The sequence below is a fragment of the Bordetella genomosp. 4 genome (genome assembly GCF_002261185.1).
GTDB lineage: Bacteria > Pseudomonadota > Gammaproteobacteria > Burkholderiales > Burkholderiaceae_B > Bordetella_A.
The window spans coordinates 518,070-633,412 of sequence record NZ_NEVQ01000022.1; the positions used below are offsets into that span (position 1 = coordinate 518,070).

Genomic DNA, 115,343 nt, shown 5'->3' on the forward strand with positions numbered 1-115,343 from the left:
GTAGCAATGAGCCCTCACTCCGCTACCGGCGGATCAAATAGATTTTTCTGGATCTGCACCAGATGCGCAACCAGCGCCTCGCGTGCGGTTTCCGCGTCGCGGTCTTCCAACGCGGCAACGATGGCGCGATGTTGACGCTCATATTCCGCCCGGCGTTCCGGCGTGAGCGAATTGCGCTTTAGTCTGCCCCAATCATCCTGCTGACGCACGCGGTTGCTGAGCGCCAGCACTTGCAAAAAGAAGCGATTGTGTGTGGCGAGCGCGAATGCCTGGTGCAGCTCGCCGTCCCACCGCTCAAATTCTTCCACCGTTTGAGCCCGCTCTCCGTTTATCAGGCATTCATGCATGCGGGAAAAATCGCTGCGCGAAGCATGGCGCACGATCAGGGTCGGCATGAGCGGCTCGATCAGCAGACGGGCCTCCATGAGTTCGGCGGGACTGGTTTGATCCAGCACAAGGTCATCACCGCCCGCACCTATCGATTCCTCTAGTGCAGGACGCGCGGCAAATGTGCCGCTGCCGACCGTTTGCGTAATCCAGCCGCGATCTCTCAATGCTGACAACACGCGTCGTACAGAACCTCTCGATGTATTGAAGCGCTGACTCAGCTCTCGTTCAGCGGGTAGTTTCACGCCGACGGGGATGTTGCCCGAGCGAATCTCTGCCTGCAGATAGGCCGCCAAGGCTTGTGCCCCAGCACTACGCAAGCCCGATACAAGTACGTCTGATGTCATGGGGATGGGTACAAAAAACAATGCTGGCAGCATAGCATTTTTATACCAATTGGTACTCAAAATACGATAGCGCGGGTTGTCAAAATTTACACGAACTCACAGTTATTGCGTGACCTACTGCAGAACCATATACTCAGATTTCCATACCAATATGCTGCATTGGTACAAAAATGGTCCATATTCATTTATATGAGGCCACCGGCGTCACCCATCGAAGGAAATCTATGCGTATAGCCACCTACACGAAAGACCAACAACGCTATGTCGGTGTCGTCAGCGACGACGCACTGACGGTGCAGGCATTATTGGACATCCCTCCCGGAACGACCGAGCAAGGCGTCCTTGGCTTGATACAGGCATTCGCAGATCCGGCCCGTCTCGCTACATTGAACCGAGCCGCCCCAGTGCCATTCGATTCGGTAAAGCTGCTTGCTCCTGTGCCGCGTCCCCGGCGCAATATTTTCTGCGTCGGCCGCAACTACCATGCACATGCCAAGGAGCTCTCTGGCTCGGTATTCAAGGCCAACAATGCCGATCCCGCAGCATGGCCCATCGTTTTCACCAAGGTGCCCGAAACGGTCATCGCCCATGGTGAAGATGTCATCCTGCCCGTTGGCATCACCGAGCAAATCGACTACGAGGCCGAGTTGGCGATCGTGATCGGCAAGGGCGGCAAGAACATCAGCAAAGCCGATGCGATGAGCCATGTCTGGGGATACACCATCGTCAACGATGTGACCGCACGCGATGTGCAGATGCGCCATCAACAATGGGACCTGGGCAAGTCGTTCGACACCTTTTGCCCCATGGGACCATGGTTGATCACGGCTGACGCATTCGATGCCACCGATACGCGTGTGCGTTGCTGGGTCAATGACGAATTGCGGCAGGACGGTCAGACCCGCGACCTGATTTTCGACTTGCCTACGTTGATCGAGACCTGCTCGCGCGGGATAACGCTTTACCCGGGCGACATCATCGCCACCGGCACACCTGCTGGCGTGGGCATGGGATTCAACCCGCCTCGCTACTTGAAGTCCGGTGACCGCGTTCGCATTCAGATCGATGGCATAGGCACACTCGAAAACACCTTTAGATAGGCCGTGCGAGCGGCAACGTACGAAAAAAAAGCCCGCAGTAGGCTTCGGTGAAGGAGACAACATTGAATACGACGACATTAAAAACACTCGCAGTCGGCATGGCCCTGATAGCCTCAAGCACGGCCTGGGCCGATTATCCAACCCGTCCGATCACCATGATCGTGCCCTTCCCTCCAGGCGGCGTGACCGATACGGTCGCACGCCCCATCGCCGATGCGCTTGGCAAAGCGCTAGGGCAACAGGTCGTTGTCGAGAACAAGGCAGGAGCAGGCGGCGCCATTGGCACCGGCGAGGCGGCACGCGCCAAGCCGGATGGCTACACCATTTTGCTGATGCTTTCGTCTATCTCGATTTTGCCCGAGGCCGACAAAATACTGGGACGTAAAGCGGCATACAACACCACGGACTTCAAGCCCATCGCACGCATCACTGCGGACCCCACCGTGCTGGTAGTGTCTGCAAAATCCCCTTGGAAAACAGTCGATGAATTTGTCGCAGCGGCCCGACAGGCGCCGGGCAAAGTCGACTACGGCAGCTCGGGAATCTATGGATCCATGCACGTGCCCATGGCCATGCTGGAGAAAAACGCGGACATCAAGATGACCCATGTCCCCTACACAGGCGCGGGCCCGGCCGTAGCGGCATTGCTGGGCGGCCAGGTCGATGCGATATCGACGGGCCCCTCCAGCGTTCTGCAGCATGTCAAGGCAGGCACGGTACGGCCCCTGGCGCATTGGGGCGACAAGCCGCTGGACGCACTGCCCGATACGCCGAGTTTGGCCGACAAGGGATATGACGTGAAGTTTGTGCAGTGGTCAGGCATCTTTGTGCCGAAAGACGTACCCGCTGACGTGATCAAACGATTGCGTGATGCAGCCAAGACCGTGGCAAACGATCCGGACGTGCAAGCAAAAATCCTGACGGCAGGCAGTCCTATCGACTATCTGGACGCCGATGCGTTCCAGGCGTATTGGGATGAGGACGATGCGTTATTGAGAAAAGCGGTGCAGGATATCGGGAAAGTGGAATAACGCACCAACGCATCCCAGCGGTCATTGACCGCTGACTGCCCCGAACCTCTCCTCATACAGTTCGCGAACCCAGTCAATAAATACACGCACCCTCGGCGACAGCTGACGGTGAAACGGATAAAGGGCGGAGATCGGCAAATCGGGGCAACGCCATTCCGGCAGGACTTGGACCAGCCTGCCGGTCTTCAGGTGTTCTTCCAATCGAAACCGTGGCACCTGGATCAATCCGCAGCCGGCCAGCGCGGCGGTGGTATAGCATTCGGCATCACTGACCGAGATCCAGCCGCTGGCTTCGAATTCTTGTACCTCTCCGTCCATGATCACGGAGAACGGGTAACGGTAGTTATTTCCGCGAGAGAAAAAACCTATCCCTTGATGCTGTTCCAGATCGCTGGGATGCTTCGGTGTGCCATATCGATTCAGATATTCCGGACTGGCGCAGATGATCTCTGGCAGGTCCGCCAATTTTCTGGCGACCAGCGTAGAGTCGCGCGGCTGGCCCGCTCGCACTACGCAGTCGATACCCTCCTTGACCAAGTCGACGAGGCGATCGCCGCTGCTGAGCACCACGTCGATATTCGGATAGCGCTCTCGAAACTCGGTGATGTGGGGTAATAGAATCATCGTCGCATGCACGCCATGCACGTCCAGCCGCAGCGTCCCGCGTGGATTGGCGACGTGCGTACTGAGAGACGCTTCGGCATCCTCGAGCTCGGCCAAGACACGCTTGCTGCGCTCATAGAAGGCTTGCCCATCCAAGGTCGGCTTGACGTGACGGGTCGTGCGATCCAGCAGTCGTGCCCCCAATCGGCTCTCCATCTGCTTGATGGCGTGTGTCGCGGTCGCACGAGGCAGATTCAGCATTTCTGCGGCTTCTGTAAAGCTGCCGAGTTCGACGATTCGATTGAACAGTTGCAGGGTGAGAAATCGATCCATGGCGCGTCAGTCGTTACGTTAGTAGAAGCACGCTAATCCAGCGCCGTGCGCGCCGATGGGCGAGGCAGGGCCAACTCTTCGGAGGACTCGTCCAGCACTTGGGCCATGATCTGATTCTGCCAATCGAAATAAGGATTGAAGGTAAGCCGTGCGTGAATCTTTCCCGGCTCAATATAGCCCCAGTCAGAGAACCAGACAGGCGCCCCTTGCTCGCATTCGGTGCGCGCCGCTTCGGCCTGCCCATTCCAACACATACGCAGGCTACCGCTGGCGCCATACAAATCATTGCGCGGGGAAAACAGTACACCCATATGGGAAAACTGGCTGATCTGCAGTTCCGGCAGATAATCCGACCGCACCAAGACTCGTTGATCCTGCTGGAACAGGTCGCGATCTTTTCCATACCAGATTAACCGACTCGCCGGATGGGTGAACTGCGTGCCGAACACGTTCGACAAATAACTGCTATCGAGCACCGAATCATTTTCGGCCACGACCATCAGGACGGGCTTGCCATAAGGCGCGCCGCGCATTGCCAGCCGCACCGAGCGGCTGCTGCGGTAAAACTGTGCAAAGCCATTCGTTGGCACGTTCATATACCGTACAACAGTCTGCATCGGCCGGCCGTTATCCGCCGCCAGCAGCCAAGGTCGGGCCCAACTGACCAGAGGCGCCAACCAGTCAAAGGAACTGTTCGACATAAAGGCGGGCGAAAAGAGCAGCAGCCCTTGGATGTCGGGATGCGCGTAGGCATAATCCAGGACCAGATTAGCGCCGGTCGAAAATCCACCCAGATAGACCTGATCGACGTCACGGCTCAAGGCCTGCGCTTGTTCTGCCACCACTCGGCGCCAGTCCTCCAGTGTCACATCCAACATGTCCTCTGGACGCGTACCATGTCCTGGCAGCAATACCGTACGAACCAGAAAGCCCTGATCAGCCAGCTGTTGGCCTATATCGTGAAAGGACCAGGGCGAGTCGCCCAACCCGTGAACGAGCAATATGCCTTTATGAGGCTGCCCTGCTGGCCGCCATTCATGGGGCGCATTCCATTCGATCTCCGCAACCTGGTCCGCGCCCTGAAAGGCGCGCCGCTGCTGCAGCAGCTGGACAGTATCCTGCCGATATGTGTCAAAGGAAATCTGACGCAGGGGAGCATCTGGACGCTCTGTCACAGCACATGCGGCAGTGATCAGCAAAGCGGCAATACCGAGCGCTGCACGGCCTGGCATGTATATCCGACGACGGGTTGTTTTCACAATGACATTCCCTATGCTTGCAGGGCGCTACAGTGGGGGCAGCCGCAAGCCGAATGTCACACGATTCAAATGGAAACTTTGAGCTTGCGATCCACGGCAAAACTACCGCTGCCACGCACTGCAATATACAGCGCTAGAAACAACATCAGCATGGGAAACTCTATGCCACGGTCAATCCACGGCCAGGTGGGCCCCAGTGCATAACAAATTCCCGCCATCTGCACGGTGATGGCTAACGCAACGGGACGAGCCCATAACCCGATCGCCAGCATTACCGCACCGACGGTCTCAAGCAACATGACGAGAAACCCTAATTGCGGCGCAAACGGCAGCCCCATTACGTTCTGGATGAGGTTGATGGAGCCTGCCATCGGATCGGCCATGGATCCATGAGAAATGCCCAGGGCCTTGGGCAGGCCGTGCGTGAACATGACGATGCCAAAGACCACCCGCAATACGGCGTACAGCACAGGTTCTGCACGGCTGTAGAACGAACCCAGTGCAGGAAACAACAGTCGCTCGGCAGACGGCGATGGATTTTCGGCAACAACGGGGGCAGTGGAATGAGAGATTTGCATGTCGCCGCCCTAAGAAACGAATTTCGCTTGACCTGCATTCTGGTGAATGCGCTTTTGCAGTGCATGCGCGAGAAACGCTGCTGTCGCCCCCAGCGTGGCTGCCACGGTCAGCATGGTGAATGCCGACATCGAAGGCGGCTGATGCGAGGCGAAATAGGCGACCAAACCGAGAAAGAAACCCAGCAGGTTGTTGAACACGGGCACTTTTGCCAACGAGAGGGCAATGCCGGTGACCGCAAAAACAACGGCACTGATTGCGTAGCCGCCAAGCAGTGGAGTGAGTACGGCCATTGCATGTGCGGCGCCAATACCTAAGGCCAGGCCGATCAACACGCAAGCCAGATTGATCGCGCCTTGTTTCAGGTTCACGCCGCGCGTGAAAAAAGAAATCCAGCCTACGAACATGGCCCATACCGGCACTTCCAGCGCTGCCGTGCTGAGCGTCGCCGCAGACGACGCGATGACCGCCTCGCCAATCACGACTTTCAAATGGGTAGATGTCGCGCTATTTGCCATTGGAGCCTCCCTGAGACGCGCTCAGTCCTGTAGTAAACGATTGAGAGCTCAAACGGGCGGGGCCGTTTGCACCATGGGGAGCATGATGTCATTTGGCCAAAAATGAATAAATAGCGTGAAATTGCCTTGTTAATTCGAAAATAATCAACAATTAGGCGGATATGCGTATGTGCCTGCTGGGCTCGTCGAACTGCGAGCACGACGGAGGGCCAGGCACGCAGATCACTCCACCCGCGCGCCCGAGGCTTTTACAACCTCTGCCCAGCGCTCCAGTGCCGCATCGACCTGCCGGCCAAAATCCTCAGGTGTAGAGACATAGGTGACAGCACCTTGCGCGGCAAATTTTTGCTGGATCTCCGGGGTATTCAACAACGCACTGATATCGCGATTCATGAACTGAATCTTGTCCGCACTGACCCCGGACGCCGTGAACAATCCAAACCAAGGGTTCACATCGAATGAGGGATAGCCCTGTTCCGCAATCGTGGGAATATCAGGAGCGTTGGCGGATCGCTTGGCACTGGTCACGGCCAACGGCACCAGCGTTTTCGAATCGATGTAGCCCTTCACTGAAGGCAGACTGGTGAACACCACATCGATCTGGCCGCCCAGCAAGTCCTGAATCGCAGGGGCCGCGCCTCGATACGGTACGTGCGCCATTTTGACGTCGGCAGCGGAATTGAACATTTCTCCGAGCAGATGATTGACCGACCCATTGCCGGCGGAGCCATAGGTCACGCGGCCTTTTTTAGCGGCCTCGACCAGATCAGGCAGACTCTTGATGCCGGACTTGGGGCTGGTCACGGCAACAAATGGCAAGGTTGCCAGGGTCGCAACGGGCGTGAAGTCTTTCTTCACATCAAACGGCAAGTTCTTGTACAGCGCCGGATTGATCGCGTGCGAGCCCTCATAGCTCATCAACAAGGTGTACCCGTCATCGCCAGCGTTCACCACATATTCCATACCGATATTGCCGCCAGCGCCCGCCCGGTTTTCCACGACCACCGGTTGTTTCCATTTCTGCCCCAACGCCTGCGCCATGATGCGGGCCAGCGTATCCGATGCACCGCCGGGCGCTTGCGGCACGACCAGATGGACAGGCTTGTCGGGAAAGGTCTCTGCGGCGATGGCCGCCCCCAGCATACAGGCGGCAGCCAGAGCCGAACTCGCCATTTTCAGGATCATTCGCATCTTGTCTCCGTATGATTTATCGTTGTGTCTGTCAATCATACACATGACGACCGGCCATTCGGGACCGGCACGTCAAATACGGAGACACTATGGAAACCCGGAAAATTGCAGGCGCGTTGGGAGCAGAGATCAGCGGCATCGACTTGCGCCAGAAGCTCGACGCCTCGCAAGCCCGCGCTGTGCGGCAGGCGTTGCTTGAGCATCAAGTCATTTTTCTGCGGGATCAAGACCTGACTAAACAGCAGTTTCTGGATTTCGCCAATGCCATGGGGACACCGATCGAATACCCGTTCGTCAACGGGCTGGAAGGGTTTCCCCAAATCATCGAAGTCAAAAAGCTGGAAAACGAGCGCTCGAACTTCGGTGGAATCTGGCATTCGGACACCACCTACCTGGAAGAGCCCCCGATGGGCTCCATGCTGCTGTCGCGCGAGATCCCGCCCTATGGCGGCGATACGCTGTTTGCCAATCAATACCTGGCCTACGAGACGCTATCCGACACGATGAAACGTCTATTGGACGGTTTGCAAGGCATCAGTACCTCTGCCAAGGCAGACGTGTCCCGCACCCGCGAAGACCGTATCAAGTCCGATGGCAAGAAAGAAGCCCCCCAAAACTACATTGCCGAGCACCCCATTGTGCGCACGCACCCGGAAACGGGCCGTAAATCGCTATATGTAAACGTGGCACACACCGCGGGCATCAAAGGCATGAGCGACCAGGAAAGCGCGTCGCTGCTGTCGTTCCTGTTCGAACACCAGGTCAAACCGGAGTTCACCTGTCGATTTGTCTGGTCGCCGAACGCGATTGCGTTCTGGGACAATCGCTGCACCATGCATAACCCTATTAATGACTATCACGGGTTTCGCCGCGTCATGCACCGCATCACGCTAAAAGGCGATCGGCCCAGCTGAACATGTAACGGCCCGGGCATCCGATTAAAAAAAAAGACGCTCGCCCTGTAACCCAATCTCCCATTGCAGCGAATTAGCTGATGTATCCGCTATGGATACCGCTGATCCAACCAATGGAGAGATTCACATGTCCGCAAAAACCACCGTCACGTCCGCGCTGCTTGCCAGCGCCGTCGCCACCGTCTTTGCCTCGCTCGCCCACGCCGCCCCTTTGACAAAGGCCGAGGCCGACGCGGCAGTCGCTGCAAAAAAAGAAAAATGCTACGGCGTCGCGCTGAAGGGGCAGAACGATTGCGCCGCAGGCCCCGGTACGACCTGCCAAGGCACCTCGACCATGGATTTCCAGGGCAATGCGTGGAAATTCGTCAAGGGCGGCACGTGCACCAGCATCATGACCCCGGGCGGGGGCCACGGCTCGCTGACCCCGATCAAATCCTGATATCGGTCCGGCTAGGCAAACGGGGATGGCCATGGATGCTCCGATCGAGCTCGCGACGATGCGCGCCCGTGGCCACCCCTGGCCGTCGGCCGCTGCAGGACAACAACTGGCTGGCGTGAGCTTCAAACACGCACATCTGCCGGACATTCTGGCAAATGCGCTGGTGGAGGGTTTTTTTGAGGTCCACGCCGAGAACTATATGGGCATGGGCGGCCCACCGCATCGCATGCTGACGGCCATACGGCAAGACTATCCACTGTCCCTGCACGGCGTCTGCATGTCGATCGGCGGCCCGGATGAATTGGATAGCGGTCATCTGGCGCGCTTTCGGGATCTGGTGCGCCGCTATGAACCCATGCTGGTGTCGGAGCACCTCGCTTGGTCCTCGCATGCGGGCACGTTTTTCAATGACTTGTTGCCGCTGCCCTATAACCACGACACGCTGGCACACGTATGCTCGCACATCGCACAAGTACAGGATGCCATTGGACGGCCGCTGTTGCTGGAAAATCCGGCGACGTATGTCGCCTTTGCCTCCTCGACGATGAGCGAGCTCGACTTCCTCAAGATGATGGTGCAACGTACCGGTTGCGGGTTACTGCTCGACATCAACAATGTGTTCGTCTGCGCCACCAACCACGGGTTCTCGGCGAGCGCCTATCTCGCAGATTTTCCGCTTGACCAGGTGGGCGAGATACATCTGGCGGGACATGGCTCGCAGGTCGACGATGAGGGCGATGCGCTGCTGATAGACGGGCATGATCGAGCCGTCGCCGATGTCGTCTGGGATCTCTATGACAGCGTCATCGCGCGTGGCGGACCAAGGCCTACCTTGATCGAATGGGACAGTGATTTGCCTGACTGGCCGATCCTGCGCGACCAGGCATCCCGGGCCCGCCAAATCATGGCGGCACACCGTGTCTCGCCACTGCGAGCCCATCATGTCGCATGAATTCCTGACCTGCCATCCGCGCTACGCCACCTCATTCTCAATGGGGTTGATGGACCCGGCACTCGAGCCCTCGGACGATGTGATCGCCCACGCCGACAAGGGCGTGACGCGGCGATATAACGTGTACCGCAACAACGTGACCGTCAGCCTCATCGACGCGCTGGCCGCGATTTATCCCGCCGTGCAACGCATCACAGGGGTTGAGTTCTTTCGTGCGATGGCGCGATTTCATGTGAGGGCAACGCCGCCCACGTCCGTGCTGCTGTTCGAATACGGCCGGGATTTCCCCGACTTTATCGAATCCTATACGTATGCGCGCGACATGCCCTGGCTAGCCGACATCGCGCGTATCGAACGCGCGTGGCTGGATGCGTATCATGCCGCGGACGCCGCCATTCTCGATATCGAGGCGCTGAGCGCTGTCGATCAAGCCATGCTGACGAACCTGCATTTCACCCCTCATCCCGCTACCCGGGTACTGAGGTCGATATATCCCGCAGTGACGATTTTCACCATGAACAAGACTGATGGGCCTGTATCGCCGCTGGACCTCAATGAAGCGGAAGACGCACTCATCACGAGACCCGATGCGGATGTCATCGTGTCTCGCTTGCCCGCAGGCGGTGCGGCTTTTCTGCTGTCCTTGATACAGGGCGCCACGCTGGAGGCAGCGGTCACAGCTGCCTTGGCAGAGGCGCCCTCTTTTGACCTCGCCTCCAATCTGGGCGGAATGATATCGGCGGGAGTGTTCTCCACTATCCAGAATGGAGATTGAGCGATATGTCAGCGTTACAAGAAAATCTATCGTCCAAGGGCAAGGGCGTGATGACGGTCATTGCCGCAACCAACCACTATGTGCAAAGGCTCGCCCGGCCGTGGTTCGTGCAGCTACTGCTGCGCGTCGCACTGGCCGTTCCGTTCTGGAGATCGGGCATACTAAAATGGCAAGGCTTCCTGCAGTTGAACGACATCGCCGTCACGTTGTTTACCGAGGAATTCCGGGTGCATCTGCCTGGTGGCCCTTATCCCTTTCCTGCACCGGCTGTGTTCGCCTTTCTGTCGGGATGCGCTGAGATCCTTTTCCCCGTGTTGCTAGTGCTGGGACTGGGAACACGGTTTGCGGCGATGGGGCTGTTTCTGATGACATGCGTCATTCAGCTGACCGTGCCGGACGGTTGGCCTGTCCACCTCACATGGGCCGCGATGGCCTGGGCCATTGCCGCCTGGGGACCGGGCAGAATATCCATTGATCATTTCCTGGCAGACTGTTCCCCCAGGGCGTTGAGAAAACCATGGCGTATACGTACCTAGCATGACTCACGCAACGCAGCAGCAACAGGCCACCGAGTTTAGGCTCAGGACCCTGCTTTTAGCTGGCCTGGAAGGCGAGACGCAGTCCTATCATGCGTTTTTGCAGGCATTGGGTTCGCATCTGCGCGCCTTCCTGCGCAAGCGGCTGCACAACCAGCCGGCCGATGTCGAGGACCTCGTCCAGGAAATACTGATCGCTGTCCACAACGGCCGCCATACTTATCTACCCAGCCAACCGCTGACGGCTTGGGTTCATGCGATTGCGCGGTACAAGATTGCCGACTATCTGCGCGGCCAGTCGCGTCACGAAAGGCGCAACGAACCCTTGGATGAGCAACACGAGATCTTTGCCGACACTGACGAACACGCCACCCAGGCCAAGCGCGATGTCGAAAAATTACTGGCTCAATTGCCCGACCGGCATAGGCTGCCCATTTTGCATGTGAAGCTACAAGGATTGTCAGTGGCCGAGACCGCTCAACTAACCGGCCTGTCGGAATCCGCAGTCAAGGTAGGAATACACCGCGGGCTGAAAGCCCTGGCCGCAATGATACGAGGTGCACTATGAAAACCAACGACATGATCTCCATGCTGGCCGCCAACGTCGAGCCTGTAGACTACGGCGTGCTGGCTCGCCGCTATCGCTGGGCGCTCCTGGCGGGCGGGCTTGGCTCTGTGCTGGTGCTGCTGGCGACGTTCGGCATACGGCCCGATATCGGCACGATGCTGGTGACGCCGCTGTTCTGGGCGAAAGTCGCGTTTCCCGTCTGCGTGGCGGCGGCGGCATTATTGGGCGCCGCCCGTCTCTCTCGGCCTGGCATGCTGATGGGGCGCACATGGCTGCTGCTGGCCACACCCATCGCGCTGGTATGGCTGGGTGCCGTGTACACCTTGGTCGTTGCACCGTCGCCCGAACGCCTGCCCATGGTCTTCGGCAGCTCGTGGCGCAGTTGCCCGTTCAACATCACCGTGTTGTCGGTGCCCACGTTCATTGCGGTGTTCTGGGCCATGAAAGGCCTGGCCCCGACGCACCTGCGAAAAGCCGGGGCCATTGCGGGTTTGCTGGCCAGCTCGGTCGCCTCGATTGCCTATTGTCTGCATTGCCCCGAGATGGAGGTTCCATTCTGGGCGGTGTGGTATCTGATCGGCATGCTGATTCCCGCCGCATTGGGTGCGCTGCTGGGACCGCGCTTGCTGCGTTGGTAAACGGGTTTGCGGCCAACGCAGCACCGGCCAGTTTTGGAAAGCGTCACAAAGGTCAGGCAGCGTTGCGGGAGCTGGCTGCTTCTCGTTGACGCTTGGCCTCCTCCAGCAAATAAACCTGGTAATCATCCAGATCACCGTCAAAGTCCGTCACACCGCCACGCGACACCATCCAGAATTCGTCACAAACGGAACGCAGCAACGCGCGATCATGGCTGACCAGCATCACCGAGCCTTCGAACTCATTCAAGGCGACGCCCAGTGCCTCGCGAGTCGCCAGATCCAGGTGGTTGGTCGGCTCGTCGAGCAGCAGCAGATTGGGCCGCTGCCAGACGATCATGCATAAGACCAGACGGGCTTTTTCACCGCCACTCATGCTGCCGACAGGCTGCTTGACCATATCGCCGCTGAAATTGAAGGTCCCGAGAAAATTTCGTAGCCCTTGCTCGCGGCAATCCATGGCGCTGGGGCGCACGCTGGCTGGGGTGTCCCGCACCAGACGGATCATGTGCTCCAGCGGGTTGTCGGCAGGCCGCAAGACATCCAGCTCTTGTTGCGAGAAATAGCCGATATTCAGACCCTTTCCGGTAATGATCTCGCCCGCGATCGGCTGCAATGCGCCGGCGATGGTTTTCACCAGTGTGGATTTGCCCTGCCCGTTGGCGCCCAGAATACCGATGCGCTGTCCCGCCAACACAGAACGATTGATATTCTGCACGATGACGATGGGCTTTGCGCCGTCCGGCGCGTCTGGCGGTGGCGGGTAGCCACAGCTCGTCGCGGACATAGCCAGCATAGGATTGGGCCGGCTAAAGGGCTCTTTGAACTCGAACTGAAATTCGGCATCCGCCAGGACGGGTGCGATCTTTTCCATGCGCTCGAGCGCCTTGACACGGCTCTGTGCTTGCTTGGCCTTGCTGGCCTTTGCCTTGAATCGATCGATGAATTTTTGCAGATGCGCGGCTTTTTCAAGTTGTTTGGCATGCGCGGCCTGTTGCAGCAACATTTGCTCGGCCCGCATATCCTCGAACTTGCTGTAATTGCCGCCGTAGCGCACCAGTTTGCCATGGTCGATATGCAGGGTGACACCGGTGACGGCATCGAGGAACTCACGATCATGGCTGATCACCACCATCGTCCCCGCATAATTCTTGAGCCAGGCTTCGAGCCACACCAAGGCGTCCAAATCCAGGTGGTTGGTGGGCTCGTCAAGTAGCAGCAAATCCGACGGACACATCAACGCGCGCGCCAATTGCAGGCGCATACGCCATCCGCCCGAAAAGCTGTTTACCGGCCGGTCGAGCTCTGCCACGCTGAAACCCAAGCCCAGAATGAGCGCCTGCGCGCGAGCCGGCGCATCGTGCGCCCCGGCGTCGTGCAACGCCGTGTAGGCATATGCCATGCGCATGCCATCCTCGCTGGCCTCGGAGGCGGCGACTTCGGCTTGCGCCGCCATCAGGAGGGTGTCGCCCTCCACGACGAAGTCCGTCGCACTCTGTTCGGTTTCCGGCATGTCTTGCGCGACCTGCGACATGCGCCATTGCGCGGGAATGGAAAACTCGCCGCTATCTTCGTGCAAAGTGCCATTGAGCACTGCAAATAACGAGGATTTTCCTGCGCCGTTACGACCAACCAAACCCACTTTCTCCCCGGGATTGAGCGTAACTGAGGTCTTGTCGAGCAATACTTTGCTGCCGCGACGCAAGGTCACGTTCTTGAGGATGATCATTGAGGCTGGGTCTTTTCTTACACGCGTGGCACGCGAATCTTTCTTGATTTTAAACGGTGCTGCGTGACAAAAGAGACGCGACCAATCGCCTGCGGACGAGTTCGGTGGCCGCTTGGCTCAATCCCTGCGCTTTCGCATAGATTTTCCTGTCCCGAGAACCTGGCGCGCCACATCCAGCCAGGCACGCGCGGCATACGACAGATATCGCTGCTGTACCCAGATATGCCCGATTTCCCATTGCACGCCTGACCGCGCCAGGCGCGCTGTACTCACACCCCGAACGTTCAGTTTCCGCATCAGCGGTTCCGGCAGCAGAGCCACCCCCAGATCGGCCGAGGCCATGGACGCCAGAAAATCCCAATGCGCACTCTGCGCGGCAATCGTCGGCGTGAATCCATGCTGCAGACAGGCAGCACGCAGCCGCCTCGTCAACGCAAAATCATCGGTCGGAATCAGCAACGGAATATCCCGCAAGGCAGCCAGAGGGACGGCTGTCTTGCCGTGCCAACTGGCCTTGGGCGGGCCTACTGCCCACAGCGCATAACTGCCAAAGCGCTCGCTCTGTAATGGCCCCTGGTCAGACACGGGCAGCACCGTTGCGCCAACCTCCAGTTCACCGGCGGCGACCAGCCGCTCTACGCCCTGCCCGGTGTCTTCGCGCAGGGTGAGACGGATCTCTGGGTGCTGTTCGCGAAAGCGCTTGACCACCGGCGTAAACAGTACATTGATCATGGGCGGAATACCCACGACCAACTCGCCCCGACGCAGCTCCACGGCCTCGCGGACCTCGGCGTTCAACTGCTGCATCGCGCCCAGGATGTGCAGCCCACGCTCATAGACGATGCGACCGGTATCTGTGGGACGCGCCGTGTGGCCTTCGCGTATCAACAACGGTGTGCCGACTTCGTCTTCCAGTTGGCGGATCATCTTGCTGACGGTGGATTGCGTCACGAACAAAGCTTGCGCTGCCCGCGTAAAGCTGGCTGTGCGCACCGTCTCCACGAAATAGCGCAGGGCGCGAACGTCCATGGCAAAGCTTCCTCAGGCCCAAATCATGAAAAAAACGACTTATTTCCATGATTTTAAGTCGTTATTCATTTTTTGTGATGCTTTCTATACTGCGGAAAACTTCGTGCCCCCGTCACAACTGGGGACACAGCTCAACTCAAAACGCCGCGATAGACGGTGTCCTGGATCTGGGGCCACGAGCCCATCCCGACACCCCCGGCCGCACCCTGTGCCTGGAGACAAGCATGCATTCCGATCGAATTCGTCATCCTGCCCTGCAACAACGCATCGTCAGCGCCCAAGCGGCTGCGCGACTCGTGCACGACGGCATGACGGTGGGCATGAGCGGATTTACGCGCGCCGGCGACTGTAAATCCGTGCCAGCCGCGATCGCTGAACGCGCCTCGCGCGAATCGCTGCAAATCACCCTGATCACCGGTGCATCGCTCGGCCACGATACCGACAAGCAATTGGCGCAGGCTGGCGCGCTGGCACGCCGTATGCCCTTTCAGGTGGATACCACGCTGCGCCGCAAGATCAACAACGGCGAAATCGCATTCATTGACCAGCACCTGTCCGAAACAGCGGAACAATTGCGCGCCGGTCATCTGGCGCCTGTAGATGTTGCCATCATTGAGGCCGCGGCGATCACCGAAGACGGCGGTATCGTGCCCACGATGTCGGTCGGCAACTCAGCATCGTTCGTGCAGCAGGCCAAGCACATTATCGTCGAGCTGAACGTCGCCGTACCTGCGGCCATCGAAGGATTGCACGACATCTATGTACCCGGACTGCGCCCCGGCCGTGCGCCCTTGTCGTTGACCCAGGTTCAAGATCGCATGGGTCAGACATATATCAAGGTCGATCCCGAGCGCATTGCCGCCATCGTCATTACCCACGAGCCGGACAGTCCGTCCAATGCATTGCCTCCCGATGAGGAAACCGATGCGATCTCGGCGCATATCGTGAATTTCCTGCGCCGCGAAGTCGAACAGGGCCGTTTGGGCAAATCATTGCTGCCTTTGCAGGCGGGCATAGGCACGATTGCCAATGCTGTACTGCACGGTTTTGGCGAGTCCGATTTCGAGCAGCTGACCATGTATTCCGAGGTCCTGCAAGACAGTGCCATAGAACTGCTTGATTCTGGAAAACTGGCTTTCGCTTCAGCGTCCTCGATTACCGTGTCGACCCCGGTATATGAACGTATTCTAAATAATCTGGAACACTATCGCGAACGTTTGGTATTGCGTCCGCAAGAAATCAGCAACGCACCTGAATTGGTGCGGCGCCTGGGGGTTATTGCCATCAATACCGCGCTGGAATGCGATATCTATGGCAATGTGAATTCCACACATGTGGGGGGCACCCACATGATGAACGGCGTGGGCGGGTCCGGCGACTTTGCCCGCAATGCCAGCCTGGCCATTTTCGTGACGAAATCCACGGCCAAGCAAGGCGACATTTCCAGCATCGTACCCATGGTGGCCCACGTAGACCACAACGAGCATGATGTGGACGTCATCGTGACCGAATGCGGCCTGGCCGATCTGCGCGGTCTCTCCCCGCGCGAGCGTGCCCGATCCATCATCGCCAACTGCGTGCATCCTTCGTATCGCGACGAGATCCAGCGGTATTTCGACAGTGCCTGCGCGCGAGGCGGCCAGACACCGCATCTGTTGTCCGAGGCCTTTGCCTGGCATACCCGTTTCGAGCGCACGGGATCGATGCATCCAGCGCCGGAGTATGTGCCGGTTACCATGGCCGAAACGGCATAAGAAGCGGAATGCGACTGGAGCCGAGAGATGATTCACTCGGCTCCGGTCGCCGACAATGCCCGCTGCAACACACAGGCCACGTGCTCAGCCCGCAAACGGCCTTCCTTTTGAGTGCCATCGGCAATCTGATGACGGCAACTGGTGCCATCAGCAACCAGCAAAGTGTCAGCGCCTGCCTTACGCACCGCAGGCAATAACGAAAGCTCGGCCATTTTCATCGAAGTCTCGTAGTGCGACGCCTCGTAGCCGAAGCTGCCCGCCATGCCGCAGCAGCTCGACTCGATCAATTCCACCTTTAGCTCGGGAATCAATGCCAGTATCTGCTGAACAGGTTTGACGGCGTCGAAGGCCTTTTGGTGACAATGGCCATGCAGCAATGCACGCTTTTGCGGCAATGGATTCAGCTTCAGGTCGAGACGGCCGGCCTTGAGTTCGCTGGCCAGGAATTCTTCGAACAGATAAGCTTGCTGAGACAGCGCCTGGGCATTATCGCCCAACCCCATTACCAGAAACTCATCGCGCAACGACAGCAGACAGGAGGGTTCCAGGCCCACGATGGGTACGCTTCGGGCGACGAACGGTTGCAGGGCATTCACGACACGTTGTGCTTCGGCTTTCGCGTGATCGACCATGCCTGCCGACAGGTAGGTACGGCCGCAACATAACGGACGATTGGGCTCGGCATCATCTGCCGCTGGACGTGCGACGTGAACTCGATAGCCGGCTGCTTGCAGGACGGCAAGCGCGGCACGGGCGTTCTCGGATTCAAAGTAGTTGTTGAACGTATCGGCAAACAGCACGACGTCGGCCGTCTCTGCATCAACCGACGCAGCCCGATCGGTAAAAACGTCATTGCGCCAGGTCGGCAGCGTCCGCTTCGAGGAAAAACCCAACAGGCGCTCGGATAGCCAGGCCGCCCCCGGCAAGGTGTTGCGCAGATTAAACAGGAAAGAAAAGCGGGCAGCCCAGGGCGCCCAACGCGGCAGCGTGGCGATGAGCTTGTCTTTCAGCGCCAGCCCTCTTTTCTGCCGCCATTGGCTCATGAACTCGATTTTCATGCGCGCCATGTCGATGCCGGTGGGACAGTCGCGCTTGCAGCCTTTGCAACTGACGCACAAATCCATGGTGGCGCGCATCTCGTCAGAGGTGAACGCATCCTGTCCGAGTTGGCCCGACAAAGCCAGTCGCAACGTGTTGGCACGGCCGCGGGTCAGATGCTGTTCATCGCGCGTGACGCGATAGCTGGGGCACATGGTGCCCGCATCGAATTTGCGGCAGTGTCCATTGTTGTTGCACATCTCCACTGCTTTGGCCAGGCCCTCAGCGGGATCACCGCCAGTGCCCGCATCGCTGACCGTATCCGAGGCAGGATCGTTGTTCACGTTCCAGGCGGACCAATCCAGTACGGGCGTAAGCGGGATGACACGATAATCGGGTTTGAAACGAAACAGGGTTCGATCGTCCATCTTGGTACTGCGCACGATCTTGCCCGGATTCATCAATCTGTCCGGATCAAAGGCATCCTTGATGGCTTCGAATGCGCGCGTGAGCTGCGGTCCGAACTGCCATGCCACCCATTCGCTGCGCACCAGACCATCGCCATGCTCGCCGGAAAAAGCGCCCTTGTATCGCCGCACCAGTTCACCGGCCTCTTCGGCAATCGCGCGCATCTTTGCTGCACCGTCCCGCCGCATGTCCAGGATAGGCCTGACGTGCAGCGTGCCGACTGAGGCGTGCGCATACCATGTCCCTTTCGTACCGTGCTTGGAAAACACATCGGTCAACTGACTGGTGTATTCGGCCAGGTGCTCCAGCGGTACTGCGCAGTCTTCGATGAAGGAAACCGGTTTGCCGTCTCCGCGCATGCTCATCATGATGTTGAGCCCTGCCTTGCGGACGTCCCATAGGGCCTTCTGCGCTGCTGCCTCCGGCATTTCCACCACTGAACCCGGCAATCCCAGGTCGCCCATCAACTCGACCAATTTTGCCAAGCTGGCCAATTGCTCATCCTGCGATTCACCTGCAAATTCGACCAGCAGAATGGCTTCGGGCTCGCCGATCAGTGCTTTCTCGATAACAGGACGAAACGCGGGGTTGCTGCGGGCAAGGTCGATCATGGTTTTGTCGACCAACTCCACCGCGCACGGTCCCAGCCCCACAATGTGGCGGGCCGAATCCATGGCCTGATAAAAGGTGGGGAAATTCACCACGCCCAGCGCTTTGGCAGCGGGCAACGGCGACAACTTGAGCGTGATGCTGCGGGTATAGGCCAGTGTGCCTTCGCTGCCCACCAGCATATGAGCGAGATTGACCTGGCCGTCGGCCGTATAGGGGCGCGAGCTTTGCGGATGAAAGATGTCCAGGTTGTAGCCGCCCACGCGGCGCAACACTTTCGGCACCATGCGCTCGATCTCTGCGCGCTCGCGTGCCGCAATATCCTGCAGCGTTGCCATCAGGGCCCGTATGCGGGGCGGCGCATTGCCCATGCGGCTGGTTTCAGCAAACGTCGCTGCCGTGCCGTCCAACAACAATGCATCGATGCTCAGCACGTTATGCACCATATTGCCGTAGGCGATCGATCGCGAACCACAGGAATTGTTGCCTGCCATGCCACCCAGCGTGCACTGCGCCGACGTGCTGACGTCTACCGGAAACCATACGCCATGCGGCTTCAACCATGCATTGAGATGATCCAGCACGATACCCGGCTCTACCGTGACAGTCATGGCAGCCAGATCGAAATCGAGAACGCGATTGAGATATTTGCTGTTGTCGATGACCAGCGCTGCCCCGACAGTCTGGCCACATTGCGAGGTGCCGCCACCGCGCGCCAGCACCGGTACAGACAGCTCACGGCATACGTTCAACGCCGTCGCGGCATCAGCGCTCGTTCTGGGGATCAGCACCCCAACGGGTTCGATCTGATAAATGGATGCATCGGTGGAATAACGTCCACGTGCGCCGCGCTCGAACAACACTTCGCCTTGCGTTTCACGACGCAGGCGAGCGGCCAGTTCTAGATGCAATGGATTCAATTCGGCTTGTGCTTGTGAGGATAACGGCGCGTTCATGGTTGTCCTGCATCAGATCGATTGAGAGATATCAGGATTCGCCTGGGTCGTCAGGGATATCCGCGTTATGGGTAGTGCTCAAGGTATCGGCGTGCAGCCTCAGACTTTCGAGGACGGCCTCGCCCTTGCGTCGCAAATGGTCGCGCATGATCTGTGCGAGCCGGGGACCATCGCGTGACGCCAGCGCATCGACCATTTCCAGGTGCTCGCGCATGGCCCTGTCCCATTTTTCGTGGTTCAGGTTGGAGCGAAACCTCAGGTTCTGCAGGCGCAGGTTGATGTTCTGATAGACCTGCGACAGCAGATGATTCTGACCCGCGGCATTGATGCGATCATGAATCGCGCGATTGACGTGGTAGTACGACGAGAGGTTCTGCCTGGCATGGCAGGCCTGCATTTCAAAGGTCAGCGCCCGGATCTCTGCAATTTCCTGCTCGGTGATATGTTGGCAGGCCAATTCACCAGACAAGGCCTCGAGCGCGCCCATGACTTCAAAGCTTTCCCGGATGTCTTTCTCGGACAAGGCCACCACATGCGCGCCGCGATTAGGCTGAATACGGACCAGCCCCTCTGCCGATAGCAAGCGAAACGCTTCGCGTAACGGCGTACGCGACACCTGCAGCCGATCACATAGTTCTCGTTCATTCAGACGCGCGCCTGCGGCCAGTTCACCTTCGATGATCATCTCGCGCAGCCGGTCGGCGATGGTCGCTGGCAGCGTCCGCCGGTCCACGGCCTCAGTTGCCTGCGCGGGCTCCGCCGTCGGCGCGGATGAATGATGAGGTAGGCTCACAGAGTCGATTTTCATTTGTATACAAATTCAAGAGGCATGCACGTCACCGGCGTCGCTCGTTGCCATGCCTGGCCGATCGGATGGGGTCCCTATTTTACTGGCCCAGATGTCTCCTGAATTGTTGTGGTGCCGCATAAGTTTTGCTTGCGGAATTGCAGTCTTGATGCGTATTCTTCACCAAGATTTGTATTTTGTATACAAGTTCCTGAGGAGCCCTACACATGCTGCCATTGCATTCACACCCCTCCGGTCGTCATTTTTTGCAGATCCCGGGCCCGACGAATGTGCCTGATCGTGTGCTGCGCGCCATCGACAATCCCACGATCGACCATCGAGGCCCGGAATTCGGCGAGCTGGGCAAAGCCGTGTTGGCTGGCATGAAAAAAGTATTCCAGACCGAATCGGATGTGATCATCTATCCGGCGTCGGGCACCGGCAGTTGGGAAGCCGCGCTGGTCAATACGATGTCGCCTGGCGACAAAGTCTTGATGGCAGAAACCGGCCATTTTGCGACGCTCTGGAAAAAGGTCGCAGAACGGCTGAAGCTGCGCGTGGAGTTCCAGGAAGGCGATTGGCGGCACGGCGCGGACGCCGAACAGATCGGCAAGCGGCTGGCTGCCGACAGCGGTCATGAGATCAAAGCGGTATGCGTGGTGCACAACGAAACCGCCACCGGCGTCGTCAGCGATGTCGCCGCCGTACGCAAGGCTATCGACGACGCCAACCATCCTGCGCTATTGATGGTGGACACGATATCGTCCTTGGCATCGATCGACTACCGGCACGACGAATGGGGTGTCGACGTCACTGTAGCGGGCTCGCAAAAAGGCCTGATGTTGCCTGCGGGGCTGTCGTTCAACGCGATCAGCGCCAAGGCCTTGAAGGCCTCCGAGACCGCCGCGCTGCTGCGATCCTACTGGGATTGGAAGGAAATGCTGGCGATCAATCCCAGCGGATATTTTCCCTACACCCCTGCGACGAACTTGCTTTATGGCTTGTACGAAGCATTGCAGATGCTGTTCGCCGAGGGACTGGAGAATGTGTTTGCGCGGCACAAGCGGCATGGAGAGGCTACCCGCCGCGCCGTGCAAGCGTGGGGGCTGGAGATCCTGTGCCGCAAGCCCGAAGAATACAGCCCGGCGCTGACGGCCGTCATGATGCCGGCTGGGCATAGCGCGGACGCATTCCGCAAGACGGTGCTGACGCACTTCAACATGTCGTTGGGTCAGGGCCTTAGCAAAGTGTCGGACAAGATTTTCCGTATCGGCCATTTGGGCGATTTCAATGATTTGACGCTGTGCGGCACGCTGTCGGGTGTGGAAATGGGATTGAGCAAAGCCGGCGTGCCGCACAAACCAGGCGGTGTGCAGGCAGCGCTGGACTATCTGTCCCAAACCAGTAAACCGTATCCGGCGTAGGCCGAGACCGCCATGCGAGGCGGCAGATAAAGCAGCACCACCGTATTCAAAGTCCGACACAGGGGAATAAAAACAGGACTCGCTGTACAGACAGGAAGGCTCACAAACAAAGCGTACCGATACAGGACGCTCCCGCGGTATGACCCGGAGGAGACATCATGAAGCACCTGACTCACAGACCATCTACGCCCTATTCTCGCACCGTACCGGCCGCTGACGCGGCGCGGAGCCGGCTGGCAAAAAAAACGCTTTTCATCGCCTCGCTGAGCGCGCTGGCCAGCCTGTCTGCGATACCCGCTCACGCATGGGAGCCCACGCGCCCCGTGGAAATCATCGTGCCTGCAGGCGCGGGCGGTGCGTCCGATCAAATGGCGCGCACGATTCAGAGCATCATCCTGAAGCACAATCTGATGAAGCAGACCACGCTGGTGCTGAACAAGGGCGGTGCCAGCGGAGCCGAAGGCATCATGGATACCAAGGCTTCGCCCAAGAATCCACACAAGCTCATGGTGGCATTTTCCGCTATCTACACACTGCCCCTCGCGGTGAATCTGCCGTTCAATTGGCGCGACTTGACCCCCGTCGCCATGATTGCGCAAGATGAGTTCCTATTGTGGACCAATGCCGAAGCGCCCTACAAAACCGCTGCCGATTACCTGAAAGCCGTCAAAGCCGCGCCGCCCGGACAGTTCAAAATGGGCGGCACAGGCGCCAAGCGCGAAGACCAGATCATCACCGTGGCGCTGGAAAAGGCGGCTGGTGTGAAATTCACCTACGTGCCCTATAAAAGCGGCGGCGAAGCCGCCACGCAGCTCGTGGGAAAGCATACCGAGTCCAACGTAAACAACCCCAGCGAAAACATTGCGCAGTGGCGTGCGGATCAGGTCAATGCCTTGTGCGTGTTCTCGGACAAGCGCATGGTCTATACCGAAAAGGTCACCAAGACCCAATCGTGGGCCGACATCCCGACCTGCAAAGAAGCCGGTTACGACGTGCAGTATCAAATGCTGCGTGCGTTCTTCCTGCCTCCAGGCAGCACAGCCGACCAAGCCGCGTACTACGCCGACCTGCTCAAGAAAGTCAGCGAAACACCTGAATGGAAGGACTACCTGGCCAAACAGGCGCTCAAGGGTGACTACCGAACCGGCGAAGATTTTGTGAAGTTCCTGGAACAGGATGAGGCCAAGCACAAAGCCTTGATGCAAGAGGCTGGTCTGGCTGCCAAAAAATAAGCCGAGGAGTCAGGATGGATCAACCGCAAACACAGGAACGCCCGTCGGGAGGCGGGCTGTCGCATAGCGCCGTCGACGCAATAACCGCGGTCGTGTTCTTTGCCGTGGGCGTAGTCATGATGGTGGACAACCACCGCATAGGCATCACTTGGGCTACGGACGGACCCGAGTCTGGGTATTTCCCGTATCACATCGGGCTCATCATCTGCATAGCCAGTGTTGCGGTGTTCCTGAAAGCAATGTTCGGCAAGCATCGCAATCGGGAAATCTTTGTCAGTTGGGCGCGATTCCGACTAGTGCTGCTGGTGCTGCTGCCTACTGCCTTGTACATCCTGCTTATTCAATTGTTGGGGATTTACGTTGCGTCGGCGCTGTTCATCGCTGCCTTCATGCGATTGCTTGGCAAGATCAGCTGGCTCAAGACGATACTGGTCAGCGTGGGCGTAAACGCGGTGCTGTTCTGGATGTTCGAAGTTCAGTTCATGGTTCCCTTGCCCAAAGGCCCGTTAGAAGCCTTGTTCGGCTACTGAAACCAGGAACAGGAGACCTCAAGTGGATGAACTGACCGCGTTATTCCATGGCTTTTCTACGGTGCTCAGCTGGTACAACCTGGGCATGATGTTCATCGGCCTGGTGCTGGGCGTCATCATCGGCGTGCTGCCCGGCCTGGGCGGCCCGAACGGCGTGGCGATCCTGCTGCCGCTGACCTTTACCATGCCGCCCACCTCAGCCATCATCATGCTGTCGTGTATTTATTGGGGGTCGTTATTCGCAGGTGCGATTACATCGATTCTCTTCAATATTCCAGGTGAAACGTCTTCGGTAGCCACTACCTTCGACGGCTACCCCCTGGCACAACAGGGCCGTGCCGGCAATGCGCTTACCGCTTCGTTTACCGGTTCGTTTGTGGGTGCGTTATCAGGCGTTCTGTTGATCACTTTTCTGGCGCCCCTGGTATCCAAATTCGCTTTGCGCTTTGGCCCGCCGGAGTTCTTTGCGGTATTCCTGCTGACATTCTGCAGTTTCGTGGGCACGGATAAAAAGACACCGTTCAAGACCATCATTTCTATGATGCTGGGTTTTGGGTTGGCGGCAATAGGCATGGATACCGTCAGCGGCGAGTTGCGCATGACATTCGGCTGGTCGGAATTGCTGCGTGGCGTGGATTTCCTGGTGGTCGTGATCGGGCTTTTTGGTATCGGCGAAATCCTGGTCAGCATGGAAGAAGGCCTGAAATTCGAGGGCAAAAGCGGCCGCATCAATCTCAAAGTGGTGCTGCAAACCTGGAAGGAAATGCCCAGGTACTGGATGACGCTGATACGCAGCACGCTAGTGGGCTGCTGGATGGGCGTTACGCCGGGCGGCGCCACAGCGGCATCGTTCATGGGTTATGGCCTGGCCCAACGATTTTCGCGCAACGGCCATAAATTCGGCACCGGCGAGATTGAGGGTGTCATTGCGCCCGAGACCGCTGCACACGCATCGGGTACGTCTGCCTTGCTGCCCATGCTGGCATTGGGCATACCGGGCTCTGCCACCGCAGCCGTGTTACTGGGCGGTCTGATGATATGGGGCTTGCAGCCCGGTCCGCTGTTGTTCACCGAGCAAAAGGACTTCGTCTGGGGCTTGATCGCCAGCATGTATCTCGGCAATTTCGTGGGCTTGATCATTGTGTTGAGCACGGTCCCGCTGTTTGCCGCGATACTGCGCATCCCCTTTGCCATCGTCGCCCCCATCATCATCGTCGTATGTGCCATTGGCGCGTATTCGGTCAACAACGCCATGCTCGATGTGTGGTTCATGCTGCTGTTCGGGGTAATAGGCTATGTGCTGAAAAAGCTGTCTTACCCGCTGGCGCCCATGATCCTGGCGCTGGTCCTGGGCGATCGCATGGAGGATGCATTCCGGCAGTCCATGCTGGGCCCGGGCACTGGCCTGCACGTGTTCTGGTCCAACGGTTTGGTCGGAACGATCACCACGCTGGCGCTGATCATGCTGTTCTGGCCGCTGGTATCTCTGCTGTGGCGCGTGGCGCGTAAATCAAGCCGCGACACGGCCGTGCAGCATTGACCCCGACGCCTGATCTCCGGCCTGCACCGCCGCGTGGCCGCCCTGGCCATTGAGCCAAAGCGGACGCGGCGTCTGCAATACGCGAAAACACGCCGCGGCCACTTGGCCCGGCGATACCAATTGGATGTCGACACGCCCCGATTCAGGATACACAGCCTCGGTATAGGATCGCGCCCAGAACCACTCGGGATTGGCTTCGTTGAACACACCAACATAAGGCACGCATACGCTCTGCCCAATGTGCGACGGACCGCAGTCATTGGCGACGATCAGCCGTGCGTTGAGCATCAGCGCAGCTAATTCCGGCACAGTACGGCCAACGACAAGCTCAAAATCCGACCGATTCAATGCCTGAAGAGCAGCTCGCTCGGCGGCCTCGGCAGGGCCGAGGACAAAGCTGAAGCGGGTATCGTCCCCCAACGTCGCCTTGAGCAAATCGGCCAGGGCGACGAAATTCTTCACGCCCCACCTCTTGAACTCCCCATCGCCGCCACCAGGGATCAGTACGATATCCGCCGAGGCGCCAGGCTGCCCAGCCAATGCGGCGATGCTCGCAAAACAATCGCGCGCAGTGATTTCGGGCTGTACAGGCCGATAAGTCCCCAGGAGGGATAAATTAGCCTGACCGATGTATTCGTTGATGTCTTTACGCCAACCATGCGTCCAGATGAAATCGAGCAGGCGGTTATTCTGGAACCCTAGCCGCACTTTGGGCATACGCAGCATATTGACGATGGCGTAGCGCTCGCTGCTATGGTGCAGGCACACCGCCATGTCGGCGCGCCACGGCATGGCGCGCGCGGCAGCGTACAGGCTATCTACCTGCACGAACTCGTCCACCCACGGCAGGGGCAAATAGTAGCCAGACACCGCATGCAGCCCAACCACTCGCAGCGTGGCCTGCGGCCACCATTGCTTTAATTGATAAAGCGCTGGGAACGAGGCGATCTGATCACCGAACTTGTCCCGGCTGCGAATATAGACAGCGATATCTTTCATGCGTACCGAATAACCCCTCTGCGGGGGAACATCACGGGGCCGATTTTAGCTGTGGGCAGACGGGAAATTTTGGTGAATTATGAATAAATGGTTAGAAATTTTGTGACCTGAACGGGATCATGAAATATGAAATTTCATAGGATCTCAGCGGTTTTCGAATACCGGCGGCGGTCAATCATGAATAAACGGTAATGTATTTTCGCTACCCTCTATTGCCTGCTCCCCACTGCTGGCGACATCGATGCACGAAACGCAGGGCCACCTCTAAAGCTGCCGTTTGGACTACTTCTGCGCGGCCTGCGCCAGCGCCTGATCCACCCCTCGCAGCAACGCCACAACAGTGTCAAGATATGGGGACGCAATGCCCAACTCTTGACCGAAACGTTGCGGTTGTCCCAGCAGCGCATCCACCTCGATCCGTCTGCCCAATAGCACATCTTGCAACATTGATGGCCGGCCGTTTGACGCCAATTGGGTATTAACTGCCCCGAGCGCGTGCTCATCGGTAATCGGCGCCCCCAGCATACGCGCAATGTTGGCGACCTCTAGCGCCACTCCGCGCTGGATATCGGCCAGACCGGGGATTTGAGAGCAATGGGCCGATGCGAGCCTCGTCAACGCACAAAAGGGACCGCCAACTGCGTTGCGCAACAGTTTTCGCCATATCTCGTAGCGAATATCGGCGGTCGTCTCCCCGCCTAGTCCAGCGCTGCTGAACAGTTCGGCCAGCCTGCCCGCCCGTCCTGGCAAGCTGCCATCCGGCTCGCCGAAAATATAGCGATTCACGCCACGATGCAGTGCATGCCCGGGCGCCTCGACCTCATTGGCGGAATAGATCACCGTCCCCAGCGCACGCTCAGGGCCTAGGCGATTCCACAGTGCACCGTCTGGATCGAGCAAAGGCAGCGCCCCGCTCCCCTTGTTCCAGCCATAGTTCCACCACCAAGGAATGCCGTTCGATAGAAACGCGACGACACCGTCCGGCGCCAATAGCTGGCGCAATGCGTCGGCCTGTGCAGGCACACTCGCGGCCTTTAGTGCGACGAGAACAATGTCCTGCGGCGGCAGCGTCGAGGGGTCGTCAGTAGCGTGATCAAAATGAGCATGCCATTGCTCTCCATCGATATGGCGCAATGACAAACCATGCGCACGGATAGCCGCCAAGTGCGGGCCCCGCGCCACGATGCTTATCTCTCCCACGCCTGCACTCGCGAGTCGCACTGCCACATTGCTGCCGACCGCGCCTGCGCCGAATACGCAAATCTTCATGTCGTCCTCAAGCAGAAACCCGCATGGCGGTGATCGCCTACCGTCGCGGGAAATCGATATCTCATTGTAGAGATGCCGAGCTTGCACGACGCAGGAACATTACGGAATACCGCGGCAAAATACCGAGAGCTACCCACCTGATATCCCGTGCGCTCGCAGATAGGTCTCCAAAAACTCCACGCATACCCGCACCTTGGCCGACGCGTTCAACCGCGACGGATACACTGCCCAGATGTTGGCCTGTTGCCGATATTGCGGCAGCACATGTACCAAACGCCCTTGCTCGATCAGCGGATTCACGTCCCAGGTCGAACGCAGGATAATGCCGCGCCCGTCCACAGCCCAGTTCACCGCCATCTCGCCGTTATTGGTCGATAAGGGGCCACGCACCTTTACGGTGTGTTCGCGCCGTCCGCGCTGTAGCCGCCACACCCCAAAGGGATGATCGCGCTCTTTGATCGCGAGGCAATCGTGTGCGGCCAAGTCATCCAGAGTCTTGGGGACACCATGGTTTTTCAAATATGCCGGCGAGGCGCATAGCACGCGATGGTTGTCAGCCAACTGCCGCGCAATCAGATGCGGAGCGATCTCGTCTCCCACACGGACGTCCAGGTCATAGCCCTCTGCCGCGACATCGATCAGTCGGTCGAATGCCTCCAGGTGCACCTGGACCGAGGGATGCTGTGCGGAGAATGCAGATAGCGCAGGCGCAACCACGCGCCGCCCGAATCCGAAACTGCTGCACACTCGTAATGAACCTTGCGGTTCGCCGCGCGTGACGCCTACCTCTTCGATCAAATGGTCGACGTCATCCAGAATGCGCTGCGCCCAGTGGTAGATGCGCTCGCCCGCCTCACTCGTCACCACGCGGCGAGTGGTGCGATGAAACAGCGAGGTTGCCAGCGCCTCCTCCAGCACCCGGATCCGCTTGGTGACATAGGCCGGTGACATACCCAGGCCTGCGGCGGCGGCAGAGAAACTGGACGAACGCACGACAGCACAGAAGACACGCAGATCAGCGGGCAGAACATCATTATTCATGATTCGTGCATATTAATTTCACAATATGGCCCATTGTAGATACTTCGTGCACCTTCTACCATGGGGTCTGCTTTTTTCCTTTTATCGAGTCCGACCTCATGACCCAATCATTCAAAATCGCCGCCATTGCCGGTGACGGCATCGGCAACGAAGTCCTGCCCGAAGGCCTGCGCGTCGTCGAAGCCGCCGCTAAACGTTTCGGCCTGCCGCTAGAGATCGTCCATTTCGACTGGGCCAACTGCGACTATTACGAAAAGCATGGCGAAATGATGCCGGCAGACTGGAAAGCGCAGCTGCAGGAATTCGACGCGATTTTCTTTGGCGCTGTGGGCTGGCCTGCAACGGTGCCCGATCATGTCTCGTTGTGGGGCTCGCTGCTGAAATTCCGGCGCGAGTTCGATCAGTACATCAACCTGCGCCATGTACGCCTGTTTGATGGCGTGCCTTGCCCCTTGGCCGGCCGCAAGGCAGGCGACATCGATTTCTATATCGTGCGCGAGAACACCGAGGGTGAATACACCAATCTGGGCGGCTGCCTGTTCCCCGACACCGATCGCGAGATTGTGATTCAGGAATCGGTGTTCACGCGCCACGGTACCGATCGCGTGCTGCGCTATGCGTTCGATCTGGCCCAAAGCCGTGAGCGCAAACACCTGACGGTCGCCACGAAGAGCAACGGCATTGCCGTCAGCATGCCGTGGTGGGATGGCCGCGCCAATGCAATGTCGGCGAACTATCCGGATGTCACGGTGGACAAACAGCACATCGATATCCTGGCCGCCCGCTTTGTGCTGCAGCCACAGCGCTTTGATGTGGTGGTGGCATCGAATCTGTTTGGCGACATCCTGTCGGACCTGGGCCCTGCCTGCGCGGGCACGATCGGTATCGCGCCGTCGGCAAACCTGAACCCGGAACGCAAATTCCCTTCACTGTTCGAACCCGTGCATGGATCCGCACCAGACATCTATGGCAAAGGCATCGCCAATCCCATCGCCATGATCTGGTCAGGCGCGTTGATGTTGCAATTCCTGGGCAGCGACGACGCTCACGACGCCATCTTGCGTGCAATTGAAGACTGCTTGAAATCAGGCCCACGTACGCCGGACCTGGGCGGCGACGCGCGGACCGAAGACATCGGCCGCGCGATTGCGGAGCATGTTGCTGCTAAAGCCTGATCTGTCTGGTTGGGGCATTAGCGATGCAGACGGCATCGTCATCCCCCAGCCTTCACGCCGAGCCGTTTAATCGTCTCGCTCCACCGGGAATACTCGGACGCCACATAATCCTGGCAGGCCTCTGGATCCTTATTCATAAGCTCCGCCCCCTGAAACCGCAGACTCTTCTGCACTTCAGGATCTTTCAACGATGCCTGTAATGCCTGATCCAGTTTCTTCAGGATCTCAGGATCGGTGCCATTGGGAGCGATCAATACTTGCCACGTGCCCGCGTCGAAACCTTTCAGCGCGGGTACCACCTCGCTGAGACTGGGCACATCAGGCAAACTGACGGATCGTTTCTCCGAGGTCACCGCGAGTGCCTTGGCCTGGCCATTCTGGATGAATGGCATCGCACTATTGAATGATCCGGAATACATGAAATTCACGTTCCCGCTGACGAGATCAGTCAATGCCGGGCCATTGCCTTTATAGGGAACATGCTGGAAATCCAAACCCAGGCGATTTGCGATATCCATCGATACCAGATGATCGATCGACCCGTTGCCCGACGAGCCTTGGAAATATTTTCCGGGATCCGTTTTGATTGCATCATAGAACTGAGGCGCGGATGCCATATGCATGGCCTTGTTTGTCAACAAAATGAGCGGAACGCTGACTGAGCAACTGGCTGTCACGAACGCCTTTGTCGGATTCAGATCATCCCGCCCGAACAACGGCGGGGCCGTCGTAATCGACGAAGTGCCATACAACAGGGTGTAGCCGTCCGGCTTGGCACGCATCAGCTCTTGCGTACCGATGTTGCCACCGGCGCCAGGCTTGTTTTCGATAATGATCGGGACGTTGAGCTTCTGCGATACGGTCTTGAACAGCACTCTTCCGATCGCATCGGTCGGGCCTCCCGGCGCAAAACCGATGATCAACGTAATAGGCTTGGTGGGATAGGCCAGCTCGGCATAGGCAGCGCCGCTCAGGCTGGTGGTTGCGGCGGCGGCAATTGCGCACGCCCATTGTCCGATTTTCATAATGTCTCCTTCGCCTTGATTATTTGTATAGTGACGTCATGGCATCTATTGCCATGCTGCAGCGTGCGCACCGTTTGGTGCGGGTGGCAGTGACCACTGCGCCCGAGTACGCGAGAACTGCGCGACCGGCGGCAGCTGCTGCAATATGCCGTAGGCGGATGCTCGCGTCTCCAAAACAGGATTTAACGCCTTCGCAAAATCCCCACGAGGGTGCATAGGATCAAAGCCGCTTAACAACCCCAACTCTTGTACCCACATCGATGTGCGTGCCAACGACACCTTGACGTGATAGCTGCCCCCGTCCTGGGCGCGGCGAATCAAGGCTTGCATCACGCCCGTGGCCCCTAAGTAGCCAGTGAGGTAATCATTCAACAGATAAGGAGGCACGACACGGGGCTTGCCCTGCCCACCCTCTCTCACCGACACACCGCTTACCGCCTGACCTAGTTGTTCGAATCCGCCCCGCTTCCCCCACGGTCCCTCGTCGCCGAATGCCGAGACCGATACATAAATGATGCCTGGCCGTATCGACGCAGCGTCTTGCGGGCCCAGGCCGCGCTTGCTCATGCTGCAGGGTCGCCATGATTGCACCACGACATCAGCACCGCTAATCAGGTCCCGCACTGTCTGCAGTCCTTGCTGCGTATCAAAGTCGAGAAATGCGGATCGCTTGCCGATATTGGTGTCGACCGTTTGACGAAATGGGTCTTGCATCGCTGGCGACGTGATACGCAGAACCTCTGCGCCGTGCTCGGCCAGCGAACGCGCCACTACAGGTCCCGCAATCACATGCCCTAAATCCAATACGCGCAAGCGATCTAATGGACGGACGTTTGCCTGTGCAGGTTCTGGTTCACTGTCATCGACCTTTATGACCTCGACCGCCGGCAACTTCGCCAAGCGCTTACCTTGGGGATGACTGAGCCACTCATCCTGCGAACGCGCATAAATGCCCGGCAACTTGCGCTCGGCAAAGGCTTCCTCCAAATCGTCGCCTTTCCAACGCGATATAGCCTTGGCCAGCGCCGCAGTCGTATTGGCGCAATCCAGCAGTTCTAGCACCCCATCACGCAAATGCGGATACGAACCGATCGGGAAGAACCACCGTTCGTCCGCCGTTTGGTAAAAATCGGCCTTCAGTTCTGTCAACAGGGACAACGCCGGCAAGGCAAACCCGCTTTGGGTCTGAAAATGCCCGGGGTTCAATGAACAGGCGGCCTGCATCCAATCAATGGCGACGGTCTGACGCACACCCGTGGCCATGTGATGCCAACGCTCGACAGAGAGCGCATAAGCGCCAATAGCGCTGGCCGCCGCGACCGTCAGCTTATGTGGAGAATCGAACGCAGGACAGATTCCATGCAGCCGCAGCCGGTGTTCCGGAGCATCCTGCCTGGCCCAGTCGCTTCCGAGCAGCGCTGCAATTGCGCGATAAGTATCGTGGGTTTGTGAATCTGTCTCTCTCATTGTTTTATCTGTCAGGGGGTGATGATCCAGAGCTCAGTCTAAGAACCCATTTTCATCATGTCCAACATATAATTCAGCACTCTGTGAGATAAAAAATGTCTTTATGCTGAACAGCCGATTACTACGTCAGTTCATCGCCGTAGCCGAGGAATTGCATTACGGCCGTGCGGCGCTGCGCGCGGGCATCGCGCAATCGCCGTTAAGCCAGGCCATACAAAAGCTGGAGGCACATGTAGGCACCCCGCTTTTTATTCGCAATAAACGCAGCGTGGCCCTCACCCCTGCAGGCAAGGTGTTCCTGGAGGAAGCCTACCAATGGCTGGCGTATGAACGCGTGGCAATCGAACGTGCACAACACGCCACCAATGGCGAGATTGGCCAGTTGTCGATGGGATATATCGGCAGCGCGGGTTATGGATTCATGCCCGAATTGATCGGACGATTCCGTCGTGAATACCCGCAGGTCAAGCTGCGCGTTTTCGAGATGACGACACGCGATCAACTAGAACGGTTAAAGGCGCGATATTTGGACGTAGGCATGCTGCGTACACCACTGGCCAAAGATGAAACGTTGCTCGCGTCGGTGCCATATCAACATGACCGGCTCATGGCAGCCCTGCCCCACAACCATCGCCTGGCCCGCCGGAAAGCTATCTCATTGCGGAATTTGGAGCATGAATCTTTCGTAGCGTTTGCGCGCCAGCACGTGCCGGCAGCGCACGCCCAGTTGATATCGGCCTGCGCCACCGCCGGCTTTTATCCCCGCATCGATCAGGAAAGTGCGCAAGTCGGCAGCGTCATTGGTTTGGTCGCTGCTGGACTCTCTGTGGCTTTGGTGCCCAGCAACCTGCGATCCTTGATTCACCCGAAAGTCCGCTATGTCTCGTTATCGGATACCACCGCGTTCCTGAGCCAAGAGGTGGGCCTGGCATGGCGCCGCGATGATGCGAATCCGGCATTGGCGGCGTTTTTGAGCGTAGCGAAAGCAATGCACCAATAAGGGCTTCTGCGATGGCGTGTTGGCCATACCAGAAATATCGGACATATCGATAATCGTGTTTTATCGGAATTATCGATATAGTAGAAACGTCAAAACTTCGATATCCCGCTCCCATGCAAAAGCTCTCCATCAGTAGCCAGATCGGTACGATACTCGTCGCCAGGCGCAAGGAGCTGGGACTGACGCAAGCGAAAGTTGCGGCGCGATTGAATATCAGTCAAAACAGGCTTTCCGAACTTGAGAATCAGCCCGGCCAATTAACTGTCGACCGTCTTCTGGCCATAACAGGTCTGCTGGAAATCGAGCTGGTGCTACAAGACCGTAGGCAGAATCCTCCGACCTTCAGTGAGTGGTAGTTTCTAACACAGCAGGAGAGGACCTAACATGCGCCGGGTGAATCGTCGCACCCACTGCCATTTTCTCCACCAGCGTCACCGCCGAATAATCTGCCGGCACGCCGTCGATCAGAAAAATCGCGCCTTTCGAATTGCGTGCTCGCAAAGGGATCAACTTGCCATAGGCATCCGACGCGTACCATCGGCGGGCATGGTCGATCGACGGAAATTCGATGATGATGCAATCCATGTTCATGGTCCCTTCCAGGACTTCGGCGTGGGTGCCATGCACGATAAATCGCCCATCAAAGGGCTTCATCGTGCTTTCTATGGTGCTGATGTATTCGATGATTTCGGCGTTGAAATCAACATCGGTGAGCAATCCTATGGCATACGCAGGCATACTATTCTCCGTAGTGAGCGTGAATGTTAAGTACATGCTCAGAATACGGAAGCCTGATTGTGCGGTCGATTACCTGTCAGGTAATGGTCTGCGGGCGCAGTAGAGCTTCTGTCTCAGCATCTGCCGGATAGAACAACTCAATACAAAGTTCCTGCAGCGTGATATCCTGCGGCGTACCGAATGTCGTCAACGTAGTAAACAAGGACAAACGCCCCATGGGCAGGTCGAGAACACAGGGAACTAAGAGCGCGTGGATACCGGTGCTTTTGTTTTCGCTGCGCGAGGCCTGGACGGCCTGTACATTGGGATAGCTGAGGACTTCGGCTTCCAGTCGCTGTAAACCTGTATCGTGGCTGCTTTCAACTGCAGCGCGCAGATTGTGCAGCAGATGACGGGACCAGTCAGAGAAATTGACCGTGAACCGTGCGAGCCCCTCTGGATGTAGCGACGCGCGATAGACATTCAACGATGGCTCTCTCAGAAAGGGCGGCAGCAATTCCGCCAACGCCATGCCCGCGCGGTTGGCTTGCACCACGTTCCATTGCCTATCGAGCGCAAACCCGGGATAGGGGTGATGAGCATCCAGCAATCGGCTCAATGCGGCCTGCACGGCCTGCATATCCGGGGATTGCAGTGTGCGTTGCGTAAACGCCGGGGCATATCCGGCTGCCACGAGTATTTGATTGCGCTCACGCAGAGGAACATCCAACCGTTCTGTGAGAGCGAGCAGCATATCGGCGCTGGGTTTGGAGCGAGCGGTCTCGATGAAGCTCAGATGCCGCGTGGAAACGCCTACCTCCAGCGCTAGTGCCAATTGGCTGAGATTACGTCGACGGCGCCAGAAACGAAGAAGTTGACCGACCTGCTGAGGACAACGCGTAGCAGCGAAATCGGTCTTCGCATCCTCGCTCACCCTACCGCCACCTCTCTGGGCTGCCGTTTATTGCGATATCCCAACCACGCCAGCCCAGCCAGAATCGCAAGCATGGGCACGAGAGAGCCGAGGTTCAGAATCGTCCATCCCTGCGTCGTAACCAGCATCCCCGACGTCAACGAGCTCAGGGCCATCACCGCGAATACGCAAAAATTCATCGTACCCTGCGCCCTGTCTTTTTCCTCGGCCGTGTAGGTTGACAGGGACAAAGTCGTGCTGCCAGTGAACAGGAAATTCCAACCGACGCCGAGCATGAACAGCGAGGCGGTGAAATGATGCAGGTCAGTCCCCCCGAGCGCTACGGCAATGCACAACAGATTCAGCAAGCCACCGCAGGCCATCACGGACAACACGCCGAATCGCTTGATCAGATATCCCGTGAAAAAGCCTGGGGCAAACATCCCGATGACGTGCCATTCGAGCACGAATGCCGCATCGTCAAAGGGCATACCGTGATGCTGCATGGCTAACGGCGTCGCCGCCATCAGCAGGTTCATGACGCCATAGCTCAATGCGCCCGCCCCGGCTGCAACGAGAAATGCAGGCTGCCGCGCGATCACCGACATAGGACGCCCGCCGGATACCGACGCGCGTTTGGGTGCCTCGGGAAAATCCATGCAGAACAACAGCACCATCGCGACCAAGGCGACCACCACCAAAGCGAGATACGCTCCCATGAATGGGGTCGCAAGCCAGGCTTTCGAATACGAGGCCAGGTTAGGCCCCAAGACGGCTCCCAACAAACCGCCGGCCATCACCATCGAGACGGCCTTCTCGCGCGCCTCGGGCGCAGCGAACTCGGCAGATGCGAAACGATACAGCTGGCCATTGGCGGAGTAATAACCCGCGATCATCGTTGCAGCACATAGCAACCAGAAACTCTGGATATACGCGGCAAAAGCACACAGCAGCGCAGATCCCGCCGCCACGACCAATCCCAGCACAAAACTCGTCTTGCGCCCGAAACGCCGCTGCGTCCATGCCACCGGGCCGGTGCACAGAGCGCCCCCGACGACATACCCCATCACCGGTAAGGTCGCCAGCCATCCGTAGGGGGCAAGAGAGAACCCAACCAGGCCATTGATGGCCATGAACGTGACGTTATTGGTCAGGAACAAGCCCTGCAGGATGGACAAGAGCCAGAGGTTGCGGTTCATGGGTCTCAAGGTAGTGATGCCAAGTCGATGGACCCGGCATCACAAATATGCATATCTAATCTATGCATATTACCTCAAGTAATTTATCACTAGGGACGGACACGCTGATAAAAGCGCTTCGGCAACCCCCAAGCGATGATGATTGTCGCAATCACGCACGCCGTGGCAATCGCGTACAGCCCCCAGGTGGTCTGGCCTGTCACGTCTTTGATTTTGCCGACCATGTACGGCGTGATCACGCCACCCAATTGACCAATGGAGTTGATCAAGGCAATACCGCCTGCGGCAGCCATCCCACCCAGGAAACGTTGCGGGAACACCCAGAAAAGACCGATGGCTGAAATAATGCCCGTGGCGGCGACGGTCAATCCGATCAGCAACGCTACCGTGTTATCGCTATATAGCCCGCTGATAAAGTAGCCTATGCCTCCTGCCAAGGTCGTCAGTGCCAGGTGCCAGCGCCGCTCACCAGTGCGATCGGAGTTCTTGCCCAGCAGGATCATGGAGACCCCTGCAACGATATAGGGGATCGACGAAATCATGCCAATGACGAAGGGATCTTGGGTGCCAGCCGTTTTGATCAACTGGGGGATCCAGAACACCAGGCCATAAATCGCGCCAGCCAAGCACAGATACACCACTGACAGCACATACGTCGCCGGCTCGCGCAATGCCGCGCCAAAGTTATGCGTTTCCGCGGCTTTGGCATCTCGATCGATCTGGGCCTTCCAGGTGGTTTTCTCGGCCTCGGTCAGCCATTTGGCGTCGTGTACCTCGTCATCCAGGTATTTCCACACGATCAAACCCAGTACGACCGCAGGTAGCCCCTCCAGCAGGAACAACCATTGCCATCCGGAAAGACCCAGGCTGCCGTCGGTGAACTTCATGATGCCGCCCGAAATCGGGCCGCCGATGATGCCGCAAAAAGCGATACCGGACATGAAGATCGTATTGATACGTGCACGCCGGTCCGCCGGGAACCACTTGGTAAAGAAATACAGTGCTCCCGGGACGAAACCCGCCTCTAATGCACCGACTAGAAAGCGAGTCACGTAGAACCCGAATTCCGTTGTCACGAACATGGCACTGGCTGAGGCCAACCCCCATGTCACCATGATGCGCATGATCCATACGCGTGCGCCGACACGATGCAGAATCATGTTGCTGGGCACTTCAAACAGGAAATACCCAATGAAGAAAATACTGGCCCCCAGTCCATAGGCCGCATCGGACAAGCCCAGCTCGCTTTGCATTTGCAGCTTGGCAAAACTGATATTGACGCGATCCAGATAGGCGATGACCCAGCAGATCACCAGCAGCGGAATGAACCGCCAAAAGACCTTGCTATAAATGCTCTCGGCCGTGGTCGCAGGCAAGGACGCGGACGCCGGCATACCACCGACAGGCGCGGTGTATCTCATCAAATGTCTCCTTTGTTCTTATTTGTCGCGGTCAGTATGTGGCCCGGCCGCCGGATAGGTCGAACACGGCGCCGGTAGTAAACGAGTTTTCCTCGCTGACCAGCCATGCAATCATGGATGCAATCTCGTCGACTTCGACGAAGCGATTGCGGGGGATTTTCGACAGCATGTAGTCAATATGCTGCTGTGACATCTGCTCGAAAATCCGGGTTCTTGCCGCAGCAGGCGTTACCGCGTTGACGGCGATATTCTTGCCCGCAGTTTCCTTGCCCAGGCTCTTTGTCAGCGCAATCACGCCGGCTTTGGACGCGCTGTAGGCAGAAGCATTAGGGTTGCCTTCTTTGCCCGCGATCGATGCGACGTTCACAACGCGCCCATAATTGCGGGCGATCATGCCGGGCAGCAATGCCTTGTTGACGTTAAAAGTCCCGTTCAAATTGATATTCATCACCCGATGCCATTCGGCCTCGGGGTAATCAACAACGGTCGCGTTGGCGCCGGCGATGCCGGCGCTATTGACGAGGATATCGACAGGGCCCAGCGCGGCGTTGGTCGTTTCCACGGCCGACTGCACGGCTGCCAGATCCGCGATATCGACCTTGACGGTCTGGACATTCTGGCCCGCCGCCAGGGTCTGCTTTGCCTGGCTCAACACCGCATCATCGATGTCCCAGATCGCGACTTTGGCGCCGCCGGCCAATAGTCGTTGGGTAACTGCGTAGCCAATGCCTTGTGCACCGCCCGTAACAACGGCTACACGGCCTTTCAGGTCGTACTGATTCATTATGGCGTCTCCTTTTTCTTGCCGGACCACTCCCTGCATACGAGCAGGCTTGCCCTGCCGGGCCTGCCTGCCACGTCTATTCCGGGAATTGTCTCTGCCGCGTGCGTCAGGCCGCGACGACTTTCTGTTGCTGTTCACCCAGGCCGTCAATACCCAGACGCATGGTCTGCCCAGCGCGCAGATACACCGGTTGCGGTTTGATGCCCATGCCTACGCCAGGGGGCGTGCCGGTGGAAATCACATCGCCAGGGTTCAACGTCATGAACCGGCTCAGATAGGCGACGATCTGCGGAACATTGAAAATCATGGTCGAGGTATTGCCGTTCTGATAGCGCTTGCCATCGACTTCGAGCCAGAGTTTCAGATTGTGGGGATCGGGCACTTCGTCCTTGGTTACGAGCCAAGGGCCGGTGGGACCGAATGTGTCGCAACCCTTGCCCTTGTCCCAGGTACCGCCACGCTCGATCTGATAGGCCCGCTCGGACACATCGTTCACAACGCAGTAGCCTGCCACATAGTCGTAGGCGTCGGCTTCCTCGATATAGGAAGCCGTTTTGCCGATCACCACGCCCAACTCGACTTCCCAGTCGGTCTTTTCCGATCCGCGCGGAATCTTGACGTCATCGTTCGGACCCACAATGGCCGAGGTCCATTTGTTGAATACGACCGGCTCGGCTGGGATGGGCATGCCGGATTCTTCGGCATGGTCGGCATAATTCAGCCCGATGCAGACGAATTTGCCGATCGCACCCACGCACGGGCCCAGACGGGGTTGGCCCGAGACCACAGGCAATTGGCTCAGATCGGTTTTCTGCAGCGTGCGGAACGCGTCGCTGGCGAGAAAAGCGCCGTCTACGTCCCGGGTGAGGCTGGAAATATCGCGAATCTGTCCTTGGGCGTCCAACACACCGGGGGCCTCGCGGCCCGGCAGACCATAGCGCAACAGCTTCATTCTTGTCTCCTGGTTAATGCAAAATTTGAACTTGCAGGAGTCTATCCCTCTGCGGTGCGCTATCGTTATGCGAGTTGGTGGACTCAGAATACAAAATGGAATCTCCGGACAAACCCCATCAGTGTTTACCCGAACTAGCGAGCCTGCATGAAATTGGCTCCCGCCTGAAATTTCGGCAACTGAAGCTCTTGATCGCTATCGAAGATATGGGCTCTGTCCATCGGGCGGCAGAGTTGCTGCACATGTCTCAGCCCGGGGTAAGCAAGGCGCTGAAAGAAATCGAAGACGCCATCGGCGCGACCTTGTTTGCCCGTTCCCCTCAGGGCTTGCTGGCAACCGATATGGGTCGCTGCGCGATTCGCCACGCGCGTCTGATGTGTGCCAGCCTCGCTCATATGCACGATGAACTGGGCTCGCTGTCGCGCGGCGGCGGCCTGCGCATCGCTATCGGAACAGTGGCAGGTGCGTTGGCTGCCGTGCTGGCCGATGCACTGGTGGCTTTTCGCCGAGCCTATCCTACGGTGCGCATTGATCTATATGAGGATACGAGTGCACATCTGCTGGAAAAATTGCAGAGTGGCGCGATCGATATGGCGCTTTGCCGGACATCCGTCGCGACGCATCCCGGGTCGTTTCATTTTGAGTGGCTGTGTGATGAGGTCGTGGGAGTCGCGGCGTCTCCCTCTCATCCGTTGGCCGACGCCGAAACTGTCACTCTGGCGCAAGCCGCGCAATACCCATGGATACTGTTCCCTGGCCATATGCCCCTGCGTACGTTGCTGGAGCGTGAAGCCGCCAGCCAGAATGTGGCCATACGCAGCTTCATCGAAACATCGTCGACGTTCGCGACCGCGCTGTTGCTGCATAAGAGCAACGAGATCATTGCGCTGTTCTCAGGCGAAACGATAGATTTTTTTGAACAATCCAGGACATTGCGGCGGCTGAAGCTGAAGATCAAGTCCACCGCCGAGCCTTATGGCATTGTGATGCGTGCGGGCTTTACGCAAACACCGATGGTGCATCGATTGTGTGAATTCATACGGATGCATGCGCCACACTCGGACTCCGTAAGTACGAGATAAGATCATCAACTGAAACGACATCCGCAAACTGCCTGTCCATATCAAAGAGGCTGATCGCGTGCGAAATCGCAATGCGATCAAAGACGGCCTCTTGGGGAACGATGGTACGGAAATTGTAGGAAGACGAGTCAAACACGGTCGCTCGGACGCAATTGCTAGTGGCCCCGCCTACGACAATCACCGTGTCGACTTTTCGTTCGACGAGATAGCCCAGCAATGGCGTCCCATGGAACCCGCTGGGCTTCTTTTTGACAAACGTGACGTCGTTTTTTCGCGGTTTCAGCTCGGGCACGAGCTCTGCGCCTAACGTACCAGTCAAGCACCAATGCTCACTGTCGAGCAAATCGCGCTTACGTCCATACACCCCAATATCGTTCCCATTGGGGTCGAGCTCAAAGGTAGTGAAAAAGCACGGCACATCGTTTTTCTGTGCCTCTTCGACCACGCGCTGAATCTGGCGTACTGCCTCACGGCCTATAGCGCCGCAGCTGGAGGGCCATGCCTGATCGTTGCCTTCTTCGCCAACCATATATCGCTGCGCATCAATGACGACGACAGCCGGCCTTTCGCCGTAGCCCATGCGGCGGGCGAAGCGGCCACGCTCCAGAACGGCCCTGTCATTGTCAACCAGATATTTTTCCCACGGTTTGCTGTTCATTGCTCTCACGCCATATGAAGTAAATTGAGCGCCGGACCTTGGCTCAGGCAACAGACATCTGATGCGCAAACGATAACAACCTGGCCTCGGCCAGCGGGCGGCCGATGATTTGGACGCCAACTGGCATGCCGTTCGCGTCTCTCCCTATAGGCATGGTCAGCACCGGCACGCCTAAATAACTGAATGGTCGTGTGAGCCGAGTGATGGCGCTCACGACATTGAACACACTGCCTGCTTGTTCCATATCTGCGTCGGCTCGCAACGGGACGGGGATGGGGACAGTCGGGCAGAGGATCAGATCCACGTTTGCCATCGGGCCCTGCAGGAATTCCTGCAGTATCCGCGCGCGGACCATCATGGCCTCCAGATACCGCACAGCGGGCACGTGCAGTCCTGGCTCCGTGCGGGAATACACCGCCTGAGAATAGGCGTTGGCATGGCTTCGCATCCATTGGCCGTGCAACGTCGCTGCCTCGACCTTGGAGATGACGTCTCCCATCGCATAGCAGGCGGAGAGTTGCGGAAAATCCGCGGCACTTACATTGCCAAAAGAACGCTCGACATGGCCGACGAAAGTGCGGAAGACCGATTCGATTTCCGGATCGCACGCCTCGGTGCCGTCTAGATTCAAGACGGCGATTCGGCTCTTCTCTGCAGCGATATCCAGCAGCGCGGGGTAGTCGGGCACCACCGCATCCAAGGAAGACGGATCTTCCTGATCGTGTCCTGCTACCGCCTGCAAAATAATGGCACAGTCTTCTGCGGTCCGCGCCAGTGGACCGACGCAGTCCAATGAATAGGCGCGGGGAAAGCATCCTCTGCGCGAGATACGCCCATAAGTGGGCTTCAATCCGAACAATCCTTGCACGGATGCAGGCAACCGTATCGAGCCGCCAGTGTCGCTACCTAGAGAGGCAAAAACCGCCCCCGACGCTACGGCCGACCCTGACCCGCTGGATGAACCGCCGGAGATCCGCGCCGGATCGAGGGCATTGCAGCAGTCGCCGAACGAGGGGTTCTGCCCCGTCGGACCTGCGACCATCTCGTTCAAATTCAATGCGCCTATTGTGATGGCCCCAGCCGCCTTTAACCGCTGGATAACGTGGGCATCACGCGAGGCCGTGACAGCGGGGCGTGCTCGGGAGCCTATGGTCGCGGCGTGGCCTTCGATTTCAAAGCAGTCTTTGTGTGCCAGCGGGATTCCGTGCAAGGGGCCGCGGATTTTCCCCTGTGCACGCTCTGCGTCGGCGGCTCGGGCTTGAGCCATCGCGCTATCAGCCCAGATTTCGATGAAAGCGTTAAGGGACGGCTGGCTCTCAGTGGCGCGGGCGATACTCTGCGCAGTCAATATCTCGGCGTTAAGTTCGCCGTTTTCCATTTTCTGTATCGCTTGTGCCAGGGTCAAATACTGGCCCGCCGGTAAACCCCTTGAACCTTCGACAGCCTGGGCTGATCGGGGTCCATGGCCATCCGCTTTTCGCTGTAATGCATTGCTGGAGTCGCTCGCCCGCAGCTGTGCTATCTGGAAATCTGCCGGTTGACCATACGGACTGATGCCATCGCCTGCGCTTGCTCGGACCGAGGAGTTCAAGCGCTCTACTTCCGACGCGACTATTGCTGGATCGGTGCGGGAGGGAGTTCCATGCATGTGCGCAGTACTAGCCGCCAGGTACTGTGTGATAGCTTGCTTGACGCTCTCCGCCCCCTGCTTCTCCCTGCCCCTTGATACTGTAGTCATCGCCGCTCCAATAAAGTCGGAATATCCAAAAGCAGATTTACTGCGGACGTATGCCTGCGGCTTGTGCCGTTTCAGTCCATTGATCCATATCGGATTCGAGCAATTTTTGCAGCTCCTCAGGTGTCGAGGCTTGCGGACGCGCACCTGCTGTATGAAGAAACTTGGCAAATTCCTCGGTGGAGATAGCCTTCTTGATTTCGGCGTTAAGCCGATTCCGGATCGCTCCATCCACGCCCTTTGGCGCAAAGACTCCCCACCACACATTGACCACGTAATCCAGACCTGTTGCCTCTTTTACGGTCGGAATATTGGGATAGTCCGGTTCGCGCTCCGCCCCGGTGAAAGCCAGCTTGGGAAGCTGATCTGTAGGCGTCCCGTTGATCGACGCCATGGTAGTGATGATCATGTCCAGCCGACCGGCGACCAGATCCAATTGAGCTGGCGAGATACCCTTGTAGCCCACGGTTTGCATTTTTACGCCTGCTTTATTGGCGAGCAACTCTGTCGCCATCTGGGAGCTATCGCCCAGGCCCGCGCTGCCAAAATTGATCTGGCCAGGGTGTTCCCTGGCGTAGGCGAGCAGCCCTTTCATGTCCTTTGCCGGAAAGTCCTTGCGCGTCAACACCACAAACGGTGCGCTCGCCACCATGGACACGGCATCAAATGCCGTCTTGGGGTCGTACGGTGTCTTTTGAACAGCCGCCGAGGTTGCCAGAGAGCCGGAGACAAACAGGAACGTATAGCCGTCCGGTGCAGACGTCGCCACGTAACCGGATCCCACCACACCGCCCGCTCCGCCTTTGTTCTCGACGATGAACGACTGGCCGGTGTTCTTGCTCATGCTGTCGGCCAGCTTGCGGGCAATGACATCGTTACTGCCGCCCGGTGCGAATGGAACGATCAGCCGGACTGGCCGTTGCGGCCAATCCCCAGCAGCCGCCACACTGCTGCCCGGCAACCCGACTGCTGCACCCAAGGTGCCGGTCAATGCAAAACTCGATAGTATCTTCAGGGTACGGCGCTTGGACATGCTGGACTCCTAGCAAGGTAATACCAACAACAAGGATGGAAGTAAATACTGCTCCGTTTACATCGCGGCGGATATCTCGTAGCGCCGGAGATCAATCTGACTGGTTGCCATTGGGCGATTCGATCTGGCTATCCGAGTACCCCAGCTCTCGCAGAACTGCAGTCGTATGCTCGCCCAAACCGGGAGCGCTACGGAGTTCGCGCCGGCCCTGTGCGGCCCCGAACGAAATCGGATTGGCAATGGTTTTATACGGCCCCAAAGCGGGATGCCGGTGCTCGCCAATAAAACCTTGCTCCAGGACCTGAGCATCCTCAAAAACGTCCTCGACATTCCGGACGACAGAGCATGGCACCTGATCGCCGAAGAGCACTTCCCATTCCTCGGCCGTCCGGTTCAACAGAGCCTCGCGCAGTATGGGAAGCAGTTCGTCCACGTGAGCCGCACGCTTCTTGACAGAGTCATAGCGCTCATCGTCAGCCAGTGCCGGCTGGCCGACCAAGGTGCACAGCGCTCGCCAGAAATGCGGCGTATTCGCGGAAATATATAGATGTCCGGCACGAGTTGGATGAATCCCCGTAATACCGCCCGATCTCATATCGCGGTTGATGCTGCGCGGTTCATTCTCGGCCACGACCAATCTGGCTGCCTGCATGGCCAATGCACTGCCCAATAGAGAAACCGCAACGTGTTGGCCTTCGCCGGTCCGTTCACGTTGCAACAAGGCCGCCGTCACACCGTTGGCCAACATGGCGGCCCCGTAGTAGTCCACGACCGAGCCATAAACGATCTTTGGATCATCCGTCGTCCCCTGCGACGAACAAATGCCCGTTCTGGCCTGCAGCACCTGGTCGTATCCCGCCCGGTTCGCCAACGGCCCGCTTTGGCCATAGCCCGTCAAGGAGCAGTAGATGAGCTTTGGATTGTGGGCGCGCAGCGTGTCGTAATCGATACGCAAGCGTGCGGGAACGGATGGCCGGAAATTATGGACAACCACATCCGCTTGCTTGACCAGGCGTATAAAGACTTCGTAGCCGAATGTACTCTTCAAATCGAGGCACACGCCGCGTTTTCCTCTGTTTACGCCCAGGAAAGCGCGGCTTTCTCCCAAGAGGGTCGAAGGATATTTGCGCAAGTTGTCGCCCTCTGGGGGCTCGACCTTGATGATCTCTGCGCCCATATCCGCCAGGAGATTGCAACCGTATGGACCAGCGATATACGCGCTGAGGTCCAACACTTTGAAGCCGGATAACGGAAAACTACTATTCATAGACATATTCAAAGCGATTATCGACAACGAGTTGGTCCAGGCTCAGCGGCCGCCGGATTGCGCGAGAATGACCCGTGCGCGTTCAATGAATGGGCCATCGATCATCTTGCCCTCTAACATGTAGGCGCCGTTGACGTCGTTCTGCTCTGCCGATTCCACCACTTTCGCCGCCCAGCGAATCTCGGCCTCGGTAGGGCTGAAAACGTCGTTGGCAATGGCGACTTGATTGGGATGGATGCACGTTTTGCCCAGAAATCCTACTTGGCGTGCCCGCCAGGCCTCCTGGCGATAGCCCTCGGCATTGGCGACATTGGTGTAGGCCGTGTCGTAGGCAATCTTGCCTGCGGCGCCAGCCGCGATGCGCATCTGCATCATCACTGAATGCACATTCTGAGCATCTTCACGGGCAATACCCAAAGGCTCAAACAAGTCTCCGAGCCCCAACTGAAGCCCCCAGACCTGCGGATGAGCCGCTGCGATCTCGGCCGCATTCAATAGCGCCCGAGGAGTTTCGATGTTTGCCAGCACACGGATGTCGAGTTTCTCTCCCGCTCGGGCCGTCTGTTCGGCTCGCGCATCCAACATGGCAGTGAAACGACGCACATCCTCGACCGTATCGGTTTTTGGAATGTTGAGGATATCGACCCCCGCGACGCAGGCCACCATGAGGTCGTTTTCAGTATGGCCGGTTTCAAGCGCATTGACGCGAACGATGATGCTCTTCCTGCCTTCCTGACGCAGCGAGTGAAATTCGTCAGTACTGAAGAAACTCGCCAGACAGTCTCGCGCGTACGCTTTCTTGCTTTCCAGTACAGCATCCTCGAGGTCAAAACAGATCGCGTCCGCCGCGCTCTTGAGTGCCTTGGCGAACAACTCAGGCCGGGAAGCGGGTACAAATAACTTGCTGCGCATAGGTGTCTCTCGTATCCATGAGCACCCATGCTATCGAGACATCGATGGTTTTAGGGCGCTTGCCAGCATGATCAAAAGATAGCTATCCTATCTTTTGCCCTTTCCTACCCCGAACCGAGCCGTCGCGCAACGGATGAACACCAAACTACTACATACGCTGCTGGCTGTTCATCGCTACGGCTCCATGGCGGAGGCCGCTCGACGGTTGAACCTGACCCATGGCGCAATTGCCCAGCAGATACGCACATTAGAGAGTGACCTGGGCGTCGAGCTGGTACGACGCGCAGGCAAAGTCGTGCATCTCACGCAGGCTGCGCACCGCATCCTCGACGCCTCGCAGAAAATCATCGACGAAGTCGACTCGTTGGCGGCATTGGCCAATACTGACGAACTCAGAGGCGAGCTCAGCCTCGGAACAGGCAATACCGTCCTGGCAGGCAAGATTCCCGACATTCTCGAAGCGCTGAGCAGCCAGTATCCCGAGATACGGGTACGAATCATGTCCGGGCAGTCCCCCGACTTTCACACTCAAGTCGAACGAGGCACGTTGGATGCAGCGATTGCCATCGAGCCATCCTTTACGCCGTCAAAAGTCATGGGGTGGCATTTGCTCTGCGATGAACCTTTCGTCCTGATTGCCTCGCGCAAGCATGAGGGTGCTGACCCGCACTTGTTGCTGGAGCGGGAACCATTCATCCGATATCACCGGGAAAGCTGGGCAGGCCAACAGATCGAGACGTATCTGCGCCAGAACAGCATCGTCCCCAAAGAACGATTCGAGCTCGCTTCGACCGAAGCCATCACTCGCCTGGTACACAAAGATCTAGGCGTGTCGATCGTACCTAGCGCTTGGCATCAATGGCAAAACGGCCTGAATGTTGTCAGCATTCCGTTGAAAACGCCATGTAAACCGCGCCGATTCGGGTTGATCTGGCTGCGGTCATCACCGCGCCTGCGTTTGATAGAAGCCTTTCTGGACGCCGCGGTGCGGGTCTATAAGCGGGACACTCAAAGCTCGGTCCATTCCCTCAACAAATTGTGATAGCAATTCGTCAGCGATAGCGTCTGCTCGGTTTCCCCTAACTGAGCGCGCAATTGCTGAATGGTCTGATCGAGTTCGAACAGCATCTGCCGCCGGTTATGTTCGCGGATCATGCTCTGAATCCAAAAGAACGACGCCACGCGCGCACCTTGGGTCACGGGTGTGACGCAATGCAGGCTGTTGGCGGGATACAGGATCATGTCGCCGGCGGGCAGCTTGACGAGATGTTCGCCATACAAGTCTTTCACGACGAGTTCGCCACCCTCATAGTCATCGGGATCGCAGAGAAACAGCGTCGCCGACAAGTCAGTGCGTAACCAGCCCGGTGCGGCGGGGAAACTGCGCACTGCACCGTCGACATGAAAGCCGTAGGTTTCTGCAGACTCGTAACGATTGAACAAGGGCGGCACGGTGCGCAGCGGCAACGCGGCCGCAAAATACAACGGGTTACGAGCCAAGGCCCGCAATACAGTTTCGCCCAGCTCACGAGCCAGATCGGACGACTCGGCCAATTGGCGATTGCGTTTGACATTCGCGCCTTGGCTGCCCACGGTGGCGCGGCCATCCACCCATTCGGCCGCGTCCAGACGGCGGCGCATGTCTCGAACCTCGTCCTGCGTCAGGATCTGGGGAATATGCAGCATGATGAATGTCCCGCTAAAAATGCAATAACCGCCGCAACGGGCGAGACCGCAGTCCACCCGCCGCGGCGGCGTTCAACATCCGTCAAGAATCAGAAATGGATGTTGGCCGTCAGCAATACCGTCCGCGGAGCACCAGGGAAATAGCGGTAGCCGCTCTTGTTGATCGCCGCAACGTACTCTTTGTTAAAGAGATTGTAGACGTTGAACTGGAAGTCCAGGTTCTTGTTGACCTCATAGCCCGCCATGGCGTCAAAGACCCAATACGAACGAACGTATTCCGGCGTGCCCACGGCGCCGTCGGAACCGCGCTCCATGCTGCCGACATAGCGCGCGCCACCACCCAACGTGAAGCCGCCGGGCAGGCGATACGTGCTCCACATCGAGAACGCGTGCTTCGGTGTGTAGGTCAGGTTGTTCGAGCCGTTGTTGGTCACAGAGGAACCGTCTTCGACTGTCGCGTTCTGAATCGTGTAGCCTGCACTCACCGACCAGTTCTCTGTGATCTGGCCGCTGGCGCCCAGCTCCAGGCCCTGGACACGTTTTTTCGCGGTCTGGCTGTAGGTGCCATCCACGTCCTGCTGTATTTCGTTGTCGACTTCGGTGCGGAACAAGGCTGCACTGAGCAGCAGTTGGCGATCAAAGAGTTCCCATTTGGTTCCCAGCTCGGCGGTCTTGGCTTTCTGCGGTGCGAAGTCAACGCGGTTGGCGCTATTGCCGCTGCCTTCGGCCGCAAGCTGGAAATTCGAACCGCCTGGAGGCTGTTGCGAAACGCCATAGTTCACGTAGATATTGCCGTTGGGCGCAACGCGATACAGGGTGCCTAGTTTCCAGTTCACCAGATTGCCGGAAATGCGTTCGTCGACAGTCATGATGGGTGTTCCCGTCGGCGCGCCATTGCAGGCGACGGGATTTCGGCCTGTGCCGCCGCAAGCCGTGGCACTATCGTATTTGGTGCGATAGTGGTCCAGACGCATACCACCGTTTATCTGCCACTTGTCTGTCAGGTCGATGGTGTCAAAGGCATAAATGGCGAACGTGTCCGTAGTGCCGTGAGAGTCCGCTCCATTGTTGTGAATGCCATTGGCGCTGATGCTGTTGTCTGGGTGGTAGATATTGACGGCAGGGTAGGTCGGCGCAGTCATGCCGTAGGTGTCCTGCATCTCCCGCGTGAACTCGACACCGGTGCTCAGATCGTGCTTGAGCGAACCCGTATTGAACTTCGCCGTCAAGTTGGTCTGGTTGGTCCAGATACGGTTGTTGGAATTTTTCTGGTTCGCAGAGCGCGACATGTACCAGGTCGATGGATCGTTGGGATCACCGATGGTCAGATTTGATGCGCCAGCCATGAACGAAGTCAACAGATAGTTCTGTTTGGTGCGCGACCAGCGTGTCACGTTGCGCAGCGTCACGTTCTCGTTGAGATCGTGCTCCAGGCGCAGGGTCGCCATGTCGGTCGTCGAATAGTCGTGGTCCGACTGCGTGCCGTAGAAATTATTGGTGTCGACCTTGTCCGCATCGTTCAGGAACGACAACGCGTTGCTAGGGGCGCTGTAGCCAGGCAAGCCGATCGTCACCACGCCTCCGTCAGGGATGTTGGTCTGCTTGACGTGCATGAAATCCAGATAGACCCGGGTGTCGGTACCCAGGCCAAAAGCGAACGACGGAGCGACACCCCAGCGGTTGTTCTCGATCTGGTCGCGGCCCGCCACATCGGACTTCATGCCCATCATGTTCAGCCGGAAGGCCGAGGTTTCGCCAATCGTCTGGTTCCAATCCAAGGTTGAGCGCTTGTATCGCGCGCTGCCGATGCCTACGCTGGCATCAAAGCTGTCCTCGAGTTTGGGCTGTTTGCTGACCAGGTTGATTGAGCCGCTCGGTGCGCTGCGGCCGTAATCGGAACCCGACGGGCCCTTGATGACCTCGACGGCCTCGGTGTTGAACATGTCACGGCGCACGCTCGCTGTATCGCGGATGCCATCGACATAAATGCTGTTGGACGTATCGAAGCCGCGCAGATAAATAGCATCGCCCGTGGACGTGTTGCCGTTCTCTCCGGCATAAAACGTGCCCGCTCCCGCCACATTACGCATCGCTTCGGTCAGCGTTGTAGCCTGCTGGTCCTTCATCATCTGTTCGGTCACTACCTGCACCGTCTGCGTCGTATCGACCAGAGGCTGCGTGAACTTTGCGGACTCGAGCTTGTTGACTTTGTAGGAATTGGTGTCCTCACCAATGACTTTGACAGGCGACAGCGTCTTGACGTCAGACCCCGCGGTCTGGGCCATGGCGGCGCCCGGTTGGCTCAGCATGAGCGTCGCCAGGACAGAGGCGGCAGCGCTGCCCGCTAGGGAGCCCTGGCTCAGCGGACGCACCGGAGCGCATTTTCGGTTTTTTATGTATTGCATTCGGCTTCTCGTGGGAATAGACGACCCGTCCGTGCCTCGTGGCGCGGTCGTTACTATGGATTACATCGAACAGCGAATCGAATGCTAAATAAAAATGATTTACATTAATCTGAACAAGAGCTGAAATGTTGTAATACGGCGACGCATACCAAGCCAAGCGAAAACACCGCCTAAATTCACTATTTATCACTAACATCGCACAAATAAACGGCATATCCCGGCATTTCAAAATGAAACGCCGATATGTATTGACATATAAGCTATAAAAAAGCAGCCGTTTTTTCGGCTGCCAGATGGCCAAGCGAAAGCTCGTAGAGTTTTTCTATTTTTGCGCCTGCGCTCGTAAAGCCGTCAGGGTCGTGCGAGGCGAAATGGCATCCTGACTGATGCACAGCTCGATCAGCGCCGGCCGCCCGGCCGTCCGTGCCCGCTCAAAAGCGGCGGCAAAATCCTCGGTGCGCTCGACTCGCTCGCTGGCCGCGCCATAGGCACTCGCCAAGGTCACGAAATCCGGATTATGCAAATCCGTGGCGCACACTCGCCCTGGGTAGTGGCGCTCCTGGTGCATGCGAATGCTGCCATACATAGCGTTGTTGACCACGATAAAGATCACGTTCAGGCCATACTGCACCGCTGTCGCCATCTCTTGGCCGTTCATGAGAAAGCATCCGTCTCCGGCAAAGCAAACTACCGTCCGCTCGGGATGGCACAGTTTGGCCGCGATAGCTGCCGGCACCCCGTAGCCCATGGTGCCGCTGGTAGGAGCCAGTTGGGTACGTATACCGCGATACTGATAAAAGCGTTGCACCCAGAGGGTGTAGTTGCCTGCACCGTTTGTAATGATGCTATCTGCGGGCAAGGTATCGCGCAGATACTTCACGGCTTCCGCCAGGTTCAGGTCACCCGGCATGGGCGTAGGCTCGAGATTGCGCAAATAGTCCGAGCGAGCGTCTTCCGCCCAGGAGGACCAGCGGCAATCGGCAGGGGCAGGCAATTGCGCCAATTGCGTGGCAAAAGGCTCCATGCCGGAATTGATGACCAGCTCTGCTTGATAGACGCGGCCCAGTTCCTCCGCATCGGCATGGACATGGATGAGCCGCTGGCGCGGCCGTGGCACGTCAAACAAGGCATAGCCGTTTGTCGTGGTCTCACCCAATCTCGGACCGATGGCAAGCACCAAGTCCGAGTCGACGATGCGTTTGGCCAGCTTGGGATCCATGCCCAGTCCGGCTTCGCCAATATAACGATCATGACAATTGTCGATCAGATCCTGGCGGCGAAACGCGCAAGCGACAGGCAGTTGAAAAGCCTGAGCAAACGTGGCGACTTGTGTGCTGGCCTCGGCCGTCCAGCCACCGCCACCCAACAGCACCAGAGGACGCTCAGCACGCATCAGCATGGCAGTGAGCTCGGCCATCGCTTGCGCAGAAGGAGCCGCCTGCGCCAAACGATAGGCGGGCGCGTCGGCCACCACGACCTGTTCGGCCAACATGTCCTCGGGCAATGCCAATACCACGGGTCCCGGCCGTCCCGACATGGCGATATGAAAGGCTCGGCTAATGAATTCCGGAATACGGCGCGGGTCGTCGATCTGCTCGACCCATTTGGCAATGTGGCCGAACATGTGGCGATAGTCGATTTCCTGCCACGCCTCGCGTCCGAAACAGTCTCGCGCTACCTGTCCGACGAAGACGATCAACGGCGTGGAATCCTGCCGGGCAGTGTGAATGCCTATGCTGGCATTGGTCGCCCCCGGCCCGCGCGTCACAAAGCAGACGCCGGGACGGCCGGTGAGTTTGCCATAGGCCTCTGCCATATGGGCGGCGCCTCCTTCTTGGCGGCAAACGACCAACTGCATCACCTCCTGGCGCTCATAGAACGCATCAATGGCAGCGAGGAAGCTTTCCCCGGGCACACAAAACGCTGTGTCCACGCCGTGAATCCGCAGACTATCAACCAAAACTTGTCCGCCCGTACGGGATACGGTTGTGCTGGCGGGAACATTCATAGGATTTCCTCAGTATTAAAAAACCGCCGCTGGCACGGCAGACATCAATGCATTCAGCTGGTTCAGCTCGGTGCTCACTGGCAGGTCAGCACGGCACAAATAGGCAGGGCTCAAATCGGCGATATCAGGACATCCCAAGAGCGCGAGGTCTACATCAATTTCACGGGTCAACAAGGCCAATGCCTGAGCAACGCCCCTCTGTCCGCCCGCTGCCAATCCATACATGGCCGCACGGCCAATGAACACAGCCTGGGCGCCCAGCGCCATCGCCTTCAGCACATCGGTGCCGCGACGCACGCCACTATCGAGCAAGACGGTCAGCCCCGGCGCGGCAGCCACGATTTCCGGCAACGCGTCCAAAGGAGCAACGGCGCCATCCAACTGGCGGCCTCCATGGTTGGACACGAATATTCCGTCCAAGCCCAACGAATGAGCATGCTGTGCATCCTGTGCACGCAAGATTCCCTTTACCAGCAGCGTGCCCGGCCAATGGTCGCGGATCCAGGCGATGTCATTCCAGGTCATCGCCGCGCGGCCGGCTCTGTGATCGCCTTTGGCAGCGGCGATGATGGGACCGCCACGCTGTGCGGTGAAATTCTCGAAATGCGGCATGCCGCGCTTTAGCAGGGTCTGCGCAAAAGTCGACATTAACCAGCGCGGCCGAATCATGCCGCCACAGATCAAGCGCGGCGATAGTTTGAGTGGAATACTGAAGCCATTGCGCAATTCGTTCTCACGCGCTGAAGCAATGGGAACGTCTACCGTTACCACCAGCACCTTGACTCCGGCATCCCGCACTCGACTCAACAAGGGCTCGATGACGTGCTGATCGGCAGGTAAATAACCTTGATACCACATGTCCGGATTCGCTTGAGCGACCTTTTCCAATGGAGTGGTGGACGCTGCGCTCAAGACGAATGGAACCCCCGCTTCATACGACGCACGGGCCAAAGCCACGTCGCCCTCGAAAGCGCACAGGCCGGCAACGCCCATGGGGCTGATCCCCAGAGGGGCGTTGTATCGCTGGCCGAACAATGTGACGCCAAAGCGGCGCTGTGACACATTGACCAGCGGCCGAGGCAGAAACCTCCAGCGGGAAAATGCATCGCGGTTTGCCTGCATGGCGGTTTGATCTTCGCTGCCGCCATGTACATAGCCATAGATACTGGGCGGCAGGCGCCGTTGAGCGGCACGCTGCAGATCCGCAATTGACAACGGGCTGGGCGCGTACCACATGTCAGGCCTTTGCCTGGGCAGGCGCCGTGTGTTCCAGGCGGCCAACGGTCTCTGGAATGATCAACGCGCCCAGGACAAACAATGCGCTGATGGCGCCGGCGAATATGCCCAGCGTCGAAGGCAGATCAGCAGGCGTGGCCGCCACCAACGACACGAATGTCGGCATCATGCCGCCTATCGCAAAACCGATATTCCACGACAGGCCGGTACCGGTGGCACGAATCGACGTCGGAAAACGCTCATTCAGGAAAATCAGAATAGGCGCAAAACTGGCGCATCCCAAACCAGCCAAGAGCACGGCATAGACCCCTAACTCCATCGGCGTCTGTGCCGTCTGCATCGCGGAATATAGAGCGGGCAAACCAAAGATCTGCAGCACGCCCACGGCCAGGAACGCACGCTTGCGACCTATGAACGTACTCAAATGCCCCACGATGATCGACACCACCACCACGATGGCAGAGCATGCCATCAGGATGTTGGCGGCCACATCGCTGGGCGCCTGATTGACGACTTTGAGAAAAGTCGGCAAATAGCCCGAGGTGAGGTAATAGCCACTGCCGCCACCGATGGTCAACAGCAGATTGACGAACAACACCGAACGGTATTCACCAGAAAACAGCGTACGCACGGGCGACCGAACAGTGCCTGCCGTGACATCGTGACGAGCCTGCTGCGCGCGTGCCGCTTTCTCGGCTGCGACCTTTTTCCACAGTGGAGACTCCTCGAGGCGGTTGAAAATAAACAGGCCCAATACCGAACTGATGATGCCCGTAAAGAACATGCAGCGCCATCCCCAGACGTCGAACTGATCTCCTGGAAAGATGTGCGACATCGCCATATAGACGAGAGAGGCCAACAGCGCGCCTATGCCCGCGCCGCCGCCGCCGACCAACCCCGACACCGCGCCACGATAGCGAGGCGCAACCGACTCGGTACCGATCGTGTGCGTCGATGCGACCACGCCACCGACAAAGACGCCCTGCACCAAGCGCAACACGATGAACAACACCGGCGCCAACAGCCCCACCTGCGCCACCGTTGGCAACAGGCCGAATGCAGCAGTGGAAAAACCGACGCCGACCACAGCCACGATCATGGCGCCTTTGCGTCCCTTTCGATCGGCGTAGGAACCAAACCACGCCGAGCCCAGCGGCCGCATCAATAATGTCACAGCAAAGGACGCATACACAGCTGCTAACGACAGCATGGCGTGCTCCGAGGGGAAGAACAAACGTCCCACTACCGGCGCCACATACAACAATACGAAAAGGTCAAACAGGTCCAGGGCCCATCCCATGCAAGAGGCGATCACGGCCCCCGCCACTTGTCTGTTGTTGCCTGCCTCGCTCTGCGATGCAGACTGCTGCATGCTTGTCGACATTTTTTGCTCCTTTGGATGATTTGATTCGTTGCGACGAAGATTTTTTCTATGTGCCTTCAGCGGATTGCGTCGGCAATTTTTTCGGCGATCATGATGGTTGGAATGTTGGTATTGGCCGACGGCAAACGCGGCATCAATGACGCATCGACGACGCGCAACCCCTGCGTGCCATGCACTCGGCCCTGGTTATCGGTCACGGCTCGAATGTCCGTAGCCAATCCCATACGGCACGTACCGCTGGCATGCCACACGCCGAATACCTGGCGACGGATGAAAGCGGCCAATTCCTGCTCATCGCCCAGCAGATCCGACATCTTCCGTCCGCCGTTGAATGACCGGCTGATCAGCGCTCGGCGCAACGGTGCAGGAGCATCGAGCGCGAGGCCTAACACACGGGTCAAGCGCTCGTTGGCCGGGGTATAACGGCTGAGCGCTTTGACGCGCGGCGAAAAAGCGGCGGGAAAGAAATCGCGTTCGTCCTGCCCCAGGCCACTGGCCTGAACCGTATTGGCCAGCAAGCGCACACCCTGAATCAAGCGCGCCATATCGCGGGGATCGTCCAACAGATTCAGATCGACTCGGGGAGGCACGTTCGGGTCGGGCGACGTCAGTGCGAGCTGCCCACGCGAATAGGGCCGGTTGCACCATAGGAAAAATAAACCCAGGCGATTGCCGAGCGCATGCCAGGCTGCTCGAGTTGCGCTCGATAAGTAAAGATCAGAGTCTTCGCAATCGGCAACCCCTGAACTCACGCGTGCGGCCATCATGCTGGCACGGCGGCGCGCCAGCGGTACACGGAATTGCGGGGCGAGAAAATGGCAGAACGTCAGTGAGGGATGATCCTGTAATTGCCTGCCCACCCCAGGTAAATGCACCGTGCAGGAAATCCCCAAGCGCGCCAGGCTCTCGGCATCGCCGATACCCGCATGCATCAACAAGACCGGTGATTGCAACGCACCAGCGCAGACAATGACCTCGCGTGCCCGCAAGGTAAAACGCTGTCCTGCAGCATCCAGCGCGATCACGCCATTGGCTCTGACGCCCTCCATCAACAAACGTAGAACCTGGGTGTTGGCATAGATCTGCAAATTGGGACGGCGCCGCGTGGCCTCATCCAGATAGCCTGTGGCCGCCGAGACACGACGGTCATTTTCATTGGAAAACGCGCCTGGAAAAAATCCATCGCCGAATTCCGCATTCTGATCCTGCATCAGCGGCAGGCCCTGACTGCGCAGGCCTTTGGCAAAAGCCTCACAAAACGGCGGCCACTGAGCAGGCGCTATGCGGCGTATCGCAATGGGGCCGTCTGCACCATGCAAAGGATGATCGGGAAAATCGAGATCACGCTCCAGTTTGCGAAAATAGGGAAGGACGTCGTCCCACGCCCATCCTTGCGCACCGTCTAGCGCCCAGCCGTCATAATCCCGCGGCAGGCCGCGATTGGCTGATTGGACGTTGATGCTGGAGCCGCCTCCCATCACACGCCCTTGTTCATAGACTCGCTGTGTTGCATCGCGAGTCGCAGCAGCAGTCAATTCAGGCCAGATCCAACGATCGCCGCAGAACACCGGCATGGGATAGCTATCCAGAATCTCGTCCGGCTCGGCGCCGGGCGGCGTGTCTTCGCCGGCTTCGATCAAGGCGACACGGCAATCGGGGCGGTCTGATAACCGGCGAGCCAACACGCAACCAGCCGAACCGCCGCCCACAATCACATAATCGAACTCGCCCATGACAGTGTCCATCTCGATGTCCCTTGCTTAGCTGCCGCGGAACTTCGGAGCACGTTTGCCATGGAATGCTTCGACGCCCTCACGGAAATCGTCCGAGCTGCGCAGGCGGCTATAGCAGTGGCCTTCCAGTTCGATCGAGGCCGATAATGATGCATCCTCAGTGTCATTGAGCAGCTTTTTCGCGGTGCGTTGAGCGATGGGCGAAAACGCCACCAACTCGGCCACGAGTTTGTCGGTCGCAGCCTCCAGTTCACTGTCGGGCACCACCTCAGTCGCCAGCCCCCAATCGTAGGCTTGCTGCCCACTGATACGGCGGGAACGCATGACCACGTCTTTGGTGCGCGTAATGCCGACCATTTTCTGCAGCCGCGCCGATCCGCCCGAGCCCGGAATCTGACCCAGCTTTTGCTCCGGCAAGGCATATAGCGTCGTCTCGCTGGCGATACGGAAGTCGCACGCCAGCGAAATTTCGAAACCGACGCCAAAGCAATAGCCGCGATTCGCGACGATCACAGGTTTGCTGCAACGTGCTGGCGCTGCAATGTTCCAGGCCAGCTTCGACACGTGTTCCGGAGACGCCTCGAGAAATCCCTTGATATCGCCGCCGCTGGAAAAGTGTTCGCCCTCGGCACGCAAAACGATGACGCGCACACGCCCGTCCTCGTCCAACGCCTCAAAGACCACGCGCAGCTGGTCACGTTGCGGCATGGAGATGACATTCAAAGGGGGCCGGCTCAAAATGATGTCGGCGCGCTGTTTTTCCTCGTTGATCTCAACGCGAAAACCGTCGATATTCGCCAACAAGTCTTGAGCGGGATGTCGCAAGGTGGTCATGGCAGTAAAACTCCTTCGAAATGAATTCCGTAATGCGTTGATCGAAACAGGCCGTCGATCGAAGATGTCAGACTTCCTGGTTTACTATGGGTTTGCGCAGCCCATCCCAACGCTCTAGCAGATGGGTATGCTTGATACCGAACAGGTCCAACACACGTCCCACCGTGTGATTCACCACATCGTCCAGGGATTTGGGTTGGTTATAAAAAGCGGGAACGGGAGGGCAAACGATCGCCCCCATTTCGGTCACACTGGTCATATTGCGCAGATGTGCCAGATTCAATGGCGTCTCGCGCGCCAGCAGCACCACGCGGCGTCGCTCTTTCAGGGCGACGTCTGCGGCACGGCTGACCAGGTTGTCCGCCATGCCCAGTGCGACAGAGGCCAACGTTTTCATCGAACAAGGGGCGATCACCATGCCGTCGGTGGCAAACGAACCGCTCGATATCGATGCACCGATATCCTTGACGCTATGCACCACGTCGGCCAGGCTTTCTATCTCGGAGCGCTTCATCGACAGCTCCTGCGCAGCGGTCAGCGCCCCCGAACTGGACATCACCAGATGGCTTTCCCATTCCGGGTGGCGGCGCAGCTCCTGCAGGATCCGCACGCCATAGATCGCGCCGCTGGCGCCGGTAATGGCAACGATCAAGCGCCTGCGAATAGGCTCGGTCATGATTGGGCCAATGAAGTGAAATCGACACGGCGCCCCGGCTCGATCCAGGCCGTGAGATCTATCGAATCCTCACCGGGCACGCGCACTCGGGTGAAGGTATGCTCGTGATAGACCACCGGTCGCGTAGCGTCCAGGCCGAGCTTTGCGCTCAAGCCCTGCTCGTGCACGGGAGCAACGCCGTCGCCTGCTCCCACCGTGGTCGAAGGATCCAGCGCGGAACCTTGCGCGCCGCTGATCACCACCATATCGCGGTCCGCCTGAAACCGCGTCGCCACAGCCCATTCGACTTGCTGGGGATCGTGGACCTCGACATCTTCGTCCACGACGATGACTTTCTTGATGTCATAGTGGGCGCCAAAGGCACACAAGATGACATTTTTTGGCTGTCCCTCATGCGTCTTGCGCAGTTTGACGTAGAGATGATAACGCCCTACCCCGCCTATCGACAGGTGCACGTCCAGAACGTTCGGGAAACTACGTTGCAGATGAGCCAGCAATGTGGCCTCACGCGGAATGGAGCCCAGCAACAGGTGTTCCATCTCTGCCGGCACGATGGTGTGGAATATGGGTGCCTGCCTATGGGTAATCACATCGACAGCGATAACCTCGCGCTGTTCGCGCGCACTGTAGTAGCGGGGGAACTCGCCGAACGGGCCTTCCATCTCCCGCTCGTCACATAAAATACGGCCCTCGATGACGATTTCCGCATCGGCGGGCACATGCACATTGTTGGTCAGGCACTGCGCCACACGCAACGGACTGCCATGCAATGAGCCGGCGATTTCCAGCTCGTCGTAGTCAATCTGCGTAATCGCCTGCGAGGCCAACAATGTCAAAGGATCGGCGCCGATGACGATCGCAATCGGCAGATCTTCTCCGCGGCGCTGGGCCTCTTTATAGAAAGCATATAGATGACGCGGCAGCATCAGGATCGCCATGCGATCTTTGCCATGCACCTGAATACGGTTGATGGATACGTTCTGCACACCCGTCGCGGGATTGCGCGCGATCACCATACCCGCCGTGATATACGGGCCGTTGTCGTGTTCGCTGTGGGTTGGAACCGGCAGCACTGCGCGCACATCGGGCTGCCGATGCACCACCTGTTGACAAGATGCCTCCGCCTGCGGGACCAACTGGCTCGGCAATGGCTGCTCGGCAGCCGCGCGGAAGGTCGCCAGCAGCTCGGATTCCGATACGCCCATGGCCTCTGCAATCCATGAACGGCGTGCCATAAAGCCAGAGACGACGGGAATACTGTGGCCATCGGGCTGCGGAAAATAAGCTGCCTGCCGGCCGTCCAGGAGCTTGGCGATAGCCACCAGTTCATGCTCCAGGGCGGCTCCCGGCTTGATGACGGCCAGCCGGTCTGTGGCGGACAAGTGACTGAGCCAGCCACGCAGGTCAGTGTGTACGGTTTTTCGAGCTTCAGAATTCATGATGTTCAATTCGACGTTGTAATGGGCAGTGCCGGGCGGCCGGCTATTGAGATCCAGAGGTGGCAGTCGTATCGGCCACGTACTCACCCGCGGTCAGCTTGCGGCGCAGCACCTTGCCTACCGGCGACTTTGGAATCTCATTGACGAACACATATTCTCGCGGCCGCTTGAAATTCAGCAGGTCGGAGCTGCGGCAATGCGCGTCCAATTCCGTGGCGTCCACCCAAGCTTTGCGCTTGACGAAGGCGACGACGCGCTGCCCCCAGCGCTCGTCCGGCATACCCGCGACCGTCACTTCGTCAACCGCCGGATGCAACGACAGCACCGACTCGATGTCGACGGGAGAGATGTTTTCACCGCCGCTGATGATCATGTCGTCCACGCGCCCTGTGACGAATAGATCACCGTCGCCATCGATGTAGCCCGTATCGCCCGTGCAATACCATCCATTGCGAATGGATTTGGCGTCGGCGTCCGGACGGTTCCAGTATCCCTCGAACGCTTCATCGCCTGCGAGGTCCACAATGATCTGGCCTTCTTCTCCGGGAGCAGCGAGCGTATCCGGATCGTCCGCGCCCAGCGCAATGACACGTAGCCGCGTATTGATGCCAGCCTTGCCGGCACTGCCTGGTTTACGGGTTGCATCGGCATCGACCGCAAAGGTGTAAACCTCTGAGGAGCCGTAGTGATTGACGAACAATTTTGGTTCGAACACACGATCCAGGCGCTGGAGCAACGCGTCGTGCATCGGTGCGCCCGCGAAACCGAGCTTGCTGACAGACGAAACGTCGGTCTTGCGTTGTTCCAGGCAGGTCAACATGTCGTGATACAGCGTGGGAACCAGGTACAGGCAGCTCAAACGGTGCTCTTCGATCGCCTGCAGAGTCAACGCAGGATCGAACTTCGGCATGCACACGAAAAATCCATCTACCAGCGCCATGGCCAGCAGCGAACGCACGCCCATGGTGTGATATAGCGGCATCACACCCAATGTGCGCTCACCGCGGCCATAGAGATTCTGCGCGACATGGGCCAGCGCGGCGGCACGCTCGTGGCGATGACGACGGGGCACGCCCTTGGGCTTTCCAGTCGTACCCGATGTGTACAGCATCAGAGAGAAATCGTCCGCTTTCGCCTCTGGCACTAACGCCACGCCCCGATGTTCCTCGATCAGGGAAGCGAAACGAATGCAGTCTGCCGCGACGTCGCCGACGGCCACAGCGGGCACGTTACATTGCGCGGCGGCCGGCACGACAGCCTCGGCGGTGATTGGCTCGAAGAATACCGCGCGGACATCCGCATCCTGAATGCAATAGACGACCTCGTCCTCCTTGGCTCGCCAATTCAGCGGCGTCACTACCATGCCGAGAAATTGGCACGCCCAATGCAACGTAGCCATCTCATAGCGATTCTGCAGCACGGCCAAGACGCGGTCGCCCTGGCGCAAGCCCATTCCTTTCAGGCCTGCGGCCAACGCGGCGATGTCGTCGTGCCATTGGGCATAGCTGCATACTTTGTCGCCATCGGCAACAGCCAACGCGCCGGGACTGCGCTCGACGCTTTGCAAAAAGGTCCTTCCGAGATCCAGCATGTTCACTCCGCTTTCTGTAAGGCTTCGCGTCGTTCGGCGGCCGTTTCCAGGACCGCTTTGACGATGTTCGTATAGCCCGTGCACCGGCACAGATGGCCCGACAACATGTCGCGCACTTCTTGTTCCGTCGGGTCGGGATTGCGTTTCAGATAATCCTGGCAAGACATCAGGATCCCTGCGGTGCAGAATCCGCACTGCAGTGCATGGTTGCGGCGAAATGCACGCTGCAGATCGTTCAGGTCCCGCTCATCGTTGGCCAGCCCCTCGACCGTATCGATACAGCGGCCGTCGGCCTGCACTGCCAATGTCATGCACGCGCGCCCGGCCACCCCATCGATGAGCACAGTGCAAGCCCCGCATACGCCATGCTCGCAGCCTACGTGGGTGCCCGTCGCGCCCAATCCGTGGCGCAGATGATCGGACAGCAAGGTGCGCGGCTCGCACGCTGCGCGGCGTGGCTGGCCGTTCAATATGAACGACACGACATGGGTCTCTTCGCGGCTTAATCGTTTCATGGTTTTCTCCCGCTCACCTCATCACCACGACCGGCGACTCTTTGCAATGCACGTGCGCCCAGCGTACGTACCAAATGACGGCGGAATATCGCGGAAGCGTGCGCATCGTCCTGCGCATCCAGCTGCCAAGCAAAATCATTCAGGGCAGCCTCCAGGTCCGGTGCCTGCAATCTGGGCCATCGCCGCACGGTGGGTCTGTCAGCGACGCCACCGACCGCCAGTGTCAGTTGCTTATCGTCGGCTACCGCCGCGACGGAAACGATGGCGAAATCGCCATGTCGTGACGAGAACTCGTCAAAGGCGTAGCGTGTGTCCGGCCGCGCCATGGGATAGCGCACCGCCTCCACGATTTCATCGGCGGCCCGCGCAGTCATCAGCATGCCTTGGAAAAACTCCTCTGCAGGCAACACGCGCTGCTTGCGTCGCGTGCGTAATAGCACCTCGCCCCCCAAAGCGGCCAACACCAATGGCAGTTCCGCGCTGGGATCGGCGTGCGCGACCGATCCACAGACTGTTCCGCGATTGCGAATCTGGAAATGCGAGATGAAAGGAATCGCCTGGGCCAACATGGGCACTTCGTGATGCAGATCCGCACGCCACTCCACCGTTGCCTGTGTCGCGGCAGCGCCTACTGTCAGCCAACCGTTTTCCGCTTTGACATAGTCCAGATCTGCAGCGCGGGAAATATCGATCAACGCTGCCGGCTGGGCCAGGCGCATGTTCAATACCGCCATCAATGATTGGCCGCCGGCCAGAATGCGGCCATCGGAGCCCAGTTCGGCCAAGGCGTCGACGGCATCTTGTGCGCTGTCAGCGCGTATGTAATCAAAGGCTTGCGGCTTCATGATTTGCGCCCCCAACGGCCGAGCAGCCGCCGCCACCAGGAGAGCCTGGTCTCGCCACCAGCCTGCCGGCCCAATTGATCAAAAAGTTGGCGCAACACGATGCGGGCTGCGCCCTCCAGCATCCGCCCCCCTACTGCGGCGACTTTGCCTGAGACTTCAGCTTCGTAGTCGTAGCTCAGCAAGGTGCCAGCGCCGTCGGCGGTCAACGTCACCAGGCCGCTGCCCTTGGCCGTACCCACGCTGGAGATGCCTGTCCCGGACAAGCGCAGGCTATGGGGCGGATTCAGATCAGACAAGGCGACCTCGGCGGCATAGCGTGCTTTGATCATTCCGACGCCCACGGTGACATCTGCGCGATAGCGGCTATCGCCGTTCGGCGTCAGCGCGTTGCAGCCGGGAATGACTTTGGCCAACGCGACAGGATCCATCAGTACGGCATAGACGGCTTCGGGCGTTGCCGCTAATCTCACTTCGCCGCGGGCCGAGAGCGATTTGCCACGCTTCCCTGAGGCTTCGGGTATTGTCTGCGCCCCTGCAGAGGGTGGCGGGTCTGCCATACCGATCAATGCCATGACTTTAGATGGCGTCAACGGCAAGGTCACATCACTGACGCCTAGCGCATCGGCCACTGCATTGGCGATACAGACCGGCGTGCTCATGTTGTTGCCCTCGCCCAACCCTTTTGCCCCCAACGGGGTAAACGGGCTAGGCGTTTCCATGTGCAATATCACTGGCTCTGGCACTTCGCACGTGGTGGGCACGAGATAGTCCGCAAAGGTTCCGGACTGGAAGCTGCCATCCTGACCGTAGCGAAACTCTTCCATCAGTGCCGCGCCCAGCCCCTGCGCGAATGCGCCGCGTATCTGCCCGTCCGCCAACGCGGGATTGAGGATACGGCCGGCGTCATGCGTGGTGATATAGCGGTCAATACGTACGCGTCCGGTGACACGGTCGACTTCAACTGCACATACATCAAAAGCGAAACCGTAAGCGGCAGAGGTATTGACGCGATCCTGATCGTCTGGCGCCGTCAGCTGCGGCGGAGTCCAGAACACGGTCTCGCGCAAACCTGGCTCGACCCCCTCGGGTAGCAACGCCGGGGCCCAGTGCGGATTGGCGGCCAGACGGGTAAATGGCTGAGCCGCCTCGGGGCGGTTGCGCGGGGCGATTTTTCCTTCGGAGAAAACAATCTCATCGGCCTGGCAACCGAGCTGCGATGCGGCGATGCCGGCCAGTTTCTCGCGCAGCCGGCACGCCGCGAGATGCACGGTTCCAGCCACGGCGCCGGCAAAACGGCTGGAATAATTGCCTGCCGCTACGGACCAGCCGTCCTTTTGCGTATCGAACTCAATGTTGACGGTGACGTTATCCGGGTCCACGCCAAGCACATCGGCAACGATCTGCGCGCATACCGTTTTGTGCCCCTGCCCTGCCGGCGCCGACGCGATCACCACGCTGACTCCGCCCAGAGGGTCCACCGCCACCGTCGCGGCGGCAATGGCGCCATTCTTGGGACCGGCTTTCTCGCGGGCCTCGCGCGGCATCACCGTCGTGATATAGCCCATGTTGGAGATCGACGGCTCGACGATCGCCGCGTAGCCGATACCGTACAACCCGCCACGCGCGCGTACCTCATCGCGACGCGCCAGCAACTGATCCAATCCGCCTTCGTTGCGGACCAGATCGAGCGCCCCCTGGTAGTCCCCAGAATCAATCAAGGCGCCAGCCGCGGCTCGGTAGGGAAAGGCATCCGCCGCAATGAAGTTCCGGCGATACAGCTCGATCGGGTCAATACTCAGTTGCTGAGCGATACGCTGCATCAGGCGTTCGAGCGCGAAATACACCTGCGGGCCGCCAAAGCCGCGCACCAATCCGGCAGGCGTCTTGTTGGTCAGTACCACGCGGTTACGCACAGCCAGGTTGCGAATATCGTAGGCGCCCGTGAGGCAGCCATGCATGCGATAGAACGTAGCGGGCTCAGGCGCTCGCAGATAACCACCACAGTCATCGAATTGATCAAAGGACAATGCGGTAATGCGGCCATCCGCGTTGACTGCTGCCTCGATATGCGCCAAACGCCCCGTGGCCGAGGTCGCGGCCGCCAGATGTTCCAACCGGTCCTCAACCCACTTTACCGGTGCGCCCGCCTTGCGTGACGCCAGGCACATCAACACCGCGTACGGAAATACCGCCTGCTTCACACCAAAACTGCCGCCTGAATCGGCAAAGGTGCGATGCCGCAGCCGATTGCCGGGGACTTTCAGAGCTAATGCCATCACGGTGTGCAGCGAGAATGGCCCCATGAAGTTGGACTGCACGTCATAGCCGTCCTGCGCCGACAGGTATTCGGCCACCACAACTGCACACTCGATAGGCGTGCAGGAGTTGCGAGGATAACGGACCGTCAACCCTATCCGATGTGCCGCAGCGGCAAAGGCGGCCTCGGGATCGCCATAGCGAAAGGAACGATCGCTCACGACATTAGTGCCGACCTTTTCGTGCAGAATTGGCGCATCCTCGGCAATGGCATCTTCAATCGAGACCGCTGCGCCTAATGGCTCATAAGCGACCTGGATCAGATCCGCGCCGTCTTCTGCGAGGTACCTGTTTTCTGCTATCACAACGGCGACAGGCTCGCCCACGTAACGTACACGGTCAATGGCGAGAGACCACTGCTCCATCGGTTGTTTGACCCCGACGACAAACGGACGTGACCATGCTGCAAGATCCTGCCCGGTCAACACGGCACGCACACCCGGTAAGGCCAGAGCGCTTGTACTGTCGATCCCAGTCAATTTCGCGTGAGCATGGGGCGAACGCACGATGGCGGCATGCAGGGTGCCCGGGCGTAACGCGGCATCGTCGCCATACTGGCCACGTCCGGTCAGGATGGCCTGGTCTTCTACCCGTTGCCGCCGCATTCCGACATGCGTACGTGTCGCGTCCAGCGTCGATTGATTGCTTGCATCCATATTGCTGTTACCAAGCGTGGAGATGTTCCATACGTGTCACTCTGCCTTGATCCCCGCGCGCTCGATGACGGCGCCCCAGGTCTTCAGTTGCTGAGCGTAGAAATCGTGGAAACTCTGCACAGAGCCGCCGACCGGTTCGACGCCCTGATCCGCGAAGATTTTCTGGATCTCCGGCGATTTCAAGGCTTGATCCAAGACCTCGTTCAAGCGTTCGACAATGGGTGCGGGTGTACCAGCTGGGGCAGCCAAGCCATACCAGACCGATACCCCAAAGCCGGGATAACCTTGCTCGGCCACAGTAGGAATGTCAGGTGCGAGCGGCGAGCGTTTATTGCTGGTCACGGCCAGGGCTCGTTCTTTGCCGGCTCTCATTTGCGGCAAAGCGCTGGGCGCGTTATCGAACATGACATCCACCTCGCCCCCCAGCAATGCAGTGACCATTTGCGAGCTGCCTTTGTAGGGCACGTGCATGGTCGAGATCTTGGCGACCTCTTCGAAGTACGCCATGGTCAGATGATTCGACGTTCCGATCCCTGCGGTGGCGTAGTTCATCTGCCCAGGCTTCTGTTGCGCCTGCTTGACAAAATCAGCGAGGGTTTGGATCGGCGAATCTGCCTTGACCACCAGAAAATTAGGTGTCTGGGCGCCGACGATAATGGGAGAGAAGTCTTTCTGCCCGTCGTAGGGCAGCTTTTGGTACAGGAACGTATTCGCAACCAGAGGGAAGCCGACGATGGTCAAGGTATAACCGTCCGGTGCGGCGCGAGCGCCTTGCTCGGTACCGACAATCGTGCCTGCGCCGGGTTTGTTTTCGACGATAAAGGGTTGCCCCAGCGCCTCTTGCAATTTCTTTGAGAACAGACGCGCCATCGTGTCATTGAAACCGCCTGGCGTGTACGGCACGATGATGCGTACGGCTTTTTCGGGATAGGCGGCCTGAACCGCTGTGGCATGCCCAGCCGTCAGCCCCAAGATCGCTGCCGCGGCATAACGCCCTATCGTTTTAATCATGAATAGTCTCCGTAATGCGGGCTTTTTCGCCCTGTTCTTCATTTGCGGAAGCGCCGGTAGCGCTATTGCCCTACGACGCCCGCTTCTTGGTAGATGTGCTTGATTTCCATGAAGTCGATCAACGCATCAAAGCCGTGCAGACGGCCGATGCCACTGCGTCGATAGCCGCCGGTCTCGGCCTCTGCAAACAGTTTGTTGTGATCATTGATCCACACGGTGCCGTTGCGCAGTGCTCGAGCCACACGCATTGAACGTGCGCCGTCGTGTGTCCACACGCTGGCTGACAAGCCATAGTCGGTGTGATTGGCACGCGCGACAGCCTCGGCCTCGTCCTCGAATCGTTCCAGCACCAGCAAGGGCCCGAAGATTTCTTCCTGCACGAAAAAGGCGTTGGTATCCCGATGAGCAACCAACGAAGGCGACATAAAGCAGCCCGAGGCGAGCTCCCCCTGCAGTCGATGTCCCGCCAGCACCACCTCGTCGGCCATCTGTTGAGCGGCATCGATACCTGTTTGTACTTGCTGCAACGCGTTGGGGTCGATCAGCGGCCCGATCTGGGAACCCGGCGCGTCGCCCGGCCCGACTTTCAGTGCAGCCAAAGCATCACGCAGCGCGAGCTTCATTTCCTCGTAACGCGAGGCATGCACCAGCACTCGCCGCGCAGCGGTGCACTGCTGGCCCGAGATGATGGTGGCTGCCGCAGCCAAGCGCGGCGCAGCCCATTTCACATCGACATCATCGAACACCACACAGCATGATTTGCCGCCCAACTCCAGCGAGAGCTTTTTCATCGTTGGCGCGGCAGCAGCCATAATCCGCTGTCCTACCGCGTTAGACCCCGTAAAGCTGATCACATCCACATCGGATGAGGACACCAGCGCTTGAGCCACCTCGTTCCCGCTTTCTGTCAGCAGATTCACCACGCCTGCAGGGACATCAGGGTCGCCCACCAAGGGCGCAATCAAGGCCGCGCTCAAGCGCGCCGTTTGCCATGCAGACTTGATGACCACCGTGCAACCCGCCGCCATGGCGGGAGTCAAGGCGCGGATAAGCAATACCGCAGGTGCATTCCACGGAATGATCAGACCAGCAACGCCAGCCGGCTCTTTTAACAGCGTCGCGAACGCGCCCGGCTCGACTTCAAAGACATGACCCGGGATGTGGCGGGTCAGTCCAGCGTAGTAACGGATCTCGGAAATCGCCGCTGCGATTTCACCGCGCGACTGCGCCAGGACCTTGCCATTTTCCAGGGTCAATAACTGTGCCAGCGCTTCCGATTGCGATTCCAACTGATCGGCCCAACGCAACATAGCCATCTGACGGCGGCGCGGGCTCTGCGCCCATGCGGTGCCATAAAAAGCCTGGTGTGCCGCCGCAATGGCCATTTGCGCGTCCTGGGCGTCACTGTCGGCGTAGTACCCGGCGACAGCACCGGTAGCAGGATCGTGCCTGACCCCTACACGCCCGCCCGCTGCCGTCGCCCAACGGCCTGCGATCAGATTCAGCGCTTGCGTGGTCTGCTGCTGGCTACGGGCCTGTGATTCGTGTGCGGGTTGCGCCATTGCTGCCTCCATCAAGTACGGGTTTGCGAACCTCGTTTTGTCAGGAGGGCAGTCTAGATATCGGTAAATATCAGGTCAATTAATATTTAATTATTATGTTCATCATATATAGTGATGGACAAACTGCCATTGATGATTCCGGCAGCACGAGCCCCGATCAGTGCGATCGGGGCATGGACAAAAGACACGCCCTCATTGCAGGGGAATCGCAGCGTCCACGACGACCTGACGCCACTTGTCCATTTGCGCCGTGATGAAAGCAGCAAAATCCGCCGAGCTGCCTCCTGTGGGAACGACGCCCTGCTCCCGAAATATCTTCTTGACCTCTTCTGTCGCCAGGATGGCGTTAATCTGGGTATTGAGTTTCTGCAGAATCGGTTCGGGAGTCCCCGCAGGCGCAACAAAGCCATGCCAGGAGGAAACGTGATACCCGGGAACGCCGGCTTCGGCGACGGTGGGCAGATCTGGCATCAACGGTGACCGATGCTCGTCGGCAATGGCGATGGCACGCACCTTGCCCGACTGAATAAACGGCAGGACATGCGGAAACGCATCAAAGGCCAGCTCAACCTGGCCGCCGGCCAGATCCGTCAGCATTGGCGTACTGCCTTTGTAGGGAATCTGGGTCATTTCCACCGATGCCATACGCTCGAACAATGCCATGGCCAAATGATTCGAAGATCCGCTGCCCGAGGACCCATAATTGATCTGGCGTGGGCCGGCACGCGCGGCATCCACCACGGCGCCGACGCTCTTCAAGGATGAGTCGGCATGCACGGCCAACAGCATGGGAGATTGCCCTGCCAGTATCACTGGCGCGAACTCCTTGGCCGTGTCATAGGGCAAGGACCGATACAACGCCGGGTTGGCGGCAAAGGGAAACTGCGCCACCAGCAAGGTATAGCCATCCGGCGCGGCCTTGGCCACGATGGAGGTGCCAATGATGGTTCCCGCTCCGGGTTTATTGTCTACGACTACCGGCTGCCCCCAGGCCGCGCTCAGCTTGCTGGCTACCACGCGGCCCAGTGTGTCATTGAACCCGCCTGGCGGATAAGGCACGACGATATGGATTGGTTTTTGCGGATAGTCTTGCGCCTGCGCAGTTGTGCCGCAGATCATCACCCCAGCGGCCACCATGATGGCTGCGATACGTTTGAGTTCTCGAAACATGTGCCCCCCTCCGTTAAAAGAATGTGCGCGGCAGCGCCGTGGGGCCCCGCCTGCCTTATTTGTGCGGAGAGTCTAGAAATGGGCATATATCAGGTCAATTAATTTTTAATGATCACAATAATCATTATTTATGATGAAATAAGCACCTGAGTTTTGCGCAGTGCTTGAGCACACCATGTCTTGGGGACCCTATGGAATTCCGGCAAATTCAATATTTCATCTGCCTCTTCGAAGAAGGCTCTGTCACGCGCGCTGCCCGCCGGCTCAACATCGTGCAACCAGCGTTGAGCATGCAGATTGCGCGACTGGAGGACGAGCTGGGACAACAGCTGTTCGAGCGCAGCCAACAAGGCATGCAGCCTACATCGGCCGCGCGTCAGATGTACCGGCTTTTTCTACCGATATTGCGTGATTTCACGCACGCCCGCGAACAAGTCCTGCGCAAGGACGGCGAGCTGCATGGGCACGTCAACATCGGCATCATCGCCTCTGTGGCCCAAGGTGTTTTGTCCGATGCCGTAGAGGAGTTCACGACGCAGCATCCCAAAGTCACACTGACCGTGACTGATGGCTATAGCGCTACGCTGGCAGACCGCGTCGCCGGCGGCGAGCTGGACGCCGCATTCATCAATAAACCGCGCCGCCCGTTGGCGCTGAACCTGGAACATGTGGTCGACGAGGACATGGTATTGGTGACCGGGGCCGACCATCACCAGCACCTGCCGGCCAGCGTACCGTTGCGTGATGTCATTGCATTGGACCTGGCCTTGCCAACGCGCAAACATGGGCTGCGGCTGATTCTGGAGAGCTTCGCCCAGGCAGAGGACATCGATCTGACGCCGGTCTTTGAGTTCGACTCCATTGTGTCCATCATCAAACTCGTCGAGCGCACGCGATTTGTTACGCTACTGCCCCGCGTGGCCATCAGCAACCGGGTACAGCGAGGCCGCCTGAAATGCCATGAGGTGGTTTCACCGCGGCTCATTCGCCAAATCGCCCGGGTCACACACCCGCGCCGCGCACTGAGTGCGGAGGCTTCTGCGTTTGTGGCTTTATTATCTGAACATATGCGCCGGTTGGACACATCCCAGCAATCCTCTAAATCTTCTAAGAAATAGGTTTTTTATGTCGCAGCGATTCCCCCGCTTTGCCGCGTTGATGGCAGGCATCATCCTCTCGGCCGCCGGAGCGGCCCACGCCGCCTATCCTGAACGGCCCATCAATCTCGTCGTGCCCTTTCCTCCGGGTCAGGCCACTGACATTTTTGCGCGTATGGTGGCCGAGCAATTGGCTAAAGAAGTCGGCCAGCCAGTCGTGGTCGAAAACAAGGCCGGCGCCGGCAGCAACATCGGTATGCAGTTTGTGCACCGTGCCGAGCCCGATGGCTATACCCTGGTGGTCGGCGGCAGCGCCGCCGCGGTCAATCAAACGCTCTACAGCAACCCGGGCTACTCGCTGCAAAAGGATTTCACGCCGGTGGGCGGCATCTTTACCGTGCCCCTGGTGTTCTTGGCCAACCCCAAAAGCGGCATCACTTCGTTGCCGCAATTGATAGAAAAAGCCAAGGCCAAACCGAACGAATTGGCGTATGCCAGCGCAGGGATTGGCGGCACGCAGCACCTCTCGGCAGAGATGTTCAAGGCCGACGCCGGCGTCGAGGTCCGCCATATTCCCTATAAAGGCAGCGGTCCCGCGCAAGCAGATTTCCTGGGCAATCATGTGCCGTTGATGGTGGACTCGGTCACGGCTGCGTTGCCGCACATCGGTTCGCATGCCGCCGTGGCGCTGGCTGTCACGACGAGCAAACGCGTGCCGCAGTTGCCCGACGTGCCCACCGTTGCAGAATCTGGGTTGCCGGGATTTGAGGCAGTGGGTTGGGCCATGGTGTTTGCCCCCGCACAGACGCCTGCCGATGTGGTGACGTACCTCAATCAAAAGATCAACGCGATTCTGCAGTCGCCGGAAATGCAAAAGGCCTTGGCCGACCGAGGTGGCCAGCCGTTGGTCTACACCCCCGATGAGGGCAAGCGCTTTGTCGACCAGGAGGTCGCGAAATGGGGTAACGCCGTCAAGAAATCGGGCGCGTCGGTTGACTGACGCTTTGCCATGCTGACCTTCAAGCAGATCGAAGCCCTGTATTGGGTGGTGCAATTGGGTGGCTTTGCCAATGCGGCAGAACGGCTCAACACCACCCAATCGGCGATCACCAAACGGATTCAGGAACTGGAAACGAATTTCGGTATTCAGATCTTTGACCGCAGCGGCCAGAAGGCCACGCTGACGCGCATGGGCGAAGAGCTGCTGGATATGGCGGCGGATCTGCTGGGACGGCGTGATCAGATGCTGCTGAAGATGAAAGGCTTCAAGCCTTTCTCGGGCTCGCTGCGCCTGGGCATCACGGAAATCACGGCGATGACCTGGCTGCCCAAGCTGATGACGGAATTGCGAACGCTGTTTCCTGAACTGGTCGTATTGCCGAAAATCGGCCTGGCGTGGCAATTGCAGCAGAGCTTGCTGCAAGGGCAATTGGACATGGCGATCCTGCACCGGGAATTACGCAATCCGTTTCTGGAGGCAGAGCCGATTGCACAGGTGAATTTTTCATGGGCAGGCAGTCCGGATGTAATTTCCCCGACCAAGATCTATACGCCGGAGGATCTGTCCCGGTTGAACATTATTCGCCAGGACCCGGACTCGGGGCTGAATGCGATTTACGACGAATGGTTTGCCCCGTATACGCCGCAGTCGAATTTGTTCACCATCAACAGCCTGCAGGCGATGGTGGGCATGGCGGTGGCGGGGTTTGGCGTGGCCTGCATGCCAGAGGACTATTTCGCTGAACTGTTTGCGAGCCGCAAACTCGTTGTCGCCCGCACGACGAAGGCCATGCCTTCGTCGCTGTACTGCGCCATGTATGCCAAACAGTCGAACACCATGTTCTATCAGGAAATCGCGCGCATTGCGCGCGAGGTGTGCGATTTTTCTCAGCCGTATGGCGGGCTCAGCGCGTAACGCCAGGCCGGCGGCAACAACGGTTTGATATCGAAGCTCTGCCGCTCGGGGCTCGGTGCCTGAGGCTCAATGCTTGATATCGGATAGAAACTTGCGTGCACGATCAGTCTGCGGCTGCTCAAAAAACTGCTTGGGCGGCGCCTGTTCGACGATGCGGCCTGCATCCATGAACCAGACCGAGTCGGCGACTTCGCGAGCGAAGTTCATTTCATGCGTCACGCACACCATGGTCATGCCTTCGGCAGCGAGGGATTTCATGACCAGCAAGACTTCATTGACCATTTCCGGGTCCAAGGCGCTGGTGGGCTCGTCGAACAGCATGATGCGCGGCTTCATGGCCAGGGCACGGGCAATCGCGACGCGTTGCTGCTGTCCCCCCGATAGCTGGCCCGGATAAGCATCGGCCTTGTGGCCCATGCCCACGCGCTCCAACAATGCCACCGCATGTTCGCGCGCCTGGCTTTTATTCGAGCGCTTGAGCAGCACGGGTGCCATCATCAGGTTTTCCAGCACGCTCATGTGCGGGAACAGGTTGAACTGCTGGAATACGAAACCAATATGACTGCGCATCTCGTCGATCGATCCGCAGTTGTAGACGTCGATGCCATCGACAACGATATTGCCCTTCTGGATGGGCTCCAGGCGATTGACGGTGCGGATCAAAGTGGACTTGCCCGACCCCGAGGGGCCGCACACCACCAGGACCTCGCCTTTTTGCACTTGGGCATTGATGTTGTCCAGGGCGAGATACTCGCCATACCATTTACTGACGTTCTTGAATTCAATCATAGGTAAGCCTAGGCTGCGACGGGCCGGGTTCCGCTCATGCGGATCTCAACGAGTTTGACGGCGCCGGTAAGGATCAGGTTCAGCACGAAATAGGTCAGCGCCAACAGCGCAAAGACTTCAAACGGCTTGGTCAGCAGAATATTGTTGACCTGCGAGGCAGCAAAGGTCAGCTCGTGCACGCTGATGACGAAACCCAGCGAGGTTTCTTTCACCGTCGAGATGAACTGACTCAGCATGCTGGGGATGGTGTTGTACAGGGCCTGCGGCAAGATGATCTTGCGCATGGTCTGCATGTGGCTCAACCCGAGCGAGCGGCCGGCTTCCATCTGGCCTGCTGGCAGGGCCTGGATGCCGCTGCGGATGATCTCGGACAGGTACGCGCCCTCGTACAAAATCAATGCGGCAGCCATGGTCACGACACCGCTGACCGAGGTGCCGATGGCCAGCGGCAGGAAAAAATAGGCCCAGAAAATGAACATGATGAGCGGCAAGCCGCGCACCAGATACACCACCGCCGTAGCGGGCCAATAAAATATTTTGTGCGAGCTGATCCGGCCCAGGGCCAGTAACACGCCTAGCGGAAACGCCAATGCCAGGCTGACCAACGCCAGACCAATGGTTGCGACGAGTCCGCCCATCGGACCGTTGGGCCATTGGCCCACCAGCAGCAATAACCAGTTATCGGAAAGTATCTCGAGCATGGCGGCCTTACCGGGTCTTGGTCACGTATGCGACCCGTTTAGAGAGATAGGCGCCCGCCAGCATCAGCAAGAGCGAGATCACCAGATACAACACCGTCACGACAGTGTAGATTTCGAATGTCTTGAACGTCGCGGATTCGATTTCCCGGCCCGCGCCCGTCAGCTCGATCAAGCCGATGGCCATCGCCAGGCTGGTGTTCTTGAACAACAGCAACATCTGGTTCGTCAGCGGCGGGATAGAGATCTTGAACGCCTGCGGCAGGATGACCTTGCGCATGGTGCGTAGATAGCTCAGTCCCAGACTGCGCGAGGCCTCCATCTGGCCGCGCGGGATAGCACGAATAGCGCTGCGCAGGTCCTCGCTCACGTAAGCTGCAGTCACGAGTCCCACCGCTATCGTGGCATAAAAGAACTCGCCGCCCACGATATTGATCACATCGTCCGCCGCGACCGGCATGAGGGCTGCCACACCGAAATACCACAACAAGATGTGGACCAACATCGGCACATTGCGATGAAAGGCCACATACAGAATGACCAGATAATTCAAGACCCGGATGTTGAGCATGCGCACTACGGCAAGCACGCTGCCCAGCGCGAACGCCAACACCCAGGCGAACAAGGTCATCTTCAGGGTGGTGAGCAATCCACCCAAAATCAATGTCGGGTAGCCGTTACTGAGTAACGCACCGAAATCCAATGTGTAGTTCATAAGCTACCCGCCCTGCCGGGATCAACCTTTGATTTCTTCGACTTTGAACACGCGCTTGGTCGGGAACTTGGTGTCCGGGCCAAACCAACGGTCGAAGATGGTTTGCAGCTCGCCGGAAGTCTCCAGCTGGGTGAGGACCTTGTTCACTTCATTGCGCAGGCCGTCTTCGCCTTTGCGCATCCCGATACCCCACGGCTCGACGAACAACGGCTCTTCGATGATGTCGAGTTTGACGGGCGAGCTTTCGGCGTCTTGCTTGAACTTCAACAGCATGAGTTCCGAACCGACAAAGCCGGACACCTTGCGCTGTTGCAGGGCGACAAACGCGGTAGGAGGGTCTTTGAACGTCACGGTGGTGACATCCGGGATCAGGCGTTTCGCACCCGATTCCGAGGAGGAGCCTGCAACGGCGCTCACACGCTTGCCCGCAAAGTCGGCGTTGGTTTTGAACGTACCGGCGTCGTCGCGACGAATCAGGATTTTCTGCGGGCTGACGTAGTGCTGGTAGCTGTAGTCGATCTGCTGCGCGCGCTCGGGAGTCCAACCCAGATTGGCTGCCACGAGGTCAACGCGGCCGCCGGCCAACTCGGGAATCCGGGCCGCCACGGAGATCATTTTGACCTCGAGCTTGACGCCCAGATCGGCGGCAATTTTGTTGCACAGATCGATTTCGTAGCCCACGACCTGACGGGTCTTGGGGTCCTGGAAACTAAAGGGTTCGGAGGTGCCGAGCGTGCCGCACACCAGGGTACCGCGCGCTTTGATATCGGACAGTGCGTCAGCATGCGCGACGTTTGCCATGCCCAGGCAAGCCACCAGGGGCAGGCACTTCAGAATATTTTTGAAGACCATGATTTCCTTCCTTGAGTGTTATTGAAGTTGGCGGCAAGCTTGCGCCAGTTTTTCGCAGCCGAGCTTGATGGTCTCCAGATCGGTGGCGAAACTCATACGCAGATAGCCGGGATTGCCATAAGCGGTGCCGTCCAGAACGGCAACGCCGGCGGCGTCCAGCAGGTAATGCACAAACTCCAGGTCGTTGGTGATGGTTTTGCCATCGGGCGTTTTCTTACCAATGAAACCCTGGATGTTGGGAAATACATAGAATGCGCCGGCCGGGTTGGGGCAACTCATCGAGTCGATGCCATTGAGCAGGCTGACGATCGTATCGCGACGCTCTTTGTAGATGGCCACGGTATCGGCCACGCATTGTTGGTCTGCGGTCAGTGCCGTGGCGGCAGCCACTTGGCAGATCTGGCTCGCGCACGAGGTGGATTGCGAAATCAATGTCGAGATCGCTTTTGCCAGCCAGGCAGGGCCAGCCGCATAGCCGATGCGCCAGCCGGTCATAGCGTAGGCCTTGGAAACGCCATTGACCAACATGACGCGAGACGCCAGGCCGGGATTCACGGCCAGCGGCGAAATGTAGTTGCCGTCGTAGCAGAAGTGTTCGTAGATTTCGTCGACCATCAGCAGGACTTGCGGATGGCGTTCGATCACGGCGAGCAAGGCCTTCAGCTCGGCTTCGGTGTAGATCGCGCCTGAAGGGTTGTTCGGGGCATTGAGCAACAGCCATTTAGTGCGCGGCGTGATCGCAGCCTCGAGGGCCTCGGGTGTGACCTTGAAGTCCTGTGCCTCGGTCGTCGGCAAGATGACCGGCTTGCCGTCGTTCAACAACACCATGTCCGGATATGACACCCAGTATGGCGTGGGGATGATGACCTCGTCGCCTGCATTCAATGTTGCCTGCAACGCCGAGAAAATCAGTTGCTTGGCGCCGGTGCCGACGACCAATTGATCCAGCTCGAAGGACAGTTTGTTTTCGCGCTGAAATTTTTGCTGGATAGCCACCAGCAGTTCGCGGATACCGGCGGACGACGTGTATTTCACTTCGCCGCTTTTGATCGCAGCGATACCAGCCTGTGCGATATGCGCAGGCGTTTTCAGATCCGGCTCGCCGATGGTGAAGTCGACGATTTCCCGGCCTTCGGCGCGCAGTTGATCGACCTTGCGTTTAGCCGCCATGCTGGGCGACGGCTTGATCGCGCTCATGCGTTGCGCGAGGAAAGAAGCGGCTTGATTCGTGTTGCTGGCAGTCATGATGCGATTTACAGAAGGTTCTTGGATTCCAATACGGCGTGCAACCAGCTTTGGCGCTCGGCACCGCTGTCGATCTCGGCCATGATGCGCTCTTCTTTTGCAGCGTGAGCGCGGGCTTTTTCTACCAAGGCGTCAGCCTGGGCGACCGGGAACGACACGATGCCGTCTTCGTCGGCGACAATCACGTCCCCAGGCTGGATGACCTGTCCGCCGATGGTGACCGGCACGTTGACTTCGCCAGGGCCGTCTTTGTAGGGGCCACGGTGCACGTGGCCACGGGCGTAGCACGGGAATGAATCATTCTCGAATGCCGCCACGTCACGAATCGCGCCATCGACGATCAGGCCAACGCAGCCGCGCTGCTGCAGGTAACGCTTCATGATTTCGCCCACGCAGGCGTTGGTCAGATCGCCGCCAGCATCCACCACCAGTACATGACCCGGCTGAATCAAGGTCATGGCTTTGTAGATGAACAGGTTGTCGCCGGGGCGGGTTTTGACCGTCAGCGCGCTGCCGACCAGCTTGCCGCTGCGGTTATAGCGGTTCAAGCCGACAACACCGCTCTGGCGGTGCATGTTGTCGCTCAGGTGCGGGGTCACGATGGACTGCAAGGCATTTGCCAACTCGGCGCTAAGCACGGGAGCGGCGGCATTGAGGGTAAATGGCGAAGCGTTTTGCATGGGGTTGGGTCTCCAGAAGCCTGGATCATGCAAAAAACATGGACACGCCAAAAGGGAATTAAACGCCTATGGTTTTATTCCTTTTTAGAATATTGACCGGCATGCATCACGCCGCAGTCCACCACTGGAGGGTTTTTATTCTTTTATGACAACAGCTTATATCGTTTTATAAAAACCCCATTAAAGAGCGCATGGATCATGCGGCATCGCACCATTATGGACCCTTGATACGGGAAATCCCCTAGCACATTGCAACCCCTGCAGCCCGGGTCAATGGGCAGTTCGACCACAATCAGGCCATGACATGAATCGATCTACTGCCGCTGTCGTTATCACGGGTCAGCCCGAATTCAAGATAAGAACGATTTCTATTAATATCATCAGTTCTGCTATTCCTCCACCTGGCAATTTATCCCCGGAATCCGCCCGTGAGTGCCGCGCCCCTTCCCTACGCTTCGCCACCATCAGTGGATACGCTGTACGCCGAGCACCACTCCTGGCTCAGGACGTGGCTGCAACGGCGCCTGGGCAACGCCGCCGACGCGGCCGACATGGCACACGAAGCCTTTTTGCGATTGATCATGAAGCCCGCACCGCGGGGATTTCATAGCCCATTGGAGGCCCGCGCCTATTTGCGATCCATGGCGCAAGGCATGTGCATCAATCTGTGGCGCCGACGGGAGATCGAACAGGCGTGGCTCGATACGCTGGCTGCGCAGCCGCAGGATGCCGCGCCCTCGGCCGAACGGCAGGCAATCGTGCTGGAGGCACTGCATGAGATCGCAACGCTGTTGCACGACCTGTCCGCCAAGGCAGCCCAGGCTTTTCTGATGTCGACCGTATGCGGTATGACGGCATCGGAGGTGGGCAGCGAACTCGGCGTGTCCTCGCGCATGGTGCGCAAGTATGTCGCGCAAGCCATGCTGCGCTGTATGCAGGCCCATGCGGCCCAGACAACGGCTGAACTGCGGACCTCACGCGCCGCATGATGCGCGTGTTCACCGACCTGCCATAACCCCATGCCTGCAACATCCTCCATCGACTCCGTGCAACCAGACAGTCGCCACGAAGAGGACGGGCCTTCGCACGAGGCGATGGAGCAAGCTGCACACTGGTATGCCCTGCTGATTTCCGGCGAAGCCGATGCCACTGACCGTGCCCGTTGGCAAACCTGGCTGGCCGCCAACGCGCAGCATCGGCACGCATGGACCTATGTGGAAGCTGTCAGCCAACGCGTGCTGGCTCCTCTGCAGGACACGCCCGACCCCACGCTATTGGCCTCCAAGGTCCACGATGTGCACACCCGCGAGCGATCCCGCCGACGCGTATTGGCGGGACTTGGCGCCGTGGCGGGGCTGGGCCTGATCGGCTGGACGGGCTGGACACGTACTCCGATCGTCGGGGTCCTCGCAGCCTGGACTGCAGACTACCGCAGCGGCATCGGCGACATCCGCGAAATCAAGCTGGCCGACGGCTCACGCATCTGGCTCAATGCCGGCAGCGCGCTCAACGCCGATATGTCGGCCAATCTGCGCAAGCTCACGTTGATCGCCGGGGAGGTCCTGGTATCGACGGCCCACGGAGACGCCCGCCCATTTATTGTCGGAACGCCGCAGGGACAATTGCGCGCGCTGGGCACACGCTTCACGGTCCGGCGCGAACCTGAACAAACCTTTCTGGCGGTCTACGAAGGCGCGGTCGAAATCCGCACCGCGGCGAGCGACACGACAACCGTTATTGCGGCGGGGAAACAGGCGCGGTTCAGTCCGGATCGCATTGCCGATGCCACTGAGGCCGACCCGGCGCGAGAGGCATGGAGCCGTGGGGATTTAGTTGCCTGGGATTTGTCGCTGGCGGCCGTGGTGCACGAACTCAATCGTTATTACACAGGACATATCGCACTGGATCCAGCCGTCGCACAGCGCCGCGTATTCGGGACATTTCCGTTGCGTGACGTGGATGGTGCGCTGGCCATGCTGGCTGACGTCGCATCGCTACAGGTGCGTAAACCGCTGCCGTGGTGGATTTCAATCAGTAGCCGCGACGCGACGCCAAGCCCAGCTCAATCCCGTTGAGCGTTTCATTATCCGGGCACAAAGCTGCCCCTGACTTTTTAACCGTGTGAGTTCCGCTTTTTGCCCTCTCGATTGATTTAGAGATAGAGAGGGCCACACGTCTGAGGTCGCGACAGGTGTTCGCACAGACAAGGCCCCTGTTGCACCCACTTTGTGAAGAGGAATTCTCATGCCTTGGCGCTCGTCGCATGCTCTCCGCCGCCCGCAATACCGCTCGATCCGATCGGCCTCTCTGGGCCTCGGCACAGAACGGCCACAGCAGAATGGATTTAGCCGCAGGCCCTGGGCGATCTGGATGGAGCTGGGGGCCCTCACTGTTGTCATCGCCACGGGTACCGGGATGCCGCGACACGCCTATGCTGCCGACAACGCCATCGTACAGGCGACGACGGTAACGGCGCCCGCACAACGCCACTACAACATCCCCGCCGGCCCGCTGCGCACCGTGTTGACCCGCTTTGCCAGTGAATCGGGCATTTACCTCGCGGGCTCGATCGAGCTGGCCGACGGAAAAAACAGTGCTGGCCTACAAGGCAGCTATACGGTCTCGCAGGGCTTGGCAAATGTACTGTCCGGCACGGGCCTGCAGGCGACACCGGATGCCAATAATCGGTACATACTCAAGGCCCTGCCGGCCTCCGGCGTGAGCGAGCTTCCCACTGTCACGATCACAGGCCGCACTGAAAGCGGTACCGGCCCCGTGATCGGCTATATGGCACGAAATAGCGAAACGGCCACAAAGACCGACACGCCGATTGTGGAAACCCCTCAGTCGATCTCGGTTGTCTCTGCCGAACAGATCCGCGATACGGCATCGAGCTCCTTGGATCAGGCGTTGACCTATACGGCAGGCGTACGCACGTCGATGTATGGCACCAGTTCCCGGCTGGACGCAGTGCAGGCACGGGGGGTCGAGATTGAAGACATCTACCTGGATGGTCTGAAAGATCGGGTGAATTACTGGAACAGCACGGCGCGCGTCGAGCCCTATCTGATGGAACGTATGGAAGTCCTGCGCGGACCGGCCTCGATGCTGTATGGCCAAGGCGGCACTGGCGGCCTCATCAACAACGTGAGTAAACAGCCCCAGGCCGAAACCCAACGCGAAGTCGGTATTCAAGTCGGGAATCACAATAAAAAACAAATCCAGGCAGATCTGACCGGGCCGTTGAATGAAGACGGCACCCTGCTCTATCGGCTGGTGGCGTTGGGACGGGAAAGCGGCACGCAACTCGACTACGGCCAGGATGACAGGCAGGTAGTTGCCCCCTCGCTGACGTGGGCGCCCAGCGCCGATACCGAGCTGACGTTACGGTTCAAATGGCAGAAAGACCGGGCCAACGGTGATTCAGGCAGCACGCTGCCCTGGAACGGCACGATCCTGTCGAATCCGAATGGAAAAATTTCCCGGCATACGTTCGTGGGCGAGCCAGATTTAGACTATTTCGACGCCGACAGTTGGCAAGCCGGCTGGTCGTTCCGCCATGCGTTTAATGACCAATGGACGTTTCGCCAGAACACCAGATGGACAGACAACAAGACCGATTACGGGGCCTTTGATGTCTATGCGCCCTATCTGGATGCCGAAGAGCGCGTGCTGAATCGTGCCGCCTATTTCTGGAAAAAACATACCCGCATCTTTGCCGCCGATCAGAACCTGTTGGGTAAGTTCTCGACTGGCGCCGTTGATCATCAGTTGCTGGTGGGCCTGGATATCATGCGCTATCGGGTCAGGGGCTCGGGCATCGATGACTACGGCCTGGCCGACGGCGGCGGCGTTCCCCCGATCGATGTCTTCAATCCCATCTATAACAGCGGTTATACGCGGCCGGATCTGGAGCCCACTGCCGCCAACGGGGTCAAGCAGCTAGGCGTCTATATTCAAGACGAAATGCGATGGAGGCAATGGATCCTGCTGGCGGGCTGGCGGCACGATGAATCCACCAACTGGGAAGACGGCGCTGAGGACCGCAACGATAGGGCAAACACGGTGCGAGTGGGCTTGATGTATGAAATCGTGCCCGGCCTGCTGCCCTATGTCAGTTATGCCGAGTCGTTCCAGCCCCAGGCCAATACGGATTATGGCCAACGGCTGCGCCCGCTGCGCGGCAAACAGTGGGAGGCGGGCCTCAAATATCAACCTCCAGAGCAGGACTGGCGCGCATCGGCGGCCATATTCGAGCTGCGCGAGACCAACCGTACTGTGGAAATTTCCCAGACGGAGGTTGCACAGCGCGGCAAGACCCGAAACACCGGGCTGGAGCTGGAATGGGTGGGCTCGATCACTCCAAAATTCGACATCAACGCCAGCTTCACGTATTTGAATGTCGACCGGGAACTGACGGGCGTGCCCAAGAGGCAAGCCGCTTTTTGGGGAACGTATAAGTTCGCGATCGGGAATCTGGACGGTTTTACCGCGGGCGCTGGCGTGCATTACGCGAGCGGCTTTGTCGACGAGCCCAACGACGGCTCCTATGTGCCCAGAACGCCATCTGTGACGTTGTTTGACGCCATGGTGGCTTGGGAAAATCGCCACTGGCGCGTGGCATTGAACGCCAGCAACCTGACCGACAAGGAATATTTCAGCCAGTGCACCGAGTGGGGTTCTTGCTCGTACGGCACGGGACGTCTGGTTACATTGAGTACGACCTATCGCTGGTAGGTCACGCGTGAGCGAGTATCATTTGGCTGGTAGTCATTTTTAATTAAAGGAGCACTCCATGGCCCAAGCCAGCGCACGCCACATCCTGGTGTCCACCGAAGCCAAATGCAACGAACTGAAGGCCGCTATCGAAGGCGGTGCCGATTTCGCCCAAGTCGCCCGCGAAAACTCCAGTTGCCCGTCCAGCCGCGACGGCGGCAATCTGGGCACGTTCCGCCCGGGTCAAATGGTGCGCGAATTCGACCAAGTCGTGTTCAGCGCCCCGTTGAACGTAGTGCAAGGCCCGGTGAAGACCCAGTTTGGGTACCACCTGGTCGAAGTGACTGATCGCCAGGATTAATCAGTACAGGGTCGGTGACGGAATTCCCCCACCGGCCCGCAGCAATATGCTGACGACCCGGGATTCGCGGCCAGACCGATGTATGCAGACGGCGTTGAATCCCCGAACATCTCAAAGACATCACGAAACAGAAGCGATACGGCCCGCCTGTGCCGCCACCGAGTGCTCGTAAACGGCCAGCTTGGTTCTGTATGCTGTGCTGTAAATATCGGGCGTCGCATTGCCCCGCCATTCACTAGACAAACCGGCTTGCTTCCATGCCGCCAAGTCCGCCTTGACCTCGGCACGAGAGAGCGTCGATGGCGACACCGGAATATAGGTCTGATCGCCCGGCTGCACATTGCCCGCAGCCTTGGCAGTTGCCAGATCGGCCGTGACTTCAGCACGCGACAACGTCGAAAAACTCGGCGGAACATAGGTTTCCTCTGCGGCGTGTGCGGCAGTACCGGCGGACAAAGCGGACAAAGCGATGGCAAAGATGGCGAATTGGGTTTTCATAGTAAGCCTCGATAAAAAGTGATGATTAGTGGATGAATGAACGACGAAACGCGTTTTGAATAGCCGGCAAGGCATTGTGTTGTGGTTGCTGCCGTGTGCCGTCTGTCCATGAGTGTTATTAAAGAACTGTCGCGTATCTCGGATATGTCGCCTGGACTGGGGTTTTAGTACCCAAGGTATCTGTAAAAGGGTTAGATACAGTGGGAGACAAATCCGGATGCCGACTAGGCGATATGTACTGGGGAAAACGGTCGCAAATACGAACGGCATCAACCCGGCTGAGCCAACAGGCGTTGAATTTCCGCTTCGGTTTCCTGGTATTTCCCTTCTCCAAAGTGGCGATACACGATGTTCCCTTGTTTATCGATCAGATATGCCGCAGGCCAGTATTGATTTCGATAGGCATCCCAGGTCGCATAGCCATTGTCTTGCGCAACGGGGTACTTGATACCGAATCGATCAAGCGCCTTTGTCACATTCGTGGTGGAGCGCTCGAATGGAAACTCGGGAGTATGCACGCCAACGACGACCAATCCCTGATCTTTGTATTTCTGATACCAGTCGGTCACATAAGGCAGGGTGCGGATGCAGTTGATGCAGGTATAGGTCCAGAAATCGACGAGCACCACTTTGCCACGCAGGGACTGCATCGTGAGCGGCTCGCTGTTGAGCCACTTTTCGATACCCGTAAACTCCGGCGCAGGAACCGGTGCGGGTTGAGGCGCCGCGTGTACGACTGATACGAACAACACCGAGGCGGCAGCGAATGATTTCAACATTCTGAACATGATGAGCTCCTTATTAACAAGCAAAAAAGTGCTGGCGAAGTAAATGGGATCGCGTCAGAGAGAACCAGCACGAATAAAAAACGGAACGTGATTCAGATCGGGCAAAGATCAGTGAAAAAGCCCTGTCAACCAGGCGTAAAACAAAACGTCGTACTGGAAATGAATGGCCAATGCGGTCAGCACCAACAGCACACCGAAGCCTTGCTGCAGACGATGGGTATGCCGAGTCATCCAGCCCACACGCGAGGCGATAGCCTTGCCGCCGTACGCAATGGCGAGCATGGGAATACCCGCGCCGACGGCATAGAAGAGCAATAGCGCGCTGGATTGCCCCAGGTTCTGGGCCTTGGCAGCCAACACCAGGATTGACGCCAACACCGGACCTGCACATGGGGTCCATACTGCACCCAGCGAAATTCCCAGCAGGAACCCGCCCGAATTACCGTTATCAGCCTTTCCCGACAGCATCGCGATGCGCTGTATCGGCCCGCCAATACGAGCGATCAGCCAGTCATACGGGCGCGGCCAGATGCGGGCCAGGCCAAACAGCACCAACAGCACGATCGAGGTAGAACGCACCGCCTCGTGGACGGTTTCATTCAAGTTGGACAGCAGACTGAGTGCGATACCCAACCCGGCGAACGCGCATACAAAACCGGCAACAATGAACAAGGGGCGCAGGCGGTTGGAGCGTTCGACAGAACTACCCAGCAGGATGGGTAAAAGAGGCAATACGCAGGGCGAGGCAATCGTCAGAACGCCGGCCAGTAGCGCAATGGGAGCATTGATAGCATTCATGGTGTGTGTTTCCGTTGTCAGGAAACGCCATTTCACCGATGCCAGGTATCTAGTCTGTGCCGCCGGCACCGTCGTTTTTTGAGTTCTTGTATCGTGTCTGGGTCTATATACAGTACGACACACAAGAGGCTCTCATCGAGCCGTACTTTGACTACACTTCTGATCGTGATGAGATCGCCTTGGTCTCAGTCGCTGCCCTTCGTTTCATACCGATCCCCCTCCCGCTCTATACGGCATAAGGCATCTAAGAATGGACCAAATCGACCACATCATGATCGTCGACGACGATAGAGAAATTCGCGAGCTTGCAGGCAATTTCTTGCGAAAAAACGGGCTGGAGGTGACCTTGGCCGCGGATGGCAGGCACATGAAGTCGCTGCTGGAAAGCACGAAGGTCGATCTGATTGTGCTGGATATCATGATGCCCGGTGACGATGGCCTGGTGCTATGCCGCGAATTACGCAGCGGCAAGCATCGCAAAATCCCGATATTGCTGTTGACCGCCCGCAGTGACGATATGGACCGCGTGATAGGGCTGGAAATGGGTGCTGATGATTATCTCGTCAAGCCGTTTGTCGCCCGAGAGCTGCTGGCGCGTATCAAGGCCATCTTGCGCCGCACCCGCATGTTGCCTCCGAATTTCCAAGTCACCGAGCCCGGGCGTCAGATCAGATTTGGCGCATGGCGGCTGGATACGACTGCCCGCCATTTGCTGGACGAAGAAGACACGGTCGTATCGTTGAGCGGCGCCGAATACCGGCTGCTGCGCGTCTTTCTGGATCATCCACAACGCGTCCTGAATCGCGATCAATTACTGAACCTGACACAGGGACGCGATGCCGACATGTTTGGCCGATCCATCGATCTGCTGGTCAGCCGCGTACGCCAGCGTCTGCGCGAAGACGCTCGCGAACCGATGTACATCAAGACGGTACGCAGCGAGGGCTATGTGTTCTCGGCCGCGGTCGAGGTCCAGGAAGAATAGAAAAATGCCGCGCCCTCGATTTCCGTTACGTCTTTGGCCGCGAACGCTGGTCGCGCGCTTATTCCTGATCTTTCTGGTGGGTCTGGTGCTGGCTCACACCTTGTCGTTTGGGCTGCTGTTTTATGAACGCTACGACGCGACCAAATCGATGATGCTGGACGATCTGGAGCGCGATGTCTCGATTGCTGTCGATATCCTCAACCGCCTGCCTGCTGACGAACGCGCCGATTGGCTGGGACGCCTGTCCAGCGGGCATCGCCAGTATCTATTGGGCCCCGGCACTGCCGACCAACCGCTGCGCCTGGCGGCAGCGCGCACGGCGGCCCAGTCCATTGAATACACATTGCGCGGCCGGTATCCCGTCGTCGTGCATGCCATGGCGGGCAACGACCGTCATATTCAGGCGCGCATCACGCTGCAGGACGGCCATCCCGTGGTGCTGGACATCCACTTGACCATGCCACCCTTGGCTGTATGGCTGCCCGTCGTGCTGTGCGTGCAATTGGTGCTGCTGGTGCTCTGTGCCTGGTTGGCAGTACGCCTGGCCGTTCGTCCGTTGACGCAACTGGCAAAAGCCGCCGACACGCTCGACCCCAACAACACGAGCCCTCCGCTGGACGAACGAGGCCCCGCCGAGGTCGCGCAAGCCTCGGCCGCATTCAACGCCATGCAAAACCGCATCGCCAGCTATCTAAAAGAGCGCATGCAATTGCTGGGCGCGATTTCGCATGACCTGCAGACACCGATTACCCGGATGAAACTGCGAGCGGAATTCATGGACGAATCGACGGATAAAGCCAAGCTGACGCAAGACCTCGGGGAAGTCGAGCGGCTGGTGCGCGAAGGGATCGAATACGCGCGCAGCGCGCACGGCACCCAGGAAAAACCCGCTCGCATCAATCTGCACGACTTTCTGGACAGTCTGGTATGTGATTACCAGGACACCGGCCGCGAGGTAATGTTGTCGAGCCCGGCTGATCAGTCGTTCGGGTCGATACAGACTCGTCCGCACGCGTTGCGGCGCATCTTGGGCAATCTGATCGATAATGCGCTGAAATTCGCCGGTGCAGCCGAAGTCGCTGTACAAAGCCATGGAGCGCAAGGTGTGTCCATTTTTGTAATGGACCGTGGCCCGGGTATTCCCCCTGACGAACTCGACGCCGTACTGCAGCCGTTTTACCGTGTCGAGGGCTCGCGCAACCGTGATACGGGGGGCACAGGGCTGGGGCTGGCGATCGGACAGCAACTGGCCACCGTACTGGGAGGCAAATTGGTGCTGAGCAACCGCGACGGCGGGGGGCTGTCGGTCGAGGTGCGAATACCGCTTTCGGCCGGTCAGGCAGTGTAGTATTCATGGATGATAAAGGAGTTTCTATGCATACCCGTGAAGCATGCCTGCAAGCCGATCAACAAGACCCGCTCGCCCCGCTGAAAGCGCAGTTCGACATACCGGCAGGCGTGCTTTACATGGACGGCAATTCGCTAGGCGTGCTGCCTAAAGCCGCTGTCGCACGCAGTGCCCAAGTCATCCAGCAGGAATGGGGCCAAGGGCTGATCCGCAGTTGGAACGACGCCAGCTGGTTTGAGTTGCCATCGCGCCTGGGCGACAAACTGGGTCGGTTGATCGGCGCAGGAACAGGCCAGGTCGTTGTCACGGACACCACCTCGTTGAATCTGTTCAAGTCTCTGGCAGCCGCGATCCGCATCCAACAGCAGGCCGCGCCGCAGCGCAAAATCATCGTGTCGGAGCGCGATAATTTTCCGACCGATCTTTACATGATCCAGGGCATGATCGATCTGCTGCAACAAGGCTACGAGATGCGTCTGGTGGATGAGGATCTGTCGTTGGAGCAAGCGCTGGACGATTCCGTCGCCGTACTGCTGCTGTCGCATGTGAATTACCGTACCGGCCATATGTACGACATGGCAGATGTCACGGCGCAGGCACATGCGCGCGGCGCGTTGACCATCTGGGACCTGGCCCACGCAGCGGGCGCCGTGCCGGTAGATCTGACCGGCGCCAACGCCGATTTCGCTGTGGGTTGCACCTATAAATATTTGAACGGCGGTCCGGGCGCGCCGGCGTTTATCTGGGTGGCTCCGCGCCATACTGATCATTTCTGGCAGCCGTTATCGGGATGGTGGGGCCACCAGCGGCCATTTGATATGGCCGTCAATTACGAACCCGCAGGCGGTATCCGCCGCTACCTGTGCGGCACGCAGCCCATCGTGTCGCTGTCGTTAGTGGAATGCGGCCTGGATATCTCGCTGCAGGCCGATATGAACGAGGTGCGCAGGAAATCGCTGGCGCTCACCGACCTGTTTATTGCACTCGTGGAAAGCCGCTGTGCCCGCCATCCACTGACTCTGGTCACGCCGCGCGAGCACGCTCATCGAGGCAGTCATGTCAGCCTGCGGCATCCGCATGGCTATGCCGTGATGCAGGCGTTGATTGCGCGCGGAGTCATCGGTGATTATCGCGAGCCCGAGGTTCTGCGTTTTGGCTTCACACCACTCTACTTCGGCTACACCGATGTCTGGGATGCGGTGGAGATTTTAACGGATGTGCTCGATAGCGAGATCTGGAAACAGCCCGAGTTTTCGCGACGCGGCGCGGTGACTTGATGAGTGCGGCGCATCGTCGGCATCGTTAACCTCAAGTTAATAATGCTTTGAATCGCTCTTGCGCCCATACGGTGCAGTGATGGGTACAGTGCCTGACACACGCTGGCGATCGGCGCCGGCAGGAGTCAGGCACGTGAAAACATACCGTATTGCAACCATTCCCGGCGACGGCATCGGCAAAGAAGTCATCCCGGCCGGCCAACAGGTCATGCAGGCATTGGCCGAGTCAGACGGCTCGTTCGCCTTTGCGTTTCAGAATTTCGATTGGGGTGGTGATTACTACCGCAAACATGGCGTCATGATGCCTGCCGATGGGCTCGACGACTTGCGCGACAAAGACGCGATTTTGTTTGGTTCGGCGGGAGACCCTGATATCCCCGACCACATTACGCTATGGGGCCTGCGGCTAAAGATCTGCCAGGGCCTGGATCAGTATGCCAATGTGCGCCCCACGCGCATCCTGCCCGGGATCGATGGGCCGCTGAAACGCTGCACGCCCGAACAACTCGATTGGGTGATTGTGCGCGAAAACTCGGAAGGCGAGTACTCGGGTGTCGGCGGCCGTGTGCACCAGGGCCAACCCATCGAGGCTGCGACCGACGTTTCCATGATGACGCGCGCGGGGGTCGAACGCATCCTGCGTTTCGCCTTCAGGTTGGCGCAATCTCGTCCGCGTAAACAGTTGACGGTGATCACCAAATCCAACGCGCAACGCCATGCCATGGTGATGTGGGATGAAATTGCCGTTGAAGTCAGCCGCGAGTTTCCCGACGTACGTTGGGATAAAGAGCTGGTCGATGCTGCGACCGCCCGGATGGTGAATCGGCCCGCGACGCTGGACACGATTGTCGCGACCAACCTGCACGCGGATATTCTGAGTGACCTGGCCGCAGCATTGGCCGGCAGTCTGGGAATTGCCCCCACCGGCAACATCGATCCTGAACGCCGTTATCCCTCGATGTTCGAGCCGATTCATGGCTCGGCTTTCGACATCATGGGCAAAGGCCTGGCGAACCCGATCGGCACGTTCTGGTCGGTGGTGATGTTGCTGGAGCATATTGGCGAACACCAGGCGGCCAAGCGTGTCATGCAAGCCGTAGAGCACGTAACAGCCAATCCCGCACTGCATACAGGTGATCTGGGTGGAAAAGCCACGACGGCAGAGGTCACCGAGGCCGTGTGCCAATACCTGAAGCAAGCGGCCGCGCAAGCCCAGGCTGCGTAATACAAGAAGAACGCCGTGACCGGACACCGGTCGCGGCGCTGCGCGGCACCGCCAACGACCAAGAGCGGCACACGCATGGCAGCACAATGGGTTGCCCCAAAAATAATCGGTCACCAGAGATCGACAACCACAACGAGGAGACATCATGAAACCTGCGAAGCATGGCCTGCGTATCGCGCTGGCCGGTGCGCTATGCGCGGCCGGAATCACGCTGGCAACCGGTGCGGCGGCACAAAGCTATCCCACGCGCCCTGTGAACCTGATCGTGCCCTTCCCGGCTGGCGGCACCACCGATGTGCTGGCGCGTACCCTCGGTCAAGAGTTGGCCAAAAGCCTGGGTCAACCGGTGATCGTGGAAAACAAACCTGGCGCCGGCGCCACGCTGGGCGCAGATTACGTGGCTAAGGCCGCCCCCGATGGCTATACCCTCTTGATGGGTGCAGTCCACCACACGATTGCGACCAGCGTCTACAACAACCTGCAGTACGATTTTCAGAAAAGTTTCGCCCCCGTCACCACGGTAGCGCTGGTGCCGAACATACTGGTCGTCAACCCCAAGGTGCCCGCACAGAATGTCCAGGAACTATTGGCCCTGGCCCGCAAGACGCCCGGCAAATTGACCTTTGGTTCGAATGGCGTCGGCACCGGGCAACATCTGATCGGTGCGCAATTTCAAGAGATCGGCGGCGTCTCGCTGCTGCACGTGCCGTACAAGGGCAGCGGCCCGTTGACGACGGATCTGCTGGGCGGCCAGATCGATATGTCGTTCGACACGATCACCCCTGTATTGCCTCACATCAAGTCAGGCAAATTGCGTGCATTGGCAGTCACGACGGATAAGCGTTCCGCAGCATTACCCGATGTCCCGACGATGCAAGAGGCGGGTCTGAAAGGCTTCAATATGGGTACATGGTTTGGCGTTCTGGCCCCTGCCACCACACCGCCCGACGTTGTTGCGCGCCTGAATGCCGACATGGTCAAGATCATCCAGTCGCCGGATTTCGGCAAGAAAATGGCGGAGATCGGCGCCGTGCCGATAGGCGATAGCAGTGCGCAAATGGCCGAACGCATCAAGATCGATACCACTGACTACGCCAAACTCGTCAAGCAAGCGAACGTCGTGGTGAACTGATCACCAAGAGTCGCCCTTGCCGGTTTTACGCCTGTCCCGAAAATATTCCACCAGGAAATCGATAAACACGCGCACCTTGGCCGACAGGTGATGACGTTCGGGAAAAACAGCGTGAATATCGGCGGGCGGCAGGGCGTAATCCTGCAGCAGCAACTCCAGTCTGCCAGCACGCAGGTGGCGCGCAAGATCCCATTCGGCACGCTGCAAAATCCCCAAACCGGCCAGACCCCAGGTCAATGTGACCTCTCCATCGTTACTGCTCAGCGCACCACGCACCTTGATCGTTTCGCCATAGGTACCGCGCGTAAATCGCCAAAGGCCATAGGTATCATCGTTCTGACGCAGCACGATGCATTGATGGCGCGCCAGATCCTGTGGCACCTGCGGGCGGCCATGCTTTTCCAGATACTCGGGCGACGCACAGACCAGTCGTCGGTTCGGCGCGATGGGCCGGGCAATCAGACGCCCATCGGGGATATCACCGAAGCGGATCGCCACGTCAAACGCATCCTGCACAAAATCGCCCGGCGTGTCTGTCAGCTGCAACTGCACCTCGACCTCGGGATAGCGGCGCGCAAACAGCACGATGGCCGGCGCAATATAGCTGCGCCCGAATCCCAGCGGCGCGTTCACCTTTAATAATCCCCGCGGCTGCGCCTGCCGGCTGGCGATCAATTGGTCCAGATGATCGATGTCACGCAGAATGCGTCGCGCGTTTTCCAGATACAGCTCGCCCTCGGCCGTCGGACTGAGACGCCGGGTATTGCGGTTAAGCAGGCGCACGCCGAGGCGGTCTTCGATCTGAGCCAGACGTTTGCTGACAGCAGCCGTGGTCACGCCCAGCTCGCGCGCAGCGGCCGACAGACTGCCCGCACGAACCAGCTCGACCAGCAACTGCAGCTCTTGGGACTGCCCCATCGACGTGACACCTCATTGAAAAATCGAAGTCCATAGTAGCCCAGAGCGAGCAGCGTCTTTCACATTCCGTCCGCGGTAACCGGTTGCACCTTCAGTCAATTTATTTAAAATGCGAGTATTTCTCATTTACATTAACATTCATTAATGTTGCGTTCCCTGCCCGCCTCTCAAGACGCCGTTCACGGTCTATACCGCGACCACCATGGTTGGCTCGACGGCTGGTTGCGCCGCAAAGTCGGCAACGCCTGCGATGCAGCAGATCTGGTCCAGGACACGTTCGTTCGCGTGCTGCGGCACCGCGCCGAGTTGACCATGGTGCGCGAGCCACGCGCTTACCTGACCACTATCGCCAAACGTTTGGTGCTGAATCATTATCGACGTCAGTCGCTGGAACAGGCCTATCAAGAGGCGCTGGCTGCGATGCCGGAACCGCTGGCCCCCTCGCCCGAACAGCAATTGCTGATTCTTGAAGCGTTGCACGAGATCGATGCGGCGTTAAACGCCTTGCCGGCACGCGCCCGCCAGGCATTTTTGCTGGCACAGTTGGAACACTTGCCCTACGAGGAGATCGCGCAGCGCCTGCAAGTGTCGGTACGCACGGTACAGCGCTACATCGTGCAAGGATATGAACAATGCCTGCTCGCGAGCTCGTGACTCCTGCCGAGGCTCCGCTGGATCGCGGCGTGGCGCGCGAAGCAGCGCGTTGGCTGATGCGGCTAGGCTCTGGCCACGCCACGGCAGCCGATGTGCGCGCGTGCGACCGATGGCGTGCTGACAGCGCCGAGCATGAACGCGCCTGGCAGCGTGCGCAGGCGCTGAATCGGACATTCGGCCTGATCCCCGCCGAAGTCGGCATGGCAGCGTTAGGCCGGCCGGCAGCCAAATCGCGTCGAACTACGCTCAAGACGCTCGTGGCCCTGCTGGCGGCCTCGCCTGTGGCCTGGTCGACTTGGAACGCAGCACCCGTCGTACGCTGGCGGGCCGACCACCGCACGGCAGTTGGCGAACGGCGCGAGGTCGTGCTGACCGATGGATCGCGGGTCTGGCTCAACACCGCGACGGCAATCGACGAAGCATTCACCGACACTGACCACGCACTATGGCTGCGCGATGGAGAAATCTACGTACAAGCCTCGCCGCACCGCAGCCCTGCACTTCACATCGAAACCCGAATGGGCGTCATTCACGCCGATGCCGCGGCGCATTTTGCCGTCCGGCTTGACGCCCAGCGGTGCCTGGTCAATGTCACTACCGGTCAGGTGGAAGTTTCACCGGCCAAGGCTACAGCACATCGTGTCCGCCTGAACGCAGCACAACAAGCGGCTTTCGACGCCGCTACCGTCTACCCGCGGCAAACCTCGGATACGCGCGAGCCGGATTGGCTGCGAGGCACCTTGCACGCGGATGCGATGCGATTGGATGTGTTTGCTGCGGAATTGGCTCGCTATCGGTCCGGCATCGTACGTTGCGATCCGGCCATTGCCGCACTGCAGATTTCCGGGACTTTTCAGTTGAGCAACACCGATGCGGTGTTGCACGCTCTGCCGGCCCTGTTGCCCGTGCAAGTGAGCTATCGGACCTCGTACTGGGTCATGCTCGGACCGGCTGCCACGCAGACGTAGTTTTATTTTGTTGCACTTAATGTTGCTTATCAGTGTCCGGTTTTGTGTCGTGCAGGGTCATGGAAAACAAAGGCTGTCATGGCCTGTATCCAAAGACCCTGTCCGAAAGGAACCTCATGGACACGCTGCACGCGCCCGCTTTGCCTGATATCCGTTTTTCTCCTCGACGAACCACGCTGGCGTGCGCCATCAGCCGTGCACTGCTGGGGTTGACTATCGCTGGCGGCCTGGGCGCGCTTTGTACCCCGGCCTGGGCACAATCGACCGGAACGGTGGCGCAGCAACGGATATATCAAGTCCCCGCAGGCGAGCTGAGTGCGGCGCTATCGCGATTTGCCGAGCAGGCCGGGATCACTGTGCTGTTCCAACCTCAAACTGTCCAGGGCCGCCAAAGTGCAGGCCTGCAGGGCGCCTACCCCGTTGACGAAGCCCTGCATCGCCTATTGGCGGGCACGGGGCTCACCGCCCGCGAACACGGCAACGGCGCATTCGTATTGCAACCGCAAGACGTTGTCTCGCAGCTCACGCCCGTGACGGTGCAAGCCGATGCCTTGCGATCCGATCCGGCCTGGGTCAGTACCAGTACGCGCCAGGACATGGATAACCTGCAAGTACGCAGTTGGGAGGACGTAGGCAAACGCATGGACGCCGGTGTCAATTTCAACCGCCAGAACAACAGCATCAATATTCGCGGCATGGACGGCAATCGGGTCCTGACGCGCATCGATGGCATACGCCTGCCGTGGCTGGACGACGGTGCACGCGGCGTAAAAGGCGGCTTGAATGCGGTCGACTTCAACTCGCTGTCGAGCCTGGATATCGTGCGCAGCACGGACTCTGCCTCTGTCGGCTCGGGTGCGCTAGGAGGCTCGGCGGAATTACGCACGCTCAATCCCGACGATCTGTTGCAAGACGGACGCAACTTTGGCGCGCTGGTCAAGGGCGACTACGACTCGGCGGACAATAGCAGGGCCGCCAATGCCGCCTTGGCGGGCCGTTTGGCGGAGAACACCACGTGGTTATTGCAAGCCGGTATCCGTAAAGGCCACGAGTTGGACAACCGCGCCGACCACGGCGGCTACGGCGACGACCGCGACAAGCCTGATCCCGAGGATTACACGCAACGCAGCGTCATGCTGAAACTGCAGCAGCGCGTAGCAGGCGGGCACCGCTTCGGTTTGACCGGCGAATACTTTCACTATGACTCCGATACCGACAGCAAGTATCTGCAGGGCCCCGGCACCAGCTACCAAATTGGCGAAAACACGGCCAACGAAACGATCAAGCGGGAACGCGTTTCGATGGACTACGAATACCAGGCGCCCAACGCGGGCGGCTTGATCGACAGTGCCAAGGCCGCGGTGTATTGGCAGCGCCTGCGGCTCGATCAGGGGCTGGATGGCGAGCGCACCAGAGATACGCGCGCATCGATTATCCCTGGCGACCCATACAGGTACGGTTATCCCAATGGGGCTTATGGGCGGGACAACTCAATTCAAGAAACGCTGTTCGGTTTCAGCGGCGAAGCCACACGGCGAATCGAGGGGCTGGTTTCGCAAACCGTGACCGTGGGCGCCGAATGGGTGGGCAATCGCACTGAACAATATTCAGACGGGTACGACAACTGCCCTGATATTCCGGCAGGATTACCCGCGCCTTTCGGCCCGCGTTCCTGCGACATGCTGCATACCAATCAGGCGGACATGCCACGCGTCAAAGGCAGCCAATGGGCGCTGTGGGCAAAGGACGAGTTTTCCTTTGCCCAGGGCCGCTACACGCTGACGCCTTCGATCCGGTACGACCATTACGAGCAAAAACCGCAAAATACCGGCAGCTACGACAGCAATCCCAACGCAGGCGCATTGCCGCCTTCGTCCAGCGGCGGCAGGTTTTCGCCGAGTTTGCTGGGAACCTGGAAAGCACAAGAGCAGGTCACGTTCTACGCACAATATGCGTATGGCTATCGCGCCCCCAGCGCGACCGAGCTTTACACGAACTATGGCGCACCTGGCACGTATCTGCGTGCAGGCAATCCTGATTTGAAACCGGAATCCAGCCGCGGTTGGGAGTTGGGCGCTCGCCTGGGCAACGATGATCTCGGCGGGGCATTGTCGTTCTTTGATACGCGCTATCAGAACTTCATCGATACGCGAATACCGGTGACGGCCGGCGATCCGCAATGGCAAGGCAGCTGGGACGGACAGTACCCGCTGGGTGTCACTACCGCCGCCAACCGCGCCCGAGTGCGGATCTATGGTGCCGAGGCCTCGGCACACTGGCGTTTCACTCCGAACTGGCGCACTTGGGGATCGTTGGCCTGGACGGTCGGCAAAGATCAAAGCACTGGTCAATATCTGAATTCGGTACCGCCCTTCAAGGCGATTCTGGGTCTGGGCTACGACCGGAGCGAATGGGGCGCGAGCGCCGTATGGACGCTGTCCGCGCAACGCAACAAAGTCGAGTATCCCGCCGCGACTGCCGAAGCGCCTAATCCCGATTTTCGCGCCCCGGGCTATGGCGTCGTAGACCTGATGGCCTACTGGAAACCCGCCGCAGTCAAAGGATTGCAAATCCGTGCCGGGCTGTTCAACCTGTTCGACAAAAAGTACTGGGAAGCCATCAATGTTCCCACAGCTGGACCATCTGCCCTGCCCCATCCGGTAGACTGGTACACCGAGCCTGGGCGCAGTGTGCGCGTGTCATTAACCTATCAATACTGAACCACGGGCCTGCTGCACGGCGGCCCGGGGCTGTGGGTCGCCCGCCGTACCCGGACAGAGGAGTCATCAATGAGTAACACTTCTTTCACCCAGCTGGCCGCCGAATTACGCGCTCGTAACGACGCCCTGGTCGCAGAACAACCCGGCCAACGCGCGCGCAATCTCGCCCAAGCACTGAACGTATCCGAAGCCCAATGGGTCGCCGCAGAATGTAATGGGCTGCGCGCCACCGCGCTGACCGGCGCCGCATCTCCGCAAGCGATATTCCGCGAGTTGGGATCGCTGGGCGAGGTCATGGCGTTGACGCGCAACGACTGGTGTGTCCATGAACGCCACGGACGGTACGAGTCCATCCAGGCAGAAGGCCCAGTTGGCCTCGTGTTGGGGCCTGACATCGATTTGCGTGTGTTCTTCAGCACCTGGGATTCAGCCTGGGCCGTCGAACAGGACGGCCGGCATAGTCTGCAGTTCTTTGACTGTGCAGGCGTTGCCGTACATAAGGTCTATCGTACCGATGCCACGGACGTCGCCGCCTATGATGCGCTGGTCGCACGCTTTGCAGGCGAGCCCGTCTGGCCGCAAACCAGACCCTATGCGCCCAAAGACGAATCCGACACCATCAGTGATCCTGACGCGCTGCGCAGCGCCTGGCTGGCCATGCAAGACACGCATGAGTTCTTTCCGCTGCTGCGTAAATTCAAGGTCTCCCGCCTGGCCGCGCTGAAGGCCGCGGGTATGGATCTGGCGCAACAGGTCCATACCAATACCGCCGAACGCATGTTGGAGGCCGCGGCACAGTCCAGGCTGTCCATCATGTGTTTTGTGGGCAATCCCGGCATGATCCAGATCCACACAGGACCGGTCGCCAAGCTGCTGCGTACGGGCCCCTGGTTCAACGTGCTCGATCCGAAATTCAACCTGCATCTGAACACCGATGCTATCGACTCGGCCTGGGTCGTCAGCAAACCCACCAGCGACGGGTGGGTCACATCGCTCGAGGTTTACAACGCCAATGGGGATCTCATCGTGCAATTCTTTGGTGAACGCAAGCCCGGCAAGCCGGAGCTTGCCGAGTGGCGAGAACTATTGAGCAGCCTTTGCGCGGAGCCGTTAGCGGCATAACGCCATCCATGATCAGGGCGTCGCGTACTCAGCGCCGCCAAGAACGGCTAAGCTTAAGCACCAAGACGCTCTGATCAGTCTACCCTTTGTCCGCCATACGGAAACACGACGCCTCATCAAGGAAGCACCATGGCCGCAAGTCTAGCCAAGACGGTCGCCGCAGCAATCGCTGCAGTCTGGGTCACCAGCGCCGCACAAACGGTAAATGATCCTCCCTCTGCCGCTCAACGCGTTGTCACATTGGGCGGCACGGTCACCGAAATCGTCTACGCCCTGGATCAGGGCGATCGCCTCGTGGGCGACGATCAATCGAGCCTGTATCCAGAGGCGGCGACCAAGTTACCGCGCGTCGGGTATTACCGCGCCGTGCCCGTCGAAGGCGTACTCGCTTTGAATCCGGACCTGGTGCTGGCGTCTGAGCAATCGGGTCCCCCTACGGCGCTCGCGCGCCTGAAGGAAGTCGGCGTCCCCCTCGAAATAATCTCTGACAAGCCCAGCGTGCAATCACTCAACGATCGCATTCTGCAGATCGGCAAAGCCCTGGGTGTACCAGATCGTGGCAAGCAATTAGCCACATCCGTCGCAACCGCGTTAAGCGAAGCGCAAGCCTTACCCGAGTCGCACGCGCGCGCCGTGCTGCTCATGAACCGCACGGGCACGCCCCTGGGCGCGGGCAGCGACACAGCAGCAGCACTCGTGCTGGAGCTCTCTGGCCTGGTCAATGTGCTCGCCGATCAACAAGGCTACAAGCCCATCTCGGCCGAAGCACTCAGTGCTCTGGCACCTCAAGTCATCGTCGTCCCTCGCATGTCGCTGGAGGCAGCGGGCGGCATGGAAAAATTCCGCGCAACGCCGGGTATCGCCTCCACGCCTGCAGCAACAAATCACTGCATCGTCGTCATGGACGATCTGCTTGCACTGGGCACCGGGCCGCGGCTGCCGCAAGCCATACGCACACTGAAGGAGACCGCTTGTGTCGCTCGCCAAGGCTGACCGCCTGGCACCGCTGATCAAGCGGGCGCATCCGCCCACCGTTCTGATAGGACTGGGGGTTGTTGCCCTGCTGGTAGCCCTGCTCGCCGCCTTGAGCGGCGCCGTCCATATTCCCTTGGCAGACGCGCTGCGCGTTCTGACCATGGGTGCCTCGCAGCCTGAGGACACGTTATGGCGCAACGTACTGCTGGACATTCGATTACCGCGTGTCTTATTTGCTGTCGTGGCAGGCGCGGCGCTGGCGATTTCGGGTGCGGCGATGCAGGCCCTGTTTCGCAATCCTCTCGCCGAGCCCGGCTTGGTCGGGATCTCCGCCGGCGGCGCACTGGGGGCTGTGGCCGCCATCGTGCTGACCACGGGCGGCTTCATGGTCACCGCACCTGCCGCCTTTGCAGGCAGCCTGCTCGCCACGGCAGCGGCCTATGCCGTCGGCCGCCGCGTGCCGGGCGTTGCCGGACTGCTGCTGGCAGGTATTGCCATCAACACCGTCGCCGGTAGCTTGATTGGGCTGCTCACTTACATGGCCTCCGATGCGCAGCTACGCGACCTGACCTTCTGGAACATGGGCAGCCTGGCGGGCGCGAATTGGTCATTGTTAGGCTTTCTGGCGCCGTGGACACTCGTGTGGTCCTTCTGGCTGATGCGCCAGTGGCGCGCCATGAACGCCCTGTTGCTCGGAGAGCGTGAGGCGCAGCATCTCGGCTTCGCGCTCGTCACTGTGCGCTACAAACTCGTCATGGCCACTGCGTTGATTGTGGGGCCGCTCGTGGCTGCCACGGGCGGTATCGGCTTTGTCGGACTGGTCGTTCCTCATCTCGTACGCATGACCCTGGGTGCCGATCATCGTTGGCTGCTGCCTGCCTCGATGCTGACTGGCGCCCTGGCGCTCACGCTGGCCGACTGGCTGGCCCGCATCGTCGTGATCCCGGCCGAGCTGCCCATAGGTTTAGTCACCAGCCTCGTAGGCGGACCGTTTTTCCTATGGCTGCTCGCACGAGGACGAAAATTCTAATGAGCCTGCGTACGATAGACCTAGACGTATCGCGTGGCTCGACACGCGTTCTTTCCAATGTATCGCTCAGCATCGAGCCCGGCCAGGTACTGGGCTTGCTGGGCGCCAATGGCGCCGGCAAATCCACCCTGCTTGCAGCCCTCGCCGGCGAGCTTTCTCCGACCCGTGGCCATATCGAATTAGACGGCACACCGCTGACTCGCATCCCTCCGCGCCGTCAGGCCCGGCAACGCGCAGTCCTGCCGCAAAAGCCCTCGCTGACATTCGATCTAGGCGTACAAGAAGTCGTAGCCATGGGCGCCTACCCCTTCCCCGAACTGGACCCCGCCGAAGTCGAGGAGCTGACGGCATCCTCGCTCGCCCTCGCCGGCGTCCCTCACTTGGCCCAACGCCGTTATCCCGATCTGTCCGGCGGCGAACAACAACGCGTGCAATTCGCCCGCGTCCTGGCCCAATGCCAGGCCCAGCATGACCCCAACCTCTCGCGTTATCTTTTGCTGGATGAACCCATCTCCAGTCTGGATCCTAAACATCAGATCGAACTGCTGCGCACCACCGCCGACCTGGCTCATACCCAAGGCCTGGGCGTCCTCATCATCGTCCACGATATCAACCTGGCCGCCCGCTGGTGCGACCAACTCATCATGCTGGGCAACGGCACCGTCATCGCCGGCGGCCCTCCCACAGACGTCCTGACCCGCGACAACCTGCGAACCGTCTACGACATCGAGGCCGACATCCTGCCCCACCCCACCATGCCCAACCGCATCCTGGTTTTGCCGCATTAGCAAGCCCGCCACGGGGCAGGCATGCCATGACTAAATTTCATCAACCAGCAACGCACGCATGCCACTGCTGCGAGTCCGTGCCGCGTGCCTGGGTGCTGCGCCGGCCCGTTGAGCCGCGGTTCAGCCTCGCGCAGCGAGGCCGAGGCCCCTGCTCATGGGCCGAGCCGCGGCGATAGGGCTGGCGCAGCACCCAGGCACGCGGCACGGACGGATTAACAGAGACACCCGACGCAATCTAGAAACACCCGACGCAATCCCCCACGTCAGGTCTTATCCCCCCGATACCGCGACACACTCATCAAGATCCCGCAAGCAATCCCCATCGTCAACAACGCCGTCCCCCCATAGCTCATGAACGGCAACGGCACTCCCACCACAGGCAAGATCCCCGTCACCATCCCCACGTTAACGAACACGTAGATAAACACCATCATCGTCAACGCCCCCGCCATCAAGCGTCCAAACTGCGTCGTAGCCCGCACCGCAATTGTCAATCCTCGAGCGATCAGCAAGGCATACAACAACAACATCGCCACGCCGCCATACAACCCGAATTCCTCGGCATATACCGCAAAAATAAAGTCCGTCGTACGCTCAGGAATAAAGTCCAAGTGCGTCTGCGTCCCCTGCATATACCCCTTGCCATAGAGCCCCCCAGACCCCACGGCGATCATCGACTGAATCGTGTGAAACCCCTTGCCCAATGGATCAGAACTGGGGTTGAGCAAGGTACACACCCGCTGCTTCTGATAGTCGTGCAAGACCACCCAATCTACGCCGGGTTCACATAGCGTGTCTTCGTAATAGATCAGCGTCCCTATCCCCAAGATACCGACAATCGCAATCGGGGCAAGCAATTTAAAGGACAATCCGGCGAAATAAATGACGCAAAAGCCCGCGCCAAACACCAGCAACGCCGTTCCCAGATCAGGCTGCAACACAATCAGGCCAAACGGCGCGGCCAGCATCGCCGCTGCGACAAGGAAGTCACGGATTCGCACATCGCCATCATGCCGCTGGAAATACCATGCCAACATGAGCGGCACAGCGATTTTCATCATCTCAGACGGTTGAATACGAGTAATGCCGAGGTTCAGCCAGCGCGTGGCGCCCTTGCTGGTTTCCCCAAAAAACTCCACGCCCAACAACAGTGCAACGCCGACGATATAGAACGGCAATGCCAGACGCATCAACATATGCGGCGGCACCAAGGCCACCGCCCACATCGCTAAGAACGCAATCAGAAAATTGCGCGACTGATCGGCAAAACGCCAATCGGTGCTGCCCACCGCCGAATGCATCACCGTCAGACCCAACGCGGCAAACAAAGCCAGAATGATCAGCAACGGCCAGTCAAAGGCGAGAAAGACGCGGACAAGGATAGCGCCCAGACGTTTCATTGCTTGACTCCGAATCCAGACGATTCAAACAAGTCGTTCAAATCGGACCGCGCTGGCGCAGTAGAGGGGCGCTGCGTCGCCCGCGGGGCTTGCTGAGCAGGCGCCGCTTTGGGTGCGGATCGAGGCCTCATGCTTGGGGGAGGCGTATCCGAACCTGGAATGAGCGGAGGCAACGGCTCGTCCTGTGGCGCATCATCCAGCACTACCCCGGGCGGCGGCTCCACAAGATCGTCTGGGCTTGTCGCGCCCGGCACCACAGGCGCCGACACCCCCGTAGGAACGGGCGTATCGCTTTGCACCGGCACAGACAACGGCGGCACATCTGGCGGCAGTGTGATACGCGAGCCAGCCGTAGGCGTAGCAGGCCGCGACAACCAATAATCGAACACCGTACGTGCAATAGGGGCCGCCATACTCGCCCCCCAGCCGGCGTTTTCCACCAACAGCGCCACGGCAATACGCGGTTTATCAGCCGGCGCAAAACCCATGAACAGCGCATGATCGCGCAAACGCTCATCCAACTCATGCGCGCGATATTGAGACCCACGCAGGCTGAATACCTGCGCCGTTCCAGTTTTGCCCGCCGCCTGGTACGCCGCGCCGGCAAAGGCGCGCCGTGCCGTTCCTGAACGCACCACGCCGACCATCGCGCTCTTGATGAGATCGACATTCTCTTGCTTGAGCGGAATGCGATATTCCGGTGTAGACGGCGTTGGCGTTACGACACCGGTATGTGTGTCGCGCGTAGCATGTACCAAATGCGGTTTTCGATATGCACCATTGTTGGCCAAGGTCGATGTCCCCTGCGCCAATTGCAGCAGCGTGAATGAGTTATATCCCTGCCCCACCGCCACAGAAATCGTCTCGCCTGCATACCATTGCTGTTGTCTGCGATCTTTGTACGCCTGACGTTTCCACTCGGTCGACGGCAACACGCCCTTGCGTTCGCCATCCAGGTCAATACCAGTGATCTGCCCGAACCCAAACTGCTTGGCAAAATCATGCAGTCTGTTCACACCTATTTCCGGGCCCAGCGAATAGAAATACGTATCCGAAGACACGACAATGGCCTTGTGCATATCGGTCATGCCATACGCAGCGCCCCCAGCGTTCCGGAAACGCTGCCCACCGAATTCAAAATAGCCTGGATCGGGAATACGCGTCTTGGCATCGCGCACACCCAGTTCCAGCGCCGCCAACGCCACAAAAGGCTTATAGGTCGAGCCAATCGGATACGTGCCGTACAACGGCCGATTGATTAGCGGATGATCCGGCGACTCGTTCAACAAGCGCCAATTTTCCACGTCGATGCCGTCGATGAACAGATTCGGGTCGAATGCGGGTTTAGAGACAAACGCCAAGACCTCGCCCGTGTTGGGATCAATCGCAACCAGCGCGCCGCGGTGATTTCCAAAAGCCTCTTCGGCCACACGCTGCAAGCCTAGATCGATGGACAGCATGACGTCCACGCCGGGTACGGGATCAGTACGCTGCAACGTACGCACAGGGCGGCCGCTTGCATTGACTTCGACTTCTTCGATTCCGGTCTGACCGTGCAGCGCTTTTTCCCAGCTTTTCTCGATACCCTTTTTACCGATCACATCGGTGCCGCGATAATTGCCCAGCTCGCCCGTGCTTTCCAAGGCCTCGATATCGTTCTCCGCAATGCGGCCGATATAACCCACCACATGTCCCGCCGTGGCGCCCTGGGGATACTCGCGCACCCAGCGGGCACGCAACTCGACGCCGGGAAACTCAAACGCATGGGCAGCGAACCAGGATGCCTCGGTATCATTCAAGTTGTTGCGCAGTATCAGACTGGCATACCGCCCCGACTCCTGCACCCGGCGTTTGAATCGACGCTGATCGCCTGGGCTGACATACACCACAGGAGTCAAGCGTGCCAGCATGGCATCTATATCACCGACTTGGCCCGGCACGACCTCTAGCGTATAAGTCCGGTAATTGCGCGCCATCACCACGCCATTGCGATCCAGGATCTCGCCACGGCGTGGTGCAATGGGAACCACGGCTATGCGATTACGATCGGCTCGTTCGGACAGGCCCTCGTAGCGGTCTACCTGCAAAAACCAGAAACGCCCAGCCAATACGCAAAAGCACGCCAGCGCAAACAAACCGCCCACCCAGGCACGCAGCCCAAAGCGCTGCTTTTGCTGTTGGCCGATTTTCTTGAATTCGAACATGGCGCGCCGCTATCCAACCCGGCGCTAGACCGACGAGGACTCAACGTCGTCAGTGCCTCGCTGCGGCAAATGCAGCACGAAACCTATCAACGGCCACATCGCCGCCGTCAGCAAGACACTCATTCCCCAATCCCAGCCGGACCACCGACCCGCCAGCCATGCCAGCACGAGTTGTTGCACCAGGCGCGCGACAAAGAACACGGGCAACATGTGTATGCCCTGACTCCACAGATCAAAATGCCGCAGCCGTCGGTGCAGCGCCACCGCCCCATACGCCACCAAGGTATATGACAAGGCATGGGCGCCGAGCACACTGACATCGTGCACATCCATCAGCAGTCCAAAGCAGAATGCCGCCACCAGGCCGACCCGGCGCGGCTCGTTCACGCACCAAAAGGCCAGGACCAGCACCAGAATATCGGGAGCGCCCTCCCAGACACGCCAGGGTAACAATGACAACAGCCACGCCACCACGATCGAGCCCCAAACAAAGAACACATTGGCCGGACGCGACAAATGCTCGGGAGGAACGTTGCGAGGCGTGCCCAGACGGCGCGGAGGCTGCTGGGCCGACGAGTTATTGCGATCCACCGGATTCGGCCTCTTGAAGATCAGACTCTGCACGAGCGACATCGACTTGCAACACCAGGAAATGGCGATGGCGTTCGGGATGCGCCAAAGGCTCGCACACGGCGCGTGCAAACCCGGATGCCGTATCCCGTTCGACCGTCAACACCTTGGCCAACGGCAGACCTGCGGGAAACAAGCCACCCACGCCACTCGTGACGATCGTATCGCCTTCCTGGATATCGGCATTAGCCGCCAGAAAGCGCACCTCGATGCGACCAGGCGAATTCGAACCAAAGGCAATCAAACGCAGACCATTGCGCAACACCTGAACGGGTACAGACACTCTTTCGTCCGTAACCAGCGCGGCTTCGGACGCCTGTGGCGTCACGCGCACGATCTGTCCCACCACACCGCCTTCGTCGATCACCGGCATGCCGGGCGCCAACCCTGCCTGGCTGCCCTTGTTAAAGACCAGCCGTTGCTGAAAGCTGTCGGCCGGCTCGTACAGCACCTCGACCACCACGGCAGTCTGATCGACGGTGTCGGTCACACCCAACAGCCGGCGCAACTGCGCATTCTCCGCCGCCAGCTGCGCCGCATGCGTCGTGACTTGAGACAACTCGATACGCTGACGCTGCAAGGCCTCGTTTTCGGTGCGATTATGGTTGGCCGCATCGACCCACTCGTTGAACTGCCGCACAAAATCCCGCGGCGCCATCACGGTGCGCTGAAACGGATACAACCCAATGGAAACCGCGCGTCGCAACGGCTCCAGCAGATGAAACTGAGAGTCGAGGACCAGCAAGGCGAGCGACAAGGCGACCATGACGGCCAACCGGATTTCTACCGGCGGGCCGCGCCTGAACAGCGGTGGAGACCCTTGTCGTTGCATGAATACCCAGCTTTGGCGTCAGCCCGCAGCCACTGCGCCGGGCATCGCCGGCACGGCGACGCCCGCTGGCGGGACAGACTTATTCGTTAATGAAAATCGCGCCCAGTTTTTCCAGATGCTCGAGCGCTTCGCCGCAACCACGCACCACGCAGGTCAGCGGATCCTCGGCAACAACGACGGGCAGGCCCGTTTCCTCTTGGAGCAGACGATCGAGATCGCGCAGCAATGCCCCACCACCCGTCAGAGCGATGCCCTTGTCGGTGATGTCGGCTCCCAGCTCGGGCGGGGTTTGTTCCAGTGCGATTTTGACGGCGGACACGATCTGGTTCAACGGATCGGTCAGCGACTCCAGAATCTCGTTGGACGACACCGTAAAACTGCGCGGCACGCCTTCGGCCAGATTACGGCCCTTGACTTCGATCTCGCGGACCTCAGAGCCCGGGAAGGCGGAGCCGATTTCTTTCTTGATGAATTCGGCGGTGGGCTCGCCAATCAGCATGCCGTAGTTGCGGCGGATGTAGTTGACGATGGCTTCGTCGAACTTGTCGCCGCCGACGCGCACGGAGCCTTTGTAGACCATCCCGCCCAGCGAGATCACGGCGACCTCGGTCGTGCCGCCGCCGATATCCACCACCATCGAACCGCTGGCGTCCGAGACAGCCAGGCCAGCGCCGATGGCAGCGGCCATGGGTTCTTCGATGAGGTAGACATGAGAGGCGCCGGCGCCGAGGGCGGATTCGCGAATGGCGCGACGCTCAACCTGGGTCGACCCGCAGGGGACGCAAACAATGATGCGCGGGCTGGGGGCCAGCATGTTGCGCGGGTGAACCATGCGGATGAACTGCTTGAGCATCTGCTCGGTCACCGTGAAATCGGCAATCACACCGTCTTTCATGGGGCGGATGGCTTCGATGTTGCCTGGGACTCGTCCCAGCATCTGCTTGGCCTCCTGGCCAACCGCCTGGATGATTTTTTTGCCGTTGGGGCCGCCTTCGTGGCGGATGGCAACGACCGAAGGCTCGTCGAGCACAATGCCCTTGCCCCGGACGTAGATCAGCGTGTTGGCGGTACCGAGGTCGATCGCCATATCGCTGGAGAAGTAACTGCGCAGGAATCCGAACATGAGGGCTCAGCGAGATTCAGAAATAATGCCGGGCTGCAGGTGACGGACTGGTAAACACGAGCCCGCCGCATTGCTGCAGCGATTAAACCGTGAATGATAACTTATAATTTCCCGGAAAATAGCGCAAAAATGCTGGTAATTCATGCTTTGTCACAGGGACGGATACCGTACAAACCCGCACCTGAGTCCAGCAGCCTGCCCCTTCGATTTCTCATAGTCTCCCTACATGGCGCTCAACGAACAAGACGTGGCCCGGATTGCCCGGCTGGCCAGAATTGAATTGACCCCCGATCAGCTCAAGCTCGCCGAGGGCGAGCTCAACGGCATTCTCCACCTGATCGAGCGGCTGCAAGCCGCCGACACCCAGGGTGTAGAGCCTCTGGCGCACCCGCTGTCGGCCCATCAGGACATCGCTCTGCGCCTGCGCCCGGACGCCGTGACCGAAACCGCCTCCGAGGCAAACCGCGCCGAACTGATGGCTAATGCGCCCGATGCCCGCGACGGCTTGTTCCTGGTTCCCAAGGTCATCGAATAAATCATGACGACTTCTGCCCTTCACACCCAATTCGGCGGGATCGCCGAACTGCGCGCCGCGCTTGCGCAACGACAGGTCAGTGCCCGCGAGCTGGCGCAAAGCGCCCTCGCTGCCGCCCAGGCCGCCAGCGACCTGAACGCCTTCCTGCACATCGACGAGGCCCTGACCCTGGCCGAGGCCGACGCCGCCGACGCGGCCTTGGCGGCCGGGACGGCTGGCCCGCTGGCCGGCGTGCCCATCGCTCACAAAGACGCGTTTGTCACCCGAGGCTGGCGCACCACGGCCGGCAGCAAGATGCTCAATGGCTATGCCAGCCCCTTCGACGCCACGGTCGTGCAGCGCCTGCAGGCCGCTGGCGCCGTCTCGATCGGCAAACTCAATTGCGACGAGTTTGCCATGGGCTCGGCCAATGAAAACTCCGCCTACGGTGCCGTACGCAATCCGTGGGACACCAAAGCCGTGCCTGGCGGTTCGTCGGGCGGCTCGGCTGCCGCGGTAGCCGCGCGTCTGGTCGCCGCGACCACCGGCACCGACACCGGCGGCTCGGTACGCCAACCCGCCGCGCTGTGCGGCGTCAGCGGTATCAAGCCCACTTACGGCACCGTCTCGCGCTTTGGCATCGTGGCGTTCGGATCCAGCCTGGACCAGGCGGGCCCGCTCGCCCCCAGCAGCCGCGACTTGCTCGAACTGCTCGATCCCATGAGCGGCTTTGATCCCAGCGACGCCACCAGCCTCGAAAGCTGCGACGGCACGCCCAACGTCCCCGGCCGCATCCGTGCCACCTACGACGCGGCGCAGGCCGGTTACGACGCTGCCGGCAGCTTGCCCCTGAAGGGCCTGCGCATCGGCGTGCCTCAGGAATACTTCGGCGCGGGCCTGGCCCCGGATGTCGCCGCCGCCGTCGAAGCCGCCCTGGCTCAATTCGAGGCCCTGGGCGCACAACGCGTATCGATCTCGCTGCCGCGCACCGAATTGGCCATTCCGGCCTATTACGTCATCGCCCCTGCCGAGGCCTCCAGCAACCTGGCCCGCTATGACGGCGTACGCTACGGTCACCGCGCCCAGGAATACACCGATCTGAACCAAATGATCGCGCGCTCGCGCGCCGAGGGTTTTGGCGACGAGGTCAAGCGCCGCATCCTGATCGGCACCTATGTGCTGTCGCACGGGTATTACGATGCGTACTATCTGCAGGCCCAGCGCGTGCGCCGCCTGATTGCGCAGGACTTCCAGCGCGCCTACGCCGACCAGTGCGACGTCATCATGGGACCGGTTTCGCCCACTGTGGCCAAGAACCTCGGCGACAATCGCGATGATCCCACCGCCGACTGGCTGGCCGATATCTACACGCTGGGCGTGAGTCTGGCAGGATTGCCCGCCATGTCCGTCCCCTGCGGTTTCGGCGGCGACGGCCAACGCCGCCCCGTCGGCCTGCAAATCATCGGCAACTATTTCGACGAGGGCCGCCTGTTGGCCATCGCCGACCGTTATCAACAAGTCACCGACTGGCACCGGCGCGTGCCTGGCCAGCAAGGCACCGAGCATTGACTGCTCCCTTCCCTAAAGGGGAAAGGGATTCCCACTTCACAGAACCGAGCCGTCGTACATCATCACTCATGCACTCAGGTCTTACCGTTTCTCCATGGGCTAACACCGCCAGTCCGGCGGCTAATACGTTATGCGCCGCGTTGATGTCGCGGTCGTGGCCGGCGTTGCATTGTGGACAGGACCAACGCCGCACGCTCAACGGCAGCCTCGGTGACACATATCCGCAAACGTGGCAGCGCTTGCTCGACGGATACCAGCGATCTACCCGCACGAACTCACGTCCATACCAACGGGCCTTGTATTCGAGCTGCCTTACAAACTCTGTCCATCCGGCATCGGCGATGGATTTAGCAAGACAGCGATTTTTCTGCATGTTGGACACAGACAAGCTTTCTACGGCGATCACTTGGTTCTCGTGGATCAACCGGGTAGAAAGCTGGTGCAAGAAATCCCTGCGGGTGTCTGCAATCTTTGCATGCAGCTTGGCAACTTTCAGCTTCGCCTTGGCGCGGCGGGCCGATCCTTTTTGTTTCCTGGCCAAGCGGCGCTGTAGCGTAGCTAACTTAACTTCATGCTTGCGAAAGATCTGGGGCGCATCGACTTTTTCTCCTGTTGAGAGCACCGCAAAATGAGACAGGCCCAGATCAATCCCGACACAGGTCGACGTAGGCGCTTTTTGTGCCACAACGTCGTCGCACAGCAGACTGACAAAGTATCGGCCCGCCGGGTCTTTGCTGACCGTGACAGTAGTGACCTTGGCGGCTTTAGGAATCTGACGGGACCAGCGGATAGGCAACGCCTCGGTCATCTTCGCCAGTTTGAGCGAACGGCCATCCCATCTAAAAGCACTCGCGGTGTACTCCGCCGATTGCGGGCCATCCTTGCGTTTGAAACGGGGATATCCCGCTCGCTTGGCAAAGAACCCGGTAAACGCCGTTTGCAGATGGCGCAGTGTCTGCTGCAACGGAACACTGCTGACCTCGTTCAACCAAACGTAGTCCGGCAGCTTTTTCAGCGCCGTCAAAGCCGCAGAGGTCGCGTGATACCCCAGGCGCTCTTGCTGCTCAGCCCAGGCGGTCGAACGCAGACTAAGCATGTGGTTGTAGACCACACGTACGCAACCGAACGTGCGAGCCAGCGTGATCGCTTGCGCGGGCGTCGGATAGAACCGGAATCGGTAGGCACGTTTGGTTTGCATGCCCGAGATACTATCCACGCCAGACCAGAAACCTGGATGTTTATCCAGTCATCAACTCAAATCAGACCAACCTTGCAGCCTTACGGCTGCGCCCCCTTCCTCCCCGGCATGAATGCCGAGGTTTCTCGGAGCAATGGATGAACTGGGAAATCGTCATCGGCCTGGAAACGCACACCCAGCTTTCCACCGAGGCCAAGATATTTTCGGGCAGCAGCACGCGCTTTGGCGCGGCTCCCAACACACAAGCGAACGTCGTCGATCTGGCTCTACCGGGCAGCCTGCCCGTCATGAACCTCGGCGCGGCCGAACGCGCCATCCGATTTGGGCTGGCTGTCGGCGGCACGGTCGCGCCGCGCTCGGTCTTTGCCCGTAAAAACTATTTCTATCCCGATCTGCCCAAGGGCTACCAGATCAGCCAGTACGAACTGCCTGTCGTGCTGGGAGGATCGATCTCGTTTTTCGTCGGCGAGGAAGAAAAAACAGTCAACCTGACGCGCGCCCACCTCGAAGAAGACGCCGGCAAATCGCAACACGACGATTTCACGCTGTCCAACGGCAATCCGGCCAGCGGCATCGACCTGAACCGCGCCGGCACCCCGCTGCTGGAAATCGTGACTGAGCCGGAAATGCGCTCGGCCGCCGAGGCCGTTGCCTACGCCCGCGCGTTGCACAGCCTCGTCGTCTGGCTCGGCATCTGCGATGGCAACATGCAAGAAGGCTCCTTCCGCTGCGACGCCAACGTTTCGGTCCGCCCTGTAGGCCAAAAAGAATTCGGCACCCGTACGGAAATCAAGAACGTCAACTCGTTCCGCTTTCTGGAGCGCGCGATTTTGTTCGAGGCTCGCCGCCAGATCGAGCTCATCGAGGACGGCGGCACCGTGGTTCAGGAAACCCGCCTGTACGATGCCGACCGCGACGAAACGCGCAGCATGCGCAGCAAAGAAGACGCGCACGATTACCGCTACTTCCCGGATCCGGATCTGCCGCCGCTCGTTATTTCGCCCGAATGGATCGAGCAGGTACGCAACGACATGCCCGAGCTGCCCGCCGCGCTGCGCGAGCGCTTCGTGCGCGAATATGGCCTGTCGGCCTACGATGCGGCCCAGTTGTCCGCCAGCCGCGGCTTGGCCTCCTATTTCGAGGCTGTCGCTCGGGCTCTGCCTGCCGGGCAAGCGAAGCAGGCCGCAAACTGGATCATGGGCGAGGTCTCCGCGACGCTGAACCGCGAGGAAAAAGACATTGCGGATGCACCCGTCCAGGCGCCAGCGCTCGCTGCGCTCATCGGCCGCATCATCGACGGCACGATTTCCAACAAGATCGCACGCGACGTGTTCTCTGCCATGTGGGCGGGCGAACAAGGCGGCCAGCCTGACGCCATCATCGAGGCTCGCGGCCTGAAGCAAATCAGCGACACGGGCGCAATCGGCGCCATGATCGACGAGGTGCTCAACGCCAACCCGGCCATCGTCGCGGAATACCGTGCGGGCAAACAAAAAGCCTTTAACTCGCTGGTAGGCCAGATCATGAAAGCAGCCAAGGGCAAGGCCAACCCGCAACAGGTCAACGAGCTGCTCAAGCAAAAGCTGGATAGCTAAAGCGATAGAAAAAAGCCCCCACGCCGCGCCTTCGGCTCGCTTGTCCACCTCGCGGCTGGCACGCCGCTCGGATTCGCCAGGCACGGGACAGTCCGCAGGGGACTGTCCCGTGTCCGGGCTCATCCCCAAGGGGGGCTTTTTTGCCTTGGGGCGGTCCGGCGGCAAAAAATGGGCCAGTTTGCACTGGCCCATTTTTCTTTCGATGACGGGCACAAGCCCGCCACTCATCACAGAATCCCGTATTTCGCCCGATACGCCAACACCGCGTCACGATGACTGGCAAATTGGTCGTCGTCCTGCAGCAACGTCAGAATATCGGCCAGCGACGCAATACTGACGACCGGAATACCGTAGGTTCTCGCCACCTCTTGCACGGCCGAATGCGGCGACAGCGCATCGTCCGCACCCGCGCGTTCCTGACGATCCAGCGCGATCAACACCGCCGCCGGCTCAGCTCCCGCTGCACGGATGATCTCTACCGATTCACGCACCGAGGTGCCTGCCGTGATGACGTCATCAATGATGACAACCTTGCCTTGCAGCGGGGCGCCCACCAGCGTGCCGCCCTCGCCATGATCTTTGGCTTCTTTCCGGTTAAAGGCGAATGGCACGTCGCGCCCCTGCATGCCGGCATGCCCAGCCAGGGCAACCGACGTCGCCGTCGCCAGCGGAATACCTTTGTAAGCCGGCCCGAACAGCATGTCGAACGCCACACCGGAATCCAGCAATGCCTGAGCATAAAACTGCGCCAGCTTACCCACCGATGCGCCGCTATTGAACAAGCCCGCGTTAAAGAAATAAGGGCTGATACGGCCGGACTTGACCTTGAAACTGCCAAAACGCAACACGCCCTCATCGAGAGCAAAACGGACAAAGTCGGTAGAAATAGCGGCCATGATTAGAGATTTCCAATAGGGGGATGAGCGCCTCCGAGCTCAGCGTCGCCTGGTCGACCTGCGGCGTAGTTCGAGACACCCAGGGCGGCTCGGCTTTCTTTGGCGCAGAGCAAAGCCGCTGCCGACTCCGGCACATGCCGAGAATGATTGATTTCTCAGAAGTTCGGACGCATTTTAGCGTGTCCACTGCAGCGGCAACGGCGCCATTGGCCCATGGCAAGTCGCCCTCAGTCGGTTAAAGTCCGTCTTTGGGCCGGATGGCCAACCGCTATACAGGAGTCTTCGTCGTGCTGCGTATCACCTCACTCAATCTCAACGGCATCCGATCCGCCTTTCGCAAAGGCCTACAACCCTGGATGCAGAACCACAATGCCGATATCCTCTGCCTGCAGGAAATCAAGATTGCCGATGCCGACCTGACCGAAGACCTGCGGCATCCTCCCGGGTACACCGGGCACTTTTCCCACGCTATCAAAAAGGGCTACAGCGGCGTCGGCATTTATCTGCGCAACGCGGCGGAACGCGTCACAATCGGCCTAGATTGCGAGGAATTCGACGCCGAGGGCCGTATCATCCGCGCCGACTGGAAAGATCTGTCCGTCATCAGCGCCTACCTCCCCTCCGGCTCCAGCGGAGACGAACGCCAACAAGCCAAATACCGGTTTCTGGACGTGTTCGGCCCATGGATGGACGAACTGATGAACGAGCACAAGAAGACCGGCCGCGAGTTCGTCATCTGCGGCGACTGGAATATCGCGCACAAAGAGATCGACCTGAAAAACTGGAAAGGCAATCTGAAAAACTCAGGTTTCCTGCCAGAGGAGCGCGCATGGCTGACGGAGGTCTTTGATCGGCGCGGGTTTGTCGACGTCTTTCGCACACTGGACGAGCGCCCCGATCAATACACCTGGTGGAGCAACCGCGGCCAGGCCTGGGCCAAGAACGTGGGCTGGCGTATCGATTACCAGATTGCGACGCCGGGCATCGCCGCACGCGCGCGCAACACCGCCATCTATAAAGACGAACGCTTCAGCGATCATGCGCCTCTGACGATCGACTACGACGTAACGTTGTAAAGCGCGCATAAAACCGATTGTCGGGGCCTGAAAATAAATAGGGACATATAAATAATTAAAATTGTCTGCTCCACTGTTTATCAGGCCCTGATTTGTCCCCAAGTGCCTGTATTGGCGAAAAAAATTCTGCCTACCTTCGCATCGCGATAAATGGTGACATATCAATTTACGTAGGAAAAAATATCCTGCCCAGCGTATGAAAGGCCGTTCGCAATAACTGGAACGGTCCACTCGGCACATTGCGTCCCCTATTTTCTTGGACATCCAACCCCAATATTGGCGCGGCTTTCCCGTGAATGATTCTTTTGCACGCCCCCGCTGATACCCCTACAATTGCGCACCGAGCCAGTGCCATTGCGCACTATTTTGGACCGAATCGCACCATATCCGGGCATTTATGCACCGGCCTGCGGCACCCCAGGAGACCCCTTTTGAAACTGCAAAGTCTTGACGACTTTTTGCGTCAGGTCGCTGTGCGCGACCCGCATCAGCCCGAATTCATGCAAGCCGTGCACGAAGTCATGTCCAGCTTGTGGCCCTTTATCGAGCAGCATCCGCACTACGCCGACCATGCCCTGCTCGAGCGATTGGTTGAGCCCGAGCGCGTAATCCAGTTCCGTATTTGCTGGACGGACGATCAAGGCAAGCCCCGCGTCAACCGCGGCTTTCGGGTACAGCACAGCTCGGCGATCGGTCCTTACAAGGGCGGCATGCGCTTTCACCCCTCGGTCAACCTGTCGGTATTGAAATTCCTCGGTTTCGAACAGACCCTGAAAAATGCGCTGACCACCTTGCCCATGGGCGGCGGTAAAGGCGGCTCGGACTTCGATCCCAAAGGCAAATCCGACGCCGAAGTCATGCGTTTCTGCCAGGCGCTGATCCTCGAATTGCATCGCCACCTGGGCCCGGACACCGACGTGCCCGCAGGTGACATGGGCGTGGGCGCACGCGAAGTCGGCTTCATGGCCGGCATGATGAAGAAAATCTCCAACTCGGCCGCCAGCGTCTTTACCGGCAAAGGCCTGACCTTCGGCGGCAGCCTGATCCGTCCGGAAGCCACCGGCTACGGCACGGTGTATTTCGCCGAAGAAATGCTCAAGCGCACCGGCCTGTCGTTTGACGGCCTGCGCGTTGCCGTCTCGGGATCGGGCAACGTGGCGCAATATGCCATCGAAAAAGCGATGAGCCTAGGCGCACGTGTGGTCACTGTCTCGGACTCTGACGGCACCGTCATCGACGAAGCCGGCTTCACGCACGAAAAGCTCGCCGCGCTGATGCATCTCAAGAACGACTTGCGCGGCCGCCTGGCGGAGTATGCAGGTCAATTCAAGTTGACCTACGTCGCAGGCAAGCGCCCGTGGCACGTGCCAGTCGACGTCGCTCTGCCGTGCGCGACCCAGAACGAACTCGAAATCGACGACGCGCGCACGCTGATCGCCAATGGCGTCAAATGCGTCGCCGAAGGCGCGAACATGCCGTCTACGCTGGAAGCCGCCAAGGCCTTCATCGACGCTGGCGTCCTGTACGCCCCGGGCAAAGCCAGCAACGCTGGCGGCGTAGCCGTGTCGGGCCTGGAAATGAGCCAAAACGCCATCCGCCTGTCCTGGACTCGCGACGAAGTCGATCAGCGCCTGCACTCCATCATGCGCGACATCCACGAAAACTGCGTGCGCCACGGCCAAGGCCGCGGCACCGCCGTCAACTATCTGGATGGCGCCAACATCGCCGGCTTCGTCAAAGTTGCCGACGCCATGATCCAGCAAGGCCTGTACTAAGATCCAATTCTCGTACGCAGCCCGCTAACTATGAACTGACTCCAAAGGTCGGACTGGCGTCCAACTTTTGGGGTGCAGTTCAAGCTGCGGGCTTTTTTTCGTCGGTCACATCAGGGGCGACACGCCTCTATGAAATGGTGCAGCGTGACGGCAACGACGCCGTCGATTTCACAAAACACTCGCGTACTGGGCTGCCCTTGGGCAAGGCAAGAATAAGGTCTGCGGCGTTCTGTCCTAGGCGGTTTCTGATATAAGCCGAGCCGCCCAAGTCTAATAGCTCGCGAACGCTCTCCAATCTGTCTTTCTTGACCGCAAGCAGCAACGGAGTGTCTCCCTGGTCATCTTGAGCGTTGATGATCTGCAACCATATACCTGCAAAACTCACCACGCCGAACGGGCATGTGAATTCCGCCTTCAGCGCATCTAGCTCCTCAAGCGCCGCCTGGCCTGACGCACCGTACCTGCCCCCACGCTCACGATCCCATATATAGCACTCCACAGCGTCGCGAAGCGCAACAATAATGTCGCAGCCATTACTCTCTGCCGCAAACATGATCGGAGTACGCCCCCCCACGATGGGCGGAGTATGCTGAAGATCCTCTTTAGTACGCAAATTCCACACCTCAAGAGGCAGTTTCTTCATCATCACCCTCAATGCTGCGTCTTTTCGTAGTGCCGCGGCGTGATGCAGCAACGAGTATGGCGATTGTTTGAGCCCTTTTACGATCAGCTCGCGGCTTTCCTTATCATCAAGCAACTTACTGATTGCGGCTTCGTCTTCCCGCTCCACGTAATTTTGCAAACTCGCCATCAGGCTCTGCTGACATAGGCGATCGCACCCGGAAAGAATGGGCTTCAAATAGGAGGCGGTAGTACCGAGAAAGCTAATCATTTCTTTGAAACCTCACCGTTGGCAGATCAATCTTGCAGGTCGAATCCTGGACACCAAGGAGTGCACGCCTCTATAAAATGGCACAGCCTCTCGATGCAAGCACCGAGAGTGACGGCAAAGGCAACAGGTCCCAGAGTGACGGCTGCGCCGTCGACTTCAAAAAGAAGTCACGTATTGGACCGCTGGGCGAAGCAAGAATGACGCTCCGGGCGGTATGCCCAGACCGGTTTGCGATATCAGGGTCGGCGCGCAATGTTAATAGCTGGTAGAAGCTTTCATATCTGTCTTTGTTGACAGCAAGCAGCAGCGGAGTGTTTCCCGCGTCATCTTGAGCATTGACGATCTCCCACCATATGTCAGCAGAATGGA

104 protein-coding genes (1 of these 104 only partly in view) are annotated in these 115,343 nt (G+C 58.9%); 43 read left to right on the plus strand and 61 right to left on the minus strand.

What is annotated here, in order from left to right:
• Positions 1 to 14 precede the first annotated feature (14 nt).
• Complete coding sequence (locus tag CAL20_RS23650; RefSeq protein WP_094839303.1) at positions 15 to 734, minus strand: FadR/GntR family transcriptional regulator; 720 nt, start codon at positions 732 to 734, stop codon at positions 15 to 17.
• 224 nt (positions 735 to 958) lie between these two features.
• Here CAL20_RS23650 and CAL20_RS23655 point away from each other — a divergent pair, with 224 nt between their 5' ends.
• Together CAL20_RS23655 and CAL20_RS23660 are read left to right on the plus strand one after the other, a co-directional pair.
• The gene (locus CAL20_RS23655) at positions 959 to 1,834 is read left to right on the plus strand and encodes a fumarylacetoacetate hydrolase family protein (RefSeq protein WP_094839207.1); all 876 of its coding nucleotides are present in this window, start codon (positions 959 to 961) and stop codon (positions 1,832 to 1,834) included.
• Between the two features lie 98 nt (positions 1,835 to 1,932).
• Entirely contained in the window at positions 1,933 to 2,865 is a 933-nt protein-coding gene (locus CAL20_RS23660) for a Bug family tripartite tricarboxylate transporter substrate binding protein (protein ID WP_094839304.1), read from the plus strand.
• Positions 2,866 to 2,886: 21 nt separating this feature from the next.
• Here the strand turns inward: CAL20_RS23660 and CAL20_RS23665 are convergent, their stop codons facing one another.
• The 5 genes from CAL20_RS23665 to CAL20_RS23685 all read right to left on the minus strand — a co-directional run bounded on the left by CAL20_RS23665 (position 2,887) and on the right by CAL20_RS23685 (position 7,345).
• On the minus strand, positions 2,887 to 3,801 hold the full coding sequence (locus CAL20_RS23665; protein WP_094839208.1) for a LysR family transcriptional regulator: 915 nt from the start codon (positions 3,799 to 3,801) through the stop codon (positions 2,887 to 2,889).
• Between the two features lie 32 nt (positions 3,802 to 3,833).
• Entirely contained in the window at positions 3,834 to 5,033 is a 1,200-nt protein-coding gene (locus CAL20_RS23670) for an alpha/beta hydrolase (RefSeq protein ID WP_094839209.1), read from the minus strand.
• Between the two features lie 92 nt (positions 5,034 to 5,125).
• Entirely contained in the window at positions 5,126 to 5,638 is a 513-nt protein-coding gene (locus tag CAL20_RS23675; RefSeq protein ID WP_094839210.1) for a DoxX family protein, read from the minus strand.
• A 9-nt stretch (positions 5,639 to 5,647) separates the two neighbouring features.
• A complete protein-coding gene (locus tag CAL20_RS23680) occupies positions 5,648 to 6,154 on the minus strand; it encodes a DUF1097 domain-containing protein (protein ID WP_094839211.1) in 507 nt (168 codons plus the stop codon).
• A 222-nt stretch (positions 6,155 to 6,376) separates the two neighbouring features.
• Positions 6,377 to 7,345, minus strand: a complete 969-nt coding sequence (locus CAL20_RS23685; protein ID WP_254924391.1) for a Bug family tripartite tricarboxylate transporter substrate binding protein — start codon at positions 7,343 to 7,345, stop codon at positions 6,377 to 6,379.
• Between the two features lie 89 nt (positions 7,346 to 7,434).
• Between CAL20_RS23685 and CAL20_RS23690 the strand changes: the two genes are divergently transcribed.
• The 7 genes from CAL20_RS23690 to CAL20_RS23720 all read left to right on the plus strand — a co-directional run bounded on the left by CAL20_RS23690 (position 7,435) and on the right by CAL20_RS23720 (position 12,167).
• Positions 7,435 to 8,259 carry a TauD/TfdA dioxygenase family protein gene (locus tag CAL20_RS23690; protein ID WP_094839212.1) on the plus strand — a complete coding sequence of 275 codons (825 nt, stop codon included), beginning with the start codon at positions 7,435 to 7,437 and terminating at the stop codon, positions 8,257 to 8,259.
• A gap of 127 nt (positions 8,260 to 8,386) precedes the next feature.
• Entirely contained in the window at positions 8,387 to 8,698 is a 312-nt protein-coding gene (locus CAL20_RS23695; protein WP_094823551.1) for a BufA1 family periplasmic bufferin-type metallophore, read from the plus strand.
• A 58-nt stretch (positions 8,699 to 8,756) separates the two neighbouring features.
• Positions 8,757 to 9,650 (plus strand): MNIO family bufferin maturase, encoded by an 894-nt coding sequence (bufB, locus tag CAL20_RS23700; protein WP_094839305.1) that lies wholly within the window; start codon positions 8,757 to 8,759, stop codon positions 9,648 to 9,650.
• Entirely contained in the window at positions 9,640 to 10,425 is a 786-nt protein-coding gene (locus CAL20_RS23705) for an HvfC/BufC N-terminal domain-containing protein (RefSeq protein ID WP_094839213.1), read from the plus strand. The genes bufB and CAL20_RS23705 overlap by 11 nt, the downstream gene beginning before the upstream one ends.
• A gap of 5 nt (positions 10,426 to 10,430) precedes the next feature.
• Positions 10,431 to 10,961, plus strand: coding sequence for a DoxX family protein (locus CAL20_RS23710; protein ID WP_094839214.1), 531 nt, complete (start codon positions 10,431 to 10,433; stop codon positions 10,959 to 10,961).
• Position 10,962: 1 nt separating this feature from the next.
• Positions 10,963 to 11,529, plus strand: a complete 567-nt coding sequence (locus CAL20_RS23715) for a sigma-70 family RNA polymerase sigma factor (RefSeq protein ID WP_094839215.1) — start codon at positions 10,963 to 10,965, stop codon at positions 11,527 to 11,529.
• Positions 11,526 to 12,167, plus strand: coding sequence for a DUF1109 domain-containing protein (locus CAL20_RS23720; RefSeq protein WP_094839216.1), 642 nt, complete (start codon positions 11,526 to 11,528; stop codon positions 12,165 to 12,167). The genes CAL20_RS23715 and CAL20_RS23720 overlap by 4 nt, the downstream gene beginning before the upstream one ends.
• Positions 12,168 to 12,219: 52 nt before the next feature.
• Here CAL20_RS23720 and CAL20_RS23725 read toward each other — a convergent pair whose 3' ends face one another.
• Together CAL20_RS23725 and CAL20_RS23730 are read right to left on the minus strand one after the other, a co-directional pair.
• Positions 12,220 to 13,893, minus strand: a complete 1,674-nt coding sequence (locus CAL20_RS23725; protein ID WP_094839217.1) for an ABC-F family ATP-binding cassette domain-containing protein — start codon at positions 13,891 to 13,893, stop codon at positions 12,220 to 12,222.
• Positions 13,894 to 14,010: 117 nt separating this feature from the next.
• The gene (locus tag CAL20_RS23730) at positions 14,011 to 14,922 is read right to left on the minus strand and encodes a LysR family transcriptional regulator (protein WP_094839218.1); all 912 of its coding nucleotides are present in this window, start codon (positions 14,920 to 14,922) and stop codon (positions 14,011 to 14,013) included.
• 224 nt (positions 14,923 to 15,146) lie between these two features.
• Here CAL20_RS23730 and CAL20_RS23735 point away from each other — a divergent pair, with 224 nt between their 5' ends.
• Positions 15,147 to 16,676: an acetyl-CoA hydrolase/transferase family protein gene (locus CAL20_RS23735; RefSeq protein ID WP_094839219.1), complete on the plus strand. Its 1,530-nt coding sequence runs from the start codon at positions 15,147 to 15,149 to the stop codon at positions 16,674 to 16,676.
• Between the two features lie 32 nt (positions 16,677 to 16,708).
• On the opposite strand, the gene CAL20_RS23740 is transcribed toward CAL20_RS23735, so the two are convergent.
• The gene (locus tag CAL20_RS23740; protein ID WP_094839220.1) at positions 16,709 to 19,747 is read right to left on the minus strand and encodes an FAD-binding and (Fe-S)-binding domain-containing protein; all 3,039 of its coding nucleotides are present in this window, start codon (positions 19,745 to 19,747) and stop codon (positions 16,709 to 16,711) included.
• Between the two features lie 31 nt (positions 19,748 to 19,778).
• Positions 19,779 to 20,555 (minus strand): GntR family transcriptional regulator, encoded by a 777-nt coding sequence (locus CAL20_RS23745; protein ID WP_094839221.1) that lies wholly within the window; start codon positions 20,553 to 20,555, stop codon positions 19,779 to 19,781.
• Positions 20,556 to 20,761: 206 nt separating this feature from the next.
• On the opposite strand from CAL20_RS23745, the gene CAL20_RS23750 reads away from it, so the two are divergent.
• From CAL20_RS23750 to CAL20_RS23765, 4 genes are all read left to right on the plus strand, one after another.
• Positions 20,762 to 21,958, plus strand: coding sequence for a pyridoxal-phosphate-dependent aminotransferase family protein (locus CAL20_RS23750; RefSeq protein WP_094823563.1), 1,197 nt, complete (start codon positions 20,762 to 20,764; stop codon positions 21,956 to 21,958).
• A gap of 158 nt (positions 21,959 to 22,116) precedes the next feature.
• Entirely contained in the window at positions 22,117 to 23,190 is a 1,074-nt protein-coding gene (locus CAL20_RS23755) for a Bug family tripartite tricarboxylate transporter substrate binding protein (protein ID WP_094823564.1), read from the plus strand.
• Positions 23,191 to 23,204: 14 nt separating this feature from the next.
• Positions 23,205 to 23,720, plus strand: a complete 516-nt coding sequence (locus CAL20_RS23760; protein WP_094823565.1) for a tripartite tricarboxylate transporter TctB family protein — start codon at positions 23,205 to 23,207, stop codon at positions 23,718 to 23,720.
• 22 nt (positions 23,721 to 23,742) lie between these two features.
• A complete protein-coding gene (locus CAL20_RS23765; RefSeq protein ID WP_094823566.1) occupies positions 23,743 to 25,260 on the plus strand; it encodes a tripartite tricarboxylate transporter permease in 1,518 nt (505 codons plus the stop codon).
• On the opposite strand, the gene CAL20_RS23770 is transcribed toward CAL20_RS23765, so the two are convergent.
• From CAL20_RS23770 to CAL20_RS23780, 3 genes are all read right to left on the minus strand, one after another.
• On the minus strand, positions 25,231 to 26,259 hold the full coding sequence (locus CAL20_RS23770; protein ID WP_094823567.1) for a glycosyltransferase family 9 protein: 1,029 nt from the start codon (positions 26,257 to 26,259) through the stop codon (positions 25,231 to 25,233). The two genes, CAL20_RS23765 and CAL20_RS23770, sit on opposite strands and share 30 nt — an antisense overlap.
• 282 nt (positions 26,260 to 26,541) lie before the next feature.
• Positions 26,542 to 27,528, minus strand: coding sequence for a ketopantoate reductase family protein (locus tag CAL20_RS23775; RefSeq protein ID WP_094823568.1), 987 nt, complete (start codon positions 27,526 to 27,528; stop codon positions 26,542 to 26,544).
• 129 nt (positions 27,529 to 27,657) lie between these two features.
• On the minus strand, positions 27,658 to 28,569 hold the full coding sequence (locus CAL20_RS23780) for a LysR substrate-binding domain-containing protein (protein ID WP_094823569.1): 912 nt from the start codon (positions 28,567 to 28,569) through the stop codon (positions 27,658 to 27,660).
• A 98-nt stretch (positions 28,570 to 28,667) separates the two neighbouring features.
• Between CAL20_RS23780 and CAL20_RS23785 the strand changes: the two genes are divergently transcribed.
• Positions 28,668 to 29,744, plus strand: a complete 1,077-nt coding sequence (locus tag CAL20_RS23785; protein ID WP_094823570.1) for a tartrate dehydrogenase — start codon at positions 28,668 to 28,670, stop codon at positions 29,742 to 29,744.
• Between the two features lie 38 nt (positions 29,745 to 29,782).
• Here CAL20_RS23785 and CAL20_RS23790 read toward each other — a convergent pair whose 3' ends face one another.
• Both CAL20_RS23790 and CAL20_RS23795 read right to left on the minus strand, forming a co-directional pair.
• Positions 29,783 to 30,769 (minus strand): Bug family tripartite tricarboxylate transporter substrate binding protein, encoded by a 987-nt coding sequence (locus CAL20_RS23790; protein ID WP_094839222.1) that lies wholly within the window; start codon positions 30,767 to 30,769, stop codon positions 29,783 to 29,785.
• Between the two features lie 45 nt (positions 30,770 to 30,814).
• Positions 30,815 to 32,236 carry a CoA transferase gene (locus CAL20_RS23795; protein ID WP_094823572.1) on the minus strand — a complete coding sequence of 474 codons (1,422 nt, stop codon included), beginning with the start codon at positions 32,234 to 32,236 and terminating at the stop codon, positions 30,815 to 30,817.
• A 103-nt stretch (positions 32,237 to 32,339) separates the two neighbouring features.
• Here CAL20_RS23795 and CAL20_RS23800 point away from each other — a divergent pair, with 103 nt between their 5' ends.
• Together CAL20_RS23800 and CAL20_RS23805 are read left to right on the plus strand one after the other, a co-directional pair.
• Complete coding sequence (locus CAL20_RS23800; protein WP_094823573.1) at positions 32,340 to 33,236, plus strand: LysR family transcriptional regulator; 897 nt, start codon at positions 32,340 to 32,342, stop codon at positions 33,234 to 33,236.
• Positions 33,237 to 33,349: 113 nt separating this feature from the next.
• Positions 33,350 to 33,592, plus strand: coding sequence for a helix-turn-helix domain-containing protein (locus CAL20_RS23805; RefSeq protein WP_094823574.1), 243 nt, complete (start codon positions 33,350 to 33,352; stop codon positions 33,590 to 33,592).
• Here the strand turns inward: CAL20_RS23805 and CAL20_RS23810 are convergent.
• The 6 genes from CAL20_RS23810 to CAL20_RS23835 form a co-directional block, all read right to left on the minus strand.
• Positions 33,579 to 33,974, minus strand: coding sequence for a DUF1330 domain-containing protein (locus CAL20_RS23810; RefSeq protein ID WP_094823575.1), 396 nt, complete (start codon positions 33,972 to 33,974; stop codon positions 33,579 to 33,581). The genes CAL20_RS23805 and CAL20_RS23810 overlap by 14 nt on opposite strands.
• A gap of 76 nt (positions 33,975 to 34,050) precedes the next feature.
• Complete coding sequence (locus CAL20_RS23815) at positions 34,051 to 34,887, minus strand: helix-turn-helix domain-containing protein (protein WP_094823576.1); 837 nt, start codon at positions 34,885 to 34,887, stop codon at positions 34,051 to 34,053.
• Entirely contained in the window at positions 34,884 to 36,065 is a 1,182-nt protein-coding gene (locus tag CAL20_RS23820; RefSeq protein ID WP_094823577.1) for an MFS transporter, read from the minus strand. The genes CAL20_RS23815 and CAL20_RS23820 overlap by 4 nt, the downstream gene beginning before the upstream one ends.
• Positions 36,066 to 36,154: 89 nt before the next feature.
• Entirely contained in the window at positions 36,155 to 37,486 is a 1,332-nt protein-coding gene (locus CAL20_RS23825; protein WP_218830732.1) for an MFS transporter, read from the minus strand.
• A 31-nt stretch (positions 37,487 to 37,517) separates the two neighbouring features.
• A complete protein-coding gene (locus tag CAL20_RS23830; RefSeq protein ID WP_094839223.1) occupies positions 37,518 to 38,270 on the minus strand; it encodes an SDR family NAD(P)-dependent oxidoreductase in 753 nt (250 codons plus the stop codon).
• Between the two features lie 106 nt (positions 38,271 to 38,376).
• Positions 38,377 to 39,222 (minus strand): fumarylacetoacetate hydrolase family protein, encoded by an 846-nt coding sequence (locus CAL20_RS23835; protein ID WP_094839224.1) that lies wholly within the window; start codon positions 39,220 to 39,222, stop codon positions 38,377 to 38,379.
• Between the two features lie 95 nt (positions 39,223 to 39,317).
• Here CAL20_RS23835 and CAL20_RS23840 point away from each other — a divergent pair, with 95 nt between their 5' ends.
• Positions 39,318 to 40,304: a LysR substrate-binding domain-containing protein gene (locus CAL20_RS23840; protein WP_143277098.1), complete on the plus strand. Its 987-nt coding sequence runs from the start codon at positions 39,318 to 39,320 to the stop codon at positions 40,302 to 40,304.
• Here CAL20_RS23840 and CAL20_RS23845 read toward each other — a convergent pair.
• The 5 genes from CAL20_RS23845 to CAL20_RS23865 form a co-directional block, all read right to left on the minus strand.
• On the minus strand, positions 40,258 to 40,962 hold the full coding sequence (locus tag CAL20_RS23845; protein ID WP_094839226.1) for an isochorismatase family protein: 705 nt from the start codon (positions 40,960 to 40,962) through the stop codon (positions 40,258 to 40,260). The genes CAL20_RS23840 and CAL20_RS23845 overlap by 47 nt on opposite strands.
• A 43-nt stretch (positions 40,963 to 41,005) precedes the next feature.
• Positions 41,006 to 42,367: an amidase gene (locus tag CAL20_RS23850; RefSeq protein ID WP_179266730.1), complete on the minus strand. Its 1,362-nt coding sequence runs from the start codon at positions 42,365 to 42,367 to the stop codon at positions 41,006 to 41,008.
• Between the two features lie 370 nt (positions 42,368 to 42,737).
• Entirely contained in the window at positions 42,738 to 43,730 is a 993-nt protein-coding gene (locus tag CAL20_RS23855; RefSeq protein ID WP_094839228.1) for a Bug family tripartite tricarboxylate transporter substrate binding protein, read from the minus strand.
• 91 nt (positions 43,731 to 43,821) lie between these two features.
• Positions 43,822 to 44,997: a CaiB/BaiF CoA transferase family protein gene (locus CAL20_RS23860; RefSeq protein ID WP_254924395.1), complete on the minus strand. Its 1,176-nt coding sequence runs from the start codon at positions 44,995 to 44,997 to the stop codon at positions 43,822 to 43,824.
• 42 nt (positions 44,998 to 45,039) lie between these two features.
• On the minus strand, positions 45,040 to 45,909 hold the full coding sequence (locus CAL20_RS23865; RefSeq protein WP_094823585.1) for an HpcH/HpaI aldolase/citrate lyase family protein: 870 nt from the start codon (positions 45,907 to 45,909) through the stop codon (positions 45,040 to 45,042).
• Positions 45,910 to 46,042: 133 nt separating this feature from the next.
• On the opposite strand from CAL20_RS23865, the gene CAL20_RS23870 reads away from it, so the two are divergent.
• Positions 46,043 to 46,951 (plus strand): LysR substrate-binding domain-containing protein, encoded by a 909-nt coding sequence (locus tag CAL20_RS23870; RefSeq protein WP_094839229.1) that lies wholly within the window; start codon positions 46,043 to 46,045, stop codon positions 46,949 to 46,951.
• Here the strand turns inward: CAL20_RS23870 and CAL20_RS23875 are convergent.
• The 16 genes from CAL20_RS23875 to CAL20_RS23950 form a co-directional block, all read right to left on the minus strand.
• Positions 46,918 to 47,598, minus strand: a complete 681-nt coding sequence (locus CAL20_RS23875) for a Fe2+-dependent dioxygenase (RefSeq protein WP_094823587.1) — start codon at positions 47,596 to 47,598, stop codon at positions 46,918 to 46,920. The genes CAL20_RS23870 and CAL20_RS23875 overlap by 34 nt on opposite strands.
• 86 nt (positions 47,599 to 47,684) lie before the next feature.
• Entirely contained in the window at positions 47,685 to 50,000 is a 2,316-nt protein-coding gene (locus CAL20_RS23880; RefSeq protein WP_094839230.1) for a catecholate siderophore receptor Fiu, read from the minus strand.
• Between the two features lie 322 nt (positions 50,001 to 50,322).
• On the minus strand, positions 50,323 to 52,008 hold the full coding sequence (locus CAL20_RS23885) for a thiamine pyrophosphate-binding protein (RefSeq protein ID WP_094839231.1): 1,686 nt from the start codon (positions 52,006 to 52,008) through the stop codon (positions 50,323 to 50,325).
• Positions 52,009 to 52,023: 15 nt separating this feature from the next.
• Positions 52,024 to 53,244 carry an alpha-hydroxy acid oxidase gene (locus tag CAL20_RS23890; protein ID WP_094839232.1) on the minus strand — a complete coding sequence of 407 codons (1,221 nt, stop codon included), beginning with the start codon at positions 53,242 to 53,244 and terminating at the stop codon, positions 52,024 to 52,026.
• 1 nt (position 53,245) lies between these two features.
• Positions 53,246 to 54,628 carry an MFS transporter gene (locus tag CAL20_RS23895; RefSeq protein WP_094839233.1) on the minus strand — a complete coding sequence of 461 codons (1,383 nt, stop codon included), beginning with the start codon at positions 54,626 to 54,628 and terminating at the stop codon, positions 53,246 to 53,248.
• A 56-nt stretch (positions 54,629 to 54,684) separates the two neighbouring features.
• Positions 54,685 to 56,361 carry a GMC family oxidoreductase gene (locus tag CAL20_RS23900; RefSeq protein ID WP_094839234.1) on the minus strand — a complete coding sequence of 559 codons (1,677 nt, stop codon included), beginning with the start codon at positions 56,359 to 56,361 and terminating at the stop codon, positions 54,685 to 54,687.
• A 27-nt stretch (positions 56,362 to 56,388) separates the two neighbouring features.
• The gene (locus CAL20_RS23905; RefSeq protein ID WP_094839235.1) at positions 56,389 to 57,195 is read right to left on the minus strand and encodes an enoyl-CoA hydratase/isomerase family protein; all 807 of its coding nucleotides are present in this window, start codon (positions 57,193 to 57,195) and stop codon (positions 56,389 to 56,391) included.
• A 67-nt stretch (positions 57,196 to 57,262) separates the two neighbouring features.
• On the minus strand, positions 57,263 to 57,871 hold the full coding sequence (locus tag CAL20_RS23910; RefSeq protein ID WP_094839236.1) for a UbiX family flavin prenyltransferase: 609 nt from the start codon (positions 57,869 to 57,871) through the stop codon (positions 57,263 to 57,265).
• The gene (locus CAL20_RS23915) at positions 57,868 to 59,310 is read right to left on the minus strand and encodes a UbiD family decarboxylase (RefSeq protein ID WP_094839237.1); all 1,443 of its coding nucleotides are present in this window, start codon (positions 59,308 to 59,310) and stop codon (positions 57,868 to 57,870) included. The genes CAL20_RS23910 and CAL20_RS23915 overlap by 4 nt, the downstream gene beginning before the upstream one ends.
• Positions 59,311 to 59,353: 43 nt before the next feature.
• On the minus strand, positions 59,354 to 60,901 hold the full coding sequence (locus tag CAL20_RS23920) for an AMP-binding protein (RefSeq protein WP_094839238.1): 1,548 nt from the start codon (positions 60,899 to 60,901) through the stop codon (positions 59,354 to 59,356).
• Positions 60,902 to 60,903: 2 nt separating this feature from the next.
• On the minus strand, positions 60,904 to 61,416 hold the full coding sequence (locus tag CAL20_RS23925; RefSeq protein WP_094839239.1) for a (2Fe-2S)-binding protein: 513 nt from the start codon (positions 61,414 to 61,416) through the stop codon (positions 60,904 to 60,906).
• Complete coding sequence (locus CAL20_RS23930; RefSeq protein WP_094839306.1) at positions 61,413 to 62,261, minus strand: FAD binding domain-containing protein; 849 nt, start codon at positions 62,259 to 62,261, stop codon at positions 61,413 to 61,415. Before CAL20_RS23930 ends, CAL20_RS23925 begins: the two co-directional genes overlap by 4 nt.
• Entirely contained in the window at positions 62,258 to 65,233 is a 2,976-nt protein-coding gene (locus tag CAL20_RS23935) for a xanthine dehydrogenase family protein molybdopterin-binding subunit (protein WP_094839240.1), read from the minus strand. The genes CAL20_RS23930 and CAL20_RS23935 overlap by 4 nt, the downstream gene beginning before the upstream one ends.
• A gap of 36 nt (positions 65,234 to 65,269) precedes the next feature.
• A complete protein-coding gene (locus CAL20_RS23940; RefSeq protein WP_256981731.1) occupies positions 65,270 to 66,244 on the minus strand; it encodes a Bug family tripartite tricarboxylate transporter substrate binding protein in 975 nt (324 codons plus the stop codon).
• Between the two features lie 62 nt (positions 66,245 to 66,306).
• Complete coding sequence (locus CAL20_RS23945) at positions 66,307 to 67,806, minus strand: aldehyde dehydrogenase family protein (RefSeq protein WP_094839241.1); 1,500 nt, start codon at positions 67,804 to 67,806, stop codon at positions 66,307 to 66,309.
• Positions 67,807 to 67,998: 192 nt separating this feature from the next.
• On the minus strand, positions 67,999 to 68,976 hold the full coding sequence (locus CAL20_RS23950) for a tripartite tricarboxylate transporter substrate binding protein (RefSeq protein ID WP_254924398.1): 978 nt from the start codon (positions 68,974 to 68,976) through the stop codon (positions 67,999 to 68,001).
• Positions 68,977 to 69,167: 191 nt separating this feature from the next.
• Between CAL20_RS23950 and CAL20_RS23955 the strand changes: the two genes are divergently transcribed.
• From CAL20_RS23955 to CAL20_RS23965, 3 genes are read left to right on the plus strand one after another with little or no spacing between them, the layout of a single operon-like run.
• A complete protein-coding gene (locus CAL20_RS23955; protein WP_094823598.1) occupies positions 69,168 to 70,094 on the plus strand; it encodes a LysR family transcriptional regulator in 927 nt (308 codons plus the stop codon).
• Between the two features lie 7 nt (positions 70,095 to 70,101).
• Positions 70,102 to 71,073, plus strand: a complete 972-nt coding sequence (locus CAL20_RS23960; protein WP_094839242.1) for a Bug family tripartite tricarboxylate transporter substrate binding protein — start codon at positions 70,102 to 70,104, stop codon at positions 71,071 to 71,073.
• 9 nt (positions 71,074 to 71,082) lie between these two features.
• Entirely contained in the window at positions 71,083 to 71,988 is a 906-nt protein-coding gene (locus CAL20_RS23965; protein ID WP_094823600.1) for a LysR family transcriptional regulator, read from the plus strand.
• Positions 71,989 to 72,054: 66 nt separating this feature from the next.
• Here CAL20_RS23965 and CAL20_RS23970 read toward each other — a convergent pair whose 3' ends face one another.
• From CAL20_RS23970 to CAL20_RS23995, 6 genes are read right to left on the minus strand one after another with little or no spacing between them, the layout of a single operon-like run.
• The gene (locus tag CAL20_RS23970) at positions 72,055 to 72,777 is read right to left on the minus strand and encodes an amino acid ABC transporter ATP-binding protein (protein ID WP_094823601.1); all 723 of its coding nucleotides are present in this window, start codon (positions 72,775 to 72,777) and stop codon (positions 72,055 to 72,057) included.
• Positions 72,778 to 72,785: 8 nt separating this feature from the next.
• A complete protein-coding gene (locus CAL20_RS23975; protein ID WP_094823602.1) occupies positions 72,786 to 73,478 on the minus strand; it encodes an amino acid ABC transporter permease in 693 nt (230 codons plus the stop codon).
• Between the two features lie 7 nt (positions 73,479 to 73,485).
• Positions 73,486 to 74,190 (minus strand): amino acid ABC transporter permease, encoded by a 705-nt coding sequence (locus CAL20_RS23980; protein ID WP_094839243.1) that lies wholly within the window; start codon positions 74,188 to 74,190, stop codon positions 73,486 to 73,488.
• A 21-nt stretch (positions 74,191 to 74,211) separates the two neighbouring features.
• Positions 74,212 to 75,042 carry an ABC transporter substrate-binding protein gene (locus tag CAL20_RS23985; RefSeq protein WP_094823604.1) on the minus strand — a complete coding sequence of 277 codons (831 nt, stop codon included), beginning with the start codon at positions 75,040 to 75,042 and terminating at the stop codon, positions 74,212 to 74,214.
• Positions 75,043 to 75,060: 18 nt separating this feature from the next.
• Positions 75,061 to 76,287 (minus strand): aminotransferase class I/II-fold pyridoxal phosphate-dependent enzyme, encoded by a 1,227-nt coding sequence (locus CAL20_RS23990; RefSeq protein WP_094823605.1) that lies wholly within the window; start codon positions 76,285 to 76,287, stop codon positions 75,061 to 75,063.
• Positions 76,288 to 76,295: 8 nt separating this feature from the next.
• Positions 76,296 to 76,967 (minus strand): RraA family protein, encoded by a 672-nt coding sequence (locus tag CAL20_RS23995; protein WP_094823606.1) that lies wholly within the window; start codon positions 76,965 to 76,967, stop codon positions 76,296 to 76,298.
• Positions 76,968 to 77,395: 428 nt separating this feature from the next.
• Between CAL20_RS23995 and CAL20_RS24000 the strand changes: the two genes are divergently transcribed.
• The 4 genes from CAL20_RS24000 to CAL20_RS24015 all read left to right on the plus strand — a co-directional run bounded on the left by CAL20_RS24000 (position 77,396) and on the right by CAL20_RS24015 (position 82,044).
• Positions 77,396 to 77,956: a sigma-70 family RNA polymerase sigma factor gene (locus CAL20_RS24000; protein ID WP_094823607.1), complete on the plus strand. Its 561-nt coding sequence runs from the start codon at positions 77,396 to 77,398 to the stop codon at positions 77,954 to 77,956.
• Positions 77,957 to 77,986: 30 nt separating this feature from the next.
• The gene (locus CAL20_RS24005) at positions 77,987 to 79,042 is read left to right on the plus strand and encodes a FecR family protein (protein WP_218830733.1); all 1,056 of its coding nucleotides are present in this window, start codon (positions 77,987 to 77,989) and stop codon (positions 79,040 to 79,042) included.
• Between the two features lie 295 nt (positions 79,043 to 79,337).
• A complete protein-coding gene (locus CAL20_RS24010; RefSeq protein ID WP_176456605.1) occupies positions 79,338 to 81,704 on the plus strand; it encodes a TonB-dependent siderophore receptor in 2,367 nt (788 codons plus the stop codon).
• A gap of 58 nt (positions 81,705 to 81,762) precedes the next feature.
• Positions 81,763 to 82,044 (plus strand): peptidylprolyl isomerase, encoded by a 282-nt coding sequence (locus CAL20_RS24015; RefSeq protein ID WP_094823610.1) that lies wholly within the window; start codon positions 81,763 to 81,765, stop codon positions 82,042 to 82,044.
• Positions 82,045 to 82,164: 120 nt separating this feature from the next.
• Here the strand turns inward: CAL20_RS24015 and CAL20_RS25540 are convergent, their stop codons facing one another.
• The 3 genes from CAL20_RS25540 to CAL20_RS24030 all read right to left on the minus strand — a co-directional run bounded on the left by CAL20_RS25540 (position 82,165) and on the right by CAL20_RS24030 (position 84,128).
• The gene (locus CAL20_RS25540) at positions 82,165 to 82,542 is read right to left on the minus strand and encodes a DUF4148 domain-containing protein (RefSeq protein ID WP_176456606.1); all 378 of its coding nucleotides are present in this window, start codon (positions 82,540 to 82,542) and stop codon (positions 82,165 to 82,167) included.
• Positions 82,543 to 82,811: 269 nt separating this feature from the next.
• Complete coding sequence (locus CAL20_RS24025) at positions 82,812 to 83,330, minus strand: thioredoxin family protein (protein WP_094839245.1); 519 nt, start codon at positions 83,328 to 83,330, stop codon at positions 82,812 to 82,814.
• 108 nt (positions 83,331 to 83,438) lie between these two features.
• Complete coding sequence (locus CAL20_RS24030) at positions 83,439 to 84,128, minus strand: cytochrome c biogenesis CcdA family protein (RefSeq protein ID WP_094839246.1); 690 nt, start codon at positions 84,126 to 84,128, stop codon at positions 83,439 to 83,441.
• Positions 84,129 to 84,378: 250 nt separating this feature from the next.
• Between CAL20_RS24030 and CAL20_RS24040 the strand changes: the two genes are divergently transcribed.
• The 5 genes from CAL20_RS24040 (at position 84,379) to CAL20_RS24060 (ending at position 90,095) form a co-directional block, all read left to right on the plus strand.
• On the plus strand, positions 84,379 to 85,113 hold the full coding sequence (locus CAL20_RS24040) for a response regulator (RefSeq protein ID WP_094823615.1): 735 nt from the start codon (positions 84,379 to 84,381) through the stop codon (positions 85,111 to 85,113).
• A 4-nt stretch (positions 85,114 to 85,117) separates the two neighbouring features.
• Positions 85,118 to 86,461 carry an ATP-binding protein gene (locus CAL20_RS24045; RefSeq protein ID WP_094823616.1) on the plus strand — a complete coding sequence of 448 codons (1,344 nt, stop codon included), beginning with the start codon at positions 85,118 to 85,120 and terminating at the stop codon, positions 86,459 to 86,461.
• A 26-nt stretch (positions 86,462 to 86,487) separates the two neighbouring features.
• Positions 86,488 to 87,738 carry a kynureninase gene (gene kynU, locus CAL20_RS24050; RefSeq protein WP_094823617.1) on the plus strand — a complete coding sequence of 417 codons (1,251 nt, stop codon included), beginning with the start codon at positions 86,488 to 86,490 and terminating at the stop codon, positions 87,736 to 87,738.
• 133 nt (positions 87,739 to 87,871) lie between these two features.
• Positions 87,872 to 88,963: a tartrate dehydrogenase gene (locus CAL20_RS24055; RefSeq protein ID WP_094823618.1), complete on the plus strand. Its 1,092-nt coding sequence runs from the start codon at positions 87,872 to 87,874 to the stop codon at positions 88,961 to 88,963.
• 145 nt (positions 88,964 to 89,108) lie between these two features.
• The gene (locus CAL20_RS24060) at positions 89,109 to 90,095 is read left to right on the plus strand and encodes a Bug family tripartite tricarboxylate transporter substrate binding protein (RefSeq protein ID WP_094823619.1); all 987 of its coding nucleotides are present in this window, start codon (positions 89,109 to 89,111) and stop codon (positions 90,093 to 90,095) included.
• On the opposite strand, the gene CAL20_RS24065 is transcribed toward CAL20_RS24060, so the two are convergent.
• Entirely contained in the window at positions 90,096 to 91,013 is a 918-nt protein-coding gene (locus CAL20_RS24065) for a LysR family transcriptional regulator (protein ID WP_094823620.1), read from the minus strand. It abuts the gene before it with no gap.
• A 144-nt stretch (positions 91,014 to 91,157) separates the two neighbouring features.
• Between CAL20_RS24065 and CAL20_RS24070 the strand changes: the two genes are divergently transcribed.
• The 7 genes from CAL20_RS24070 (at position 91,158) to CAL20_RS24100 (ending at position 99,270) form a co-directional block, all read left to right on the plus strand.
• Positions 91,158 to 91,667 (plus strand): sigma-70 family RNA polymerase sigma factor, encoded by a 510-nt coding sequence (locus tag CAL20_RS24070; RefSeq protein ID WP_094823621.1) that lies wholly within the window; start codon positions 91,158 to 91,160, stop codon positions 91,665 to 91,667.
• Positions 91,646 to 92,635: a FecR domain-containing protein gene (locus CAL20_RS24075; RefSeq protein WP_094823622.1), complete on the plus strand. Its 990-nt coding sequence runs from the start codon at positions 91,646 to 91,648 to the stop codon at positions 92,633 to 92,635. Before CAL20_RS24070 ends, CAL20_RS24075 begins: the two co-directional genes overlap by 22 nt.
• 116 nt (positions 92,636 to 92,751) lie before the next feature.
• On the plus strand, positions 92,752 to 95,355 hold the full coding sequence (locus CAL20_RS24080) for a TonB-dependent hemoglobin/transferrin/lactoferrin family receptor (RefSeq protein WP_094839247.1): 2,604 nt from the start codon (positions 92,752 to 92,754) through the stop codon (positions 95,353 to 95,355).
• A 69-nt stretch (positions 95,356 to 95,424) separates the two neighbouring features.
• Entirely contained in the window at positions 95,425 to 96,477 is a 1,053-nt protein-coding gene (locus CAL20_RS24085; protein ID WP_094823624.1) for a hemin-degrading factor, read from the plus strand.
• A 129-nt stretch (positions 96,478 to 96,606) separates the two neighbouring features.
• Entirely contained in the window at positions 96,607 to 97,470 is an 864-nt protein-coding gene (locus CAL20_RS24090; RefSeq protein ID WP_094823625.1) for a heme/hemin ABC transporter substrate-binding protein, read from the plus strand.
• A gap of 16 nt (positions 97,471 to 97,486) precedes the next feature.
• Complete coding sequence (locus CAL20_RS24095) at positions 97,487 to 98,482, plus strand: FecCD family ABC transporter permease (RefSeq protein ID WP_254924414.1); 996 nt, start codon at positions 97,487 to 97,489, stop codon at positions 98,480 to 98,482.
• A complete protein-coding gene (locus tag CAL20_RS24100; RefSeq protein WP_094823626.1) occupies positions 98,482 to 99,270 on the plus strand; it encodes a heme ABC transporter ATP-binding protein in 789 nt (262 codons plus the stop codon). Before CAL20_RS24095 ends, CAL20_RS24100 begins: the two co-directional genes overlap by 1 nt.
• Positions 99,271 to 99,533: 263 nt before the next feature.
• Here the strand turns inward: CAL20_RS24100 and rodA are convergent, their stop codons facing one another.
• The 5 genes from rodA to CAL20_RS24125 all read right to left on the minus strand — a co-directional run bounded on the left by rodA (position 99,534) and on the right by CAL20_RS24125 (position 105,459).
• Positions 99,534 to 100,670 carry a rod shape-determining protein RodA gene (rodA, locus tag CAL20_RS24105; RefSeq protein ID WP_094823627.1) on the minus strand — a complete coding sequence of 379 codons (1,137 nt, stop codon included), beginning with the start codon at positions 100,668 to 100,670 and terminating at the stop codon, positions 99,534 to 99,536.
• Positions 100,667 to 102,874 (minus strand): penicillin-binding protein 2, encoded by a 2,208-nt coding sequence (mrdA, locus tag CAL20_RS24110; RefSeq protein ID WP_094823628.1) that lies wholly within the window; start codon positions 102,872 to 102,874, stop codon positions 100,667 to 100,669. The genes rodA and mrdA overlap by 4 nt, the downstream gene beginning before the upstream one ends.
• A 24-nt stretch (positions 102,875 to 102,898) precedes the next feature.
• Complete coding sequence (mreD, locus tag CAL20_RS24115; protein ID WP_254924401.1) at positions 102,899 to 103,465, minus strand: rod shape-determining protein MreD; 567 nt, start codon at positions 103,463 to 103,465, stop codon at positions 102,899 to 102,901.
• The gene (gene mreC, locus CAL20_RS24120; RefSeq protein WP_094823630.1) at positions 103,452 to 104,336 is read right to left on the minus strand and encodes a rod shape-determining protein MreC; all 885 of its coding nucleotides are present in this window, start codon (positions 104,334 to 104,336) and stop codon (positions 103,452 to 103,454) included. The genes mreD and mreC overlap by 14 nt, the downstream gene beginning before the upstream one ends.
• Before the next feature lie 79 nt (positions 104,337 to 104,415).
• A complete protein-coding gene (locus tag CAL20_RS24125; RefSeq protein WP_094823631.1) occupies positions 104,416 to 105,459 on the minus strand; it encodes a rod shape-determining protein in 1,044 nt (347 codons plus the stop codon).
• A gap of 226 nt (positions 105,460 to 105,685) precedes the next feature.
• On the opposite strand from CAL20_RS24125, the gene gatC reads away from it, so the two are divergent.
• Complete coding sequence (gene gatC, locus CAL20_RS24130) at positions 105,686 to 105,994, plus strand: Asp-tRNA(Asn)/Glu-tRNA(Gln) amidotransferase subunit GatC (protein ID WP_094823632.1); 309 nt, start codon at positions 105,686 to 105,688, stop codon at positions 105,992 to 105,994.
• Positions 105,995 to 105,997: 3 nt separating this feature from the next.
• Positions 105,998 to 107,542 carry an Asp-tRNA(Asn)/Glu-tRNA(Gln) amidotransferase subunit GatA gene (gene gatA, locus CAL20_RS24135; RefSeq protein WP_094839248.1) on the plus strand — a complete coding sequence of 515 codons (1,545 nt, stop codon included), beginning with the start codon at positions 105,998 to 106,000 and terminating at the stop codon, positions 107,540 to 107,542.
• Here the strand turns inward: gatA and CAL20_RS24140 are convergent.
• Complete coding sequence (locus tag CAL20_RS24140; RefSeq protein ID WP_254924402.1) at positions 107,493 to 108,740, minus strand: transposase; 1,248 nt, start codon at positions 108,738 to 108,740, stop codon at positions 107,493 to 107,495. The genes gatA and CAL20_RS24140 overlap by 50 nt on opposite strands.
• 137 nt (positions 108,741 to 108,877) lie before the next feature.
• On the opposite strand from CAL20_RS24140, the gene gatB reads away from it, so the two are divergent.
• A complete protein-coding gene (gene gatB / locus CAL20_RS24145) occupies positions 108,878 to 110,335 on the plus strand; it encodes an Asp-tRNA(Asn)/Glu-tRNA(Gln) amidotransferase subunit GatB (RefSeq protein WP_094839249.1) in 1,458 nt (485 codons plus the stop codon).
• 227 nt (positions 110,336 to 110,562) lie between these two features.
• Here gatB and pyrE read toward each other — a convergent pair whose 3' ends face one another.
• Complete coding sequence (gene pyrE / locus CAL20_RS24150; RefSeq protein WP_094823636.1) at positions 110,563 to 111,231, minus strand: orotate phosphoribosyltransferase; 669 nt, start codon at positions 111,229 to 111,231, stop codon at positions 110,563 to 110,565.
• A 287-nt stretch (positions 111,232 to 111,518) separates the two neighbouring features.
• On the opposite strand from pyrE, the gene CAL20_RS24155 reads away from it, so the two are divergent.
• Complete coding sequence (locus tag CAL20_RS24155; RefSeq protein WP_094823637.1) at positions 111,519 to 112,307, plus strand: exodeoxyribonuclease III; 789 nt, start codon at positions 111,519 to 111,521, stop codon at positions 112,305 to 112,307.
• Positions 112,308 to 112,738: 431 nt separating this feature from the next.
• On the plus strand, positions 112,739 to 114,082 hold the full coding sequence (gdhA, locus tag CAL20_RS24160; RefSeq protein WP_094823638.1) for an NADP-specific glutamate dehydrogenase: 1,344 nt from the start codon (positions 112,739 to 112,741) through the stop codon (positions 114,080 to 114,082).
• A 127-nt stretch (positions 114,083 to 114,209) separates the two neighbouring features.
• Here the strand turns inward: gdhA and CAL20_RS24165 are convergent, their stop codons facing one another.
• On the minus strand, positions 114,210 to 114,893 hold the full coding sequence (locus tag CAL20_RS24165; protein ID WP_094823639.1) for an ankyrin repeat domain-containing protein: 684 nt from the start codon (positions 114,891 to 114,893) through the stop codon (positions 114,210 to 114,212).
• Positions 114,894 to 115,044: 151 nt separating this feature from the next.
• Positions 115,045 to 115,343: the 3' end of a hypothetical protein gene (locus CAL20_RS24170; protein ID WP_143277099.1), read on the minus strand. It continues 520 nt past the right edge of the window; only the last 299 of its 819 coding nucleotides appear in the window; its start codon lies off the right edge, out of view; its stop codon occupies positions 115,045 to 115,047.

Coding starts and splice junctions, on each gene's coding strand:
- CAL20_RS24005 (WP_218830733.1), top strand. CDS start 77,987: ATGCCTGCAACATCCTCCATCGACTCCGTGCAACCAGACAGTCGCCAC.
- CAL20_RS23855 (WP_094839228.1), bottom strand. CDS start 43,730: ATGTCCAAGCGCCGTACCCTGAAGATACTATCGAGTTTTGCATTGACC.
- CAL20_RS23950 (WP_254924398.1), bottom strand. CDS start 68,976: ATGTTTCGAGAACTCAAACGTATCGCAGCCATCATGGTGGCCGCTGGG.
- CAL20_RS23725 (WP_094839217.1), bottom strand. CDS start 13,893: ATGATCATCCTCAAGAACGTGACCTTGCGTCGCGGCAGCAAAGTATTG.
- CAL20_RS23930 (WP_094839306.1), bottom strand. CDS start 62,261: ATGAAGCCGCAAGCCTTTGATTACATACGCGCTGACAGCGCACAAGAT.
- CAL20_RS23830 (WP_094839223.1), bottom strand. CDS start 38,270: ATGAATCAGTACGACCTGAAAGGCCGTGTAGCCGTTGTTACGGGCGGT.
- CAL20_RS23965 (WP_094823600.1), top strand. CDS start 71,083: ATGCTGACCTTCAAGCAGATCGAAGCCCTGTATTGGGTGGTGCAATTG.
- CAL20_RS23805 (WP_094823574.1), top strand. CDS start 33,350: ATGCAAAAGCTCTCCATCAGTAGCCAGATCGGTACGATACTCGTCGCC.
- CAL20_RS25540 (WP_176456606.1), bottom strand. CDS start 82,542: ATGAAAACCCAATTCGCCATCTTTGCCATCGCTTTGTCCGCTTTGTCC.
- CAL20_RS24140 (WP_254924402.1), bottom strand. CDS start 108,740: ATGCAAACCAAACGTGCCTACCGATTCCGGTTCTATCCGACGCCCGCG.
- CAL20_RS23970 (WP_094823601.1), bottom strand. CDS start 72,777: ATGATTGAATTCAAGAACGTCAGTAAATGGTATGGCGAGTATCTCGCC.
- CAL20_RS24040 (WP_094823615.1), top strand. CDS start 84,379: ATGGACCAAATCGACCACATCATGATCGTCGACGACGATAGAGAAATT.
- CAL20_RS23865 (WP_094823585.1), bottom strand. CDS start 45,909: ATGCGCAGCAAGTTATTTGTACCCGCTTCCCGGCCTGAGTTGTTCGCC.
- CAL20_RS23920 (WP_094839238.1), bottom strand. CDS start 60,901: ATGCTGGATCTCGGAAGGACCTTTTTGCAAAGCGTCGAGCGCAGTCCC.
- CAL20_RS24085 (WP_094823624.1), top strand. CDS start 95,425: ATGAGTAACACTTCTTTCACCCAGCTGGCCGCCGAATTACGCGCTCGT.
- CAL20_RS23905 (WP_094839235.1), bottom strand. CDS start 57,195: ATGACCACCTTGCGACATCCCGCTCAAGACTTGTTGGCGAATATCGAC.
- CAL20_RS23990 (WP_094823605.1), bottom strand. CDS start 76,287: ATGACTGCCAGCAACACGAATCAAGCCGCTTCTTTCCTCGCGCAACGC.
- CAL20_RS23735 (WP_094839219.1), top strand. CDS start 15,147: ATGCATTCCGATCGAATTCGTCATCCTGCCCTGCAACAACGCATCGTC.
- CAL20_RS23980 (WP_094839243.1), bottom strand. CDS start 74,190: ATGAACTACACATTGGATTTCGGTGCGTTACTCAGTAACGGCTACCCG.
- CAL20_RS23925 (WP_094839239.1), bottom strand. CDS start 61,416: ATGAAACGATTAAGCCGCGAAGAGACCCATGTCGTGTCGTTCATATTG.
- CAL20_RS24125 (WP_094823631.1), bottom strand. CDS start 105,459: ATGTTCGGATTCCTGCGCAGTTACTTCTCCAGCGATATGGCGATCGAC.
- CAL20_RS23835 (WP_094839224.1), bottom strand. CDS start 39,222: ATGAAGCTGTTGCGCTATGGTCTGCCGGGCCGCGAGGCCCCCGGTGTG.
- bufB (WP_094839305.1), top strand. CDS start 8,757: ATGCGCGCCCGTGGCCACCCCTGGCCGTCGGCCGCTGCAGGACAACAA.
- CAL20_RS23705 (WP_094839213.1), top strand. CDS start 9,640: ATGTCGCATGAATTCCTGACCTGCCATCCGCGCTACGCCACCTCATTC.
- CAL20_RS23775 (WP_094823568.1), bottom strand. CDS start 27,528: ATGAAGATTTGCGTATTCGGCGCAGGCGCGGTCGGCAGCAATGTGGCA.
- CAL20_RS23790 (WP_094839222.1), bottom strand. CDS start 30,769: ATGAAAATCGGACAATGGGCGTGCGCAATTGCCGCCGCCGCAACCACC.
- CAL20_RS23785 (WP_094823570.1), top strand. CDS start 28,668: ATGACCCAATCATTCAAAATCGCCGCCATTGCCGGTGACGGCATCGGC.
- gatC (WP_094823632.1), top strand. CDS start 105,686: ATGGCGCTCAACGAACAAGACGTGGCCCGGATTGCCCGGCTGGCCAGA.
- CAL20_RS23900 (WP_094839234.1), bottom strand. CDS start 56,361: ATGGGCGAGTTCGATTATGTGATTGTGGGCGGCGGTTCGGCTGGTTGC.
- CAL20_RS23795 (WP_094823572.1), bottom strand. CDS start 32,236: ATGAGAGAGACAGATTCACAAACCCACGATACTTATCGCGCAATTGCA.
- CAL20_RS24065 (WP_094823620.1), bottom strand. CDS start 91,013: ATGGGGCAGTCCCAAGAGCTGCAGTTGCTGGTCGAGCTGGTTCGTGCG.
- CAL20_RS24070 (WP_094823621.1), top strand. CDS start 91,158: ATGTTGCGTTCCCTGCCCGCCTCTCAAGACGCCGTTCACGGTCTATAC.
- mreC (WP_094823630.1), bottom strand. CDS start 104,336: ATGCAACGACAAGGGTCTCCACCGCTGTTCAGGCGCGGCCCGCCGGTA.
- CAL20_RS23800 (WP_094823573.1), top strand. CDS start 32,340: ATGCTGAACAGCCGATTACTACGTCAGTTCATCGCCGTAGCCGAGGAA.
- CAL20_RS23985 (WP_094823604.1), bottom strand. CDS start 75,042: ATGGTCTTCAAAAATATTCTGAAGTGCCTGCCCCTGGTGGCTTGCCTG.
- CAL20_RS23880 (WP_094839230.1), bottom strand. CDS start 50,000: ATGCAATACATAAAAAACCGAAAATGCGCTCCGGTGCGTCCGCTGAGC.
- CAL20_RS23695 (WP_094823551.1), top strand. CDS start 8,387: ATGTCCGCAAAAACCACCGTCACGTCCGCGCTGCTTGCCAGCGCCGTC.
- CAL20_RS23680 (WP_094839211.1), bottom strand. CDS start 6,154: ATGGCAAATAGCGCGACATCTACCCATTTGAAAGTCGTGATTGGCGAG.
- CAL20_RS23940 (WP_256981731.1), bottom strand. CDS start 66,244: ATGATTAAAACGATAGGGCGTTATGCCGCGGCAGCGATCTTGGGGCTG.
- CAL20_RS23685 (WP_254924391.1), bottom strand. CDS start 7,345: ATGCGAATGATCCTGAAAATGGCGAGTTCGGCTCTGGCTGCCGCCTGT.
- CAL20_RS23655 (WP_094839207.1), top strand. CDS start 959: ATGCGTATAGCCACCTACACGAAAGACCAACAACGCTATGTCGGTGTC.
- CAL20_RS23890 (WP_094839232.1), bottom strand. CDS start 53,244: ATGTGGTACGCGCCCAGCCCGTTGTCAATTGCGGATCTGCAGCGTGCC.
- CAL20_RS23755 (WP_094823564.1), top strand. CDS start 22,117: ATGAAGCACCTGACTCACAGACCATCTACGCCCTATTCTCGCACCGTA.
- CAL20_RS24100 (WP_094823626.1), top strand. CDS start 98,482: ATGAGCCTGCGTACGATAGACCTAGACGTATCGCGTGGCTCGACACGC.
- CAL20_RS23745 (WP_094839221.1), bottom strand. CDS start 20,555: ATGAAAATCGACTCTGTGAGCCTACCTCATCATTCATCCGCGCCGACG.
- CAL20_RS23975 (WP_094823602.1), bottom strand. CDS start 73,478: ATGCTCGAGATACTTTCCGATAACTGGTTATTGCTGCTGGTGGGCCAA.
- CAL20_RS24015 (WP_094823610.1), top strand. CDS start 81,763: ATGGCCCAAGCCAGCGCACGCCACATCCTGGTGTCCACCGAAGCCAAA.
- CAL20_RS23915 (WP_094839237.1), bottom strand. CDS start 59,310: ATGAATTCTGAAGCTCGAAAAACCGTACACACTGACCTGCGTGGCTGG.
- CAL20_RS23825 (WP_218830732.1), bottom strand. CDS start 37,486: ATGAGATACACCGCGCCTGTCGGTGGTATGCCGGCGTCCGCGTCCTTG.
- CAL20_RS23670 (WP_094839209.1), bottom strand. CDS start 5,033: ATGCCAGGCCGTGCAGCGCTCGGTATTGCCGCTTTGCTGATCACTGCC.
- CAL20_RS23995 (WP_094823606.1), bottom strand. CDS start 76,967: ATGCAAAACGCTTCGCCATTTACCCTCAATGCCGCCGCTCCCGTGCTT.
- CAL20_RS23690 (WP_094839212.1), top strand. CDS start 7,435: ATGGAAACCCGGAAAATTGCAGGCGCGTTGGGAGCAGAGATCAGCGGC.
- CAL20_RS23870 (WP_094839229.1), top strand. CDS start 46,043: ATGAACACCAAACTACTACATACGCTGCTGGCTGTTCATCGCTACGGC.
- CAL20_RS23660 (WP_094839304.1), top strand. CDS start 1,933: ATGGCCCTGATAGCCTCAAGCACGGCCTGGGCCGATTATCCAACCCGT.
- CAL20_RS23710 (WP_094839214.1), top strand. CDS start 10,431: ATGTCAGCGTTACAAGAAAATCTATCGTCCAAGGGCAAGGGCGTGATG.
- kynU (WP_094823617.1), top strand. CDS start 86,488: ATGCATACCCGTGAAGCATGCCTGCAAGCCGATCAACAAGACCCGCTC.
- CAL20_RS23720 (WP_094839216.1), top strand. CDS start 11,526: ATGAAAACCAACGACATGATCTCCATGCTGGCCGCCAACGTCGAGCCT.
- pyrE (WP_094823636.1), bottom strand. CDS start 111,231: ATGGCCGCTATTTCTACCGACTTTGTCCGTTTTGCTCTCGATGAGGGC.
- CAL20_RS23960 (WP_094839242.1), top strand. CDS start 70,102: ATGTCGCAGCGATTCCCCCGCTTTGCCGCGTTGATGGCAGGCATCATC.
- CAL20_RS24025 (WP_094839245.1), bottom strand. CDS start 83,330: ATGTTCAGAATGTTGAAATCATTCGCTGCCGCCTCGGTGTTGTTCGTA.
- CAL20_RS24080 (WP_094839247.1), top strand. CDS start 92,752: ATGGACACGCTGCACGCGCCCGCTTTGCCTGATATCCGTTTTTCTCCT.
- CAL20_RS24060 (WP_094823619.1), top strand. CDS start 89,109: ATGAAACCTGCGAAGCATGGCCTGCGTATCGCGCTGGCCGGTGCGCTA.
- CAL20_RS23740 (WP_094839220.1), bottom strand. CDS start 19,747: ATGAACGCGCCGTTATCCTCACAAGCACAAGCCGAATTGAATCCATTG.
- CAL20_RS23935 (WP_094839240.1), bottom strand. CDS start 65,233: ATGGATGCAAGCAATCAATCGACGCTGGACGCGACACGTACGCATGTC.
- CAL20_RS23885 (WP_094839231.1), bottom strand. CDS start 52,008: ATGAATGTTCCCGCCAGCACAACCGTATCCCGTACGGGCGGACAAGTT.
- CAL20_RS23665 (WP_094839208.1), bottom strand. CDS start 3,801: ATGGATCGATTTCTCACCCTGCAACTGTTCAATCGAATCGTCGAACTC.
- CAL20_RS23895 (WP_094839233.1), bottom strand. CDS start 54,628: ATGTCGACAAGCATGCAGCAGTCTGCATCGCAGAGCGAGGCAGGCAAC.
- CAL20_RS23955 (WP_094823598.1), top strand. CDS start 69,168: ATGGAATTCCGGCAAATTCAATATTTCATCTGCCTCTTCGAAGAAGGC.
- CAL20_RS23840 (WP_143277098.1), top strand. CDS start 39,318: ATGGAATCTCCGGACAAACCCCATCAGTGTTTACCCGAACTAGCGAGC.
- CAL20_RS23780 (WP_094823569.1), bottom strand. CDS start 28,569: ATGAATAATGATGTTCTGCCCGCTGATCTGCGTGTCTTCTGTGCTGTC.
- CAL20_RS23730 (WP_094839218.1), bottom strand. CDS start 14,922: ATGGACGTTCGCGCCCTGCGCTATTTCGTGGAGACGGTGCGCACAGCC.
- CAL20_RS24090 (WP_094823625.1), top strand. CDS start 96,607: ATGGCCGCAAGTCTAGCCAAGACGGTCGCCGCAGCAATCGCTGCAGTC.
- gatA (WP_094839248.1), top strand. CDS start 105,998: ATGACGACTTCTGCCCTTCACACCCAATTCGGCGGGATCGCCGAACTG.
- CAL20_RS23860 (WP_254924395.1), bottom strand. CDS start 44,997: ATGAATAGTAGTTTTCCGTTATCCGGCTTCAAAGTGTTGGACCTCAGC.
- CAL20_RS23945 (WP_094839241.1), bottom strand. CDS start 67,806: ATGGCGCAACCCGCACACGAATCACAGGCCCGTAGCCAGCAGCAGACC.
- CAL20_RS23715 (WP_094839215.1), top strand. CDS start 10,963: ATGACTCACGCAACGCAGCAGCAACAGGCCACCGAGTTTAGGCTCAGG.
- gatB (WP_094839249.1), top strand. CDS start 108,878: ATGAACTGGGAAATCGTCATCGGCCTGGAAACGCACACCCAGCTTTCC.
- CAL20_RS23675 (WP_094839210.1), bottom strand. CDS start 5,638: ATGCAAATCTCTCATTCCACTGCCCCCGTTGTTGCCGAAAATCCATCG.
- CAL20_RS23810 (WP_094823575.1), bottom strand. CDS start 33,974: ATGCCTGCGTATGCCATAGGATTGCTCACCGATGTTGATTTCAACGCC.
- CAL20_RS24030 (WP_094839246.1), bottom strand. CDS start 84,128: ATGAATGCTATCAATGCTCCCATTGCGCTACTGGCCGGCGTTCTGACG.
- CAL20_RS23650 (WP_094839303.1), bottom strand. CDS start 734: ATGACATCAGACGTACTTGTATCGGGCTTGCGTAGTGCTGGGGCACAA.
- CAL20_RS24045 (WP_094823616.1), top strand. CDS start 85,118: ATGCCGCGCCCTCGATTTCCGTTACGTCTTTGGCCGCGAACGCTGGTC.
- CAL20_RS23845 (WP_094839226.1), bottom strand. CDS start 40,962: ATGAACAGCAAACCGTGGGAAAAATATCTGGTTGACAATGACAGGGCC.
- CAL20_RS24165 (WP_094823639.1), bottom strand. CDS start 114,893: ATGGCGAGTTTGCAAAATTACGTGGAGCGGGAAGACGAAGCCGCAATC.
- rodA (WP_094823627.1), bottom strand. CDS start 100,670: ATGAAACGTCTGGGCGCTATCCTTGTCCGCGTCTTTCTCGCCTTTGAC.
- CAL20_RS24010 (WP_176456605.1), top strand. CDS start 79,338: ATGGAGCTGGGGGCCCTCACTGTTGTCATCGCCACGGGTACCGGGATG.
- CAL20_RS23910 (WP_094839236.1), bottom strand. CDS start 57,871: ATGACCGAGCCTATTCGCAGGCGCTTGATCGTTGCCATTACCGGCGCC.
- CAL20_RS23820 (WP_094823577.1), bottom strand. CDS start 36,065: ATGAACCGCAACCTCTGGCTCTTGTCCATCCTGCAGGGCTTGTTCCTG.
- mrdA (WP_094823628.1), bottom strand. CDS start 102,874: ATGTTCGAATTCAAGAAAATCGGCCAACAGCAAAAGCAGCGCTTTGGG.
- CAL20_RS23760 (WP_094823565.1), top strand. CDS start 23,205: ATGGATCAACCGCAAACACAGGAACGCCCGTCGGGAGGCGGGCTGTCG.
- CAL20_RS23750 (WP_094823563.1), top strand. CDS start 20,762: ATGCTGCCATTGCATTCACACCCCTCCGGTCGTCATTTTTTGCAGATC.
- CAL20_RS24075 (WP_094823622.1), top strand. CDS start 91,646: ATGCCTGCTCGCGAGCTCGTGACTCCTGCCGAGGCTCCGCTGGATCGC.
- CAL20_RS23770 (WP_094823567.1), bottom strand. CDS start 26,259: ATGAAAGATATCGCTGTCTATATTCGCAGCCGGGACAAGTTCGGTGAT.